Genomic DNA, 115,343 nt, shown 5'->3' on the forward strand with positions numbered 1-115,343 from the left:
TCCAAAGGTTCTATTTTTCCATAAATGTTATTCGAGACAAAAAAAGCAGGGTAGACTGATGAATTCATCAGTCTACCCTGCTTTGTAAATTAATTAACTGTCTTATACCACTCGTTCACTTCGGCGGTAATATCATCGCCGCCCATGGATTTCCACTTCGTCACAAACGCATCAAATTCCTCAATGCCCACCTGACCATAGATGATCTTGCTGAACGTATCCTTCTCCAACTTGTCGATTGCGTCCTTCTTCATTTTCATCGTCTCGGTTGGTGCCCCGGTGAACTTGTTCTTGATCGCGTTATCTTTATTCGCAACGACCACCTCAGCGGCTACAAATACTTCCGGTTTGTTGGCAATCTTCGTATTTTTCTCAAAAGGAGTCTCCGGTTCCTTGCCCTTCGCAAGTTCCGCCAGCGTATCCATCATGAGATTCGGAATCCGTGCACCATCATACGTAATCGTATATTTGAGTGGTGATACGCCGTCCTTCACTTCAGCTTCACCAACGACTTTGCCATCCACGATGTCATAGTCATATCCTTGTGCGAAGCCATGTTCGAACTCGCTGCCCACTTCCGGATTAGCAAAGTTGTCGAACAGATAATTTTGGTACGTGAAGAAAATCTCCGGGTTCGCCATGTCTTTGTTAATCAGTACAACGCCGTTACTTGCACCAGAACCATGCTGGTGGCTCTCACCTGTTGGTCCTGTAGGTAAAGCAATGGCCTTGTACGTGGCACCGTCCACATTTTTCTTCACATCATCAATCGGCCAGTTTGGCATCCAGTGTGGTCCCACGATAATGCCAGCTTTGCCTGCGGTGAACAGTTCTGCTGCCTTGATCTCGTCATAGACACCCGCTTCTTTGGGCAGGTAACCTTTGGACAACCAATCTTTCATCGTTGCTAGACCTTCCTTCACCCCTGGCTGGATGGAGCCATATTGCAGTGTGCCGTCTCCAGCATCATTCCACTGTCCAGGCATCGTGTTGTACATGCCGAAGATCCAGCCGGATTCCGTCATCCAGGTATTGAGCGCATTTTTCATGCCCACGGTCAGACCATACGTATCTTTCTTGCCGTTCCCATCCGGGTCTTGATTTGTAAAAGCATCCATGACCGTAACCAGCTCATCCATGGTTTTTGGTTCTTCCAGTCCCAGCTTCTTCAGCCAGTCTTCCCGAATGAACATGACCGAATCGCCGTTGTACGCATAATCGAAGATCGGAATACCGTAACGCTCGCCCTCATACATGTATGGATACCATTCCTCGGGTGCCGATTCAGATGCCTGTTTCCATGTGTCCGAAGCATACTTGTCAAACAACTCGCCTGCATTGGCAAATTTGCCGGACTCAATTAATTCCCGGACCAGATTGTAGTCTCCCCGAATGGAGACAATATCCGGCAGTTCTTCGTTAGCGGACAGGGACAAGCGCAATTTCGTGTAAAATGCATCATTTGTCACCGATACAGCCCATGGCGTAGTCAGATCGATGCCAAGCCGTTCCTTGGCCCATTTGGTATGCACATTGTTCTGGGCTGTTTCCCCGTTCTTGAATTTCGTATCATCATTCCAGGCCCGCAAATAACTCATCTGTACCGCCGGTTCATACTTCCCATCTTGCAGAGCAAGTGGTGCAGCGGCTTCCTTCGCCGGTTCTTCCTTGGCCCCCGAACTACATGCCGTTACAGCAACCATCGTGATTGCGAGCAATGCCGTCATCATTTTTCTATACATGAACTAACCCCTCCTCAGGTAACTTGGATACCCTTATGTGCCAAATGCACCTTACATGAAAAGGATAGTGCAGCCGGGGAGGCAAACATATATCACAATTTCAATGTTCATATCGATTTGTTAACCGTTCCGAAAATCTTGCGGGGTCAGTCCATAATGTTTGCGGAACACCTGAATGAAATAAGGTGTATTATTGTACCCCACTTCCTGACCAACTTCATAGATCTTCATCGCCGTATGCTTCAGCAAATGAACCGCACGTTCCATTCTGGAACGGATAATATAATCACTAATGCCTTCACCTGTGGATTGTTTGTACATTTTCGACAGATAGACGGGGTGCAGATGCACCTCTCCTGCAATGACTTGTAACGATAAATCCTCGCCAAGATGATGGTCAATCCATTGCTGTACCTGCCGAATCAGCGTTGATCCGGCATCCTGTCCCACATCGCTTGTGCTCTCTGCCCACTGCTGCATTACAGACCGAGTCCACGTTTCCAGACTACGCAGCGAGATACCATAACCATCCTTGAGCAACTGCTGGTACTGCTCCCCAAGCACTTCGGCTAACTGTCTTCCTTCCCGATGAGCCATATAGGAGAATGCTGCCGCCAGATAATGAAAAGCCACATACACATGTTCCGGGAACACACTGTTCGACAGTTCGGCAAAGATCTGATCAATCTTGCGGTGTGCATCCTCCATGCGCCCGGCTTCCAGTAACGTCGTCAGACCCGGTGGTTCATACAGCGCTGCAAGAGACTTCAACGTGGCCCCATTGGTTCCTGCCGCCGCATTCAAATGTAATCTTTTGCCCGCCTCGGCCTGCTTGCGAAGTGCACTCACAGCTTGATGATATAGCTGCGGCACCTGATCTGGGAAACGCCCCCTACGACTAACGGACAGGGAAATGGTCGCGTTCAGATACTGCCTCACACTGTGGATCAACCGCTCTCCAAGTCGGCCCATTAACATTTCTGGTTCGGCCTGAGTTTGTTTGGGACTGGCCATGAAGACCAGATCATCATAGGCATCATCCGTATGGCAGAGATGATAGGTACTGCCGTAGATCTCTTCCACTACATTCGAGATGGCGTACTTCATCAATCGAAACGCTTTATGTGTAGGTTGATGGTCATCATACCGGATGAGCAGCAGTTGCATTTTATCCTGTGGACGGAACTCAATCTCCAATTGCTCCAGCTTGCCTTGGAGTTCAGCATCCGCAAATTTATGGCCTAACAATACATCCTTCATCAGTTCCGCCCGCTTCTCGGGCAGATGTTCCCTCACGGAATACATGGCCCGCTGATGCAGCATTTGTTTCTCACCCTCAAGGCGAATCTGCACTGCGGCCTGCTGCACGGATTCGATCAGTTCCTCATCTCGGACCGGCTTGAGCAGATAACTGACTGTCCCATGTTTGAGTGCCTGCTTCGCATAATCGAAGGAAGCATGCCCCGATAAAATAATACATTTTGTCTGTTCCCACTTTTGGCGGATGTGACTGACCAGATCCAGACCGGACATACCCGGCATGCGGATATCCGTGATAATAATATGGACCTGATGTGATGCCATATGTTCCAGAGCTTCTTTGACTGAATAGGCTTTGAATACCTGACCAATCCCGTGTTCTCTCCACGGTATCGAGACAGCGATCGACTCTACTGCGGAATGTTCATCATCCACGACCATCAGATTCATCATGCGGTTGTTCCTCCTCAAACCATCGAATTTCTACACTAAGCCCACCATAGGGAATCGCTCCAAAATGAAGCCCCGACGACAGCCCATATCGCGTAACGAGACGCTGGTGCACATTCCACGTCCCTGTTCCAATCTCCTCACCCATCGGTTCATTGATCTCCCGTTCCAATTCCGCAATCTCTTCCGCTGTCAGCGTGACACCGTCATTGTCTACAAACAGGCTATATCTTGTATATTTTCGTCCCTCAATATGTTCGGGTACCGCCATCCCCGTTACGACGACATGCCCACTACCCTCCATCGGCTCAATGCCGTGGATCACCGCATTCTCTACGATCGGCTGAATGAGCAGTCGCGGAATGTGAAGCAACATCAGTTGCTGCGGTACGGCAATCTCGTAGGTCAGCCGGTTGGTCCGCATCTGTTGAATGGACAAATAATGGTCCAGCAGCCGGATTTCTTCCTCTACTGTCGTCATATCATTCTCGCCCCGCGTAATGTAGCGATAGTAGTCTCCCAGACTTAGCGACATGGCAATAACGGCTTCACGGTTGCCGAGCTGGGTCATATTTTTAATATAGAACAGGCAGTTGTACAGGAAATGCGGATTGATCTGTGATTGCAGATGTTTCAATGTTGCTTCCCGCGAGCGAATACGTTCCTCGTATACCTTCTCGATCAGTTCCTGAATCTGCTCTGCCATATGGTTGAAGCTCTGGGTCAGGTACGCGAATTCATCCCGAGAGTGATCGACCGGAATCCGTGTGGACAGCTGCCCTTTGCGAATCTGTTGCAGCCCTCTCATCAAGCGATGGATGGGCACCTGAACTTTTCGATACAAAAGCAGTGCGGCCCCGATACTCAGCACGAGCAGTAACAGAATGGAGGTAATAAACATATTTCGGCTCTTGTCCATTGGGGTCAGCAAATCATCCAATACCACAGGGTTCACGTATACCGCTTGCAGTTGTTTGGAGTGCACATAGCTGACCAGATATTGTTTACCGCCCACCTCCAATTGATGATTGCCTTCCCTCTCCGGCCCGTTAAAGGGCATATCACGCATAATCGCTTCGACCAGTTCGGGGTCCGCCATACGATTCAGCAACGGATCGTTACCTGGTACCAGCAAGAAAGGATCTCCGCCTTGTGTCTCTTTGAAATCATCCAACATGGCAACCACGTTCATCGGGTCAAAATTAATCTCCATCACCGTTCGCACGCCTGTATTCACCGGTTTTTCATTCCACTCGTAGTTATCCGTGAAAAAGTAGGTGAAACTCCCCTTCTCCAGCTGCCATTGGCCAGGTTGCGGAAACGTCAACATCTTCTCATCGTAGACCGTCCGGCTGGACATGGTGGATAACACAAGTTCCGCTTGTGGCAGGACAATGGTAATATCGTTCTTCCAGCGGCTGGTGGACTGGTACAACGATAATTTGTCGAGAATATCCAGATAGATACTGTTCTTCTCATATTGGCTGGTGGAGTCCGTCATGTAACGGTAATGCAGGATACTCGGATCTCGCAGCAATGTCAGGCCATACAGTGAGAGCTGCTCGATATTTTTATCCACCTGGGAACTGAAATAATTGAACTGGTTCAGACTCGACTGCTGTTTCTCTTCAACGACCATATCCACATTTGCCTGATTCGCGTATGTATACAGCAGCAGAATCGGTACGAGCAGGCAGATTAAGAGAATGACCGTTTTCGCAAATACTGTGAATTTCATCGTTTCACCCTGTCCCTGAATTTGAAGTCGTTCTACACCGAAGTCCTATTTTATATTGAAAGCCCTTACAATTCTATATGATTTTTTGTTCGTCCGCTTTCCTGTGACTTGAAAACCTCTGTTTCCATCAACAAGTTAATATTTCAACATCCGCATTGAAATGTTGTTCTATAGTCCGCCCTTTTCCGTTGTTATAATTCAGTTGCTCCACTCTGTGCAGAGGTTTGCTCGCCTCATTAATGCCGGGGGTGGACGAGATAAAGGAGGGACCCTGATGGCTATCGAACAACCGTTAACAACCAATACGCCGGTGCGAAAAATGACACCCCATCCACGCAAACGTACCCGCTGGAATTTCAAACGCACATGGCCGCTGCATCTGATGCTGCTGCCTGCTGTACTGCTCACTTTACTGTTCGCCTATGTGCCCATGGGCGGCATTATTATTGCTTTTCAAGATTTCAAACCGTGGCTGGGATTCACTGGCTCCAAATGGGTGGGCTGGGACAACTTCCGGTTCATGTTCGAATATCCCGACAGCGTTCAGGTCATCTGGAACACGGTACTGATTGCTTCAATGAAAATCGTGGCCGGACTTGTGGCCCCGGTGGTGTTTGCCATTTTGCTAAACGAGGTTCGGAACTCTACGTTCAAACGTTTCTCACAGACCTTGGTGTATCTGCCCCATTTCCTGTCCTGGGTTGTCCTTGGTGGTATTCTGCTCGATATGTTATCACCGGAAGGTGGGCTGGTAAACCAGGTGCTGGCGGCGGCTGGCGTTGAACCGATCTTTTTTCTGGGAGATGGCGACTGGTTCCGTGTAACGGTGGTTGTCAGTGATGTGTGGAAGGAGTTTGGATTCGGAACGATTGTATTTCTGGCAGCACTGGCGGGTATTAACCCGGCATTGTATGAGGCTTCGGAGGTGGATGGGGCAACACGGCTTAGACAGACATTACATATTACCCTGCCTGCACTCGTGCCGATGATTATCGTGGTAGGTACATTGTCACTGGGCAATATCCTGAATGCAGGCTTTGACCAGATCTTTAACCTGTACAATCCGCTGGTATATGAGAAAGGCGATATTATCGATACCTTTGTCTACCGGATGGGAATTCTGAATGGCAAAATGAGCTTTGCGACCGCTGTTGGACTATTCAAATCATTTGTCGCGATGTTCCTGGTCATCTCTGCGTACCGGATGGCGTACAAAATCGCCAATTACCGTATTTTTTAAGAAGCATTTTGCATAAATCCAGACAGCGACTTTCAATAAGAAAGATAGAGATCGAAATGGTTCAGTTCGTCTATATCTTGTACACGCGAGCGATTCAAATCGAATTATGCAAAATGCAGAGGAGGAATCAAGGTGTATCACAAAACAACCGGGTACCGTATATTCAATGGTTTCAACCTGATATTCATCGCGGCCGTCTCGATCCTGTGCATCCTGCCGCTGGTCCATATTCTGGCGGTTTCCTTCAGTGGTAAAGCGGCAGCATCCGCCAATCTGGTAACACTGTGGCCGATTGATTTTACGGTGGACGCCTATACCAAAACATTTGGTAACAGTAACTTTATCAGCGCACTCTGGATTTCAGTCCAACGTACCATTCTTGGCACACTGCTCAGTATGACACTTGTCTTCCTGACGGCTTATCCGTTATCCAAGGAGAGTCTGCACTTTAAAGGACGTTCGTTATATGCGTGGTTTTTCATCTTCACGATGCTGTTCAGCGGGGGATTAATTCCATCCTATATTTTGATCCAGAAGCTTGGATTGATGAATACGATGTGGGCTCTCATTTTGCCGGGAGCGGTGGCTGTCTGGAACCTGATTCTCATGATGAACTTTTTCCGCAACGTGCCAAAAGAGCTGGAAGAAGCCGCATTCATTGATGGAGCCAACCATATCACAACTCTGTTCAAAATCTATCTGCCTGTATCCATGCCCGCCATTGCCACGATCTCTTTATTCACCATGGTAGGTCAGTGGAATTCCTGGTTCGACGGTTTGATCTATATGAATGATGCTTCCAAATATCCACTCGCCACGTTAATGCAGACCATAATTGTACAGCAAGATTTCTCCAACATGAACGTGGATGCAACGCAGCTCCAGAACATGTCTCAACGTACGGTGAACGCGGCTCAGATCTTTATTGGGGCTCTGCCGATTCTGCTCGTATATCCGTTCTTGCAGCGTTTCTTCGTCAAGGGGATTGTGCTCGGGGCGGTAAAAGAGTAAGGCAAACACACGGAATCCCTTCTTGGAATTCTTTGTTCAGAAAGATCATGATTTCAGTTGATTCGAGATCGTTCTCCCGCGCGTTGCATTGTTATATTCATTAATTAACTCATCCAGCACCATGGATTGGCGAATAACCTCCGGATGCCATAGTTCCGGGTATTGACTTGCAATCTGGTAGAGTCTTTGCCGTGCATTCTCGATACATTCCTGAATGGTTTCCGGATTATGTACCATACTCCCGCCCCCTGTTGTCCTTGAATATCATCATCCAAAAAAGACCATCTAATATAATATTCGGAACAAGAGGGGATTTGGATTACCCCAAAATTAAAATTTTGGTTATTTTTTCTTGTAAAAGTTATGATTAGCGTGGATCACATGAGTTGATGTGTATATATGTTCAATACAAATAAACCGGATCGGCTGCGCCTGTCCGGTTTTATTCCTGCTGAGTTCTTCAATTTCCTCTATCATGCTCCAATTATCTTAATCCAACATCCTTAAAACGATTACCTATCGTCTCTGGAAAGGCATGTTTAATGGCATCAATAGCACGTTGTTCCGTAGCCCCTGCCTTCCGGATAAGCTCAATCACGCTTTGCACACATTCCGGTTCTCTCGAATCCCAAGAGATGGAGTTGTCTATTTCCTCAATGATCATTGTGTACAGGTTTGCGAGTAGCTCATACTCGTCTATGACCTGGTCCATTTGAATGGACAGATGCTTAAGTCCTGCAACATAAGAGGCAATATCCAATCTTGATTTGGCATAATAGCGAAGTACAGTTGCCGCTTGTTCTGCGTCATATGTTCCTGACTGCAAAGCAGCAGCAATAGCGGCATACGCAGCCGCCCCACAGGCATAATCTTGGGGCGGCAGCATGTAGTCATGAGTTTCCCATTTGTACACGGCCTGGATTAACGATTCCTTGCAGACTTCCCATAAATCGATAGATGCACAGGCTTCCAGAACCTGATAATACCAGTAGGGTGTACTATTCCTACCAAACGAATCATAGGGCAGACGAATGATTTCATCACCTTGACTTTCACAGATGAATAAGACCCGTTCCACATCATCATATCCAGTAACAATGACAAATTGATCGTGCCAGAGAATCGCACCTACGCCCCGGTCAATGGAAGCTTTGATATCCAGCAGAGCCTGTTTCTGATAGAGCGGAAAGGTTGGTTCGAACGAAAAGCCCGCTGCCTGGCTCGCCGTCACACCAATGAAGTCTGCTGCGACAAAGTTCTCTGCCATCCAATTGTATGCGGAGATTGACTCTGACGTCAGACGCCGATCCACCACTAATCGGAATGCACTTGCTGTCATACCTGCAATCATGTGGTGTGGGAAAACCGTCCACTGTTTATGTAATAAAATGCGATACAACGCATCTGTATATGCGCTCACACCGCTCCATGATCTATATTCATCAGCAAAACTCACAGCTTGCGGGGATTGAATCCAGTCCTGCAATACTACTTTTGTCGCCATCATCCTTCAAATCCCTTCCCCTCTCATCCTATCGTGCGGAATGTGCTCCCCACCGTGGTATAGTGGACCTTTTACGGTCAGGATACTTCCTGGATATCACTCGAAAATAATCAATAGCCTGCTCTTCCAATGCTTTTGCCTTCACTAGTACCTGTGCTAAATCTTCTGTGGTGTTTGGTCGCAAGATACGTCTATTCTCCTGCTGAACTATATATCCTTTCATTTGGGCAATTAACGTCCCAAGCTGTTCATAACATGCACAAGCCTGGTCCAGTTCGTTCCATATCCCTCGAACACCCTGCAAATACATCCTTATTTCGGTTCGCGAATGGCAGAAGGATTCCAAAATATAACCTGCACCGGATTCATCGAAATCCCCACTCCGCAGGGCCTCCACCCACACATCATATGCCTTTTTACCTGAAGCAATATTCTGATCAGGTAACAGACGATAGGGAATGTCCCAATCCTCAATTGCCAGTCGCAGGGATTCCAGCAGCATCTGCTGTTCAGAAATGCGGACCTGATCACCAAACACCTGACAATACCAAAATCCGGTAAAGTTTAAGCCGAAATTGTCATACAACAAAATCTGCGGTTCCTTGCTCCATCCGTCTTGCACATAAAAGATGCGGTCACTGTCATCATATCCATGAATAACACCGAACTCAGGAATCCAGTAAATCACACCAGTGCCTTCATCAATACTCCGTCTCACCCAATTCACTGCATCCTGCTGATAATAACTGAACGTGGAATGACGTGTACGTCCCCCATCCCAGATCGTGAATATCCCCAGGTTATCGACTCCAGGACGATGTGCTTCCCCCCATTGTCCATACGCTGTAACCGACATGGGAAGTAGTCTGCGATGCACCGACAGCTTGAAAGCCATGCCCGTATATCCGGCAAGTACAACCTTGGAACCTTGAAACTGGCCTGTATGGGTTAGTATCGCATGCAGACTATCCACGTACGATTTGGACTCCCGCTTCATGATGAGGTTATCTAAAATGTTCTCAGCCAAGGATGGATCTTCTCCTCTCTACACTGGTTTATTCCACGTTTTGCTTACCTTGTATCGCGAGCCTGTCAATTAATCCTTCTGCGCTTTGCTGAAGCTTGCGTCTAAGCCACCCAGGAGACAAAAGTTCCTCCCATTCACTAACAAACAAATGCTGCAAGAAAGCGTCCGTGTCATAAAATTCAATTGAATAAATCTGATCTTGCCTAGCCCGAATACGATACCCTTCCCATAGGTCCATTTGCTGCAATTCCTTCAAGCGAATCTCAGCTACAAACGGTTTACGCACAGGCAGTGTTTCTTCCCATCCACTTAGGAGAGCATCTGACTTGTACTCAAATCTCTCATTCAAGATCGATACATGAACAATGCCCTCCAAGCGAATGGCCACTTGCTGTACAGGGTCTGCTTCATAACCCACCACGTAATCGGCGTTAAACTGGGATATCATCTTTAATGGACACAAGGAAAACTGCCGTTCTCCATCGTGATCCCTGTAATGAATATGTACTCTGCGCAAGTCAGTTATGGCGTGGGACAACAATTCAAAGAATTGCAGTTGCTTCGGTTGCGCCGAAAATACTGGGAGCTCACTACTTACCATCTGTTGTTCCTCCAACGTAAAACGCTCCAGCAAATGCGCTACACGTTTCACCGCGTCCGATTGATCATAATCGTAATGCCGGTAACGATGCGCCAGATATTTCAGCACACGCTGCTCTTCTTCGGTCATATACAAATGGGGCAATCGAAAAGTCTGATCCTCATAACAATAGCCCCGATATTTTGCCATATACACCAAAGGGGCTCGCAAGGAACTTGCCATATATTCAATATCACGCTGAGCCTGACGACGGGAGATTTCAAATTCACGGGCAAGCCAGCTGCTATTCGGAAAACGTCCACCCCGAATCTGTTCGTCAAACCAGTGAATCCGATGCATGTTACTCATCTTCCCGCCCCCATCTCATCCATTCCTAATATATTCGATTATATCAAAAGACATGGCCCGTTCCGAAGAACAGGCCAGTTATGTTATACATGTGCCTTATCCACTCTGGATTGCACGGCTTTGGAGCATTTCTTGCATACTTTCAGACTTGTACCGTCTGTTTTTGTTTGCGTATACAACAATTTAATTCGGGTACTGCTACACACCGGGCATGTTCCCCGGCCCCTGGAAGGAAGACTCCACAAAACGCGTCCTCTTTTAGTTTTTGCCAATGGTTGTGAACCTCTTTTCGATATGGTTTGTGTGTTCACCGTTATTATATAGGGCATGGTACGACACAGAATGTCGCATCAGTATTAGAAGTATTTCAAAAAATAAAAATGTCCCCTCTTCGACCTGAAGAAAGGACAACATTTAGGAAGGATCTGTGCTCGACTGAGCTGCGGCCTGCAATAACGGTTGCAGGAGTCCTGGAAAGCGCGTTTCCAAATCATCGGATCGCAGGGTGAGAAAATGCTGTGTGCCCTGCACTCTGACCCGAATGACTCCAGCTTCTCGCAGGGTCCGAATGTGATGCGACATCGTTGACTTCACAACAGGTGCATGAAAATGACTGCACGGCTGCTCCCCGCTTCTCGCTGCTTCGGCAACAATCCCAAGACGGGTCGGGTCGCTTAATGCGTACAATACGGAGGAAAGTTCAATATCTGATACTTGTGGATGATGTAAAATCTTCATATTGTAGTCTCCTTTTTTCAGACTATCCATTGTATTTTAACACAGATCCATGATATATTTCTAATGTTCGACACCAATCGAACTTTAATGATTTCGTTATGTAACCCCTGCTGTTAGGCACGGGATTGACATCATACTACATTTTGCAAATGTTACACACCGTTTCTGAAATGTTGCGAAATACACATCACTCTAGGAGGTTTTTATGAACAACACCGCAACCGCATCATCAGGGGAACGGACCGGAATACAGGAAGGTTTAATTGTAAGCTTGCTTGGCTTCACCGTTGTACTCGTTGTGATGAATACAATGATGTTTAATCTGGCCCTGCCCAAAATTGCAGCCGAATTTATGCTTACATCCGTCGCTTCCTCATGGATTGTTACAGGGTATTCCATTGTATTTGCCATTTCTTCGATTACGTTCTCACGTCTATCGGATTTCATACCTATTCGTACATTATTCACGACCGGGCTTACGTTACTTGGTGCGGCATCCGTTCTCGGGTTCTTCAGTAATCATTTCATCATTTTGCTCATTGCACGTCTGATCCAGGCTGCGGGTGCTGCTTCGGTTCCGGGGCTTGCCATTGTGCTAATTACCCGGTACATTCCGAATGATCGCCGGGGTAAATCGATGGCTGTCATCATGTCCGCCAGTTCACTTGGTCTTGGACTCGGTCCCGTCATCGGCGGAAGTATTACTCAGTTTCTGGGATGGCATGATCTGTTTATCGTTACAGGATTAACGTTATTCTTGATTCCTGTATTTTTCAAACTGCTTCCTCGGGAAACACCGCAAAAAGGTTCATTTGACCTGCTGGGTGCCGTGCTTCTCGCCATCGGTACTACCGGTGTGCTGTTATTCCTGACTTCCCGTCAGTGGTTCACGCTTGTCATCGGTGCTGCGGCACTGCTTCTGTTCTGGCTCCGAATTCGGCGCGCGGCAGATCCGTTTGTTCAACCTGCTTTGTTTAAAGACAAAAAATATATGATGCTCAGCTCGCTGGGGATTGTATCGTACATTAATAACTTCTCAACGTTGTTCCTGTTACCTCAAATTTTGGCGCATCTATATGGACTGACACCTGCTCAATCGGGACTCGTCATCTTCCCGGGTGCAGTCGTGTCCATGCTGCTGTCCAACCGGATCGGCCGCATGATTGACCGACATGGCAATACGTTGCTACTGAAGTTTGCCCCATGGCTACTACTGGCAGCTGCCGGACTATTCGCCTTATTTGCAGACAATAACATCTACGCCATCATGGCCGTGTATGTCCTGCTCAGCGTAGGCTTCTCTTCCCTAACCACCAGCGTGTCCAATGAATTGTCTGGAAATCTGACTATGGATCAGGTGGGCGCAGGTATGGGGCTGTTCCAACTCAGTCAGTTCTTCAGCGGTGCTTTCAGTGTTGCTGTTACTGGCGTAGCATTAACGGCGATGCAAAACATGCCACTGTCCTCAGCGTACACCAATATTTTCTGGGGCATGACTGTGGTCGCACTGGCATCCGTTATTTTCTCTCAGGTGTATCTGAGAATGCAGTCACGGAAACAAGCTGCTGCTTAATATGAAGCAAGTCATAAAAAAGGCCCATAAAGCGATGTTCGCTTTATGGGCCTTTTTGCAAATTCCGTAAGGTTTCCTAGACTCCTAACTCGCAACCAGAATCTTTACCATGTTATGCGCTTCTTGTTCTATACCTATAATTTCTCCAATTTTACTCAACACTCGGTTCAACATGTGATAACGACTATCCATATCCAGGTACTGACTTTTCAATGTCATATTAGCGGCGAGATTCCATCGTTGCGCAGCATATTCGTATGCTTCCACCAGTTGATGAATATCCGGATTATATGGCATTCCCTCTCTTAGGAAGTGGCCATACAAATATCTGTTATTACTTATGCCAGCCAAGTCGCCATACATATTGTCCAGATATTCTTCGGTCAACACTGATGAATCTTGCATATGCTGACGTGTAGAGTCTATATATCTTTCAATTGCAGGCAGGCCTACATGCGGATTAACTAATTCATACCACTCAACCTGATTCACCAGTTGCCCGGATTTTCCATCCATTATTTCATGATTTTGATGAAGCATATCGTAGAATTCTCTCTCTTTTACCTGTTGGACGGCACTCCCAACATCTAATATAGCATAACGATAACGCGTTCCCTCACGAATCAACGATGTCTGACCTAGATCAAGAGCTTCAAATAACGTCTGTTCATCCATATTGCCTTTCAAATGATAAAAATCATCAATAAACTCAAACTGTCCATCTGTATAGTCGGACAATACAATACAATGCGACGAATGAAGTAATTGATACAGTGAATTATACTGCATATAAAATACATCAACCCATACAATAACTGCTTCTTTTTGCTGAAGCAACGTCATGATTTCCTTTATAACCTCGGCCCGATCATTTTTTCTGACGATATTCAAATCAATATGATGAATATGTTGAAACTCATTTTCAACCGACATATACGTGGGAACAAGCTTCGGGGTGCCCCTCTCCGGGTCTTCATGGTACATCATCCCGCATTGTTTCCACACTGCAAGAAAATTCGTAATTTGTTTATAGTTGAGAATGCTGCTTACACATAAGGTAAAGCAATCTTCACCTTCTTCATGTGCTTCTCTGGGCTGAATATTCATATACTCCACTCCTTCCCCAAGGTTAGTGCAAAGATATGCATGCATGGATTGTCCGGCAATAGGATCTTGTCAAATGAAATGGGTTCTTCGAGTGTAATCTTCTGAAACCAGATAATAGGCTGTTTGGATGTCAGTAAGGCCCCCTTTTGGGTACACACCCCACTACATTGAAACATCATTTCCTCATTATAATGTGGAACCGTCTCGGTCCAGTTGGTCAGGTCCAATGATGCTCTCCCCATCCGCTCTCCATTTCGTTCGAAATAAATGAATTCATGGTATGAACCATTATCTGCTGCACCCAGAATGTATAGTGTCGAATATAGATCGATAGGTACCGGAATGTGCTGGCTATCCAGTTCTATATTATTAAACGCCTGTCTGTGTAGAGGAAAATGAAACGGAACATCCTGCCATTGTACCTTCTCCTGATCAGGCAGTTCGTCTCCAGGGTACGAGGAACCAAAGGTCGTGAAATTACCAATTTGGTTTGCAGCAAGATAACTGAATCCATTGTTGTTATAGTGTTCTTCCAAATGTAGTGGACAATAGATGGTCATGTCATAAACCTCCTAGGATCGTTCTACTTATTTCAGGTGACCACTGACCCGATACCTTGACGCTGATTCTTGAATAACGTGTCATACACCTCATGTCGTCCAGCCAGCTCCAGATGAGTGCCCGTAGCAACGATCTCTCCCTGATCGAGCACAATAACTTGCTCGGCATCCTGAATAGCTGAATAACGGTGTGCGATTACAAGCACGGTCATATCTTCTGCGATCCCGCGGATCACCTCATTTATTTTCCGTTCCGAGTCATTATCCAGTGCAGATGTTGCTTCATCCAGAATCAGCATTCGGGGTCTTGTTAACAGCACCCTGGCAAGAGCCAAGCGTTGCTTCTGCCCTCCCGATAGCTTAATACTTGACTCACCCAGGATGGTATTATACTGGTCGGGCAACCCTTCAATGAAATCATCCAGTAAAGCCATACGACATACCTCTCGTACCTCTTCTTCTGTTGCCAGAGGCTGTACGAGTCTGAGATTATCCATGATGGACATACTGAACAAGGCATTCTCCTGCATAACGACCCCAATATGTTGATAAAGATATTCTGATCCCAAGTCACCAATGGGCTGTCCGTCAACAAGAATGGCCCCTTGCTGTGTTTCGTTCTGCCCCAGAATAAGTTTGATTAACGTGCTCTTCCCCGAACCACTTCTGCCTACGATAGCCGTATAATCACCGGGCTGGATGTTCAGATTAATCTCATGCAAGACATTACTTTGATTCTCCTGATAACGAAAGGAGACATCCCTGAATTCGAGATGCCCTTGGAACTCTGGCTGTAATGCGAGCTTTCTCTGTGGTGTAACCGGAAGTTCCAGCAATTCAACGATCCGTTCAATGGAAGGTGTCACATCATGGAGTTGAACATTGGAGGCATTAATCTCATTAATGTTGTTAATCATCTGTTGATAGTAGGTCAGAAAGACAAGCAATCCCCCGATCGTTAATTCCCCCTGAAAAATTAGCAAACCACCGATAAAATAAAGATTCATCTTATTAATAAAGTCATCCTGGAAGGTGTAATACAGCTCATTGGCGTAGGTGTACGCCAGATGCCGGAACTTGATTTTTCCAAATCTCTTCCAATATCCCACAAACTTAATGGATTCTTTGCGCTGCATATTCAGTGCCTTGATTTCCTTCCAGTGTCTGAAGCTGTTCGATATCCATGTCTCATATTCTCCGGTAGTCTGACGGAATTCGGAGACCAGCACTTTGGCCTTTTTGCCCAATCGGGAACTGATCACAAAGGAAATGGGAAGCATGATAAAACCCAGCAAAGCCATCTTCCAATTCAGCGACAACAGAATAACCGCATACGCCCCTACACTGATCCATTTGAATGTATAATCAATCAAATGCAAAAAGATAAAGTCTTTGACCAGTGTGACGTCTCCATCCAGCCTGTTCTTCAGATCTCCCGCACTATAGCGCTCATATAAAATCGGCTTCATGCGCACTAATCTTTTCCACATATTCAGTTGTAAATCCAACTTGGTCCGGCCTAATAACCGGTTACTGAACAGGGTTTGCAGCCCCAGAGCGGTTGTCTCCAAAGCAAATAAGCCCAGGTATCCGGCAAGGATATAGGGCAACATTCCAAGCTCCCGTCCAACCATGACATGATCAATGAGCAGCTTGTACAGATAAGGAATCATGAGGGCAATAGCGGTCAGGGCCAATTTCAGTGCACCCAGAATAAAGATTTGACGGTTCGCATTTTTGATAAACGGCTTAATCTGTTTAAACAGTGCATACCGGGAAGTTGACGGTGCCTTGGTCACGACATCAGTCCCTCCTTCCGGATGAAATCTTCTGCAAATAACTCACGGTAGTGCTCACTATTCTCCAGCAGATATCCATGTGTGCCTGTAGCTACAATGCGTCCCTCATGCACAACAGCAACCCGATCAGCATTCAGGATAGAGGATAAGCGATGGGCGATGACAATCGAAGCCCGATCCTTGCTCAATTGCTGCCAGGAACGCTGGACCGCTTGTTCAGCTTCATAGTCCAAAGCGGAAGTGGCTTCGTCGAATATAATCAATTTGGGTTGCTTTAGAAAAATTCGTGCAATAGACAGACGTTGCTTTTGTCCTCCAGAGAACTCCATTCCCCCTGCGCCAATAACGGTGTCCAGACCCTGAGGAAGCGAACGGATAAAGTCTCCAATAAAGGCCTGATCACATGCCTCCAACAAGTGGTCGTCATCCGCATGAGCGCTGCCAAGCATCAGGTTGTAACGAATGGTTTCGTTGAACAGTATGGCTTCCTGCTGCACGATCCCTACTCTCTTACGCAGTCGAGACAGAGCATAGTCATCTATATGCCTGCCGCCAATGCGAATCTGCCCTTCTTCCGGGGCATAGAAACCGAGCAGCATGTTCACAATCGTTGTTTTGCCCGAGCCACTTTTTCCTACAAGCGCAACGGATTCATGGGCACCGATCTCCAAGGTGAGACCGTTCAGCACATAGGGACCCTGTTCCTCATACCGAAACCTTACTTGCTCGAATGACGTCTCCCCATCTTCCATATCCACTTCCGAGTGACCACCGCTTCTTTCCGTCTCTTCATCCAGAAGTTCAAAGACTTTGCGTGACTGTACCGTCAGCTTGGGCAGATTCACAACCGCCTCGTAGATCATCATCATGGATTGATTATTCTTGGTCAGATACGACATAATGGCAACAAAGGCTCCTGCCGTAAGCTGTCCCTGAACAATAAGCACACCAGCAATGGCGTAGATAGACAGATCCGATAGCAAAAAAATAAATGCATTAGAGCGGGTCGACATCCATTTCATGACTTCTGTCTGATTGTCGAGACGAATCACATCTGCACTCTGTCCCGTAAACAGTGTAGTGACCCGTTTACCACTCCCCAACAAACGAATATCTCTCATGCCTTGAAGCATCTCCAGCATCCAGCTGACAAAATGCCCGTATTTCTCACGCAAAATCGTCTGCTGCTTGGTCATCTTACGATTAAAATACTGTGATACCCAGACCGAAACCGGAACTAACACCATCATGGCTAAGGCGATATACGGATTTAGATAAAACAAAAAAACAAACGATACCAGCAATTTCGTGAACGGAGCAGCCATCTGAAAAATGATTAACTCTATTAACTGCATGACAGAATCCGTGTCTCTTGTTAGACGTGTGACCAGATCACCGGTCTGGACTTTTTGAAAATAAGACGCTTTAAAATGAAGAATGCGATCAAATAAACTTTTTCGAATATCAAACAGAAATTTAACATTCAAATAAATCCAGATGGATTTAATGATCCAACTCAGAGCCCTTACACCTACATACAAAGCAATATAAGTCAAAATAACATAGCCGAAGAAATGAAGATTACGGTGATAGAACACTTCGTCGATCAAAATGGCAAAAATAAGCGGTCCAATCAGATCCACCACCACCATGATCAGCTCACAAAACAGCATGGTAATCAAGCTGATCCGGTAAGGTTTGGCGAATGTACGGATTCGTTTGCTCAGTGAAATATTCTCCATGCCATCCTCCTCTAGGATATCCAGCTCTCAAGTACGGTCTGGCTCTGGGACTGTACCTCCGTAACAATCGAGATCTCGGTTGTATGGGAGGACTTCATCCGCTCCCCCAGCTCTTCATTCCATACACCTTCGGCTGTAATACGAGTGGTAGCTGATGTGGGGTCTTGATTAACCTCAAGAATCTGCGCAGCATAACGTTTACCCTGTTCTTCTGTGTACCAGATCAAGGAGTCGCCTTTCTTAAATCCCGAATCAGGCTTTTCTGTAAATTCAGCTATAATGTGTACTTTGGTGTTCTCCCCTTGCAGAGATTCAGCCACTGCACTTGCACTGGCGGTCTCACTGCGCAGATAGGAGGTCGTATGGAATTGCATGGCTAGTGTCACTAATGCGGTTACGGTTAATCCAATAATAACAAGTGCCGCCACGGGTAATTGAATAGAAAGCCTGAACCAGATCTGTCCTATTCGTCTAGTCCGGCTCATGTTCCGAATCTCCTTCAATGAGACTGACCAGATAATCCCTGAAATCGGCAATCGTATCGGTTTGCACAAAGGTCAATCGGTCGTCGTCTATTTCAATGTCGAATTCTTTCTCCATCTCAACCACAATTTTAATGTAATCGAGCGAATTCGTCCCCAGTTCGCCCCAGGCTTGATCCATCTGAGTATCCGTTCCACACGCCATAACCTTGTCGATGACCTGTATTATTCGGGTCTCCAATGTCATGATTTCACTCATTCAGATCCTCCCCATCATGTGAGATTTAGCCAACTCATCGTAATACTCCCGTTCAAGCAAGCTTATATTCCTGTATATCTCCGGGAGTTTATGAAACGATGTTGGTTTATATGAAGAAGTAAGCACGTACTTGGCCAGAACTGCGCGAATATCACTCCACTCCATGACAATACGCTCACGAATATGTGTCAATCTGGAATCCGCACCCGTTAGATTGGCACAACGATACACCTCTGCCTTTTTGGCACTAATCAATTTATGAAGCGAAATGACCCAATCCTCAGCCATTGAAGACACCAGTTGTTGATCATGAACAACGGCCTCGAACTGCGGCACACTCTCCACCAGCCTTGCCAAACTGCTCTCCACCCGCTCCTGTTGCTCTTCCATGTGACTCACATAGATCTGCCAGTATGCCTCCAACTGCTCCTGACTGGAATCTCTTCGATGTATCACCGGATTATGCTTGTTGTAGAACGTATAGAAGGTGTTTACTTCCATATTAAAATGATCGATATAACCATGATAACTGTCCATCAGATCCTGGTAACTGACGGTTCGTTCTTCATATGACAAGTTATCATGATGCTTATGCTCCATCACGGTAAACGTCTGGTTGATCGGATCAACACCGTATACAAGCCAGGTATGTGGAATATGCTTTTTGAGATAGGTATCATTGCGTATGGATGTGTAATAGACGTCAACCCAGACAATAACCGGTCTGGCATTCAGTACAGCTCGACTGACATCCTGTATAATGTCCTCGCTGATTTTCACCATTTCATAGCCAATGCCCAGATCGTCCAGAATGTCCGTATCTTTGCGGCAGGAGAAGAAACCATTCACAAGAAATTGCTCATTGTCAGACCATAGATACTCGTCCACATGATGGATGAAGAACGGATGTATGCTTTTTTTCTGCTGCAATACAATCGGGAATAAAGAGTTATAGAAACATAATTTGAAGAAGACATCGTTAAAAGGATGGTATCCATCGGAATGGGCTCCCCATGAATGCTCCATGCCTATAGATGATGATAACGTCTTGTTAACCTGTACAACGTCAGATGCCTGCCCGTTATTTTCACTTTCATCTGAATCTGCAAGCCCGGGATTATCTTTCAGAACCGTTGCAAGCATCCTTATGGTCGGATTGTCATACAAAATGGAAGGCAGTACCCGAATACCGAGATTCTCCAGTTCGACCTCCATTCGAATCACAAGCAGGGAGTGCCCTCCAAGCTGAAAGAAGTCGTCGTCGATACCGATCCGTTCCATTTCCAGTAATGTACACCAGACATGTACCAGTTGGTGCTCCAGCTCACTCTCAGGCGGTGCATAGTTCATTCCAAAATGTAAAGACTGCTTCTGGTTCAATAACTCTCGTGTATCTATCTTCCCGTGGATCGTCCGCGGCATATGTGATATTTGAATGTATTTTGAAGGCAGCATATATTCGGGCAACAATGACATCAGATATTGGCGAACATCCATGACATACAGCTCCGTATCTGCCACGATATAAGCGGTTAGCACCTTTTCACCTTCGACTCCGATCGTCAGTACAACACATTCGCCAATCGGACCGTAACGGTTCAGATGTCGCTCAACTTCTGCCAATTCAATCCGATGACCTCTGATTTTAACCTGCTTGTCCATCCTTCCCAGAAACAACACGCGGCCTTCCGCTGTCCACATCCCCGTATCGCCTGTGCGGAACATCCGCTCTCCTTCAACAAACGGTGACTCGGCAAACTTCTGATCCGTCAATTCCGGCAATCCTACATATCCTCGGGATACCCCTTTGCCTGAAATACATATTTCTCCGGGTACGCCCACGGGTAACATTCGTCCATGCCAATCTCCAATATGTACGAAATAACCCTGAATGGGGCGACCTACCGGAATCGGATCAACAGTCTCTGATGACAGCTTCTCATAGAGCGCACATACCGTCGTCTCCGTGGGACCATACGTATTGTATACATTGGTATAGGTGAGCAGATGTCCAATGTCCGCCATCTTCAACACATCCCCACCGCTGATAAAGGTGCGAACACTCGCAAGATTGGGCATCCGGTTAAGCTCCCTCAGAATATGAGGTGTAGTACTGACAAGGGTGACCTTGTGTCGGTCCAGTAACTGCACCAGTCCGTGAATATCTAACAGTTGTTCCCGCTGAACCACAACAAGTGTTGCCCCCGCAGTTAATGCAGGAAACACTTCCTCCATATAAGTATCAAAGGTACTGGCGGCTTGTTGAAGCACCTTGTCTGTTGAATTTAGTTGAAACTCGGCTTGAAAAGCGTTCACGTATGCACTCAGATTTCGTTGCTCTACTCCGACCCCTTTGGGCTGACCCGTTGATCCGGAGGTGTATAGAATGTATGCTAGACCACTCATATCAGGTAAGGTACTTAAACCACTTCCATCTTCTGCTCCCCATGGGGCATCATCCAGCTTAATCATTTCTATGCCTGAGCCTGAGGGCATAGCCAATGTCATCTCCTCTAGAGCCTGTTGTACCTCCGTTTCCAACTTTCCCGTCAGGAAAATACGTGCATCCGATTCCATTAAAATATGACGTATACGCTCCAGGGGATATTCAGGATGAAGAGGAATATAGGTTCCGCCTGCCTTGAACACTGCCAGGATCGTAATGATTAATTCCACGGAACCTGCCATCATGACAAGCACTGGACTTTCGGCAGTCACTCCAGAGGCAAGCAAGAGACGGGCCAGTTGATTGGATTGCTCCTCCAGGGACTGATACGAAATTTGGCGATCTCCCTCTATAACCGCAGTCTGGTTGGGTATTCTGTTCACTTGTTCAAGAAATAAAGTACAGACAGAACGTTCCTCTGGCAGGGAAGAACGTGGACTTTTGTTCCAGCTTTCCATGATTTCATTCTCCTCTTCCGAAGAAAGGAGCCAACTTATGGATAAGGGTTGGTCTGGTAAGGCTGTTGTCTGTTCCAGCAATCGTATGTAGTGGGAACATAAACGCTCGGGTTGACTGGGTTCAAGAGGTATTGCACCATAACGGAGGGTCATGTGAAGTCGTTGGTCTACGCGATCAAACTCCAGTGAACAATGGGTTCCTTCATCCAGAACAGGCTCCTCATGAATTCCTTTCATATACAAAACCGTCTTCAACTCGCACTCCTCGGGAAGTCGTCCCAGCTTCTCTGCCATCTTATCGTAAGGAAAATGCCAGTACGTTCGGGCCGACATGACTTCAGCCTTGGTATCCAATACCAGTTGTCTGAACGATGCTGCCTCGTCTACTTTTCCACGAATCGCAAGCAAGTGAGAACTGCGAAAATCCTCGACTTGTTCTGGAGTTAGAGGCATACCCAACAACACATTCTGGTGTCCGTAATAACGATACAACAGATGTTGAAATCCCGATAAAAGCAATATATACAACGCCAGATTCGATCCCCCGCTCATGCGGATCAATCTTGCGGACAGTTCATCTGGAAAGGAAAAGGAAAGAACCTGTACGTTTGGTTCCCCAGTCTGGATCGAAGGTTGTAGAATTCCGTCAAACAAAGTTCCTATATGAATATCGCCATCTAGTTGTTCCTGCCAGTACGTTCGTTCTTCCTTAAATTTATCACTCGACATCATAACATTGAGTAGATGGATATCCATGATCTCACCCCGAATACATAGTAAACCGGCACAACAAGTGTTGATCTCACCTGTCATGCCGGTTGATTGGTGTACACGTACTTGTTATGCCGTAGGAACTTTATCGTCACTCCACAAATAATACTGTCCCGTCTCGTCCAGGATCTGGTGGAACCAGTCATCCCGCTCTTCCTGCTCTACTTGTTTGGTTTCGAATATGGTACCCAGCCATTCCAGAGACAATTTCATCTGCTCCGTAGTCGGTGCCCGATCCGCTGCCTCAAGTTCTTCTTGAAGCTGCTGGATTCGTTTATAAGGCTCAACGACTCCTTTTTGATATTGCTCCTGATCCCAATTCCGGTTCGGTGTGGCTACCGCCGCGGCCATACATTTGGTCACTACCGTTGGTCTCGGTCTGGATACAACAGCCTGATCCAGCAACTCCTTCAATGCTTTGCGGTCCTCTTTCTGTCCATAGGCAAAAGACTTCATGCCCAGCTTGTCCAGCTCCACCAGTCCGCTCAGGACATTCTTTGGTCCAAGTTCAATCGTCAGCGTGACACCATGCTTTTTGAGATATTGCATCGTCTGTGTCCACTTCACCGGCTGGGATAATTGCCTTTGGAGCAGTCCCTTAATTCGCTCAGCTTCGGTATACGGAGTAGCGGTCACATTAGATACGACGGGCCACTTGAATGGGTGGAAACGATAATTGGCAAGTTCTACCGCAAGCTGTTCACCGGCCGGCTCCATCAAACGGCTATGAAACGGCGCACTCATCATCAACGGGGTCGTCTGGGCATCTTGATCCAGCAAGAGGGATTCAACTTGTTCAATCGAATCCTGATGACCGGATATGGCATACTGACCTGAAGCATTGTAACAGGAGATCGCAGACCAGGCCGTATCGGTTGACACTTGCTCACAGGCTCTGCGGATCATACCCTCATCTGCACCATCAATGATGGTCATTCCCCCATCTGCTTCATCTGCGATGAGTTCGGTCAATTCGCCACGCCGCTTGGTGATCCGCACAGCATCACCAAATGTCATGGCACCGGAGCATGTTAGTGCTGCATATTCACCCAGGCTGTGACCCGCGCAGAACTGCGGGTTGATCCCGATCTCCTCCATGTAGACACGATAGGCAACAACACTTGCTGTCAGCAATGCCGGCTGCATATTGGAAGGTTTGTTCAGATCAAACAGGCTGCCTTCAAAACTCATTTTGGCCAGATCAAAGCCCAGAATATGATTAGCTTCTTCATACGTTTGTCTTGCAATCTCGTACTGATCATAGAAGTTTTTCATCATACCTATATATTGGGAACCTTGCCCTGGAAACAGAAATGCTATTTTTTCCATTGATTGAACACCTCGCCTCTTAGATTGGGTTTACGCGATAACTTCCATGGACACATACGCAGGCTGATCCTGAATCATGCTTAGATCACTCTCAAACAAATAAAAATCTCCGTTGTGCTCAATCTCACGGAATCCAGCAAATTTGTAAGTGATCATCATCGTACGATTGCGATCTGTTGATACAAACTCGGCCTGCAAACGGACGTTCGCTTCCTTAGCCATACGCATCACATGATGCAGCAGCAACGTACCTGCTCCTCTAGACATAACGCGACAGGAGACCAGTAGTAGTTTAAGCGTCCAAACTTCGTCATTTAATTCGAGCAGAGCCAGTCCGATTTTTCCATATGTGCCGTACTTGTCCTCCAATCCTGCAATCAGCAGTTTGTGACGTGGAGAGTACCGGAATTGATCGAGTTCCTCGTAAGAGTAGGTATAACCTGTGGCATTCAGTTGATGTGTTCTCACCGTCAGTTCCTCTGCACGCTGTAGATCCCCTTCCTTCACCTCGGAGATCGTGAAGATCATGCCAAGAGAGGCCAGGAATTCATCTTGAGTACCTTCAAATTCCTCCTCCTTCTCATTGCGAGCAATATCATTCATGTACATCTTTCTGCGTAAGGCAGAATCCTCGGTAATGAAACGTGGGTTCATCTCATCCATATCCGTTAATTCAAGGTAGGCCAGCGCATCGATACAGAGCACGTCGGGGTGAGTGAATAATACTTCCTCACGTTCGAAAGGCTGATCATCGATAAAGGCAATCGTGTCCATTCCGATATTGATGGACTCCACAATCGTTTTTACCGATCGGGATTTGGCATTCCAATTGATTTGTGGATAGATGAAATATTCACGCAAGCCGAATTCTTCCAATTTGGCCATTGCCAGTTCATGATCGTTACGGCTGGCAACCGATTGCAGAATGCCCCGTTCATCCAGTGTACGGATGACTTCTACAATATTTTCTTTCAGCGTGACCTCTTCATCCTCCAGCAAAATTCCGTTCCAAATGGTATGGTCCAAATCCCAGATCACACATTTAATTTTTTTCATGACAAAACAGCCTCCTCTTGTACGGATTCATGGGTACTCGCAGCGTATGAAGCAATAACCATCTCATGCATTTGTGTGGTGCCCTCAATAATCTCATTCACGCGGGCATCCCGATAGAAGCGCTCCACTGGATACTCCGCACTACAGCCCTTGGCTCCATGAATCTGTACCGCACGGTGCGCTACCTTGTTGACCATATCAGCCGCATAATATTTAGCCGTCCAGGTCTCCATAATGGAATCCGGGTCCATTACTTCTTTCAGATAACCGGATTGATAACATAAGAGCCTCGCTGCTCTCACATCCACAATGATTTCTGTCAGCATTTTCTGAATTAACTGATTTTCCTGCAAAAGAGTTCCGAACTGACGGCGGCTGCCTGCATAACTCAGTGAAGCATCCAGACAGGCTTGTCCCAGTCCAATACAGCCCCAAGCTACGGTGTAGCGACCATAATCCAAACAATGCAAGGCTACCATGGAAACACCGATACCTGGGCTCCCTACCATACGATCCGGGCCAACATAACAATGCTCCAGATGCAGTTCCGCGAGCATCGAGCCTTTAACCCCCAGCATTCCGTTGATCGGCTGCGTCTTCAATCCCGAATTATTCCGTTCCACCAAGAATGCGGTTGGTTTATCATTCACTTGGGCAAAGATGAGAAACAGGTCAGCAAGCTGACCCATCGTGATCCACTTTTTCTTCCCGTTCAGCTGATACCCATCTCCATCCAATTCGGCAATAGTCTCGATGCTTTTGGCATCACTGCCCACTCCCGGTTCGCTCAGTCCAAAGGCTCCAATGACTTCACCCGAGGCCAGTCGTGGCAACCAATAGGACCGCATATCTTCGGAACCAAACTTCTGAATGGCTATGGCTACCATACCGTGAACAGTAAGCAGACTCCGGACGGATGAACATCCTCTTCCGATCTCCTCATTCAGCACCCCAACCGATATCGGATCAAGCCCCATGCCTCCATACTCCCTAGGAATCATGGAACCCAGATAACCGGAGGATTTCAGCGAATCGATAACCTCTGGATGAAGCCGTTCCTCTCTATCGTGCAAGCCTGCGTATGGGACGATATATTGATTGGTAAATGATGCAGCATCCTGCTTGCATTGGAGCTGCTGTTCGCTCAATTCCATTTTCAACACGTTAACCTCCTTAGAATGGGACTGGATGAATGCAAACGGTACACTGGACTGTGGACCGAATCAGCTTCCTAAGAACTGACCATCTTGCTCTCAATAAGCTCAACGATGGCGTTAATGGACTTGAAGTTCTGCAAATCCAGATCTTTATTGTCGACACGAATGGAGAATTCCTTCTCCAGAAACATAACTAGTTGCATCGCAAACAACGAATTCACAAAACCAAGGGCAAAGATATCCTCGTCGTCCTGAAGCTCGTGCTTTTTGAAAAAACGACCCAGAAACTTGCGAACTCTACCTTTAACTTCTTCCATGTGTATTACTCCCTTTCCCTCATTAAAATGGTGTTTTGAATACGCAATAAAGCTTTTCATGCCATGAACGATTCATGCAGTTGATTAGTAACTATAGAAACCTTCCCCCGACTTTCTTCCAGTCTGTCCGGCGTGCACCATCTTTCTCAGTAAAGGACAGCAACGGAATTTCGGGTCCTGATAGCTCTCATACAGCACATCGAGCGAATCCACAACAGTATCCAAGCCGATTAAATCTGCTGTCTCCAGCGGTCCCATCGTGTGTCCATAACATTTCACAAAAATATCATCCACCTCACGTGCTGTAGCCACCTGATCCTGTAGAACAAAAGCAGCTTCATTCATAAACAGATGGGAAATCCGGTTCGAGACAAATCCGGGAAAGTCGTTAACCAGAATCGTCTCTTTACCGATGGATGACAATAGTTCAGTTACTTCTTCAATGGTACGATCCGAGGTGTGCATACCCTTGATCACTTCAACTGCTGATTTCAGGGGAACCGGATTCATAAAATGAGTACCAATGACCCGATCAGGCCGCTTGGTTAGTGCTGCAATTTTGGTAATGGAGATACACGAAGTGTTCACCAGAAATATGCATGCCTCATGACAGATCGGATCGATCAGGCTGTACACTTCCTTTTTGATGTCCCACTGTTCATTCACATTTTCAACGATAATATCAGCTTCACGAAGCATCTCCAGTTCCGTCGTCATATGGATGCGCTCCATGATGATCTCCGGGTCTTCCAGTCCCTCTACTTTCTTGAATAACCTCAGCATCCGGATATTGTTATAGATCTCTTCTCCAGCGCTCTCCAGCACTTCATCCTTGATATCCACCAAGACAACCTCATGACCTGTCTGTGCAAAACTCTGGGCTACACCGCGGCCCATCACGCCTGCTCCAATTACCCCGATCTTCTTCATTGTCCCTGTTCCTCCTGTTTGTGGGGGAGAGGCTATGCTCTCCCTGATCAGAAATTAAAATCAAGATCTTCTGAGGCCGTATCGTAAGAAACCAGCATATGCTTGCTGCTTTCCAGTTCAATCTCGCCGAGTTTTTGTTCCGGATGAAGCAATAACTGTTGCAGCAGCTCTACATAATCGTTAAGCATTTTCTCCGCCGTTTCCCGCTTGAAGAGCTTGGTACGATACTCCAGATTAAATCGCAGCTTGTCATGCTTCTCGATGATTTCGAGATACACGTCATAACGACTTTCCGCAGCTCCAAACTCATATGGAGTCGTAGTGAATTTGCCCACAGTAACGTCCACTGTACCTACATTCTGAAGGGCAAACATCGCATCGAATAAAGGATTACGGTGTCTGTCTCTGTTCAAGTTAAGCTTCCGCACCAGGTCTTCAAACTGAAATTGTTGATTCTCATAAGACCTCAAGGCGCCTTCCCTAACTTCAGCCAGCAGCTCCAGGAACGTTTTCCCGGATTGTGGCTTGGTACGAATCGTGATGATGTTAATAAAAACACCAACGACATCCTCCAGATCGGCGTGAGATCTGCCCGCAATGGGAGAGCCCACAACGATATCCTCCTGATCTGCATATTTGGCCAGTAAAACGTTATATGCTGCAAGCAGCAGCATAAACAAGGTTGTTCCTGTCTTCGCAGCCATACGTTCCAGATCCATAGTCAAGGTTTCATTGCCGATAAACACGACCTGATCTCCTTCGAATTCATTAGCCAAAGGACGAGGATAATCGGTAGGCAATTTGAGCTGTGGAATGGAATCCTGATACAGGTTCAACCAATACTCTTCCTGTTTGAGCAGAGCACCAGAGGAGAGCAAGGCATTATGCCACACGGCATAATCTTTGTACTGAATGGTGAGTGGTTGCAGTTCACGCCCTTCGTACAGATCAATGATTTCCTGCATAATGATGTCCATGGACATGCCATCTGTGATGATATGATGCATATCAAAAAATACGGCGTGTACACGATCTGCAAGCTTAACCACTTCAAAACGGAATAATGGTGCCTGATCCAACTCAAAAGGTTTCACAAAACCAAGGAGCTTCTCGGTCAGTTGTTCCCGGGTACACTCTGAATAACCCACGTTGAAGTCGACCTGATCCCATAACTTCTGATAAGGAATACCGTCCAGAATCTCAAACGAAGTCCGGAAGGATTCATGACGTTGAATCAGCTTGCGAATGATCTGTTCAAATGCCCCATGCTCAAAGTCCCCTTCCATGATGGAGGCTCTTGGTATGTTTGCATTGGTGTTTTGACCCTCCAGTCGGTCCAGAACGACGAATCTCTTCTGTGCAGAAGAGACTGGGTAATACGGTTGGTTCTCCACGCGAGTCAGAGCAGGCAGTGCTCCCACAGAATCTTCACCTATGGAAAGACCGTAAGACTCCTCCAGATAGGCAGCCGATTCCGCAATGGTTGGATACATCAGGATCTCTGCTGTATTCACGAGAATCGACAACTCTTTTGTGAGACCATTGGCGATCTTGAGACCCAGAATGGAGTCTCCACCCAACTCATAGAAATCATCATAAATACTGAGTTCATTGACCCCAAGCGATTTACTCCATAGTCGGCCTAAGGCGCTCTCAATGACGGAATAAACTTCGTCCATCCTGCCCAGCAACTTCATCTCGCCTGATGATTCATGTGAACGACTTGAATCTCCCTTACGTCCTGTCTCAATGGCCTCGCTAATATCGGAAGAAAACAGCATGAGCGGCATATCATCAGAGACATGCTGATAAATCCCTTCCCGGTTGAGTTCCCCGATCAGAACCTGGGTTATATCCTTGCGCATGGCTTCTTGCAGCCCTTGGATGCCTCGGGCTGTTGTGATCGCCTTGAATCCTCCATCTGAATTGGCATGAAAATCCCGGGCCATGCCGGTCTCTTTCCATGCTGTCCAATTCACCGCAAGGGTGGACAAACCTGCTTGCCTGCGATGAGCTGCGAACGAATCCATATAGGCATTGGCAGCGGTATAGTCCCCTTGTCCAGGTTCACTAAAGAACGTGGTAGCTGTGGAGAACATGACAAAGAAGTCCGGTTGATCCGCCCGTGTCAGCTGATCCAGACTCCATGTTCCCAGCACTTTAGGCCGCATCACGCGTTCAAAGGCTTCACGGTCTTTATTCATCAGGAAACCTTCGCCAGCCACACCAGCGCCGTGGATAATACCAGACACCAGACCATGTTGCTGTCTGATTTTGCTGAGCACCGAAGCAAGCTGAATGGGGTCAGCAATATCTACGCTGTATAGATGTACTTCTGTGCCCTGAGCTTCCATCTCTTTGATCCGTTGAATCTGAGCGGTTAACTTCGTTTCCTCACCTGAGGACAGCACCTCTTCCCATGTTGCCCGTTCTGGAAACGGTGAGCGGTTCATCAATACAAGTTTGATTTTCTCCGGCGCTAAAGATAGTGCACTCGCCGTCTCCATTCCAATTCCGCCTGTCCCTCCAGTAATGAGATACACACCGCCTTCACGCATGTGTATCGGTCGTTCCGGCAGCAAGGACATCGGGATTTCGCCCAACTCCTGAACATATCGCCGCCCCTTCCGGTACGCAGCAAGATATAACGTGTCCGGGTCGCGAATTTCCTGTAGCCATTGCTCCATCGGTGTCTCGGCATCAATATCAATGCTTCGGCAACGGAATTGATTCATCTCATGACAGATGGTCTTGCCAAGCCCAACCATGGGTGCGTGTTCTGGACGAATGTACAGCTCACTGCCCGTAACGCTTTGTGTACAAGATGTCACCAGTACCAAGTCGACCGGGCGTTTGAAATGAACCCTGGACATCGCTTTGGACAAATAAAACAGACTGTACACGCCACGATCAAGCGATTCTTCCAATTCCCCTACAGTACCTTCATCCGCATCCTGATCCAGTGCAAAGAAATGAAGAAGCTGCGAGATTTTATAAGGCTCTACCGCTCGGATTAACCGTTCATAATCTTCTTCACATGATCGAATGGTAAATTCGGCATTGGCTTGATTGGTGTAGGACTCTCCGCGGTAAACCTTGATCACAAGCCGGCCTTCCGCTTCCAGTTTCCCAGCTACGGATGAGGCTGTGCCATTTCTATCCATTAACATTACAACCGGTTCTGTACTGCCACCCTGTTGACCAATCGATATTCGATTCATTTCTTTCCACATAGCGGCATAGTGCAGAGGAGCCGGGACCTCTTCTATCGAGACCTCACGCAGCTGTGGACGTTCGGGAATGTTAATCCAGCAGCGCTTCCGTTCCAGCGGATACGCGGGCAAGCTGACTTTACGAGGGTGTTCACCTGCGTACAGTTCTTCCCAGTCCGCATCTGCTCCCTGTACATACAGATGGGCGATCTGCTTTAACAAATACTCCGACTCGCGTCCATCCTGTACAAAGCTCTGGATCGCTGAACGCATTAATTGGCTCAGACCCATTTTTTCCGATTCGGTCATTTCACCAGCAGCCTTATCCTTCTTGCTCTTGGGAACAGTCCGATGTTCACCGAACTCTACACCTAGTTGTGCAATGGATTGAAACGGTTTGTTCTCCAACTGTCTAAGCGTGTTCAGAAGCCCTTCCGTATCCCGCCCCATAAGTGACAACCGGAACGGGTAATGCCCTCGTCCCGTGCTTGCTGTACTGCAAATATCTGCGAGTGCATATTGCTCGTTCCGTTCAAGCAGGCGAACATAGTCGGCAACCAGCCGCTGAAGTGCCTCTTCGGATCGGGCAGACAATACCAGCAAATGAGGACGTGCTGTTACTGGTGCAGATACGGGTATTGTCACCGGGGGTTCTTCCAGAATGACATGGCAATTCGTACCACTAATACCGAACGCACTGACACCACAGCGACGCGGTCCGTCCTTCACTTTCCACGGTCGTAATCGTGTATTCACATATACAGGCGATGCATGAAAATCAATATTCCGGTTCGGACGATTGAAATGAAGATTCGGCGGAATCACACCATGTCTGACAGCCAGTGCAGCTTTGATCAGACTGATCATGCCTGCTGCCTCAGAGGTATGACCCAGATTGGTTTTAATGGAACCGACCGCGCAGAATTGGCGTCTGTCCGTGAATTGTCGGAACGCATTTTGGATGCCTTTGATTTCAATCGGGTCACCCAGTGCGGTTCCCGTGCCATGCGTTTCCATGTAAGTAATGGTCTCGGGATGAATACCCGCCTGTTTCCAGGCCTTGGTGATGACTTCCTGTTGAGCCGCTGGATTGGGAGCCGTAATACCGGCTGAACTGCCATCCTGATTCATCGCAGTGCCTTTGAGAACGGCGTATACCTGATCCCCATCCCTCAAGGCATGATCCAGCCTTTTTAGCATCACTACCCCGATGCCCTCACCAAGTCCAGCACCATCGGAATCATCATCGAATGCCCGGGTCTTTCCATCACCGGACTCCAGTCCCTGGAGCATGTTTTCATTCTTTTTGGTGATCGGCATGGTTGAGATTTTGATTCCACCGACTGCGGCCATGCTACACTCTCCACTTAACAGGGCACGCGAAGCAATGTGCACCGCTGTGAGAGACGAAGAACAGGCCGTATCTACCAACATGCTTGGCCCTTTCAAATTCAACAAATACGATATGCGGGCCGGAATGATCGATGGTGTGTTACCCACCACAGCATCCGGCAGAGCACCCAAATCCGTCTCATATATGAATCGTGAATACATATCGACTGTGTTGGTTGAATAACCCAAATAGACACCGGTATCTGACCCGGCCAATTTCCCGCCGCCATAACCCGAATCTTCAATGGCCCTCCACACCGTCTCCAGGAAGAGACGTTGATTCGGATCTGTCAGACTGGCTTCCTTAGGTGATAATTTGAAAAATGAATAATCGAATAAGTCAATGTCTTCAATAAAAGCTCCCGCTTTGGAATCCAGTTCCGGGAGATCCAGCCTTGTATTTTGCAAATACCAGTCCAGATCCTGTTGTCTTCGTTCCGGGAGAGGACGGATATGATCTACCTTGCCTTGAATATGCTCCCAGAATTCGGATACATCAGTTGTGGAAGCTACATTCAGAGCCATCCCTACGATGGCTAAATCTCCTGACAAAGGTCCAGGCACAGTTTGTCCTGGACGCTGCTGATCTTGGGAACCTGCCTCTGCTTGCTCCGCAACATGCGTGGATTCCTGTTTTTCGCTGGTCGCATATGCATCATCTATATCACTCAATACAGGATTAGCGTCTTCTTCCGATTCACCATGTTCTTTGAAAATATATTCAGCCAGCTTATGGATCGTAGAAAATTCAAACAAGTCCGTCACGGCAAGAACACCAGAGTACCTCTTGGAGAGCCCCGCGTGAATTTTCAGCAGCAGAATGGAATCCGCACCCAACTCAAAGAAATTCTCATAGATATCGATTTCATCAAATCCAAGAACTTCTTTGCATACGCTGGCGACATGGCGTTCGGTAGCCGTATATCCGCCCCCGCTCTTGCCTGATAATTTCACTTCACCATTTGAAGTGCTGCCAGCCTTCTTGGTCGACCTCGTTTTGGAAGCAGCGCTTTGCAGATATTCGGCCACTTTGCCGCTGAGTTCTGTTGACAACCGAACCTGCATTTTATCCAGCAAGCGAACGCCGCCTCCACTGAAGTTCAGTTGCCCGATCAGCACCCTGCGGATCGAAGAGTTCATCGCCTGTGCCAAACCCTGTATCGCCTGTGCCGTAAGGACCGTTTTGAAGATGGTGTCTGCGGTAAAACCGGCATCCACCGACATGCCCGTCTCTTTCCATGTGGTCCAATTCACGGTGAGCGTGCGTTTTCCTCTTAAGGTACGTTCATCAGCAAAGGCATCCAGGTAGGCATTGGCTGCCACATAGTCTGCTTGCGTTACACCACTGAACATCGTGGCTACAGAAGAGTACATTACAAAGAAATCCAGATCATCACTGCGGGTCAGTTCATCCAGATTCCAGGTACCATATATTTTGGATGCCAGCACTTCGCTGAATCGTTCTTCACTCCGATCCAACAGAAGCTGATCTCCTCCGACACCCGCCCCATGAATAATTCCATGAATGGCCCCATAACGTGTACGCATATCCCAAATCACCATATCCATGGCTTCCCAGTCAGCTACATCCGCACTGTACCAAGACACTTCTGAACCTTTAGCCTCCAGCTCCGTAACGGCTGTAATGAATCGCCGAAGCTTGGCTTGACCGGGCTGGTTCATCAAGTTCTCCCAATGTATACGATCCGGTATCGGGGTCCGATTGATCAGAGCCAGGCGCACAGGTGCTTTGGAAGCCAGGAAACGCGCAGTTTCCAGACCAATACCACCGCCACCCCCAGTAATCAGATATACGCCCTGATGGCGTACAGATAATGGGGCATCCTCAGCAACCTGCACACGCGTAAATTCTTCAACATAACGTTGTCCACCACGGTACGCGACCAGATAATCCCCCTGACCTTCTGTCTCCAGCGCTTCCTCCACCCAGTCATCTGTGGCGGTGTCTGCATCTACGTCTATGGAGCGGAAAGAGATGGATGGATGCTCACGGCTCAATACCTTGCTTAGACTAAGGAATGGCGCATGTTCCGGCCGCTGAGCGGATTCGTCTCCCGTAATATTGTGGGCGTTCAATGCAATCAGTGTAATACCAGCAATCTCGGCAAAATCACTTCTCATCAGAGCACGCACTAAATAATACACACTGTACACACCTTGGCGCTGGCTGTTCTGCAATTCATTCAGACTGTGAATACCCGATTGCGGGGTATCCAAAGAACAGCCAACATGAATGATGTGATCCACCGACTTGTCCCGAAGGCTTGCGAAGAGACGGTCGTAATCCGCTTCCTCGTCACCAAGCGTATACCGATTGTCGCTCACATGTGCATAAGCAGAGCCCACTACAGCCCGGATTATATTCACGCCCGTGCGCTCAAGCACACGAGCTACAGAATCATCTGCACCAGGCTTGCCTGCAATCAGCAATACCGTTCCCGGTAAAACGGAGATCCCGCTGCCCGAACGTTTCCGTTCAGCAACTCTCCATTGCATCGTATAATGAAAATATTCTGTCTGTTGAACAGGCACTGCTGCACCTCTATCGATACGACTCGAAACCAGATCCTCGGGCAGATCAATCCAGCAGCGATGGGATTCAAAAGGATACACGGGCAGGCTGACCCGACGCACACCGGTACCTTTGTACAGTTCCACCCAGTCTACGTCTGCCCCTTGTACGTATAACGAACCAAGTTCGGACACGCCAGCCTCATCAGTCCACTCGGAGAGGGTAACCTCTTGCGTAAGCTCCTGTACCCGTCGATCAAGCTTCTTCCGTGACGCTTCCGTCATATCACTTGGCTCAAGCTGTGATTTACTGGCAGGAACGATTTTGTGCTCCCCGAAGCTAAACCAAGACTCAGGCTCATTCCACGTTTCCGCCAAGGATAGGACTTGCAGTTTCAGTCCCAGATCCGCGAGACTCTCTGCTAATACAGCCAATCGGAAGTTGTAGTGTCCTCTGCCGACACTCGCGGTATAACACAGATCCTGCAGATGACATGCAGGCGGTTTTTCCTGCATTAATCGGCTATATGTGGCGACCAGTTCCCGCAGAGCTGGCTCAGACTTGGCGGACAACACAACCAGACCTTCCTTCGCATAAGAAGAGTCAACATCTGTAGCAACCGGGGCTTCTTCCAGCACCAGATGACAGTTCGTTCCGCTAAAACCGAAACTGCTTACTGCACAGCGCATCGGAGATCCTTTTGCTTCCCATTTACGAAGTCTTGTGTTTACATACACGGGTGATGTCTTGAAGTCGATCTGTGCATTGGGTCTGTCAAAATGAAGAGATGGCGGGATTTCACGGTTTTTGATAACCAGTGCCGCCTTGATTAGACTGACCAGACCTGCCGCTTCATAGGGGTGACCCATATTCGATTTCACGGTACCGATCGGACAAAATTGCTTTTTATCCGTATACTTCTGGAAAGCAAGCTCTAAGCCTTCAAGTTCCAACGGATCTCCCAGCTTCGTACCCGTTCCATGTGTCTCAATGTAAGACAGGGTCTCCGGGTGAATTCCGGCCTGATCCCACGCTCTTGATATCACATCGGCCTGGGCCTCCGGGTTGGGAGCGGTGATCCCAATAGAAGCTCCGTCCTGATTGATGGCGCTGCCTTTGATGACCGCATAGATCTGGTCCTTGTCCTTTAGCGCTTTGCTTAACGGCTTAAGTAATACCGTCGCAACCCCTTCGCTAATTCCAGCCCCATCCGATGAATGGTCAAAGGCTCTTGTTCGTCCATCCGATGCTTCAAGTCCCCCGCGGTAATACTCCGTATCCAGTGGCATCAGGTTCACACGCAAGCCACCGGCAAGTGCCATCTCACAATCGCCATTCCGAATGGATTGGCAGGCGAGATGCACGGCAACCAATGAGGATGAACAGGCGGTGTCCACCACCATCGAAGGCCCTTTTAGATCCAGAAGATACGAGATTCGTGCGGGCATCATGGCGGAAATATTGCCCACAGCTGCATCCGAAGTTAATTGAATATCAATATCCTGAATCATTCGCAGATAGCTGTCCTTAATGTTGCTGGCGAATCCCAGATATACGCCTGTACGGCTGCCAGCCAGACTTTTCCCACCATATCCTGCATCTTCGAGGGCACTCCAGGCTGTTCGTAGAAACAGTCTTTGAAAAGGGTCCATCAGCGCCGCGTCCCGAGGCGGAATCCGAAATAATTTGTAATCGAATTGGTCGATATCTTTCAGATAAGAACCATCACTGTATTTGATGTCCTCTCCATATCCTGCATATTGGAGATATGCATCAATATTTTGACGACGAGAGTCCGGAAAATTGGCAATGGAATCACAGCGATCGCGGATGTTGTCCCAAAACTCGCCAATATTGTCCGCAGACGGAAGCATGGCCGATATGCCAACAATGGCGATTCCCTCAGAGTCGTTCCGCCTACCCTCCGATTTCAATCCTTTGAGCAGCTGGGCAGCAACCTGCTTGTCAATTTTGCCCGCGGCTGCATTCTCAATAATCATTCTCAGCATTTGGCTTGTTTGGTTCATCGGGTTCTCCTTCCTCAACGATCCTCGAAGCTCTTGACTGCATCGTCAATGCTCAGACTACCGGCTTCAATATCTTTAAACAGCTGTTCAAAATCATCCACCGGTTGGACTGGCTCAGCAGCCGGTTTTATTTCCAGCTTGGTCATTACAAATTGGGATAGCGCATGTACACTGGTGTACGAAAATAGATGGATTAGTTTCATCTTGCCTGGATAGGCATCTTCGAGCAGAGAAAATAAACGGTTTAACAGGATGGAATCTCCGCCCAGATCAAAAAAGCTGTCGTGGATATCCAGTTCTTCAAAACCGAGTACTTCGTTATACATGCCTGCAATCTGCCGTTCGATGCTGTTGTAATCCTCGCCGTCTTTCCCTTTGAGCTCAACATGTGCATTCGCCGATTTGTTTCGTTTGGCTGCAACAGGAGCCACCTGCCGCGACTCTTCCAACTTCTCGGCTTCCTTCAGCCTGTTCGTCATCTCTTCCGAGAATCGGAATGGAAACTTGGTCAATAGCGCTTTGGCAAACCGAGGATGGTATGTAAATTCCCCGATCAACACACGCGGCACCTCTTTGTTCAATGCTGCAAAAAAACCGGCCGTTGCCTGCTCGGTCGGAAGGGCTTTGGTAATGGCGTCCACATTAAAACCATAATCAACGGACATGCCCGCTTCTTTCCACGAGGACCAGTTAATAGACAAGGTCTTCAGGCCGCTTTTGCTCCGCGAGTAAGACAAAGCATCCAGATATGCATTGGCCGCTGAATAATCTCCTTGTCCAACCTCACTTGACAGAGACAGACCGGACGAGAAAAAGACCATGAAATCAAGTTCATCCTGCCGGGTCAGTTGGTCCAGTATCCAGGCTCCCTGCACTTTGGGATGAAGGACTTCGTCAAACGTTTCCTGGGTTTTGCGGATCAAATATCCAACCGCCGGTACCCCTGCACCGTGAATCACACCCGTGATGGACCCGTGCTTCTCCCTGACATCGGCCAGTACATCCTGCATCGCTGCATAATCCGACACATCGGCTGCATAACAGGATACTTCCGAGCCCTGTTGTTCAATCGCCAGGAAATTATGGAGAAGAGCCGCCATCTTGGGTTCAAGTTCGGGGTCCTTAAGAAGAGTCTCCCATTCCGATCTTACTGGAACTGGGGTGCGACCAATCAGTACAAGCTTAACGTCTGCTTGGGCAGCAAAGAATTTTGCCATTTCCTGACCAATCCCGCCTGTACCTCCAGTAATGACGTACACGCCATCTCTTTGGATATGGACAGGAGAATCCTTTAACTCATTGGCTGGGACTTCACCCAATTCCTCGATATATCGAACCCCATTGCGGTATGCAGAGGTATAACTCTGATTTTGGGAACCCATTTCCTGAAGCAGTTCAGCTACTCCTGTACTCTCGTCCAAATCAATGCTTCGACACGTAATATGCGGATATTCCAGGGCGAGTACTTTGCCCAGACCGTATAACGAGGCCGCTTCGGGAGAAAGCCGACTCTCTCCGGTTGTGACTTCGTAGACCTGTTCGGAGACCAGCATCATATTCAGCGCGCTGTCACTTCCGTGCTCAATCAAGGCACGAATCAGATAAAACAGGCTATATACCCCTTTTTGCTGACTTTGTTCCAAAGCCTGAAGTGTACGAATTTCCGTGGAAGCCGGGACTGCAAAGAGATGCACAATGTCACTGATGGACGTTTCTCCCAACGCTACAAACAACTCCCCAAAGTTGCCTTCCGAACCATTTACCGTAAATGATCCATCCGGTTCCTGATTGAAAGATTCTCCATAACAGACCTCAATCACTTGGCGCCCTGACTGCTTAAGGCGTTCAATCAATTCACTTCCCCGGTTACCCTCATCCTTCAAAACCAGCACTGCACCTGTTCCTTGAATCGGCTCCGGCTCTGTTAGATCTGCTCTCCTCCAGTTCATCCGATAGAATCGGGCTGGCGTCGGTTCTTCCGAGTCCGCATTGCTGTAATTCGCGATAGCGGCGGTACGAGCTGCCTCAGGAACTTCAAACCAGCAGCGAGTCCGGGTAAATGGATAGGTCGGCAGACTTGTTTTGCGTAGCCCGTCCCCTGTGTATAGAAGCTCCCAGTTCAGTTCTGCACCTTGTATATAATGCATTCCAATCTGGTCCAGTATGGCCTGTTCAGCCTGATACCCCTTACCCATCTTCGCCAGTTCCGGATTCAGACTCATAGACCGATGGCCCGTATGCCCTTCTTCTCCACCTATGGCTGGTGAATCTGGACGGTTTTGATCGTTGCTGACCTTGTGATAACCGTAATAAATCCCTGGACTTCGATGTCCATTGGGTCCTACACTTTTGCTTAAATTCTCATCCGCCGATCCGATCATTCGTCCAGCCTCAATTAAGCGAAGTTGAAGCTCCTCCGCATCCTGCCCGGTGACCAGTAAACGGTATGAATAGTGGCCCCTTCCCGTGTTGGCGGTATAACATACAGAAGGTACATGCTGAGATTCAACTTGAGAGAGCACGTTAGCATATTCCGTAATCAGGGTCTGGAGAGCTGCCTCCGTTTTGGCCGATACGGTTAGAAGATGTCCTCCCTCCACTTCCTGCTCCTTAACCGTAGTCGTCGGCGCCTCTTCCAGCACGATGTGGCAATTGGTTCCACTGATGCCAAATGCACTAACACCGCTACGTCGTGGTGTTGCATCGGTATCCCATTCCCGCAATCGGGCATTCACATAGACCGGGGAAGCCGCAAAGTCGATGGCCCGATTCGGTCTGTGAAAATGTTTGGAAGCAGGAATCTGTTTGTGTTGCAGTGACAGAGCAGATTTGATCAAACCCACGACCCCAGCCGCCTCCGACAGGTGGCCGATATTGGTTTTGACCGAGCCGATCCCGCAAAATTGACTTTTGCCGGTGTGACGCCGGAATGCCTGCTCAATCCCTTGTACCTCTAGGGGATCACCCAGCATGGTGCCACTGCCATGCGTCTCAATATAAGAGACCGTCTCGGGATCGATACCCGCATCTGCCCAGGCTTGAAGAATCGCTTCGGTCTGCGCCTCTGGGTTCGGGGCGGCGATACTAATAGATTTACCATCCTGGTTTACGCCATAACCTTTAATGACAGCATAGATCTGGTCACGATCTTCCAACGCTTTATCCAGCGGTTTGAGCATCACTACTCCTGCGCCTTCACCAATGCCCGATCCGTCCGAATCGTCATCAAAAGCTTTGGTTCTCCAATCTGTCGACTCAATCCCGATTTTGATATGATCACTCTTTAAAGGAACCAGATTAATCTTGATTCCCCCAACGAGTGCCTGATCACATTGCCCCTCCTTGATCGCCTGACAGGCCAGTGTAATGGCCACCAGAGAGGATGAACAAGAGGTATCCACCACCATGCTCGGCCCTTTCAAATCCAGTAAGAAGGATAACCGACCAGCCGCTACAGAAGCCAGATTACCCACAAGCGAGTACGCAAAGGATTCCGGTTCCGCATCGTAGATAAAACGTGAGTACAAATCCCTAATATTGTTGGACAGGCCCAGATATACACCGGTACGACTGCCCGTCAGTTTTCCGCCTCCATACCCTGCATCCTCGATCGCCTTCCATGCCGTTTCCAGAAACAGTCTGTGGTTGGGGTCTGTAAGACTAGCTTCTTTGGGTGACATTTTAAAATAGGCGTAATCAAATTTATCAATCTCATCCAGATAGGCATTTTCATTAAATTGAATTTCGTCTGGCGACATGCCCAAATATTGCAGATACGACTGGATGTCCGGCACTCTGGATTCGGGAAAGGAACGAATGCTGTCCGTGCCACTGACGATGTTATCCCAGAATTCGACAGGAGATTCAGCCTGCGGCAACTTCAAAGCCATGCCCACAATGGCAATATCTTTGGCAGCATTGGTTGACCCGGACGCCGTATAAGCGTCCTCTTCCGCTTTGAGCTTTTTGAGTAGCTGCACGGCCACGGTTTTATCCAAGCTTCCGTCTTGCAGATGTTCCATGACAAACTTGTATACACTCTCCACCACAGTTCCTCCTTTACAGGTTAATCAGGTTATTCAATGCCTGCTGCAGCGTAACATCGCCGCTTTCCATCTGGTCGATTACACGCTTCAAATCCTGCTCCATGTCTTGTGGCTTCGAAGTAGACTTCTCATCCATAAAACGAGCCAACCTAGTAATATTGGAGTTCGCAAACAAATCCGTGACTTTGGTCAGACCAGGAAACTGCTGATCGATCCGGGCCTGTACCTGTATAAGGACGATGGAATCGGCACCCATTTCGAAGAAACTATCCCCTACATTAATTTCATGAAAACCAAGCATCGTTTTACAGATGGTGGCGAGTGCCTTTTCAGTCGGTGTATAGGATGCATCTGATTTACCTGTCAAAACGACTTCTCCGTCACGATCCTCTGACGAGGATGCTGGAAGACGCTTGCTTGCCAGCTGCTTCATCCGTTGGTCCAGTTGAACGCGAATAGAGGAAGAGAGATCAAACGGACTTTTGGCCAGTGCGGATATCAATTGACCCTCATAATGAATCTGGCCAATAAGTACTCGGCGAACCGAGGATTGCCGCATCACCAGAGACAATTGATTCATCGCCTGCTCTGTCGGCATGGCTTTGAACAACGTATCTACAGCAAACCCGTGCTCGGCTGACATGCCGGTCTCCTTCCAGGTAGACCATTGCACAGTCAGTGTGCGCTTGCCCATCATCGATCTGTAGTCAGCATACGCATCCAAGTAGGCATTCGCCGCAATGTAATCCGCCTGTCCCGGGGCGCTGAAGACCGAAGCAATCGATGAATAGAGCACCATGAAATCGAGATGATCCTGTTCAGTAAGTTGATCCAATACCCAAGTGCCATGCACTTTGGGAGAGAAGACCTCGGTGAATCCTGCCTGAGAACGGCTTGTGATCATTTCAGAGCTTCCGACCCCTGCACCATGGACAATCCCTTTGATTTTCCCGAATGTAACCCGAAGCTGATCCAGAAGTACACGCATGGCATCTAGATCCGACACATCTGCAGCATGGCAACTAACCTGATGTCCCCGGCTCTCCAGTTCACGAATAACTGTGATTTGATGAATCACTTTGAGTTTGGATTGTTCTGCAACAATGGCATCCCATTGCTCACGTGCAGGCATCGGTGTACGGCTGATTAATGCAAGATTTACTGGAGCATCGGAAGCCAAATACCGCGCGGTTTCCAGTCCAATTCCACCTGTACCGCCTGTAATGATGTATACACCATCGTTGTCAAAAACAAGTTCGTCTTCAGGAGGTGCTGATTCATTCAACGCTCTGAACTCCTGAACATACCGAGTTCCATTTCGATAGGCTACCTCATAATAGGAAGATGAAGTGCCGATCTCTTTCAGCAACAGATCCAGAGACGAACCTTCATCGATATCAATACAACGGCAATGAATCTGTATGTTTTCCTTGCCTACCACTCTGCCCATTCCAAAGGCAGAAGCCAGATGAGGTTTCATCCGCTCCGTACCCCTAATGGAATTGACCTCACGGGAAATCAGAACTAACTCGATGGGTTGACTCAGAGAACTGGACAACAACGCTCGAATAAACCGGAAGAACCCATACACACGTTCATTTAGAACAGACTCTAATGATTCCATGTCACTGGATTTACTTGCTGAATGTTCCTCACTACCAACACCGTTCAGATACACAATTCTTGAAAGTTGGTCTAGGCCCACCTGTTGCAGCACACGCTCATAGGCTTCCACTTGTTCCACATTTCGACTGTCCGGGTCAGATCGCAGAACATCCGTCTGAAGTACGGAATATACCTGCATCCCCGACTGCTCCATACGTGCCGCTATCTCAGCTGCATAATCGGACCCATCCAGAAGTACAAGTGTTGTGCCGTCGCTCACTTCGATCTGCTGATCGGAATCCCCTTTCGCTATCCCCTTCTGTTGCCATACCAGCTCGTAGGCTTCCGGTACCGCTCTGGTGCTCACTTGCGTGTATACCGAAGACTGCTCGGGAAGATCCACCCAGCAGCGTGTATTATCGTATGGATACAATGGAAGACTGATTTTACGAATTTCTTCTTCCCTGTACATCAGGCTCCAATCCACGTCACTGCCTGTGGTGTACAATTTGCATAATTCATGTAGTACTCCCGGATCTGAAGATTCCATGTATCGGGATAGGCACTCTCTACCCTCCTGCTTCAAAATGGACTTCTCCTGGCCCGTCAATTCGTAGTTCTTCCCTTCGTTCTTCTCTGTTACGACCTTATGCATTCCGTAATAGAGCTGATGCTCACCTACGGATTCGAGATCTGATGTAGCGAGTCGTCTCAGCTTCACGAGCAGATCGGACGTGTCCGTCACGCCAAAGGCGACACGATAAACATGATGCCAGCGCCCCGTATTCGCGGTATAACAGATGTTTTTGAGCGGAAGTTCCTGGTGACGTTCCGAGATAAAACGAATATAGTTATCAACCAGCGCAAGTAACGACTTGCAGCTCTTGGCACTTAGCGTGAATACTTCCACTTCTCTCGAAATCTTCCGCTCCTGAATAATAGGCGGCTCTTCCAGTACCAGATGGCAGTTGGTTCCGCTAAACCCAAAGGCACTGACTCCGCAGCGAAGCGGCTCGCCGTTTCCATCCCATGGTCTCGATTTCGTATTGACATACAACGGTGAATCCTGAAACGAAATGGATGAGTTGGGCTTATCAAAATGAAGCGTGGGTGGCAATATCCGATGTTTCAAGGCCATAGCCGCTTTAACCAGACTGCCCACACCAGCTGCTTCAAACAAATGGCCTATATTGGACTTGACCGAACCTATAGCAACAAACTGATTCTTGTCTGTATATCGGCGCAGGGCCGTAGTAAGTCCATCCATTTCAATTGGATCACCAAGTTTCGTCGCTGTACCATGCATTTCCACGTAACCAATGGTAGATGGATCAATACCGGCATCCTGCCATGCCTTCACAATAACATCCGTTTGCGCTTCAGGATTCGGAGCCGTAATGCCAATCGAAGCTCCATCCTGATTAATGGCACTTCCTTTGATGACTGCATAAATATTGTCTTTATCTGCAATCGCTTTGCTTAGTGACTTCAATACCACGGCGGCTCCGCCTTCACCAAGCCCCGAACCATCTGCTTCCTGATCAAATGGCTTGGTTAATCCATCCGAAGACTCAATGCCGACTTTCAAATAATCATGATCCAACGGACTGAGGCTGATCCGTGCACCAGCAACAATCGCCATCTCGCAATCACCATTACGAATGGCCCGGCAGGCCAGATGGGTAGCGACAAGTGATGCAGAACATGCCGTGTCGATGACCATCGTAGGCCCCTTGAGATCCAGTGGATAGGCAATACGGGTCGGCATCATGGCTGTGATATTCCCTACAATGGACATCGGATATTGATAAGGATCAAGATCACAGATCATTTTGAGATAAGAATCGTTCAGGCTACTGGCAAAACCCATATAGACACCCGTATTTGTTCCTTCGATGCGTCCCCCGTAACCTGCATCCTCTACCGCATGCCATGACGTCTTCATGAATAACCGCTGAATCGGGTCCGTTAATCCGGCCTCCTTCGGAGACAAGCGGAAATATTTATAATCGAATTGATCAATATCATCCAGAAATGCACCCTGAAGGTACTGTACTTCTTTGTCCGAACCCAGTCTTGCATTCATCCATTGATGATAGGCATCCATGTCTTTTTTGCGTCCCTCTGGAAAATCCGTTGTACAGTCCACACCGTTCAGGATGTTGTCCCAATACTGCTCTGCCGTATCTGCCATTGGCATTTCAGCAGCAATCCCAATAATGGCGATGGCCTCATCCTCTTCAACAGTTGGTTTCTTTTGCTCCAGAGGAGCAGCAGCTTTTGCTTTTACAGCGGCGCCGTTACCCTGATTCACATGTAGTGCCAGCTTATGAATGGATGTATGTGCAAATAAATGAGCTATCTTCACTTTCCCGGGAAACTCCTCGTTAAGCCTCTCATGCATACGGATCAGCATGATGGAGTTGCCCCCGAGATCGAAGAAATTATCGTAGATATTGATCTCCTGATAGCCCAGTATCTCACTGTATATGCGCGCAACCTGCTGCTCGGTTTCCGAATAGCGACCTTCCTCATTCCCGGAAAGATCTACGGGCCCCGTATGTTTCTCCTGTGGTATGGTTCGGTTCGGACGATGTTGCGCTCCTTGGTCAGCGATTTCCTTACTGCGCTTCACTCCGGCTTCCAGCTTATCAGACAACCGGAACGGGAACTGCCCAAGTGCAGCAAGATGTTTGCTTCCATAATTCATTGCACCGATAAACACTCGGGAGAGCCGTCTGCTCATGGCCGCTTCCATCGCTGCAATCCCATCCGTTGTCGGAATGGTCTTGAACATGCCATCCACATTGATCCCAAATTCCACGGACATTCCAGTTTCCTTCCACGATACCCAATCAATGGAAAGTGTTCTACGTCCCTGTCCCGTCCTCCATGCCGCGAAGGAGTCCAAATAACAATTGGCAGCCGTATAATCGCCTTGTCCAATTTCACCGATGACAGATATACCGGAGGAGAACAATACCATAAAGTCCATGTCTTGATCTCGCGTCAGTTTCTCCAGAATCCAGGTTCCCTTCACCTTGGGTCCAAGAATGGTCTGGAACTCATCATCGCTTTTGCGATATAAAAATCCGTCTCCGGGAATACCTGCTCCATGAATAACACCATTTATATTTCCATAGCGGTGAGTGATATCCTGAATCACTTCCGTCATGCCCACAACATCGGCCAGATCCGCACTGTAATAATGAACGGTTGCACCCAATGCTTCCAGTTCAAGGATGCCTTGCATTTTGGTACAGCGGGAGTCTTGGCCTGTTTGCAGTATGCCTTCCCATTCTTCCTTTGCTGGAAGAAGTGTCCGACCAACAAGCGCCAGCTTCACTGGCTTCGAAGAAGCCAGAAACCGTGCTGCTTCCAGACCAATACCGCTTGTACCACCCGTCACAAGATATACACCATCTGGACGCACCTCGAAAGGCACGCTCTCACTTTCATTAAGGTCTATCTCTGTGAACGTCTCCGTATAACGCTGTCCTTCACGATACGAAACAGCATAAGCTTCACCGTTTATATGTCTTTCCCTGAGGATGTCCTCCGTACATATGGACTGATCCACATCTACAAATTTGCTCCGAATATGTCCATACTCCTGCTGGATCACCTTACCCAGTCCCATCAAGAGTGCATTATGAGGGGTGATCCTCTCTTCTCTGCCTGTGACGTGTCCGGCGTATTCAGCAATCAGGTTCAGATGAATCTCTTCGGCGAAGCCTTTGCTCATCAGTGCCTGAACCAGATAGACAGGTGAGTAGAAAGCCTCCTTTTGCCTGGCTTCAATAGATGCCAAATCTTCGGGATAGAATGAACTCCCCATCATGGACATATAGATGATTTCAGTAATTTCACCGTCTGTGTACATGTTTAATAGCTGCGAATAAGCTCCCGGCATATCTCCGCCAACTTCGTATTGGTCCTCCGATATTTGCTGGAACTGGTCACCCGGTCTCACATGGACTACCCGGCTGCCTTCGCCTTTCAGCCCAGCCGACAATTCCTGTTCCAGTTCGGTTCCGTTACCGATAATCATTACTGTGCCTGAAGAGGAAGGTGCCGAGGTATCCGAAGTCGCATCCCCACGATCCTCTACCCAGCGAACGGTATGAAAGTAGTCTTTTAACGAAACAGCTGACGGGTCCTGAATATCAATCCAGCATCTGCTGGGCTCAAACGGATACGTAGGTAAACTCAGCTTCTTGACCTGTCGCCCTTGATATAGCTGTCCCCAATCCATCGTTGCACCCTCAGCATAGAGTACAGCCAAATCCCCGAGTGCTGTTTCATCCCACGAAAGTAGACTGGCAGCCAGTTCTTTGATCCTCTCTTGTGCCTGAGATGATTGACGTCTGGTGCGCTCACGTTCTTCCGAATCCATTCGCTCGGCTCCCGTAGGCTTAGGAGCAGGAGCACCGGCATAGACTCCTTCTTGTGTCTTCAATTGTGCCCAAGGTTGTTCCAACAAGTGGATCAGTTGAGTTGTATCCTCCACAAGCAGGGACAAGCGATGTTCATAATGTCCACGTCCTGTAGCTGCCGTATAACACACACTCGCAACAGGAGCTTCACGATTCTCCTTCAAGAAACGTTCATACCGCTGGAGCAATCGAACCAGTGCTTCTTCCGTCTGAGCCGAACACACAAACAGATGCTTGCCTGAACCCAGATCATCTCCCGGGTCTTGTACAGTAACAGCCGGAGCTTCCTCAAGCACGACATGGCAATTGGTTCCGCTGAATCCAAAAGCACTGACACCACATCTGCGCGGAATTCCTTCTTCCGCCTCCCAGGGTCGGAGTTGTGTATTTACATACACTGGTGTCTGCTCAAACCGGATGTTGCGGTTGGGTTTGGCAAAATGAAGGGATGGCGGGAGCTTCTGATGTTTCAAGGCCATCACCGCTTTGAGTAATCCTGTCACGCCTGCACATTCATATAAATGACCGATATTGGATTTCACAGAGCCGATCGCGCAAAATTGTTTTTTGGATGTAAACTGTTCGAAAGCGTTGGTAATCCCTTTAATCTCAATCGGATCTCCCAATTCTGTTGCTGTACCATGGGCTTCAATATAACGGATCGTCTCGGGGTCTATCCCCGCTTCTTCCCAAGCCTTCACGATCGCTTCCGATTGGGCCCGTGGATTCGGTGCGGTTAGTCCAATGGATGTTCCGTCCTGATTGGCAGCAGTCCCCTTAATGACGGCGTAGATATGATCCCCATCTTCAATGGCCCGACTTAACGGTTTCAGAAGAATGGCAGCCACACCTTCACCAACACCCGCTCCATCCGAGGCATCATCAAATGTACGCGTCTCCCCGTCCGAGGACTCAATGCCAAATTGCTCATATTTATTAAAAACAGGGAGCGTATTCACCTTCACCCCACCCGCTATCGCTGCATCACATTCACCACTTCGAATCGACTGACAGGCCATATGGACGGCAACAAGGGATGAGGAACATGCGGTATCCACCACCATGCTGGGGCCTTTCAAATTCAGCAAATAGGATATTCTTCCTGCCAATACCGCCGTCACATTGCCCGTTACCGAGATGGAGATGGATTCCGGTTCTACATCGGCGATAATATTGGCATAATTATCTCGGGTGCTGCTGTAATATCCTACATACAATCCCGTATTGCTACCGGATAACCGCGCGCCTCCATAACCTGCATCTTCCACTGCTTCCCATGCCGTCTGGAGAAAAATTCTCTGGTCAGGACTCATCAGGGCTGCTTCTTTGGGTGTCAGCTTAAAATAGCGATAATCAAACTTGTCCACTTCATCCAGATAAGAGCCTTTAATAAAGCTTAACCCGTCTTCATCCTGCTGTTTGAAACGTACATATTTCAGAACATCCTCTTGTCTCGCTTCAGGGAACTCCACAATGGAATTCACTTTGTTCTCAATATTGCTCCAGAACTCCTCCACATGATCAGCCATGGGCATATGCGCAGAGATGCCGATGATGGCAATATCTTCACGAGTGTTCTTTTTCTGCTGTTTCAACAGTGTGATCATATCAATCGCCGTTTTTTTGTCGATTTTGCCACCAGATGTATTCTCAATAATATATTTAAGCAACTGTTCCAATGTATCGTCCCCTTACATATCAGATATGTTTTAATCCTTTGAGCATATCCTCCATGCTGATCGTGCCATCTTCCAACTGATCAAAAAGAGAATGGACTTCCTCGTCCAGCGCAATTGCACCACCTGTAGGCGCCTCTACCTGCTTGCTCTCCCGTTTATTGCCTGTTTTATCAGCCAGATATCCACCCAGTCTATGCACAGACGGATGTTCGAACAGATCTGCAACAACGAGTACTCCCGGATACTGACGGTCAAGTTGTGCATACATTTGTTTCACCAGTATCGAATCAGCTCCAAGTTCGAAGAAACTGTCATGAATATGAATTTCATTAAAGCCCAGTACGGCTTGGCACACATCCGCAACCTGCTTCTCCCATGGAGTGTATTCTCCGTCATCCGCACCATTCAGTACGGCATCCTGTCGGGCTACACTTTGCGGGGTCACTGGAGCCTTCGGTGATGATGTCCGCTGTAGACGTGAATCAATCCAGTTCTCCAGTTCAGGAGAAAGTCTGAACGGATAGTTGCGGATCATCTTCAACATGCCACGGTCTGTCGACATCTGTCCTATCAATACACGTTCAATCTGACGCCCTTCCACCTGATCCAGCCACGCCAGAGCCTCTTTATTGGTCATGGCTTTGAATAAGGTGTCCACTCCGTACCCGGTTGCAGCAGCTGCGCCTGTTTCTTTCCAGGTAGACCAGTTGACGGTCATCGTTCCGTCCAACTCCCGGTTGCGGTAGGCTGCGTAGGCATCCTGATACGCATTGGCAGCGACATAATCCGCCTGTCCCGGCCCGCTGAATAACGTTGCAATGGATGAGAACATCACAAAAAAGTCTGGATTGTCCTCTCTGGTGAGTTGATCCACAACCTGGGTTCCTTGCACTTTAGGGCGTAATACGCATTCAGCTTCTTCTATCGTTCTGTCCTTAAGCGGATGATCTCCACCTACAGCGACCCCAGCCCCATGAATGACACCTGCAATGCGGCCGTATTGCTGACGCAGTTCACTCAGAATGACTCGCATGGATGCTTCATCTGAAATATCTGCTTGGTAAGAGAGAACCGTGGCCCCAGCAGCCTCCATTTGTTGCACAGATCGGATTTTCTGAACTAACGCATCGTTGGAATCTGCTGCTACAATGCTGTCCCACTCCCCTCGAGTAGGAAGCGCAGTTCTATTCACCAGCGCAAGTGTGATTCCCGGGTATCGCTCCGCAAGTTGTAATCCAATCTCCAGCCCAATACCGCCCAGTCCGCCAGTAATGAGATACAATCCGTCATTGCGAATCTTGTAGTCCCGCTTAGGATATTGACTAGGGTCCATCGCTTCAAACTGCTGAATGTAACGAGTGCCCGCACGATAAGCTACACCATAATCATCACTTTCATGATCCAGTTCGGCCAGAATATCCTGGAGCGAAGTTTCCGCATCCACTTGGATGGAACGGCATTGCAGACGTGAGTCTTCTTTGCGCCCAGCCAAACCCAGACCAAACATCAGGGCAGCCTGAGGAAATACATTTTCTTCGGTTCCGGTAATGGAATGGATTGGATTCGTCAACAACACCACATCAACAGGCTCCGACGATTTCGTACGGATCATTTCCTGAAGAAGATAGAAAAATGGATGAAAGGACTGTTGCTGTTGAATATAGATGATCTGGGTGATCATCAATTCTCCCAAGTGAGCCCATAATTGCTCCATGCTCTCACGCTGGTGTGAAATGACGTACTCCCCGGAAGATACTTGAAGGAATGAAGGTCCATCAAACACTTCAATGAGCTGACGACCCTGCTTCTGTAGTGCCTTACGCAGAGAGCGGTCCTCTCTTTTTTCATCCATAAAAATAACGACATGACCTTCCGATAACTTCCGATCTGAATTGCGTTCCGGTTCACAGACCCAGCCCAACTCATAATGGTGTATGTTCTCCATAGTGATGGCACTTGTCTTGGTTTGGGTATAAGGAGCAGATAGCTCAATCCAGCACCGATGAGCTTCAAATGGATACGTTGGAATGCTGATTCGGCGAACATCCTCACCCGAATACAGACTTGGCCAACTTACCTCCCCACCACCAAGATAGGTTTCACAATGATCCGTTAAATGCAGTTGATTCGACTCCGGGACTGGCTGCTCTCGAATGGAGTGCAACCCGTCTTCTTCAAGTGCAACCAGTTGGGCGAGCAACTCCTCTTTGCTTGAAGCAATCCGTACCAGACGGTGTTCATAATGGGTTCGGGATGTGCCTGCCGTGTAACATATATCTGCTAACGTGTGATCGGTTGTTTTCAGATACTTCGTATATTTGGATATATATTGTTGCAGTGATTGAAGCGTCTTCGCTGAAAGGGGGAACAGATACTCCCGCATCTCAGTTTCGCTGGTGGTTTCCACTGCACCCGCCTGCTCCAGTATGAGATGACAATTGGTTCCGCTGAAACCAAATGCACTGACACCCATACGCGCAGGTGCACCCTCAGCAGGCCAGATCCGGTTACGTGTATTCACATACACAGGCGTTCCACTAAAATCAATATTGCGATTGGGGCGATCAAAATGCTGAACCGCTGGTAAAATCCCTTTTTTTAAGGACAATACAGATTTAACAAGCCCTGTAATGCCAGCGCTTTCATACAAATGTCCGATATTGGACTTTACTGAACCGATGGCACAAAATTGCCTCTTATCGGTGTATTGCTCAAACGCCCCCTTAATGCCGTCGATTTCAATCGGATCCCCCAAGACAGTCCCTGTTCCATGGGTTTCAATATACGAAATACTTTCAGGGTCGACCCCCGCAGCTTTCCACGCCTTCACAATGACCTCACTCTGGGCTCTGGCATTCGGCGCTGTAATCCCCATGGAGTTCCCGTCCTGATTAATGGCACTGCCCTTAATGACCGCATATACCTGATCCTTGTCCTTGATGGCATCCTGAAGTGGTTTTAGCATAATAACCGCCGCACCTTCACCTATTCCGGAACCATCTGAGCTATCATCAAAGGGACGTGTCATGCCATTGGACGATTCGATGCCCATTCGGTAGTAATCCTTGTCCAGAGGAAGCACATTCAGTTTTACGCCTCCTGCCAGCGCCATGTCACACTCACCCAAACGAATGGCATTACAGGCATGATGGACTGCAACCAGAGATGAAGAACAGGCCGTGTCCACCACCATACTCGGTCCTCTCAAATCAAGAAGGTATGATAGACGGCTGGGTAAAATGCAAGACAAATTGCCTGTGACCGAGATCGGCAAAGACTGTGGTTCCACATCATGAATCATTTCTTTATACCGATAACCTTCCAGATCCGAGACCAATCCCACATATACTCCTGTGTTGCTGCCCGCCAGCTTCTCACTGGTATATCCTCCATCTTCAAAAGCGGCCCAAGCCGTCTCCATAAAGATACGTTGGGCCGGATTCATCAAACTGGCTTCTTTCGGTGTAAATCGAAAAAAAGGATAATCAAAGGTATCGATATGTTCCAGATAAGAACCGTCCAAGTATTGGGCATCTTCACCAGTGTTCATTTTACGAGAGATATAATTATCGGCATCCTGGCGTCGCTGCTCCGGCAGATCCCTCGTACAATCCAGACCATGTAACAAGTTATCCCAGAATTGTTCCGCATCATCTGCCAAGGGCATACGAACACTGAGTCCAACGATGGCGATATCACCCGGACGGATGGCAGTTGTAGTTGGGGCTGGAGGCGTCTGACCAGACGACTCCGTCTGATTGGTGTCACGAATACCCAGTTCACTGAAATCCATCAGTTTGTTTTTCATTATTTATCCCCTTTCAGCCGCTGGGCGGAGACTTTCAAACACTTTGGCAAGCATTTGATCATAGGTTCTGAAAAAAAGATTCCATTGAATGGTGTTCATTCGGGGTTTGCAATACATCGTTACCAGCATATTTCGTTTTTCATTTTGAATTTCACAGATGACATCAAACAGCTCCTCCAGCGCCACCCTGCCTCCACTGACATAATCAGCCTCATAGAATAGTGGACGAATGGCGACATGTTGTGATTTCATGCCTGTTCTAACCAGATCCTGGATATGGTGACCAGGCTGTTCGTCTGCTGTATGTAAAGCTTGTTTCGCTATAACAAACAACTCATTAAAATCCTGTACCTCTTGCACATCCAGCGAAATGGAACTGATATGGTTCATTCGATAAATCAGTGTATAGACCGTAAGTTGTGGCTGATTGCCAATCTCCGTCAACAGATATGCGAACAAAGACCACAACCATTCCACAGGCGTGCAACCTGCAATTCTGGATAAGTCTCTGATTTCATTAAAGCGATCCTTCTCGATCCTGAATTCATATCGATGGTCTTGAAGGACCTGTCCTGTATTCTGCATGTAATCCAACGGAACAGGATAGGCTTCCAGTTCCATGCCTTCCTGATCTGCGATGAATTTCGCAAGTCTGGAGATCGTAGGATAGGCAAACATATTGGTTAACGTAATTTGAGCTGGATATAATTTTTCAAGTTGATTATAGATCTGAGCAAGAAGCAGCGAATCACTCCCCAAGTCAAAAAAGTTAATCGTGGTGGTGACTCCCGCATCGGCTCCCAGCACCACATGAAATACGTCCAGAATGGTTGCCTCCAGCTGTTCTATTGGTGTAATTTGCCGTTGATTCATTGGACACCTCACCTCCGTATAGGATCTACTCCATATAACTTGTTAATGTCTGATTGATCATGCTGGTAACCCGATGCATACTGCCTTCGAATAAATAAAAATGCCCCCCTTTGTATATCCGGGCGGCACTTCCTTGTTCCGTATAACCTCTCCAATGTTCTGCACAATCCAGAATGTAGCCCTCATCCTCTGCTCCGTTCAGTATCGTGATATCACATTGCAGTTTATAAGGCTTCTCTTCGTAAGTATACGTCTCATTCATCTCCAAATCCTTACGTAATATGGGGATGAACATATCCATAAGTTGCTGGTTCTCAAAGAACTCATCCGGGGTACCGCCCATTTCCTTAATGCGGTCTATGAACTGTCCTTCGGGCAAATGGTAATAGACCTGGTCTTTTTTATAATCCGGTGTCTCTCGCCCCGAGAAAAACATGTGTATGGGTTTCCTGAACTGCTCTTCATGCATTTTGTTATACAGTTCATAGATAATCAGACTTCCGAGACTATGTCCAAATAGAGCATATGGCTCCTCATCTGGCAAATCGCGAGATATATAATCAAATACATCATCTACACTTTGCTGAATACTCTCATAGAGCGGCTTAGAGAATTTCAATCCACGTCCTGCAAGTTCAACAGGGTTCAGCACAATGGACTCGGATAACCCCTTTTTCCATTTGTTATATATTGATGCTGACCCTCCTGCATAAGGGACACAATATAATCGCATCTTGGCCATATAATCTCCTCTCCACTTACACGACTTCTCCCCATCTGATTGCTGTAGCGCAATAATACGTTCCAGCCCCAGCCCCAACCAACACGACACGGTCACCCGTTTTCAGTGCCCCTTGATTCACAGCCTCGGTCACCGCAATTGGCAAGCAAGCATTAGAGGTATACCCGTATTTTTCCATCGTCATATAGGCCTTTTCTTGTGGGATACCCAAGGCAACGGCCAGTTCTCTAATCAGATTACTGTTTGTTTGTGGGAAAATAAACAAATCTACTTCCCCCATATTCCATTTTACTTTGCGCAAAAGACGGTTCACGAGCCGCGGAATACCTCTGACCAATTGTTCATATAAATATCGACCATTGGACGTATAGACGGAAGCAGATCCATCAGAAATGTGTCCATAATGAACAGGCAGTGTTCCATAACTGATATCTTCCATATTCTCGTGATGCATAATTCCGTTCAGAAAAACGCTGTGATAGGAATCATTCTCATCTAATTCCTGTAAGACAAATGCCCCTGCTCCGTCTCCTACACTGGAACACGCTGCTCGATCCTGCCAATCAGTTACTTTCGAGTAGGTATCTGCGCCGATGACTAGAATATTGCTTATATCTTCTTCAGCCTGGAACGTATAATACGCATTCAATAATCCATAGCTGAACCCGGCACAACCCGCGCGGAGATCCAGACAAATGGCTTGGTCCGCTCCGAGCTTTTCCTTCACGAGAGCCGACGGATGAGGTATTAAACGATCCGGTGTGAACGTCGCCATAATGATCATATCAATATCCTCGACATCAATCGAAGCCTGTTCTATAGCTTGTCTCGCAGCTTCCAATGCCAAATCGCTGGTGTACTCATGCTCATGCGAAATTCTTCGTTCACGGATTCCGAGATTATGGTAAATCCAGTCCGCATTTGCGTTAATGTTCATAGCCTCCAGCCCCTGATTCGTTAACACGGATTCCGGCACATACATGCCAATACCCCGAATGGTCATTTTTCTCATGCATCACGTCTTCCTTTCCTGAATCTAAGGTGAGTAGCCCTCTCTGAAAACTATAAAAAATTTTTGAAGACAACAAAAAAACAGTTCAGCAGCTTACTCGCGCTGTACTGTCTCAGGAATACCTTTTTCAACAAAATGTAGTCAGGACCACTCCTAACTACACAGCTTCGCCCTGTTGATACACGTTGTGTATTTCAGAGTTTATGCATATGACTCCTTTGGTTGCATAATGTGCCTAAGCTTCATTCTGCTCCTCCGGTTTTGGTTGTCGTATGTGACCATAGCATATCTGAGTACATTATCATTTTTCTTGTTTTGCATATAAAATTTCAACACCCAAATCAACTAATCTGGGTTTATCATTACCTGTTAGGTGAAGCCATATCTTTGCTCTGCGCGTATGTCTGTCAATCTTCTTAATGATGCCTTCGTGTCCCATCAACGGGCCATCTAACACCACAACTTTGGTATTTTCCATATATACGGTTGAATAATCGATAATATCTTCCGGATTGATGAGGTTTAGCAATGTGGTCATTTCATGATCCGGGATTGGCGTGCAGCTTGCGTTAGTTCCCAGCATTTTAATGATATGAGGAATAGAACAGATTAAGTGGTAAGTTTCGGCGGTCATGTTGACTTGAATTAATACATAGCCAGGAAAGACCTTTTTGGTGCAGGCTTCAAAAATACCTGATTTCTTCTCCGGAACTTTTCTCTTGGGGACTAAAACTCGAATGGAGGTTCCTAGATACATATGTAGGTATTTCCTAATGACTTCTTCGCTTCCTGTGTGTACAAACAATGCGTACCAGTTCATGGCATCATCCTCTGATTAACAAATTAGCCAAGCGGAAATATACATATACATAAGAAAGAACAAAGACCCCAATTTTCAATTTGTGTAATAAAATGTATTTTATTTGTTGTAAGTATCTTAACTCATGACTTTTGGAACGTCAATGCTATTAATTCAATTTTATGTAAAATAACCTTACAATTCACATAAAACACTCACATTTTGTCTGATATCCAACTCCGGGACGTTACTCGTCTCCATTGTAACCAAGAAATCACTTACAGCATCAAGCATCTGTAAGTGATTATTATTCCATCCTTATACTATTCAAACAGGTCCAAACGAAGACGTTTCAGACTTGTATGTTTGATGTACCAATGGCCGTCGATTTTGACAAAAGTTTCGTGGTAGTGCCCAAATCCGTGGAAGGATTTGTTCTCATTGCCCTCCGGGAACGTAACCCAATCTTCCATTGGGGAGATGACCTTTGCTTCGTTCTCAGATACAAATTCAACTTCGGCGCTATGTACATGATGCACGGTTACGGCAACATCCACCAGATCACGGAATACTTGTACGATCGTATCACGGCCTGTTAATACCGGAATTGGATTGCCCTCTGTACTGAAATCGGCCACTGCATCCGGAGCAAACACATCGCCCAAAGTATCCCACTGCTTCGTATCAATATAGCGGCAATAACGCGCCTTGGTGTTCCTAATGTTTTCAAGCGCGAGCAATTGTTCCAGTCCTGTGATCGTTGATTGGCTCATGTGTTGTCCCTCCAGAGATGTAAAATGTGATGTAAGATTAGGATCATGTATGTATGCATACTATACCTTCCTTATTGTACCATTCGCCTTCTATTAGGTACAACGATACAAAAAAATCTTTCCTTACCTCTCGCGAGGTTGGGGAAAGATCTGGATATACCTATGTGCCAGACGAGTTAACCACGTCGATTGAAGTTCACTTCTATCTGCAAGTTACAGGGAATGTGCACCCTTCATCTGGGAAGCCAGTTCTGACATTTTTTTATTGTTCAAAAAACTTTCCATCTCTTCTTCCGCCTGCACCATCACCTGCTGGATCAAACAGCCCGCGTTATGATTCTGGGAACATTCGAACAGGGACGCCTGACCTTCAATCGCATGAATGATCTCCAAGAAAGAAGGATCCGGATTTTTACGACTAAGCCGGTAGCCACCATTGGCGCCAGAAGTCGATTGGATCATGCCCGCCTTAACCAATTTGGTCAAAATTTTGGACAGATACGTTGGTGATACCTTCTGCAATTCTGCAAGTTGGTGTACACTAACCAGCTGTTCGGGGGCAGTACTTACAAGATGAAGCATCGTATGCAAAGCATAATTTGTCGCTTTTGAATATTTCATGAGGGCACCTCATTATATACGGATTTAATTTATCCATAATAGACTTGATTGAGCTCTGTGTCAAACCAATATACCTCAAGCGCTGGCAACATCGAAAGGATACGGGTTAATTGTGATACAATCCGCGGTAATCCGTAGGTGTCATCCCCTCATGGGCCATGAACTGGCGGTTAAAATAACTGGCATTGGGATACCCCGCTTCCTCCGCGATTTGTCCAATGTTGGCCGTAGGCCGTTCGAGTAACCATTGCTTCGCCATCTGTAGTCGAGAACGAGTGATAAATTCCATGGGCGTCATCTCCACAGCACTCTTGAACATTTTGCAAAAGTAATACGAACTCACACCTGCAAGATCCGCCCAGTCCTGCAACAGGAAAGGTTGACAGGCCTCCTGCTGCATCTGTGGAAGAAGTGCAAGAACCCGATTCTCCGCCTTACTTGTGGTACGTGTGCTCTTTAAAGGTACTGCATGCTGCACGAACTCGGCAAGTACGGCATAGGTCAGTGTGGATAGCTGAGCTGGACGCAGCATGGTGTTCTGTTCCGCTTCAGTGAGCAAGGCCAGATGAGCCTCTTCCCAAGAGCTGCGTTGCCGCAGTGTCCACAATAGATTGCGATGTAACCCCCGCTCGATCATATAATCATGCAGACGTTCACCGTAAAAATGAACCCATCGTACATCCCATGGATCATCTTCACTACTATAATAATGCTGCCGCTGCTGCGGGAAATAGAGAAACGCCTGACCTGCGCGAAGCTCATGCACCACCCCGTCCACTTCTACATATCCCTTGCCCGAAGCGACGTAGTGAATATTAAAGTTGTTCAGTGCGCCGGCCTCACGCAACACGGCATGCTGGACGTGGTCCATATAATGTCCAACGGACTCGGGATAACAAAAATATGGAATATCCTGCAGGGTAAGCAATACGGTTTGTCTCATCATAGCCGGTTCTCCTTGATCAACAATATTGTGTTAACTAACTTCAATATATTATCATTTTAATTCATTGATCTATTCTTTATAATCACAATATACATTCATAAACGGGAGGATACAACACATGAATTCAGTTCAAAAATTGCGTTGGGGCATTCTTGGTAGCGCTAGCATTGCTGTGGAATCCGTCATTCCAGGCCTGCAGCAATCCGAGTTAAATGAAGTAACCGCGATTGCCAGTCGAGACGAAGATAAAGCCAAACAGACGGCCGAACAACTTGGGATCGACAAGGCTTATGGCAGTTATGAAGCTTTGCTCGCTGATGATTCCATCGATGCCGTATATATCCCACTGCCGAATCATCTTCATCGAGAATGGACGATCCGGGCTGCTGAAGCAGGCAAACATATTTTGTGCGAGAAACCACTGGCTCTGACAGAACAGGAAGCTCAGGAGATGGTTCAAGCTTGTGAAGATGCAGGTGTGCATCTGGCTGAAGCATTCATGTACCGCCATCATCCACGATATGAGCAGATTCGGGATATCATTGCCAGCGGTGAGATTGGTGAGATCCGTGGTATGCACAGCACATTTTCATTTAATAACTCCAATGCATCCGGCAATGTCCGCTTTCGGCGGGATTGGGGCGGAGGTGCACTGTATGATATCGGATGTTATTCCATCAGCGTAGCCCGTCTGCTGCTTGGTCAAGAACCAAGTGCAGCCACTGTTATTGGCATGTTCTCCCCAGAGCATGATCAGGTCGATATGATGGCCTCAGGACTGCTAGAATTCAATAATCACGTTGGTGTGACCTTTGACAGCAGCATGTGGGCAGCCTTCCGCAATACGCTGGAGGTATTGGGGTCCGAAGGAATTATTGAAGTCCCTTCGGCATTTATCAGCGGACAGGACCGCAGTTCCAACTTCTATGTAACGGCTGGTGGTGAACGCAGAGAGATTGAAGTCCCGCAAGTGAACCACTACTCTCTACAGGGAGATGATATGGCACGTGCTGTACTTCAGGGCAAGGATCTGCGCTTCGCCCCTTCCGATGCGGTAGCTAATATGAAAGTACTGGAAGCTTGCCTTCGTTCAGCGGAAGAACGTACACGAATTACACTATAATTGAGAGGATGAACTGACTTATGGAATATATCGAAATTGCTGGTACAGGTAAACGTGTCTCCAGATTGATTAAAGGAACCGATTATTTCGTGCATAATGCCTACGATAAAGCAGCTACGAACATGGATGCTTTTCTGTCGATTGGCGGTAACACTGTAGATACAGCACATATTTATTGTGGTGGACAGAGTGAAGAAGTCCTTGGTCGTTATATGAAAGAACGTGGTAACCGTGACCAGATCGTCATTCTCACCAAAGGCGCACATCATGACCAGAATGGGCCACGCGTGAACGCTGATGCCATCCGCAGTGACTTGATGGAAAGTCTGGAGCGTCTTCAGACAGATCACGTAGAGATGTATGCCTTGCACCGCGATGATCCCAATACCCCTGTCAGTGTTATTCTTGAAGCACTGAACGAACATATTGAATCCGGTAAAATCGGCGCAATTGGCGCCTCCAACTGGACTTGGCAGCGGCTCGAGGAAGCCAATGCGTACGCTGCGGCAAATGGCCTGAAGGGCTTCACCTTCAGTAGTCCAAATCTCAGTCTCGCCAAAGCAAACGAACCGTTCTGGGAAGGCTGTGTGTCAGCAGATGCAGAAACGCTGGCATGGCATGAGCAAACCAAACTACCATTGCTATCCTGGTCCTCCCAAGCACGTGGTTTCTTCACTGGAAGATTCACACCTGAAGTTCGGGATAACGAAGATCTGGTGCGTGTATTCTACAGTGATGACAACTGGGAACGGTTGCATCGGGCTGAACAATTGGCTAATTCCAAGAAAACAACACCAATCCAGATTGCACTTGCTTATGTATTGAATCAGACGTTCCCAACCTGTGCGCTGATCGGAGCCCAGAATCAGGCAGAACTGCTCTCCTGTGACGAGGGGTCCCGCATCACGCTGACTCCTGCTGAAATAACATGGCTGGATCTGGGCAGTGATGTACCGGCTGGCATCTAAAGAAAATTAATCATTCCATCAACAAATACAGAAGGACTTACCCCAGAGCATATCTCTGAAGGTAAGTCCTTTATATCGTAGATTAAGCCATATAGAATGTTAGAAATTGCACTGTCATTCGGTTGGATTACAGTTTAACGATCTGACCTGTTTTCTCGGATTCGAATGCTGCCAAGATCACTTGCAGAGAACGCAAGCCCTCTTCCCCGGAAATCGCTGGAGGTGTTTGAGTGACAATCGACTCTACAAATGCGTCAATCACACCACTCGGCACTTGTTTCTCGTTGGTAGCCATGGCACCAACTTTGTACGTCTCAACTGTACCATTGGTCAGCTCAACGATAACTTCATCGCCTTCCACTGTTCCGATCTTCATAACACCATTCTCGCACCACAGCACTGTACTGTTGTCTCCAGCTCTGTATTGCGTCCAGCTCGCTACGAGCGTTCCGATCGCTCCGCTCTTCATACGCAGCAAACAAGTTGCGTTATCGTCAACTTTAGTGCCTTCCTTGTGCAGTGTGCTGATGAAACCAGCTACTTCAGATACTTCATCATTGAGCAAGTAACGGATGAAGTCTGATTTGTGCACGCCCAGGTCGCCCATAGCGCCCATAATCGCTTCTTCTTTACGGAAGAACCAGCTTTCAGCTCCGTCCACACTCCATCCTTCCGGACCCGGGTGACCAAATGATGTACGGAAATTCAGGACTTTACCGAGTTTACCGGATTCGAGAATTTCTTTTGCTTTTACGTGAGGAGGCATCAAACGCTGGTTGTGTCCAACCATCAAATACACGCCATTTTTCTTGGCAGCTTCGATCATTTGCTCGCCTTCTTCAGTGGATACTGCCATTGGTTTCTCAACCAATACATGCTTGCCTGCATTTGCAGCAGCAATCGCCATTGGCGCATGCAGATAGTTTGGTGTACACACACTAACGGCATCCACTGTTTCGTTTGCAAGCAATTCTTCGTAACTGGAATACGCTTTACCGCCGTAAGTCTCGGCCATCTTCTCCGCACGCTCCACAACCGGATCGGCAAAAGCGACAAGTTCTACGTTCTCATTGGCAGCGTACTCTGGAATATGTCTGCGCTCGGCAATGGCTCCACAGCCGAATACAGCAACTTTAATTTTACTCATGTACATAAGTCTCCTTTGACAAATAGATTAGCATTTTTCATGGTTCGATGGTCCATTAGAATTGATTCAAGTAGTTCTCTTTCAACCAGTTGTAGCTATTGGATACGCTCTCAAGCGGAGGATTCTGACATACGTCTTGTTCCACGATCAGCCATTCCACGCCTGCATTCGTAGCGCCTTCAATAACAGCTGGCAGGTCAACCGAACCTTGTCCCAATTCCAGTGTTTTCATCTGGCCCTGTTCGTCTTTGCTGAAGTCCTTCAGATGAAGCAGCGGCAAGCGACCCGCATATTGTTTAATATACTCGATCGGATTTTGTCCCGCAAACTGTACCCAACATACGTCCATTTCCACTTTTACCGCTTCCGGTGATGTTTGAGCGAACATGGCATCAAAGGCATTGGCATCGCCAACCTGGCCATGGAATTCAAAGTCATGGTTATGGTATCCGAAGATCAACCCTTGTTTCGCTGCTTCAGCTCCATATTGTTGTAACTCAGCGAATAGCTTGGTCCAACCTTCTGCATTCTCAGGACGATCTTCTGGCATCAGGTAAGGACAAATGATATATTGTGCACCAATTGTTTTCAGGTAATCGATTTGTTTTTGCAAGTCCTCGCGCATTGCATGTAGTGAAACGTGGCTGCTGAATCCTTTCAGTCCAAGTTCATCTAGTAGCGCTTTCATTTCCTCAGCTGGAATATCGCCATATCCGGCAAACTCCACACCTTCATATCCAAGGGCCGCTACCTTACGCAACGTACCACGAAAATCTGCTGTAGTTTCATCACGGAGTGTAAACAATTGCAAACCAATATTAAGTTTTTTCATGTAGGATACACCTCTGTTCTCAAATTTGCTTTCATTGCTCTATCTGGTATCATCCTAACGCAAAACAGGCTAGAATGAACATATACAATATAGTCAGAACATGAACTATCTGATCAAATTTTATTTCCATCATTTTGCATCAATTGAATGTAGCTAATTTCAACTGAAGATATTTACACTGGCACTCCGATGACAGAACAACCTTCCGATCGCTGTTATCCCCAGATTTTTTTGATTTCCTTTTCAAAAGGATAAAATCCGGAGATAAAGGCGAACACTTCGTTTCTTCAGGTTCTTTCTGTCCTCTCCGTTTTCGTGTAAATGTTAAGTTAAACTTATGATGTAAAAGGATGTACATATTGGGGGATTTTATCTTTGGATACGTTAGAGACATCTGTACTGATCTGTGACTACTCATACCACTATAAAGCGTTCACTCATAATATGAAGGGCGAGTTGCAAACCTATCTGTTCCGTCTGCAGACCGAAGGCTCGTGCAAAGTGTATGTACAGGATGAAGAATTCAGGATGACTAGCGGGGATTTGCTGCTCTTAAAGCCTGGTGACGACTATCATCTCGTGGTCGATGAACCACATAAGGAAGGACGCTTGTCTAGCGGAGATTATTATCTGTTCTGCGAGGGCAGCTGGATCGAGAACTGGTGGAAACGGCAGCATCGATCTACCGTGAGCCGGATTGGACTTGATGACAAGCTCATCAGCCTGTGGAGAAATATGTTACTTGAGAAACGTCGCGGACCTCTTGAGGAAAATGCGGAGCTAAAGGATGCGTTACTACGCGGATTATGTCTTTATATCGACCGGGCAATTAAAGAAAATATTCAGACCGATCGGGCAGTTTCCTCTGCGCTGAAGTTAAAACGTTTTATTGAGGAGCATGCCACGGTTACGTTCAAGCTTGATGAAGCGGCTCGTTATGCGGGTCTCAGCCTGTCACGTGCAGTCCGTTTATTTAAGGAGCACTACAATCAGACCATGATTCAATATGCGATTGAGATCCGTTTGAATGCGGCATTGGAACGAATGAAATACAGTGAAATGACACTGGAGCATATTGCCGAATCCTGCGGTTTTGCAAGTTACTCCTATTTCCACCGGGTATTCCGGGCACACTTTGGTGTGTCTCCGGCGGAATATCTCAAATCCAAGCAGCATGAGCCTATCGATGATCTGGAGCATGTATGATGTTCAGTATCAGAAACCCATGACCTTAAAGAGGTTCATGGGTTATTTTGATACATTGAACTGTAATCAACTTTCAGTACGACTGGAAGTCAGAATGTTTTTTATAAGAATGAAGTTCACTTCAATATTTTTTCATGTGACTCCCACAGAACAAGACTGTACAATTATAGAGACAGTTTTTTTACAAATTCATACATATCCATTAAATCCATATCTATCATACTGGAGCGATACATATGCTAACCCACCAGCGCAAAGTCCTCATCATTGAGGATGAATCAGATATTTCGCGCATTCTGCGAGATTATTTAACCAAAAATCAATATGAAGCCGCCGTGGCAGCCACTGGACAAGACGGACTTCAGATTATGGAGCTTATTCAACCAGACTATATCATTCTGGACATTATGCTTCCGGACATGGACGGGATCGAGGTCTGTCGAGAGATCAGAAGGCGCAACAATATCCCCATCCTCATTCTAAGTGCCAGAGGCAGTGATACCGATAAGGTACTTGGTCTTGGCTTTGGAGCAGACGACTATATGACCAAGCCCTTCTCGCTGAGCGAATTGTTAGCACGAATTAATGCCCACTTCAGGCGTTATGACAGTATGACATCCGTTGGAGACAGAACAGATCTGTTGCATCTTGGAAACCTGGTGATTGATAAAAAAGCCTATAAAGTTACATTAAACGGATCGGAAGTTTCTCTGTCTGCCAAGGAATTCGAATTACTTCATTACTTGGCAAGCCATAAGAATCAGGTATTCTCCAAAGCCCAGTTGCTCGACGCCATCTGGGGATATGCAACCTACGGTGATGAAAATACCGTAACCGTATACATTCGCAGACTACGTGAAAAGATTGAGGCAGATGCCTCGCATCCGACCGTTCTGAAGACGGTATGGGGTGTCGGTTACAAATTCAATTACGAATAAGTGAGATTGGAGGCACCCACATGTCATTGAACAGCTGGTCCAAACGCTGGTTGTTAACAACACTTGGGCTTCTCATTATTATCGTTTTAAGTATCCTTGCACTGTCGATGATGCTGTTACAAGATCGAAATTCAGGCGAATCCAATCTGTCCCTGAATCAGGTTCGACTCAAGGTCAATCCAATCTTACTCGCTTTGGAGCAAAATCATCAGCATCTTAATGAACAAAATATTCGTGAAGTCATACGTTCCACCGCCAGAGAGACCGGGGTTCTGCTTACCTATCTAAACTTGGATGGAAAAGTCATTCTGTCCTCCGCCCCCACCTCTGAAGGGACGCAAGCTAATCTGCGTAAAGCTCTTCATTATGATCTGCATCATGCCACTCAGGCCGCGGACGGTAACGATTTGCTTGATATTGCGTTTCCTGTGATGGACGGACCCACGGGAAGTCAGATCGGCAATGCCATCTTTTCCATCCCCCAAGCCATGGTTACGGTTCAGCAATCGATGACTTTTCCGGTTATATTGATTAGCGCACTCCTGCTCCTGTCACTGATTCTGAGCTTATTTCTATTCTGGATGAAACGAAAACTGGACAAACACCTGCTCTCTCCCATCCATCAATTGAAGCAACATGCGGAATCCATGCTTAAAGGCAATTATGAAGAAAAAATCCAGTACAACCGGAACGATGAATTGCTCGAAGTATATGCCATGTTTGATCTAATGCGCACGGAGATTAAACATATGAGCGAGAAGCGTATTCAGCAGGAACAAGCACAAAAAGAACTCATCACCAATATATCTCATGACATTAAAACACCAATTACCACGATAAAAGCATACATAGAAGCTATTGAGGAAGGACTATGCAACGATCAGGAGACGCTGATGGAATATATGGGAGTGATGCGAACCCATACGGATAAAACAGCCCGCCTTGTGGAGGATCTGCTGGTTCATGCACTTCAGGAATTGGGGCAAATTTCGGTGGAAACCCGTGAGTTGTACAGTGGGCCTATACTGGAGACGATGTTGAAACCTATTGAACATGTTGTCCTAACAAAGGGGCTTATCTATAAAGGACCCAACTACATCCCCAATGTGTTAATCGCTATCGACCCCACTCGAATTGAACAGGTGATCTCCAATCTTGCCGCCAATGCTCTCAAGCATACAGCTCCAGGAGACACGATACGTATAGATATGGAACTGGAATCTGAGCATTTGAATGTGACGATTGCCGATTCGGGTCAGGGAATACGTGTACAGGACATGCCGTTTGTTTTTCAGCGTTACTTCAGAGGCCAGGCGAGTCATGCAGAACAACGTGTTCAGGAAGGTACAGGGCTGGGCCTTTCTATCTGCCAAAGCATTATTGAAGCACATGGAGGCCATATTTCCTTTACTAGTAAAGAAGGACATGGTACAACCTTCCGGTTCTATCTGCCGATCTGCTGAGCACCCTCCACAGCTGTAATACTTTATTCATAATTCAATAAGGCTTCCTCAACATCCCTCCTCTAGAATGAATCCTATATTGCACTCGGGAGTGATTCGACTTGTCCAAAAAGGTGATTATCCGTGCACAGAATCTGTGCAAAACGTACAACAGCGGAAGTGAACAACATCATGCCATCCGTAATGTTGATCTTGACATCTATGAAGGGGAATTCACGGTCATCATGGGTAACTCTGGCTCTGGCAAATCAACCCTCTTATATCTGCTAAGCGGACTGGATCAGATTACAGCAGGTGAGGTCTATTTTCGCGATCAGCGGATTGACGCTTACAGTGAACGCCAAATGTCCGATTTCCGCACCCGCCGGATCGGTTATATCTATCAAAGTATCAATCTGGTCCCAGACCTTTCCATCAAAGAGAACATTGCTTTACCGGGATATATTGCAGGAAACAAAAAGAAGGACATCCTATCCCGCGCTGCTGAGCTGATGAATGCCATGGATATTGATGGACAGCGTAACCGCCTCCCATCCCAAACTTCCGGAGGACAGCAGCAACGAGCTGCGATTGCACGGGCTTTGATCAATTCGCCGGATATCATTTTTGCCGATGAACCGACCGGAAGCTTAAATATGAAACATGGCACAGCCGTTCTCGATATCCTTACAGATATGCATCGAAAAGGACAGTCTGTTGTTATGGTGACGCATGATATCAAGGCCGCCTGTCGGGCAGATCGCCTGATCTATATTCAAGACGGCAAGATTGGCGGAATCCTTGAGTTTGACACCTATGACGAACATCAAATTCAGGATCGTGAAGCGATTATCTTCGCTTTGGTTACGGGGAAGGAATAACGATGGCTGTCATATTTAAACTTAGCTTGTCGTATCTGAGTAGGAACAAAATACAAAATGCGTTGATTGCGCTGCTCCTGCTACTCTCGACAGTTCTTGTATCTACAGCTATTGTCATTCTGGCGAACACAGGCAATCAGTTTTATGAAATGCATACCCGAACCCATGGATCTCATCAGATCCTGACGTTTGAAAAAGGGCTAAATGACCCTGACGCTGTGCACAACTGGTGGGCTTCTCAGGATGGAGTTCAGGTGTCCCCTTTGCTAACGTATCGTACATTGTCAGGCATCATTTTGAATGAAACTCACATCCCTAACATCTACCTGTACATGTTTAATACGCCTCCGCCGCCTTGGGGTGTGGATGAACTAATTTTCTCAAGCGGGACGCCCGACACAGTTCCCGAACAAGGCTCCGTCTGGATTCCAACGTCCATGGCGAATGCTTATCATATTTCCGTAGGTGATACCATTGGCTTCAAAACTGGCTCAAGCACACTCGAATTGAATGTATCGGGCATTGTTATCGATGTACCATACGGGGCACCATTTTCCAATACAGCACGGGTCTGGATGAATCCTACCGATTATCAACATGATCTCGCTACACTTGCTGGCAACGAGAATCGTATGATGGGCATCCATTTTAACGATTACAGCATGAATTCGGTGTATTCGGAACGATACAATCGTGAGACAGGTATTCCGTTTCTGGAATCCAAAATGGAGTTCGAGGCCATTGCCTCCTTCTATCTGATCATCAATCAGGTTATTGGATTTATCATGATATTCATGGGTGTTGTCATGCTCTCTATCGCCCTGATGACCATCGGGTTTACGATTGCGGATGCCATCCTGGCCAATTACAGAACGATAGGAATTCTCAAATCACTAGGTCTGACTTCCCGAAAAACGATAGGCACCTATGTTATTCAATATGCATTGTTATCCATCATAGCCATTATCCCAGGACTTACACTCAGTATGTGGATATCCAAATGGATCATTAATATTTCTGTATCCTCTCTTCGAGTGGGGAATCAGAACATTCCAGTCCAAGGATTGGATGCAGCTATACTGGCCGGCGTACTACTATTTGCTCTAGTGATTCTGTTCACTGTGTTATATGCCAAAAAGGCACGCAGCATACAGCCCGTGCAGGCTATTCGTTATGGTATGTCGGAGACAGATCACAGCCGGATGGCTGGCAAAATGAATTCGCCATTGGCGCACTGGATCGGGTTCACACGACTGCCTGTGACCGCCGTGCTTGGATTCCGACATGTGTTCAAAAACACCAAAAGCTCTGTTCTAACAATCCTGCTGACTACCATGGCTTCCTCCGTACTAGTTTTGGGGTATGTTCTGCTGACCAGTATAAACGGAATTGAACAGACCGCAGCTAAATGGGGGTATGACAATGCCAATATCGCAGCAGTCGTAGTGAACAAAAGTAACTTCCCCAAGGCTGAACTAAAGCACGTGTTAGCGCAGGATTCGAGGATCAGCAATGTAGGCTGGCAAGGGAATACAACGGGTGTAATTAGCCCGGAATCTTTGGCAACAGTAGAGGGCCAATCCCTCAGTCTCAACTTGAGTGTACTGGACGGGAGTTATCAGGAACTTGGATTCGAAACGTTAAAAGGGGTTAACCCACAACATGCGAATGAAATTGCCATTGGTGTAAGTGTAGCCAAAACATCAAATAAAGATCTCGGTGATCTTATCGACATCTATATTGAAGGAGAAAAGCGTACATTCCTCATCACAGGCATCTATCAGGCGATCGCCAACATGTCTGTTTCAGGCAGAATCACCATTGATGCCATGAGAAGTGTGAACCCGGATTATAGTGAATTTGATGTTATCTTCATCAATGTGAACGATATGGCACAAGCGGGTAAGGTTGCCTCTGAATTAAATGAGCAATTTAAAGATTTTGCTTCGGTAGTCACTCAGAAGACTTTGCTTGATTCGGTTTACGCGGAAGCCGCTAACATCCTGATCTATCCGATGAGCCTGATCGGATTGCTGTTTATCATTGTGACGTTCATCATTATTTTCAGTACCTGTAGAATCAATATCCGTAAAGAAAGCAGAACGTACGGGATATACAAATCGCTGGGAATGACATCTCGTCAAATCCGGTTGTCGCTCACCATGGGAATGTTCATACTGTCCTCCGTGGGAGCCATACTGGGTATTTTCGTCGGCGTATACCTGCTGCCTCTTCTACTCGAAATGGTCCTTTCCGGTTATGGTATCGTACAACTTCCACTGATCCTGCATTGGGGTGGAATGGTACTGTTCACCTGTCTAAGCATCATTGCAGCCAGTCTTGGCTCGTGGTTCTCTTCGAGAATCATTCGGGAAGCATCGCCACGTATACTGGTTATCGAATAATGTAATCAGAATGCCTTAACACAATAAAACAAGCCCTTCCATACCTCTATAGGATGTGGAAGGGCTTGTTATCGTGATATGAACTAATTCCGCCATTTCTTCGCAAGTGCACCAATCTGATGTGGCGTAGTACGGCAGCAGCCGCCAATAATTTGCGCGCCCGCAGCAACCCACTGTTTCGAAGCATCACTCATGCTGCCACAGGTACCCTGTCCGCTCCACGTCTTCGTCACTGCATCATACGTCTCACCTGAGTTCGGATACACAATAACAGGTTTGTCGCTAGCACTGCTGAGAATACCCACTGCTTCCGTCACCACTTCCATCGGAGCACAGTTCAGGCCAATCGCCGCAATCTGCGGCTCGGAGCCAAACGTCTGTGCACATACCTCAAGCGGTGTGCCCTCGCTGATGCTTGTCCCGTCTTTTAAAGAAAAAGATAACCAGGCATACGCATGAGGGAACTCCTTCAGTACATCAACCAGCACCTGTGCTTCCTGCAGGGAAGGAATCGTCTCAAACGCCAGAATATCAGCACCCGCTTCAAGCAGCGCCGCCATACGTGGACGGTGAAATGCGGCCAGCGTCTCATCCGACACGCCGTAATGTCCCACATACTCTGAACCATCCGCCAGATAGGCGCCGTACGGACCAACGGACCCGGCAATAATTGGACGTGGACGAAAACTGTCTCCTTCGCGATCTACTGTACGATCTGTTATATGCTCCTCATTCTCTACGTTCTCGGAACGTACCGAAGGAGCTTCTACAAGCTGACCTGTCGAGCTTTCTCTCCCTACTAAACTACTCTGCACTTCTGCCCACACGTCATCTCTCGCCTGTACAGCCAGTTCCACCGTCTTGCGGATCAGCTCCAGTGCTGACTGTTCATCGATCCCTCTCTTGCGGAAACCATCCACCGTCGCCTGATAACTGGATGTAATCGCACAGTCGGCTCCTGCTCGAAAATAATCTGCATGGACCTGAACAATAACATCCGGATTCTCAAGCAACACACGAGCAGACCATAGTGGATCATCGAGATCACATCCATGCTGTTCGAGTTCCGTAGCCAACGCTCCATCCAGAATCATGACCGGATGTTCACGAAGGATCTGTTCCATGGGGTTAGTCTGTTGTTCTTGCGTCATGTACTTGTCCTCTTTTCTTATTCACACGTTCTGTCAGATAATAAGCAGCGTAACATACTGCGATAAACGGAACCCCACAATACAGCGCAATTCGCTGTGTCGGGTCAAAGGCAATACCTATGCATGAAGCCAGGCATAATATAAATGAAACAATTGGTACCACCGGATACAGTGGTGTGCGGTAGACCAGATCTTTGACCGCATGTCCTTCCCGGATATATTGTCTGCGGAACATGTATTGGGAAGCGCTGATGCTCATCCATACCGCAACGACAGCCAGACCTGAAATGGAAACCAGCGTAATATACACCGTACCTGGCGCAATAATACTGGACAGCAATGCCAGCGCACCACCCACCATACTAATCAGAAGTGCATTCAGGGGTACCCCGCTTTTGGTCAATTTGGCAAACCACGGAGAGATCGTTCTTTTGTCAGCCAGAGACCAGAGCATACGTGAAGATGCATATAGGCCTGAATTGGCAGCAGAGAGAATCGCCGTCAGAATAACAAAGTTCATAATATCTGCTGCATAGGGTACACCCACCCGCTCCATTACCGCTACAAATGGACTTTCCAGTACACTGGCATCCGACATGGGTAGCAAGGCCGACAAGATAACAATCGTTCCGATGAAGAAAATAACCAAACGCCACAGCGTTGTATGAATAGCCTTTGGTATCGTCTTTTCCGGGTTCTCCGTCTCACCGGCGGCAATCCCGATTAACTCGGTGCCTGAGAAGGCAAAGTTTACAGCAAGCATGGTCATCAATATCGCTGTAGCCCCATGAGGGAACCACCCGGATGCGGTAATATTCGATAGAAATGGAGCCGGTTCAGAATCCGCCATGGGAATGAACCCAAACATGGCTGCGCCACCGATAATAATGAAGATTACGATAGTCACTACTTTTACAGATGAGAACCAGAACTCGGATTCCGCAAATAATTTCACCGTTAGAGCGTTAAACAGAAAGATCATCAGTGCAAAAACCGCGCTCCATATCCATACGTTCACCGATGGGAACCAGCGCTGCATCAGCAATCCGGCGGCTGTGAATTCGGAGCCAAGCGCAACAGTCCAGGTTAACCAGTATAACCAAGCCACCGTGTAACCTGTTGCTGGTCCGATATATTTGGCTGCATAACTATGAAATGCTCCCGTCTCTGGCATATGAACAGACAGTTCACCAAGACAGAGCATCACCAGATATACAACGATCGCTCCGATCAGATAGGACAGAATGGTTCCCAGTGGTCCCGCCTGCTGAATGGTGTAACCTGAGCTGAGGAATAATCCCGTTCCAATGACTCCTCCGAGAGAGAGCATGACCACATGCCGTGCCTGCATTTTCCGCTGAAAATGCCCTTTGTCGTTGTTGTTCTCCATACCTGCTGCTCCCCTACTTCTTCATCCAGAAAAAACAAAAAAGACCCACTCTGCCTAAAGAGTGCGCCGTTACTGACAAATAAAAACAAACGCTCCTATCTATCAGGCTTTCACCCGCTGGAATTAGCACAGTATCCTTCAGATCTGTTGCTGAGGTTTCTAAGGGCCAGTCCCTCCACCTCTCTGGATAAGAAAATGATTTTTTACTAATATAGCGATCTATCATGAATGTGTCAACAATTAAATAATATATGGCACACCTCGCTATTCGGTGGAAGACCCCGGATTCGTGATGGTGGTCTTTACCTCATAGGTGATCGGCACGGTGCTAAAAATTTTATCCCAATCGTCTTTGACTTTTTTCCATGTTTTAGGTTCTTTAATACGCAAGCTATCCCGAAAATCCGCAACATCTACTTTATAGGTATGCTGCAGTTTGTATAACAACTGTCGAATCTGTTGTTTGGCAAGTTCAGCAAATTCTTTTTCCAATTCACTGAGATACGCACCTTTTTCCTCTTCCTCGGGAGCACGCCAATCCTCCATCAACCAGCCTTCGGATTCAGTTTTCACATGGAATGAAATATCATCGCCAACCACTTTTGGAATTATTGTTGTTTTTTTCTTCTTCATTTCATATACAACAGTGAACCCCTCTTTATTGTATGTCTTCAAGATACCTCCTTTTTCTTTAGGTCTGAGCCAAGATAGCCCTTCTAGATCCGTTTGGCTGAGTTCCCCGATGAATTTTGTTGTTTTCCCATCAAAGATACTGGCACCGGAGAACTTGTCCTCTCCATTGAAGTTCAGTACATTCTGGAGCAAAAAGCTGGAACCGGATTGCATTTGAGCATCTAATTTGGAGAGTAGAACGGGGTCCAGGATTTTATTGGACAAGTATGAATTACCGGTAATACCTGTAAGATAAAATGCTGGAATCCGGGAAGGATCATCTGAAGTCAGTACATCAACAGCGCGATGATGGCTAATCAACACCAGACAGTTAGGACGAATATCGTTATCCCGAAGTACAAAATCCAGCAGCTGGTCCAAACCATACTTTTTGGCGATATCCTTGGACACAACGATAACCTTCAGATGATGTCCGATGAGCGGATGATCTCGTCTCAGTGCAAACTGACGAAAGATTTGCAGCAAGGAATCTCCGGTAAGCTGTTCATTGGAATAGGACGTTTTACCAGAAGCAGGCGAACCGGATTGTTGGCTCTTTTGACTGCTGGAATTACCGGGAGCAATCTGTACCGTGGCCGTCAAATTGTTCTGCTTGGAGTACCCTCCTCCCTGATTGGCGATGTTCTCCTCAAATTCCGTCTCTTTACCGATATCAATTCCAAGACCGACATAGACACTTAGATCCTCTATCTCCCGACTGCTCCAACATCCGGATATCGTTAAGAGAATGCATAATACAGTGGCTAAGCGTAACAACATACGGAATGTAATCATGCATGCTTGCCTCCTTTTTTGCGAATCAGACTTAACAACAGTAGTACCAGAGGTAAAATGCCAAACAAAAATACGGACACATTGCCCAGCATATCTCCTAGTGCAAAAGTATCATCCACTGTTTTGGGTATCATTGCTGTCAGATAAATGAACGGAAGCAGGCCGTACATGATGCCTTTGATTTTTTTGGAACGAAACAAATCACGAATACCCACCGAAGCGCAGTAATGTGTAATTGCTGTAGTCGAAAAGATTTGCATAATCCAGATGACCAGTAATAAGGATTCAAAACGCTCAAATATCAGACCCTGAATTTCGAAGCTTCTTACCAAATCCAGCGTTGGCCAGGTTCGAGTTTTAATGCCATCGAGCGATAAACTCCCTATAACCATCACCACCGTGATCAAGTAGATAATAGTGGATATGAGTATCCCCCAGGTCATCGCTTTATTGCTCTTCTTCGGATTTTTCATATAGGCAGTCATGATTAACATCACCTCATAGCCCGTATAAGATAATAGTGAAGGCTTCAACCCTTGGAAAACGGGCATAATCCCATCACCGAGGACGGGTCTCAGATTGCCAATCTCGAATAGCTGATTACTAAGCAAAATTTCAATCACAAATATAATAATCGTAATCGGAAGGATGATCTCAAACACGCGTACGATAACGCCAAGCCCGCCTGAAATCATATATACACCGATCCACATGAAGACCATCACAATCGCCCAGGTGGGGGTGCGTTCGAGCAGATACATCCCAGTTACTTCAGCCATAACTCTGATTTCGAATGCGGCAATAACTATGAAATACATAATCATAGACAATCCCAGTATGTAAGCAATCCAGCTGCCCGTAATCTCACGGGTGAACTGGAAGACGGTTTTCTCCGGAAATCTTCGACACAGGGTAACCAGAATTATTCCGACACCTATGATAATGAATCCAGATAGGATAATGGAAATCCAGACATCGGGTGTTCCGACAGCTTTGCTGGTCGTTCGAGGTAACGTCAATATCCCGGCACCAAGCATGTAATTGACAATAATTACAACAGCCTGTGTCGTGGTTAGCTTTCCTTGGGAGCCATTCACTTTAGTTCACCTCCAGACCTTCAGTAGATGGAATTCCATTTATTTTTTCCGATCATCATCGATCGGATTAGTCATTTTGGGACGCATTCTCATCATATTTAGCGGTGCACGGATAACAAAATCCTTCCATTCATTCATGTGATAGGGAACGGCTGGTGCAACATAAGGTACGCCAAAGCTTGAGAGTCGTGCCAGATGTGTACACACAAGCAGAAAGAACATAACCACGCCAAACAATCCGAGTACGGCTGCGCTGAACATAGCGGCAAATCGTAGAATCCTTAGCGTTAATCCCGCACTATAGACCGGAATCGTAAAGGAAGAGATGGCTGTTACCGCAACGACAATGACCAGAAATTGGCTTATTATTCCCGCTTGCACGGCTGCTTGGCCAATAATCAGACCTCCTACGATACCCATCGCTGGCGCAATCGGTTTGGGCAAGCGTATCCCGGCCTCCCTCAAGATTTCAATTGAAAGCTCCATGATGAGTACCTCAATAATTGAGGGGAATGGCACTCCGGTACGCGTTTCAATAATCGTCAATACCAGCTTGGTTGGAATAAGACCCGGATGGAACGAGATAAACGAGATATAGAGCGCAGGAGCAAGCAATGCCAGCATCGCGGCCATAAAACGCAGCACTCGCAAAAATGTTCCAGGAATCCAGCGTTCATAATAGTCCTCTGGAGACTGAAGCAACATGCTAAAGGTCACCGGTACAATTAATACAAATGGCGTTCCATCCAACAAAATTGCCACTCGGCCTTCCAGAAGGGCACCCATCACTCGGTCAGGTCTTTCCGTATTCAGTACCTGCTGAAAAGGACTCAGCGTATTATCTTCGATGAGTTGTTCCACATAACCTGATTCGAGCATTGAATCCATATCCATCTCTTCGATTCGCTTGCATACTTCTGCAACGAGATTTGGATCGGCAATATCCTGAATATAGGCTATCGCCAAATCTTTTTTGATCCGTGAACCCACTTCATACTTCTTAATAAACAGGCTCTGATCACTTCCATAACGACGTAAAATGCCTGTATTATCGCTTAATTGCTCTGTAAAACCAATACGAGGCCCACGAAGCAGTCCCTCTGACAAGGGTTCATTCATACCTCTTGTTTTGATCTTATGAGCTCCAATTAATAAAGCACCTGGCAAACCATCAACCAGCAGTGCATTTTTCCCAAACAACACACCAACTGCGAGTTCTTGGAGGGACTTCGTCTCCTCAACCAGACTGACAGGAAGTAATTGATCTTGCAGATATGCCGACAGTAAGTGTGCGTTGTCTGGATGAAGGAAACCCTCCTGCTTAAGTAGAGGAACACCTTCGAACATCAACGGTGTAATCAAGTGATCATCAACTAAGTCTTGATCTACCAGGCCTTCGGTATAAATGACCGCAGCCCGTGTATTCGTTCCCCTAATAATAAATTCCCGAATATGCACGTCTGCATTGAGTCCAAAGCTTTCTTTCACACTCGTCAGATTTATGCTGTACTTTTCGGTTAATTTAATATTGGCATAGTGGCCTGTTTCGGTCCCTTCACCCTGCCCTTTGGCTGCTGGCGAGATATCCTTCGAGGATATGGACGATGGCTTCGAACGAGAGAAGCTTCCGCGCTTAATGGCAGCATTGATCCAGCGCATGCTCAATGTAATACCAATTGGAATGATGAAGACCAAGAATGCCTGAATCCATATGGACCAATCCGGCACGTAGGATACAATTGTTGACCACATGTTCCCACCCCAACATTTCTCTGCATGACATAGCTGCAGGTATTCCCAAGTATTGTGTCCCCGTTTGATCACAATAATTCCCGTTTTTTTGAGTACTGAACGACAAAAAAAACGGTTCCTGTGCAAGGAACCGCTATTACTATATATTGTTATACGATTCTGGTCACATGCTCCGCTTTGGCATCCAACAAGTGAGCTGAAGCAGCAATTACTGTAAAATCATTCAATGCGATCTCAATCTGCTTCTGGCTCTGCTCCACATATTCTTCTACTTTTTTGGTACCACCCGTGATATTACCAATCTCCTTGGTTATTCCAGTCACGCTATCACGAATCTCATTAATCGAACTCTCCACCATTGCGGATAGTTTCTTAACTTCCTTGGCCACGATATCAAATCCTCGTCCGTAATCTCCTGCATGTGCAGCCTCAATGGCAGCATTCAACGCGAGCAGTTGCGTCTGAGACGAAATCTCGCGTATCGTTCGTACCACGCCCTGAATCGATCCGGCCTGTTCCTGCAAATGAGTCAGCGTTGCACGGTTAGAAGTTGACACCTCTGAGATATAGGAGATACTGGACATCAATTCCTGACTCCGTTCAATGCCTACATCTGCCTGCCCATTCAGTTCATGAGACATCGTTTTCAGCTCATTCACTACGACGGAAATGTTGTTCTGACGGTTGGTAATGTTGGTGGCGATTTTGGAGACACCCAGTATCTTCTGATTCGTTTCATCGTACACCGGCATATATGTCGCCTCAAGCCATACGGAATTCCCCTTTGCATCCTTGCGTTCAACCTTGTCCTGGAAGCTGACACCATTAAATATGCTATTCCAAAAAGCATCATATTCCGGAGTATTTGCAAATTGACCGAAGCACAGTTGCTGATGCTTCATGCCGTACATCTCATCTACCGTATATCCCATCGTCTGGGCAAAGACTTCATTCACGTAGGTTACCCGGCGATCCAGATCGAATCGAATGATAGCAAGACTTTTCTCCATCGCCTTGATGACCATTGCATCGGTGACAACATCTTTCTTTTCCATATCTAATATAGACACTTGATAACCCCCACAGTTCATTCCATAATAGACAGCCTTTAACTAGCAAAAAACAATCATAACAACATATGTATCCATCAGGTTCTAGATGGCTCTACTATGGATACCCGATTTGCAGCATTTTGGATCACCTGTTGTTATTTATTTTTATTGCAACCCTGTGAAGTCAAAATATATAGTTGTTCCTTCGTTTCAATGCTTCTTCAATATCCTGGATAAAAGGGTTCCATCAACATACTTTCGGAGCATATTCATCGTCCAGAAAAGAGACGTTATAACTTATCTTATCCGTAAAATATCTCTGTATCTACTAGTACGTATCGTAACATAAGGCAAAGAGGTATACACTTCTGTATTTGTAACGTATTTGTAACATAATTTCTGTTTTTTAATAACCGTTTAACCCCTATATACAAGAAAAACAGAACGATTTATCATGCGTCGTTCTGTTTCTTATCCAGTCTCATCTTTATTATTTTTTTCGTGGTGTCCAGCGCTTTGTTTCACTGTGATTTGGATACTGAATGCCCGCAGGATAAGAGATCAGCTCGATCAGCATCCCCCAAGGTGCTCTTCCATACACAAACTGATTGCCTTCCCCACCTTCAATATGACCGGTCAACGCCCCAGGCTCTGTTAGCAACACCCCGCCCGCTTCCTTGAAGTGTCGTGTAGCTTCTTGCATATCGTCCACATACAATGCCATATGCTGCAAACCATAATCCGATGCCCTAACTGGCTCTGATTGCGCTGTATTCGCGTACTGAAATAACTCTATACTAGCGCTCTCCCCGAGCGATAACATCCGAATATGAATAACCTTTGCTCCTGAACGCAGTCCTAATTTAAGCTCTGCCTCGGGTCCTTCCTGTGGGGGATCATCCGGCGTTATATGGTCATAGGCAAGTTGAGCTCCAAACGCCTGTTGTAGAAATAGTGTCGCCTGCTCCATGTCCGGTACAGTTATTCCAATATGGTCAATTCCTCTCGTAATCATGTTATCCCTTCTTTCCTTTATCCATTGAACTTGCTTGTACACAGCGACATCCGTACTTATATGATTTACACGAAAAGGGGTCCGCTTTAACATTGGTTGCTCGAACGACCTGTGTATAGAAACCGAAAAAAGAAGAGCGCATGATATCCATGGCTCTTCTTTTTTTGATGTTTTTAAGTTAGTTACAGGTTTACATACCGAGTGCTTAACCGGGGGCCTGAACTCATTTTAAAAATCGTGCACAGTGACACACAGCTGAATCGCAATGCCAAATGGGTCCCTTACAATACCGTATCCTGGGCTGAATTCATTCTGTTCATACGGTACCAGTATCTTCACGCCCTCATGTTGCATCAGAGAATGATACAGTTGATCGATGGTATCTTTATCCTTGGATTGAATACATAGTGACGTGCTGTTCCCCAGCTGCCATGCTCTCTCCGTGTCCATTGCTTCTTCCGCAATCATGACTTTGTTAACCCCAATCTCCAGCACCGAATGTGTAATATACTCATCTTGACCGGCAGGGTACTCGAAACCTGGGTTCATCTCCTTCATCTCTTTATAACTTTTCTTGAATATCACCTTGGCGCCCAGAAACTCCTCATAAAAAGCAATGGCTGCCGCCGCATCCCCGTTCATCGACAAAAATGGTATCACTTCAAAATTCATTATATTGCCTCCTTGTTCCTATTGGATTACACTTATCACTATAACAACGAAAGGTGCCAATCTATGGCACCATTAAGAGGGTTTGATATGAAAAAATCAGAACGTATGAACCAGATGCTACGCTTTATTAATCAAAAACAACAGTTCACCCTGCAAGATCTCATGCAGGAGTTCCAGATCTCCAAACGAACCGCGTTAAGAGATATCGCTTCATTGGAAGAGTTAGGTGCGCCCATCTATGTCGAATATGGACGCTACGGCGGATATCGACTGCTGCAACAGATGCAGCTGCCTCCCATTTCGTTTAATACGGGGGAGCTTCATGCCCTTTATTTTGCGATGCAGGCTCTCCGCAGCTTCTCCAGCTTACCCTTTCAAGTCTCTTTCCGGACCATTCATGAGAAATTTATGAGCGCGTTATCCGACAAGCAACGACAGGATATTGAGAACATTCAACACCGGGTTTACTTCCAACATACCGAGCAGATCCGCGACAGTGCACATTTGGAGTTTCTGTTGATGGCTGCTGTTCAGAATATAGTGATCCAGATTACGTACGCTAATCAGCGTAGATCCTCTGATCAAAGGCCATCTTCTGCAAACACCAATATCCGCACCATTCAACCCATCGCGCTCTATGCCAGGAAAGGTTATTGGTATTGCCAGGCCTATGATCTGCATAAACAAGCGTATCGTGTTTTTCGCTGCGACCGCATCATTTCAGCCGAAACAACGGAGATTGAACCTTTAACTCATGTAAAGGAACTCTATTCACAGGATGCCCAAGCTCTATGGAAACCATCGGAACAAGCAATTCCATTCAAATGCCTGATTGATGAAGCCGGAATGGAGCTATTCCAGCAAGAACATTTCCCATCTATGCAGATCATCGAGAAGAGGGGACACATGTATCTTGTCGGTTCATATGAACCTCACGAGCTTGATTTCATAGTGAGATATCTTGCAGGCTATGGTAAATCGATTAAGATTATGGAGCCCGTCATCTTACAGAAAGCATTAAGGCAGTACTATCTGGACTTGTTGGATCATGTCTAAAGATCATATTTCTATATCCATTTTACTTCACATGCCTTTTAGCTCTGCTCCCGGCTAACTTTTAACCTTTTTTTATTGCCAATAGCCAATTGAACGATAATCTGCAACACGATGATGATAGCCAAACCATAAAATGCTTGCACGAAGCTGCCTGTTAGATCGCGGAGCCAACCAATCGCCAGCGGTCCAAGTGCTCCAAGAATGTAGCCACCAGATTGAGTCATAGCCGACCAGCTACTCGCTTCCTGAGCATTGTTTGTCTCATCAATCGGCAACATGAGTGCAATTGGGAACAGTCCACCTGCACCAATACCGAGCGGAATCGCCGCGAGCCACGGACTGACAGAGAGATTCAGCATCAGGACACCTATTAACTCCAACATCGCACATCCAACAAGCCAGAAGACACGTCTTTGGTACCGATGTACAAGCATGGGAATGAATAACGTTGAGGGCAATGATATCAATGTAAATAACGTTTGGATGTTGCCAGCAGTCTCTTGGCTATATCCATGGCTCTGAATGGCTGGCGCAAGCCAGGCGGTTAATGAATAGAAGATCGCGGCCATCAGTCCGAAGAACAGTGTCAGCACCCATGCACGCCTGTTCTTCACCGGAAGTGATGCGTGGACTACAGCCGAAGTTTGTCCGGATTGCCGCTCTGTACGCGCAGACCAAGCTAATTTTAACCAGATCGGCAATGCAATGGCTGCGAGTAATGCCCATGTAGCCAAAGAACCTCTCCAAGATCCACCCAACGTCTGCTGAAGCGGGACCGATAATCCCACACTAATGCTGGCCCCCATCACCATTGCTGTAGAGTAGATGCCGACCATGGCTGCCACTCGGTTAGGGAAATACTGCTTAATGAAGCTGGACAACAGCGGCCCTGCCAATGCAATCCCTACACCTGACAGAAAAGAAGTGAACATCATCAACGGAGTTGCGCCTACGAACAATCGTAATCCCGTACCTATCCCAATAAGGATTAAAGCCAGCACAATGGCTCCTTCGTTCCCCCACCTTCTACTTAGTCTTACAGAGAATGGAGCGAATATGCCCATACATAATACCGGTAGTGTAGTTAACAGACTGGCGGTCATGCCGCTCAAACCCAGATCATTCTGTATGGTACTCATCAGAGGAGAAATGGAAGTAATCGGTGGTCTTAAGTTCAGTGAAGTCAGAATAAGCGCCAATACAATATAAAAAAGTTTCATTATGAATCACCTCATGGGAGTAGTCTCGTTGCCTTCACCAAAGATCCTATTCTTTAATGACAAGATCTTCGGGTGGTGCACGAATTAAGTATAGGATCATTATAATGATTGAACAATACTATTGTTTCTATTAAAATGATTACTAAAACCAATGATTAGAGGTGAATTCATGGAGATTCGTCAAATGGAAAACTTTATTACGGTGTGCGAGGAGCTTCATTTTACACGGGCAGCTGAGAAACTTGGCATATCTCAACCTACGTTGAGTCAACAAATACGTGGGTTGGAAGATGAACTTGGTGTTCCTTTGTTTGACCGCGTCGGCAAAAAGATTGTGATGACCCAGGCAGGCACTCTGTTTCTGGAGCACTGTGTACAGATGATCCGGCATTTACAGAATACCCAGGATGCTCTAGCTGAATTTCGGAATGATCAGCGGGGACGATTGGTTATTGGTGTTCTTCCGTCGGATTTGGATTACCGTATCACTCCATTGCTCGTTGATTTTCATGCCCGATTCCCCAAGGTACAATTGAAGGTTATCTCTTCGATCTATGTCGTAAATCAAGTGTTGGAAAATGAAGTCGACATCGGCATCGAGATCACGTCTGCCCCGGATAGGCGGCTTGTACGCATTCCTTTGTGCAGTGAAGAATATGTACTCGTCGTTTCCGAGAATCATGATTGGGCTGAACGAAGCACAATTGAAATTCAGGAGTTACGTGATATCCAAACGGTGATGTTCCCCGAAGGATTCACAGGCAGAGAATTGGTTGATGGCTATTGCCGTAAATATGGATTTACCCTAAATACCATCATGGAGACCAGTTCGGCAACCTCCATCATTAGCCTGGTCAAAGCCAACGTCGGAGGAACACTGCTGCCTTATCCTCTGATCAAAGCCATGAATGAGCCCACGCTACGTTGCATCCGAATTACAGACGATCCGCCATACCGGCACTTTGAGATCATCCATCGGTCCGACCGTTACCTGACGCAATCGGCCAAGGCATTTATTGAGAAAACAATCGAGTATTTCAATCAAAGGTGAGATTAAAAGGAGGATGTTGAAATGATAATAAGAGAAGTTGGTTTGTTGACACATCAGGTCGAGGCCATAAAAGAGTTTTACGGTACACTACTGGAACTGAATCTTGTGGAGGATAATGCAACATGCGTTTCATTCCGTGCGGGGAACTCGGTCCTCTCTTTCAAGAAGGCGCCAGAACAAGAAAAGCCCTACTATCATGTAGCATTTACGATTCCAACGAATAAACTTGCTGATGCAAAAAGATGGGCTCAAGACCGTAACATTTCATTGCTATCCAAAGATGGACAAGATGAATTCTATTTCCCCTACTGGGATGCAACCGCCTTCTATTTTTATGATCCAAGCGGCAACTTGATGGAATTTATCGCTCACCATTCACTCGATAATGGAGTTGATGAAGCTTTTGAAGCGAAGCATCTGTTATGTATTAGTGAAATCGGTCTGCCTGTCGATGATGTTCCTGAGACAATGAACACATTGAATGAGCATTATCAACTTGAACCATTTGCCGGAGACGGAAAACAATTCTCCCCCACGGGTGATGCAGAAGGTATGTTTATTGTCATTGATAAACAGATGCCCTGGTTCCCAGACGGGCGTATGCCTGGTGTATTTGCTACAGAGGTGAAGGTGGAAACTGGGCAGCCCGGTAGTCTGCGTATACAGGACGGCCTATACTCCATTGTATCTAATTAAAGGAGAACAACTAAAAAAGCCGAATGAACTCAGGAATATGATCCTGACTTCACTCGGCTTCTATGACTTGACTTTAAACTCGTCTGCAACGATTGGCAATTACTTTAATAATTAGAAAATAATATCAATAGCCTCTAGCTCATCTTGCTCCTGTTCGGATTGCCCGTTCAGGGAAATATCCTTGAGCAGCACCGAAGGCTGTTCGCCAATTTGGGTGATGATCACGAGCAGGTCCTGAGCGAAATTGTCGATCAGATTGCGCGTAAACAACTTCGTTGCATATTCAAACTGCCCGTTCATTCCCTCATCCAGCAACGAAATGACCAAGGTAAGGTCAAATTGGGAAACCGCATGCGTTTCCGGATAAGATTCGATCTGGATATCCCCGAAGTTTTGAACGTTATCTTCCTTCGTTTCCAGCGCAAACATGACATCAAATACAGGATTGCGGCTTTGATCTCGCGGCACCTGCAGCTTTTTCACAAGCTCTTCAAACGGATAATCCTGGTGGTCGTAGGCCCCCAGCATCGTTTCTTTGACTTCGTTCAAGTAAACAAGGAACGTCTTCTCCCCGGATGGATAATGGCGAATCGCCAACGTGTTGACAAACATTCCGATGAGCGGCTCCAGGTCGGCATGTGTGCGGCCCGAAACCGGTGTGCCTACAATGAAATCTTCTTGTCCCGAGTACTTGCTGAGCAGGATTGAATAGGCCGCCGATAACACCATATATAGGGTAGCACCGTTCTCATCGGCAATGCGCTGCAAGTTGTCCGTCATCTGCTTGTCGATACTGAAAGGCAGCACATCTCCCTCAAAGCTGCGAGCGGCAGGTCTGACAAAGTCCGTAGGTAGCTCAAGCGTTGGCAGTTCACCTTCCAGCATGTCCAGCCAGTAGGCTTCCTGGCGTTTCAGCCGTTCTTTTACAGGTTCGGACTGCTGCCAAGTGGCAAATTCCTTGTATTGAATCCGAAGCGGTTCCAGCGTCTCACCGTTATACAGGCGTAGCAGCTCTTCGATGAAGATACCCATCGACATGCCATCCGTGACGATATGATGAATGTCCAGCATAAGCAGATGACGTTCCGCTTCCCATTCAACTAAGCCCACACGCAGCAGCGGCGGCTGCTCCAAATCAAAGACACGTACAAAGGCATCCGCAATGCTTTTCGTTTCACTTTCCGTCGCCTTTGTATACTCGACGGCAAACTCCAAGTCCGAATAAATACGTTGTACCGGTTCGCCGTCGACCATTTCGAAGCCGGTTCGCAAAACTTCGTGACGAGCGATTAATCCTTTGAGCGCCGCCTCGAATTGATTCCGCTCCAAGCGCCCGACGAGAACCGTCATCCCGGACATGTTGTAACTAAGCTCGGCCCCTTCCATCTGCTGCTGGATGTACAGCCGCTTTTGCACAGAGGAAAGCGGATAATACTCCCTTTTATCCAGAACCGGAATGGAAAGAAACTCCTGCTGCTCCAATCGGCTAATCACTTCAGCCATCGCTTCAATAGTCGAGTACCGGAATACATCGCGCAGTGGCAGGTCCACGTGCAGCTCCTTGTGCACCTTGCTGACCAGCGTCGTCGCCCGCAGCGAGTGACCGCCGAGGTCGAAGAAGTTGTCCGTCACACCAATCGTAACTGACCCAAGCACGTCCTGCCAGATGGAGACCAGTTTCGTCTCCAGATCGGTGCGCGGCGCCACGTATTCGCGCCCTGCACTTTCTCCCTCTTCCGGCGCCGGCAGCGCTTTCCGGTCGATTTTCCCGTTTGGTGTCAGAGGTAAATGCTCCAGCTCCACAAAGTACGACGGGATCATGTAACCTGGCAGCTCGCTGGAGATCGCTCGTTTCAGGTCGGCCGCCGTCAGTTCGATATCCGTTGTGTAGTAGGCGCACAGCGCCTTTTGACCGTTCGCATCACTTCGAACCAGCACCACCGCTTCGCGTATACCTACCACCCGCAGCAGCTGCGACTCAATCTCACCCGTTTCGATCCGGTAGCCCCGGATTTTCGCTTGATTGTCGATCCGGCCGATGAAATCCACGTTTCCGTCCTCCATCCACCTCGCCAAATCTCCCGTGCGATATAACCGCTCACCCGCGGTGAAAGGGCTGTCTACAAACTTCTCTTCCGTCAGCTCTGGACGGTTCAAGTACCCACGTGCTACGCCAACGCCGCCGATGACCAGCTCGCCCAGCACACCGACGGGTACGGGATTCAGATGTGCATCCACGATGTAAAACTTCGCATTCAACCACGCTTTGCCAATCGGCACATGGCCTGTCTGCGGCAGTTTCGCCAATTCTTCGTCATAGAAACTGGAGTCGATTGCCGCTTCCGTCACACCATAGGCGTTAATGATGCGGAACGACGAGCCAAACCGCTCCTGCAAGGTCCGGTAATCTGCCACACTGCAGCTGTCCGAGCTTGTAATCAACAGCTCCATACTGCTTAACTCTAGTCCATGCTCATGCACGTATTCCATGAACGGCACGATCAGTGCTGGTGTTGATTCAAAGATCGTCACTTGCTCCTGCTCTATCCAGTGGTGCAGACGAGACGGATCAATCCGGTCGTCCTTCGGTACAATGACCATGGTGCCTCCGTTATACAACGTGCGTACGATATCGCCCACGAAAACATCAAACGAGAAGCTTGCGAGTTGCAGCAGTCGCACCGGGAACTGATCCAACCGGTATTCCCGTCGGTAGCCCGCTGCCGTGTTCACTAGGCTGCGATGCTCGATCATCACGCCTTTTGGCTTGCCCGTCGTTCCCGACGTGTAGATGACGTACGCCAGATCCTCCGGACGGGCTTCATGGAAGCTGTCCATACCGACAACATCAACATCATTTGGGTGACTCTCATTACGTTCGTTCACAGCACCCGTCAGCTCGCTGGAGATCAGACCTGAAACCATGCTGGAGCCTTGGCCGAAGTCCATTGGTGCATTCGCTCGATCTTCGCTGTATGACGTTTCGTCATCGAGATACAGCACCTTCTCCAGTGCTAGTTCCTCTTCGCCGAGCCAGGATTCGGCACGCTCTCGCAGCAGCGTTTGTGTCAGCAGTACCTTCGCTCCGCTGTCTTCCAGCATGAACCGCACGCGGTCCGCCGGATAATCCGGGTCAAGCGGTACATACGCCCCTCCCGCTTTCCAGACGGCCATCACGGCCACCAGCAAATCGACCGAACGCTCGGCGAGAATGCCAACGATGGTCTCCCGGCCTATTCCGCTTGCACGTAGCGTGGTCGACAGGCGGTTCGCCCGCTCGTTCAGCTCCGCATACGTCAGCCGATCCTTCTCGTATACGATGGCCTCCGCTTCCGGCGTGCGTTCCGCCTGTTCCTCGAACAGTCGATGGAACGCTGCCACAGGAGCCACTTCCGGCTGCACCGGATTAAACACGCCGACAATTTCTTCTTTTTCCGCCGCCGTCAAAAGCTCTAACTCATGTACACGAACATTCGGATTAGCCGCAACCTGCTCCAATGCACGGGCAAAATGACCGTGGATCTGCCTGATGTCTTGCTCTCTGAATGTCAGTGCATTGTACGTAAACCGCAGCAAAATATGCTCTTCCGGAATGACGGTAATGTCCAGATCGTAGTTCGTTTGTTCCGGCGATTGGATATTAGCGATTTTCAGCGCTTCTTGTCCTCCGCCGACAACCTGCTCAATCTGTTCTTCCATCGGATAATTTTCAAAGACCATAATATGGTTGATCAAGTCGCTCTTTTGCTCGCTCAGCGACTGAATTTCGAAGAGCGGGAACGTTTCGTAAGCTCCCGATGTCAGCGCTTGATCCTGGGTTTTTCTCAAAATATCGGCTACCGTCTCCTCGGCTTTGCCTTGAATACGCACAGGGATCGTATTAATAAACAGACCGATCATGCTTTCGATACCCGGAATCTCCGCTGGACGCCCGGATACGACGGAGCCAAATACAACATCTTCGCTGTTGTTGTATACCTGCAGAACCAGTCCCCATACGGTCTGCATGAATGTATTAAGCGTCACCTGATGCTGGCGCGCCACCCGCTCGATTTGCCCAGTCAGTTCTTTGCTGAGTTCCACATCGATCTCAGCTGCTTCAAAAGCGCCCTGCTTCAGCCCTGTTTTCTCCCGAGGCAACTTGGTCTGCTGATCATAACCCGCCAAATACTCGGACCAGTAACGTGAAGCTTTCGCGGCATCTTGAGCTTCCAGCCATTCGATATACCGAGAGTACGAGGTAACCGGAGGAAGCTCCAGCGTCCGTTGCTCCTGGAACGCGAAGTAGGTGTCGAACACTTCCTTGATCATTAAGGACATGCACCAGCCGTCCAACAAAATGTGATGGTGACTCCAGATCACTTGGTAGGACTCGTCGCCCGTACGCAAAACTGTAACGCGCATCAGAGAGCCTTGAGCCAAATCGAACTTGTTCGCTTTATCCGCGCTGACAAAATCGGCTATCGTCTTCTCCGGGTGTTCATCTCTTGCCGAGCGAATATCTTCAAAGTACACTTCACACTTCCGCTCGCGGAATACCACTTGAATCGGCTCGTCTCTCCAGCCGGTAATAAAATTGGTCCGCAGCGCCTCATTTCGCTGTACCAGCGTATCCAATCCGCGGGTGAAGGCTTCCACATTCAGGCTTCCATACAGATCGAAGGTCACCTGTTCGAAGTAGGCTTCCGAATCGGCATCCAGCAAGCTGTGGAACAACATCCCTTTTTGCAGCGGAGTCAGGGTGTATACATTCTCCAGTTCGCCGAGTGCCGTCGTATGTTCGGACAGCCGCTCCAGTTCCTCCACCGTCACATCTTGAAGCAGTACGTCACTAGGCGTAAGCTCCGGCCGCTCTTTCGATACGCAATGGCTGATGACTTCACGCAAACTCGATTGAAGCAGGGTGCCCAGGCGCTCAACCGTCTCCCGTTGATACTGGGTTTCCCCATAACGGATCGCAAGTTCCAACACGCCTTCCGATACCATACCGTTGATATCGAGGACATAATTCATCACAGCATTCGGGCTTGAATCGGAGCCCAGACTGAACGGAGACGGCTGCGAGCCGCTGCTTTCGTAATCCTGGTCGAACTGACCCAGATAGTTAAAACTGATCTCCGGCTCTAAAGCAAAGCGCTCGCCGTCATGCGGCGCCGACAAATAACGCAGGATGCCGTAGCCGATTCCTTTGTTCGGAATGCGGCGCAAGCTTTCTTTCACCTGTTTCACCTGATGACCGAGCTCCTGGACGTGACCCGGCTCCAGAACGACAGGGAATTGGCTTGTAAACCAGCCTACCGTACGTGTAATGTCCACATCTGGCAAAAGTTCTTCCCGGCCGTGGCCTTCAAGATTCACCAGCACGCGTTCTTGACCGCTCCAAGCTTGTACTGAGAGGCCCAGCGCAGCAAGCAGCAAATCGTTCATTTCTGTATGGTAAGCACGGTGTGCCTGCTTCAGCAGCTGTTCGGTTTCCTCCGCCGTCCAGCGGACAGTCACGATCCCGCTGTCCTTCAGCTTGGATCTGCCTTGTTCAAAATCTTTCGGAAGCGGCTCATAGGTCAATTGCTCGATATGCTGCCAATACGCTCTCTCGCTTTCCATCGCCGGACCGTTCGCATAATCAGCGAGCTGTTTCGCCCACGTTTGGAATGAGTCCGTTTTGAGCGGCAGACGGATCAGCTGCCCTTGCAGCGCCTGCTCATAGCCGGCAGCAAAATCCTCAAGCAGAATCCGCCAGGATACGCCGTCTACGACCAAGTGGTGGATCGCGATCAGCAGATGATCTCCATCCGCACAGCGGAACAAGCCGAGCTTCAGCAAAGGCCCTGCCTGCAGGTCAATGCTGCGTTGAAGCTCGTTCGCCTTGGCTTCGATCGCCCGCGCGCAGTCCGTCATTCCACGGAAATCGATCACTTCCAGGCTGTAGAGCTCGCCGTCGCTTTCCGCGATGCCCCGGTTCCATGCCGCATACCCGCTCTCGGTCCGGCTGAAGACGAGGCGCAGCGCATCGTGATGCTCGGCCAGCTTCCGCACGGCCTGATGAAGCGCCGCTTCGTCATAGCCTTCCTCCCGGTACAGCATCACCGCCTGGTTAAAGTGGTGCAGCTCGGCGAACGACTGCTCGAAGAACCAGCGCTGAATCGGCGTCAGCCCCGTATCTCCCTTAGCTGCCCCCTGATCGGCGCGTCTTAAGACCGACTGGAGATACGGGCTTAATTCCGCTACGGTCGGATATTTGAACAAATGCTTAATTTCCAGCTTGTACCCGGCCTGATATAGCCTGGACGACACCTGGATCGATTTAATTGAATCCCCGCCGAGTTCGAAGAAATTGTCCATCACGCCGATCGGACGACCCGTTCCCAGCACCTTTTGCCACACCGCAACCAACGTCTGCTCCGCCGCCGTCCGGGGCGCCACGTATTCCGTTCCAACGAGCATACTGCTTTCCGGTGCGGGCAGCGCCTTGCGGTCAAGCTTTCCGCTGTGTGTGAGGGGCATCCGCTCCAGCTGCACGAAGTAGGACGGAATCATGTACGCAGGCAGATCCTCCGCCAGCGCGCTTCGCAGCTCGCTCGCCGCAAGCGGCTTGTCCGCCACGAAGTACGCGCAGAGCTGCTTCTGACCGGCTTCGTCCTCTCTGGCGATGACAACCCCCTCTTGTACGGACGCCGCTTTCAGGACCTGCGCCTCCACCTCGCCGAGTTCGATCCGGTACCCGCGGATTTTCACCTGATGGTCGATCCGGCCCATATACTCGATGTTGCCGTCCGGCAGCCATCTGGCCAGATCGCCCGTCCGGTACATCCGCCCGCCCGGCGCGAACGGACACTCTACGAATTTCTCCGCGGTCAGCTCGGGACGGTTCAAGTAGCCTCTAGCCAGACCTACGCCCGCGATGCACAACTCGCCCGGCACGCCGATCGGCTGCAGCGCTGTCGTCCCTTCCTTGACAATATGCAGCCGGATGTTCGAGATCGGCTTGCCGATCGGCACCGATACATACGCCTCTTCCGGTCCGCAATCGTAGTACGAGACATCAACCGTCGCTTCCGTAGGCCCATAAAGGTTGATCAGCTGCGCTTGATTCACGGATGACGAAATCCACTGCCAGAACCGGCTCACATGCGATGTCGCCAGCGCTTCCCCGCTTGCAAACACCCGTTTCAGCGAAGACAGCTTGTTACCCAGATCTTCACTCGGCTGACGCTCGACATATTCGAGGAAGGCGTGCAGCATCGACGGCACAAAGTGCATCGTGGTGACGGATTGCCGTTCGATCGTGTCCAGAATCGTCTCGGGATTCTTCTCTCCGCCCGGCGGCAGCAAGCAAACTTTGGCCCCCGTCCAAGCCCACCAAAACAGCTCCCACACGGAAACGTCGAAGGTGATCGCCGTCTTTTGCAGAATCGTATCCCTGGAGTCGATCGGGTATGCATTCTGCATCCACAGCAGCCGGTTGATCACCGGACGGTGCTCCACCATGACGCCTTTGGGCTTGCCTGTCGAGCCCGATGTGTAAATGACGTAGGCCAGATGCTCCGGTCCGCTGGCCAGCTCCAGATTCGAGCCGTCTTCGTCATACGCGGATGGATCGTTCAGATCGACGAGCGATAGACCACCAAGTGGCTCTGTCCCGGCAAATGACGCGCTTTCCCGCAAATGGCTCTGAATCAGCAGCAGCCTAGCGCACGAATCTTCGAGCATGTAGCGAATACGCTCCTGCGGGAATTGCGGGTCGATCGGCACGTAGGCGCCCCCGGCCTTCAAGATCGCATAGATGCCGACAATCATCTCCAGCGAGCGCTCGGCCATGATCGCGATCGGCTGATCGGCCTGCGCGCCAGAGGCACGCAAGGATCGCGCCAGCCGGTTCGCCCGCTCGTTCAACTCCCGGTAAGTCAGGCGGCTGTCCTCATAGACAACGGCCACCTGCTCCGGCGTTCGCTCTGCTTGCTCCTCGAACAGCTCGTGGATCGTTCTCTCTCTCCACGACTCATCCGCTTCCAAGCCTGGACCCTCTGAGGCGGATTGCTTCGCCAGAGCCGAAGACGACACGGCAAACCCGACCAGCAAATCATGCTTTTCGCTGTCCTTCAAAATATTCAAATCCGAGATCCTCGCACCCGGCTGAGCCAGGATCGATGCCAAAAGCTGCTCGTAATGACCCGCCAGCCGTACCATCGTTTCCTGTCTAAACAACGAGGTAGCGTACTCGATCTTGCAAACCAGCTCGTTACCCTCTTCCACGATATCCAGGCTAAGATCAAACTTTGCTCTCTTTTCCTCGATGTCAAACAGCGACCATTGCAAACCTTCCAGGGCTAAATCCAGGCTTTCGTGCTTTTGCAAAGAAAACATGGTGTCAAACAGCGGATTCCGGCTTAAATTCCGGCTCACCTGAAGAGCTTCTACCAGCTCCTCGAACGGATAGTCCTGGTGCTCGTAGGCTCCAAGCGTCGTTTCCTTCACATCCTGCAAGTAATCCAGGAACGTCCGCTCTGCCGTTGGACCCAAGCGAAGGGCCAGCGTATTGACAAACATGCCGATAATCGGTTGCAGGTCGGCGTGAGAACGAGCGGCAATCGGAGTGCCGACTACGATATCTTCCTGTCCCGCGTATTTATGAAGCAATACGGAGTAAGCAGCCAGCAGAAGCATGTACAGCGTCGCCCCCGAATCTCCGGCAAGCCGTTTTAGAGCTTCGCTTTTCTCCGCATCCAGCGCAAACGTGAGCGTTTGACCGTCAAACTGCCGGACGGCTGGGCGGGAAAAGTCAAGAGGCAGCTCAAGAACCGGAAGCTCGGAGCTGAATACCCCACGCCAGTATTCCTCCTGCCGTTTGATACGCTGACATTGCTCGTCGGATTGCTGCCAAACGGCGTAATCCTTGTATTGAATCCGCAGCTCCGGCAATTCTTCCCCATTGTAAAGCCCCACAAATTCGCGTAGTAGCACGTCCATGGAAAGACCGTCGGAACCAATATGATGCATATCCAGCGCAAGCAGGAATTTCTCTTTCTCAAGTATGATCAGCAGGGCGCGCAGCAAAGGCGGCTGGGTCAAGTCAAAAGGCTGAATGAAACCTTCCAGAATGGCCGCGACCTGATCTTTGCTTGCTTGAAGCTTCTCGACCTTGAAACCTACGACCGGATGAATACGCTGAACTGGCTCTCCATTCACGATTTCAAAACCGGTGCGCAGCATATCGTGCCGGGCCACCAAAGTAGTCAGCGCCTTTTCCACTTTGGCCTCGTTCAAAGTCCCTTTCAATTGCAAGGCGCTCGGAATGTTGTAATTCAGCTCCGAGCTATCTAGCTGGTGCAGGACATACAGCCTTTTTTGCGCAGAGGAAACTGGATAATATGCTTTCTCTTCCGCTTTTGGAATGGAGCTGTGCTCTGATTCTTCCAAGCTGGCAATAGCCCCCGCCATCGATTCTACCGTCATATAGCGGAACACATCGCGCAGCGGAAGTTCAACGTTCATTTCCTTCCGAATCTTGCTGACAAGGTTTGTCGCCCGCAAGGAATGCCCTCCGAGCTCAAAGAAATTGTCCAGGACTCCAATGCCGGAGTAACCCAGCACTTCCTCCCAGATCTTCACAAGCTGGGACTCCGTAAGGTTACGCGAGGCTACGTATTCGACGCCCGTTTGCAAGCCTCCTTGCGGCTCCGGCAGCGCTTTGCGGTCCACTTTGCCGTTAGACGTCAGCGGCATGCGCTCCAGCTGCACGAAATACGACGGGATCATGTATCCCGGCATTCCCTGTGCCAGCGAGGTTCTCATTTCGCTGACTGTCAGCGTCCGGTCTGCAACAAAGTAGGCAACAAGTGCCTTCTCTCCCTCGTTGTCCTGACGGGCGAGCACCACCGCTTCTTCCACGCCCTCCACGTTCAGAAGTTGCGTCTCGATTTCGTCCAGCTCGATCCGGTACCCGCGGATTTTGACCTGATGGTCGATCCGGCCGAGGTATTCAATATTGCCGTCCGGTAGCCATGCCGCCAAGTCGCCTGAGCGATACAGTTTTTCCCCCTCCGCAAACGGGGAATCAACGAACTTTTCCGCCGTCAAATCCGGTCGATTCAGGTATCCTCTTGCCAGGCCTTCACCGGCCACGTACATTTCGCCTGCTACGCCGATCGAAACAGGACGACGGTTTTCATCCAGAACATACACGCTCAGTGTCGGGATCGGCTTGCCGATATTACTCTTTGCCGCCTCCATCTCGATCCATGTAATTTCCTTATACGTCACGTGAACCGTCGTCTCGGTAATACCGTACATATTGATCAGCTTTGTCTCCGGGTACTTCGTCTTGAAACCCTTGAGCAACAGCGGGCTGAGTGCTTCGCCGCCGAAGATGACGTTGCGAATCCGCAGATTGTACGGATGGTCCGCTAAAACCTCACGCAGCAGTTGGTAGAAATATGTTGGCGTCTGGTTCAAAATCGTGACCCGTTCGCGGCTCAGCAGTGCCAAGAACTCGGCTGGATTTTTCGCCGTAAGTGGCGGTACGATAACCAGCTTTCCTCCATTCAGAAGTGCTCCGTACATCTCCCAGACGGAGAAATCGAAGCAGAACGAGTGGAATAACGTCCACGTGTCGGACGGCCCAAAGTCGAACAGGTTCTTGTCGTTGAACAAAAGGCGCACGACGTTTTTATGCTCAATCAACGTGCCTTTGGGTTTGCCGGTCGTTCCCGATGTGTAGATGACATAAGCCAAGTTACCCGGGCCAGAAATTGGTTCCAGATTCGAAGCGTCCAGTGCATCAGCGGAGTCCGCCCCTTTGTGGCCCCAAACGAAATCGTCCAATTCAAGGCGCGTTCCTGCGAAATCGGTCTTCTCATGCAAATGCTTTTGAATCAGCAATAACGGTGCGCCCGAATCCTCAATCATGAAGCGGATGCGTTCCTCCGGGTAGTCGGGATCGACAGGCACGTAGGCTCCACCCGCTTTGAGAATCGCCAGAATGCCGACGACCATATCAAGTGAACGTTCGGCCAGAATCGCTACCAACTGATCCGCTTCGACTCCTGTCTCCCGCAGCTTACGCGCAAGGCGGTTGGATCGCTCGTTCAGTTCGTGGTAGCTCAGCTGCCGCTCATTCATGACGGCGGCCACGTTATCCGGGTAAAGCTTCGCCTGCTCTTCGAACAAGCCATGAATCGTCTGCTGACGCGGGTAGTCTGCCTCCGAATCATTAAAACCGCGCACCAGTTCACGGATTTCCTGCTCGGTTAGCATTTCCAGCGAAGCAATATCCCCTTCCGGCGCTGTTGCGATAGTTTCGAGTAGCTTGTCATAATGTCTGGCGAACCGTTCCGCGGTCTCCTGTTTATACAAAGCCGTAGCGTACTCCAACCGGCATTCGAGCTGGCCATCCAGTTCCGAAATGTCCAGAAGCAGCTCGAACTTGGACGTTCGGTTTTCCAACGGATAAAACGATTGCTCCAGCCCCTCGATGACAATTTGCTCATTCTCCGTATTTTGCAGGGAGAAGAACGTATCAAAGAGCGGATTCCGGCCGGTCGCGCGCGGAATATGAAGACTTTCCACCAAATCTTCGAACAAATAATTTTGGTGTTCAAAAGCCCCGAGTGTGATTTCCTTCATTTCTTCCAGGTACTTAAGGTACGACTTGGAACGCTCCGGATGGCTGCGAATGGCAAGCGTGTTGATAAACATACCTACGATTGGCTGCACTTCTTCTTGCGTTCTTCCGGCAATCGGCGTTCCCACGATCAGTTCTTCCTGACCCGAATATTTATGCATAAGGATCGAGTAAGCTGACAACAGCACCATGTACAGGGTCGTGCCCGTCCGTGCGGCCAGTTCTTTCAGCTTCTCCGTCCGTTCTTTCCCAATATCAAACTTCACGGTCCGGCCGTCAAAACTTTGCACCGCAGGCCGCGGGAAGTCCGTCGGAAGTTCCAATACAGGCAGCTCGCCCGACAGCTGTTCCAGCCAATACTCCTTCTGCGGCTGGATCAACTGCCCGTAGGCTTCGGAATGCTGCCAAACGGCATAATCTTTGTATTGAATACGCAACGGAGCCAGCTCCTCACCACGATACAGGCGGCTGAACTCGTCGAAAAGCAATGCTGTCGAGATGCCATCCGAGACGATGTGATGCATATCGAACAACAGGATGTGGCGATCCTCGGCGACTTCGATCAGGCCGATGCGAAGAAGTGGCGGCTTAGTCAGATCAAACGGGTGATAGTATGCTTCCACCATATGGTCCACTTCTAGCTCGCTCGCCTGGAAATAGTCTACAGCAAACTCCACCTCGTCATAGATGCGCTGCACAAGCTCGCCTTGAACCTGCTCGATCCCGGTACGCAGCGTCTCATGGCGCTGAATCAACGCCCGGAATGCGTACTCTACGCGCGTGCGGTCCAGCTTGCCTTCGAGAAGAAGCGCCGCCGACATATTGTAGCTACGCTCGGCCGCGTCAAGCTGGCGCAGGACGTACAGACGCTTTTGCTCGGATGAAACCGGATAGTACTCGGTCTCTGCCGCCTTTGTAATCTCATAGGTTTCCTGCTGCTTTAAACCGCTAATTCTTTGGGCAAGCTGTTCGATCGTGGTGTAGCGGAAAACGTCCCGCAGCGGAACCTCGACTTGTAGCTCTTTTCGAATCTTGGAAACAAGCGCGGAGGCCCGCAAGGAATGACCACCCAGGTCAAAGAAATCGTCTTGGACTCCAACTCGCGCAATACCCAGCACCTGCTGCCAAATAAGAGCAAGTCTTGTTTCCAGCGTTGTGCGAGGAGCCACATACTCACGGCCGGCTTCTATCTCTCCGGTCGGCTCAGGTAGCGCTTTACGGTCAATCTTGCCGTTCGGTGTGAGCGGAAGCTGATCAAGAGACACCAACCGGGCCGGAACCATATGCGCAGGCAACTCTTGTTTCAATTGGGACAGCAGATCGCTCAGTTGCAAGGAAACATCCCCCGCCACGTAACCGCACAAATACTTTTGCCCCTGCTCATCCGTACGGTCAGTCACCACAGCCTGCTTGACCCCCGGGAAACTGAGCAGGGCCGTTTCAATTTCGCCGAGTTCGATCCGGAACCCGCGAATTTTCACCTGATAGTCGATCCGGCCGATGAAGTCAACGTTGCCGTCTTCCAGCCAGCGGGCCAAATCTCCTGTACGATACAGACGTTCTCCAGGCACAAACGGGCTGTCTGCAAACTTCTCGCTGGTTAGGTCCGGACGGTTCCAATACCCGCGCGCCACCCCGGCGCCGCCGATGACAAGCTCCCCCGGAATCCCTACAGGAACCGGCTTTAACCCGGCATCTACAATGTAAAACCGGGCGTTCAGCCAGGCTTTGCCGATCGGCACATGACCCAACGATGGCAGCTTGTCCAGCGGCTCATCGTAAAAGCTGCTGTCAATGGCCGCTTCGGTAACGCCGTAGCTGTTGATGATGCGGAATTGTCCGCCGAATCTTTCCTGCAGCAATCGGTAATCGGTGACACTGCAAGCATCCGAGCTGGTAATCAGCAAATGCATGGAGCTGACGTCCAGCCCTTCTTCATAAATATGCTGCATGAACGGCAGGATAAGCGCAGGCGTCGATTCAAATACCGTAATGTTTTGCTCCCGAATCCAGCCGTATAAGCGGTTCGGATCAATCCGGTCATCCTTTGGCACAATTACCATCGTTCCTCCGTTATACAGCGTCCGCGCGATGTCTCCAACGAACACGTCAAACGAGAAACTCGCCAGTTGCAGCAACCGCACCGGGAACTGATCCAACCGGTACTCACGGCGGTACGCATCCGCCGTATTCACGAGACTACCATGCTCGATCATGACGCCTTTTGGGCGTCCCGTCGTACCGGAGGTGTAAATCACATAAGCCAAGTCATGTGGGGCACTGTCAGCGGATTCAAATTCCACGGCTGAGGTATCCTCGTTATACATCTGTTCATCGTCCATCGCATAGACAGCTTGAAGCTTCAGCCGGTCATCGGCCAGCCAACCTCCGGCCCCCTCCAACAGATGACGCTGCGTAAGCAGCACCGATGCTTCGCTATCGCTGAGCATGTACTCAATCCGCTCCGCTGGATAATCGGGGTCCAGCGGTACATAAGCTCCGCCGGCTTTCCATACGGCGAGCACACCGACCAGAAGTTCCACCGAACGCACTGCCCAGATCCCCGTAATCGTCTCCCTTCCCACGCCCTGTTCACGAAGGAGCGCAGCCAGCCGCTCAGCGCGTTTGTTCAATTCGCCGTAAGTCAGCTTTTTGTCCATGTAAACAACTGCCGGGTGATCCGGAATGTCTCGGGCAAACTTTTCGACATACCGATGAAACGCTATTCCCTCGCTCAGTGCTTCCACCGGCGGGTTAAACACGTCCAGAATACGGTGTCTCTCCTCATCGCTCAACAGAGAAATCTCGCTCACCCGCAGTTCGGGAGTCTCAAGAAACTGGTCCAAAACGGTTACATACTGTTCCATAATGCGATCAATCTCGGTCGTCTCGAACAGGCCGGTACGATAGGAAGCATGGAGAATGACATGGCCTTCATTCAGCATATGGTCGAAGCGCAGCAGTAGATCGTCCATCTCGTGTCTAGCAAAGTGAGCCTCCAGACGTACCTTGATTTCTTCGTACTCCACGATTTTCAAAGGTAGATATTCCAGAGACGTGCGGAACAACTCCGAAAGATCGTTGCGGCCGTGTTGTTCGCGTAAATCCTGAATCAATTGGTTATAAGGATATTTCTGATGCCGCAGATCCGCCGTATTTTCCTTGGAAACGGTTTGGATCAAGGAAAGCACGGACCCAACTGGATTCAGACTAATCCGCGTAGCCACGGTGCTGACGAACATACCGATCGTTTCTTTTTCCTTCTTGCTCGTGCGATTGGCAAAAACCGTGCCGACTGGAACATCGGTGCTGTCGGTCAGCTTATACAATAAGACGTACATGGCGGACAAAAATAACGTATATAAACTAACCTGATATTGTTCGCTAAAAGCCAGAATGCGGTCATAGCGGGAACCATCCAAAGTGATGGAACGTTTATTCGATTCGCTACCAATCGAGAATGGCGGAACTGATTTAATGCCGCTCGTTTCAGGCAAAGTCTTGTACTTGGTTAGCCAATATTCCTTGCCTTTTTGATAACGCTGCGATTGCTCATATTCATGCTCAGTTGAAATATAATCCAGATAGGATGGGGCCTGGTAACTGCTGAAGATGCCATTGCGCAGTTCCAGGTATTTTTCCATCACCGCATGCAGCAAAGCAGTGACGGACAAGCCATCGGCGATGATATGATTTATAGTCAAATTAAGCCATACTTGGCCGTTCGCAAAATGGATCATCGTAAATTGATAGAGGTGTTCGTCGAACACACTCGCCGGTTTTTCGGTTACTTCTTTCACCCAAGCATAGAATTGTTCGGTTGTGCCTATTTCGAGGTGGCTTATCCTGGTTTGGACATTCTCCAGCTCTTCGAACCACTGCGTTGGATTTTGCATATCCCCGCTAATGCGGATTCGGAAAGCGTCATAGGTTTTTACAATCTCTGCCGCCGCTTGCTCAAGCAGCTTGGTGTCGATCTCGCCCGTAATCTGGTAGGTCGCGGAAAGCATCGTGATGGATGTGCCCGGATTCATAATTTCCAAGAACCATATCCGGCGCTGGGCTTGCGTTAATCCATATTGCTTGTTCGTATTCTCTCTCACATCGACACACTCCCGTATTAGAGATTGTTTGTAGATAGGCTTTATACCTGAATATCAGCAGGAAGCCGCCCGCCGAAAAGCGAGTCTAGCCGTACAGCCGCGCGTAGTAACCTCCGAGCGCCAGCAGTTCCTGATGGCGGCCCCGTTCCACGACCGTTCCTTGATTCATGACCGTAATCAAATCCGCATGTTCCACAGTGCTGAGACGGTGGGCAATCAGAATGGTGGTGCGCCCCTTCATCAATACGTTCAGAGCTTGCTGTACCCAATGCTGGGATTCGTTATCCAATGCAGAAGTCGCTTCGTCCAGCAGTAGAATCGGGGCGTTTTTGAGAATCGCCCGGGCGATCGCAATTCGCTGCCTTTGTCCACCTGACAATGACGCTCCCCTCTCTCCCACCGGCGTTTTATACTGTTCAGGAAGTTCCTGAATAAAATGGTGAGCGTACGCCGCTTTGGCCGCTTCCACCACTTCTTCATCCGTTGCATCCGGGTTGCCATAGCGGATATTTTCCTCAATCGTGCCGGTAAACAAAAACGGTTCCTGCGGAACGTATGCAATCTGCCTGCGGATTTCTTCCAGCGTGTAATGGCCGAAAGGTTTACCCTGAAGCAGGATATTTCCGCTGTCCACAGGATAAAAGCCGAGCAACAGCTTAATCAGCGTACTTTTACCGCTGCCGCTGGCTCCTACAATCGCAGCGACCTGACCAGGAAACACTTGCATGGACATGTCGACAAGTACCTTTTTATCCGCCTGATAGGAAAATTCCACATCGCGAAACTCCACCGCAGCCTCCGATACAAGCTCGCTACGAGAAGATCCCAAACGCTCCGGTTCCTCTTCCTCACTTAGTACCTCTTGAATCCGGTGAGCGCCCGCGAGCGAATTTTGGGTCATCGACAGAACCATCCCCAGGTTCAACAAGGCGTGCGTCAGATTCACTTGCAAAACTGCCAGAGCGGCGACACTTCCCATTCCCATCAATCCGTAAGCATAAAGAAGACTGCCGATGACGATGATGCCGCAGAACGTGACATAGCTGATAAAATGGTTCACCGCAGCCTGCATACCGTTCTTTTTCGCCGTTTGCCGAAGCGTTTGCGTCATTTGCTCGTTCAACGCCTCGTACTGGCCGTAAATCGTGCGGATGCGAAACAGCTTCACAATTTGAATGCCGCCCATAAAATCTTTAAATTTTTCGGTCATTTTACCGAGCGTACGCAAGCCTTGCTCGGACAAAGCGCGGATATCCCGTGCAAATTTCAGGCTGACCAGAGAAGACAGCAGCAGAATGACGAAGGATACGCCAGCAAACCGCCAATCGATCACCGCCATAGAGACAATGGAGCCGATGCAGAAGACAACTTGAAGCAGCAAAACGAAGTAAACCTGCGAGAATGTAAACTCAACGGTCGTTACATCGTTGTTCACTCGCGACAGCAAGTCCCCATGATGGTTCTGCTCCAGGAATCTCGGCCGCACCCGGCACAGCTTGTCATAAAGACGTTTGCGGATATTCAGCACAGTCAGCTCGACACTGCGCTGGTATAAGTAAATGAACCAGGGAGAAATTATATTTTCCAGGAACAGGGCCGCGCCCAAAATAACAAAAGCTTCTACCATCAGGGACGTATCTCGGGACACGGCGAAATCAACCAAGTTATGTACGACCAAGCTGAAGGCGATCAGAAACAATGTCTGGGTGAGCGCCGTTACAGCAAGGCCAATCGCGTACTGGGTTTTGCGCTTGCGGTTCATAAACGTCAGCAAGTAGCCGAGTTCTTTCACTTGTGATAGCCTTCCGCCCTTTTTCATGTGTACGACACCTCCCTGCGTTCGGCAGACTCGGTAAACTCCTGGTAATACGACTGGGCGTACAGTCCCTTCCTCTCGAGCAATTGTTCATGAGTGCCCTTTTCGACAATACTTCCTTGTTCCATAACCCAAATTTCATCGACGTTTTGTACCGTAGAGAGCCGGTGGGCAATAACCATGGTCGTTCTCTTCTTCATCAATACGCCCAACGCTTCCTGAACCGCGCTTTCCGACTCCGGATCAAGTGCCGATGTGGGCTCGTCCAACAACAGAACGGGAGCATCCTTCAGAAACGCCCGAGCCATTGCAATGCGCTGGCGTTGCCCACCGGACAAAAACCCGCCGCGCTCTCCGACATACGTCTGGTAACCGTCCTCAAGCTGCATAATGAAAGAATGAGCCTGAGCGGCTTTGGCGGCTTCGATAATCTCGTCCATCGACGCTTCTTCCCGCCCATAGCCGATATTTTCGGCGATCGTACCGCTAAACAAATATGAATCTTGGGTTACCACGGAAAAATGCGACCGAAGCTGCTCCGGATCTGCACCGTGGATCAGGCTTCCGAACACGCGGATCTCGCCCTGATCCTCCGGAAGTGGATAAAAGCCGCATACCAGCTTAAACACCGTACTCTTCCCTCCGCCGCTCGCTCCGACAAGTGCAATCGTCTTGCCTTCTGGCACCGAGAAGCTAACATTCCGCAGGATCGGGGAACTCTCTTCATACCCGAAGGTTACGTTCTGAAACTGGATGGGGGCGGCGCTTGCTTTTGGAAGCAAACGGCCATTTTCCGTTTCGGTCGGCTGCTCGACGATTTCGGAGACCCTTCTCAGGGCACCGGTCATTTCGAACGTGCGCGTTATGAGCTCGGGAATATGCTCCAGCGGCTCCAGACACAGATTAAGCAAGTACAGGAAGGCGATCAGTTCTCCCGCGCCTAGCTGCCCGTTGTAGATCAAATAGCTTCCGTAACTGACGGCGAAAATGATCGGGCTAATCATCAGCGTAGAAAGCAGCGGGTTGACCCAGGCTTCCCGCTTTTTCACGGCCAGCTTTTTTTGAGCTGTCAATTGCAACAGCACTTGGTAGGAGCGAGATAACATACCGGATAGCAGGTAGCTTTTTACAATAGGCATCCCCCCAAGCGTATCCTGGAGGTTGACGTTCATTCGGCCCATGTTCGCCTGGGCTTCCTCCGTCAACTGTTCCAACTGCTTGCCGATCCATTGGGAAACCAGCAGTGCTACGGGAAATAACAGCAGGCTGTACAGCATCAGCTCCCATTGGAGATACATCAAATAAGCGAAACAGCCGATAAATAATAGCGGATGATAAAACCACTGGGCGAGGTCCCGAATCATAAATTGCTGGATGAGCTGCAGATCGTTGTTGATCCGCGACAACACGTCGCCGGAGTGCTGCTTTTCCAAATAGGGGACCGGGAGTTTGCCGATATGACGCATGACATGGTTGCGGATATCCTGCACCGCAGAGGCACTGCTTCGCTCCACACCAAAGCTCATGAAAAACTTCGCCGGCACACCGATCAAGATGACCACAAAGACCGTGTACACGATCTGCAGAACGATAGGCCCCGCCCCATTCTCGGCCTGTGTGGTCAGCTGCTCGACCAAACGTCCCGTCCATATCTCAATAACCGCGGCGGCAATTGCGGACAGGATACCGACGATCATCCAGCCTTTGTGACGGCTTACATAGGACATCAGCCAGCGGAACGCTTTCCAGGTGGCATAAGCGGTTCGGCGCTTGGAAGGCGCCGCTGTGCCTTGTCCTTGAACAGACGTCTGCCGGTCAGCTCCCATGCAGGACCCCTGCCTCCGCTTCGATCTGCTGCTTGATTTGCACTAAGATGTCACGGATGACAACGGCCGTTTCGTCCACGCGCGCGAGTTCCAGTAACTCCTCGTGTGCGCCCTCCAGCCGGTAATCGGCGTAAGCTTGCGTCGTTGCCCTCTGCCAAGACGGCAACTGGTGCTCCAGGCGGAACGCTTCACTGTCCTTCGCAATCAGTTCGTAAATCCGGGCAGTTATCGTTCCTGAATTAATAAGCTGCGCTTCGTACGTCAATGTGGCTTTGATCTTCCGATGAACACGCTCCCGCACGAGCGGATTGCTCATTAATTCCTTCTCTTCTTCGTCGAAATCCGCAAGCATCTCTTCAAGCTCTTTCTCAGACGTTTCATAAGGTGTGAGTGTGTCCTTAATCCACGAGTCCACCATGAGCATGTCCGTTACGGAGTACCCTCTTCTTTCCATCGATTTGGCTACCTCGAACGTCAGGTTGCCTCCGAAGCAGTAACCGAGCAACACGTAGGGTCCTTCAGGCTGGATACGAACAATCTCATCCACATAACGGTTCAGCATGGCCTCGTAATCGATGACATCGTCGATAAAATCAATGCCGTAAAGCACGAATCGGCCGTCTAGTCTGCTTGCAAGCTCTCGGTAACCGATGCCGAAGCCGCTGCCTGGAGGGAAGCAGAACACGTTCAGATCCCCTGTTTTATTTAGCTTAATGAAGGAGTCTCCCCCTTTATCCAGACCCAGATCTTCCTCTCCAAAAGCCATGGCTTCAACGGTTACATGATGGAATTGGCGATTCAGCGGTATCTCGATGCCCGTTTCATCGTAAACGGCTTGAACGAGCCTAATCAGACTTAAGGAATTGCCTCCCAGCTCAAAAAAGTTATCCTTTACGCCAACCTGTGGAATGCCAAGTGTATCCTGCCAAACACGGACAATCTTCATCTCGAGCAGCGTTCTCGGCGCGACATATTCCGTTCTTCCAGTGGCGGCTTCCTCTGGCGCGGGTAGCGCTTTGCGGTCGATTTTCCCGTTCGGAGTCAGCGGCATCCGCGAAAGCTGCACGAGGTACGAAGGAATCATATATCCTGGAAGCTGCTTGGCGAGCTGCTCCTTGAGTTCATGCGCCGCCAGCCTCGTTTCCGCAACGTAATAAGCAACAAGCTGCTTATGGCCGTTTGCGTCGTCGCGGGCGAGCACCGCCGTTTCTTGCATGGCGGCGATCTTCAGCAGCTGCTCTTCAATCTCGCCGATTTCGATCCGGTAGCCGCGGATTTTCACCTGATGATCGATCCGCCCCCGGTATTCGATGTTGCCGTCCGACAGCCAGCGGGCGAGATCTCCCGTCCGGTAAAGGCGTTCTCCCGGCGCAAACGGATGTTCCACAAATTTCTCTGCCGTCAGCTCCGGTTGGTTCAGGTAACCTCTCGCAAGCCCCACGCCTGCCACGCACAGCTCTCCGTCCACTCCAGGAGGCACAAGCTGCAGGTGGGCATCCAAAATGAAAATCCGGTGATTGGACAGCGGGCGCCCGATCGGAATAACTCTGCGCTCCGGCTGCTGCTCAACCGCATCCCAAAGCGTCGTAACAATCGAAGCTTCGGTAGGCCCGTAAGCATTGAAATAGTGGACCTTCTCCTTCCACTGCTGCACAAATTCGGCCGATACCGCCGAACCTCCCGTTACAAGCTTCGTTAAGCTGGGAAGGCGGTCCGGGTTCAAATATGCGCTGTACGTCGGAGGCAAAATCGCCGCCGTAATCGCATGCTCGTTCATATAACTCTCGAACAGGCGGTTGTCGAGAATCGTCTCGGCCGTCGGGATGTACAAAGTCGCGCCAAAATAGAGCGCTTTGAACACTTCCCAGCAGGACGCGTCGAATGACAGGCTGGCGAATTGAACGATCCGGTCATGCTCCGTGATGCCCAGCCTGTCCGCGAACATCAGCTTTAAACTGACCAAACCACGATGCTCCAGCATGACCCCTTTGGGTTTGCCCGTCGTACCTGATGTATAGATGACATAAGCCAGATCATTCGGACCGCTGGCCGGCTCCAGATTCGAAGCATCCAGCACACCAGTGGATTCCGCCCCGCTATCGCCCCAAACAAAATCGTCTAATTCAAGGCGTGTTCCTTCAAAGTCGGTCTTCTCGTGCAGATGTTTTTGAATCAGCAATAACGGTGTGCCTGAATCCTCGATCATGAAGCGGATGCGCTCCTCCGGGTAGTCGGGATCGACAGGCACGAAGGCTCCGCCCGCTTTAAGAATTGCCAGAATGCCGACGACCATATCAAGCGAGCGTTCGACCAGAATTGCTACCAGCTGGTCTGCTTCTACTCCTTTTTCCCGCAGCTTCCGCGCAAGGCGGTTGGATCGCTCGTTCAGCTCGCGGTAGGTCAATTGCCGCTCGTTCATGACGACGGCCACGTTATCCGGGCGATGCTCCGCCTGTTCTTCGAACAAGCCATGAATCGTTTTCCCCCGCTCGAACTCGGTTTCGGTGTCATTAAATCCCTTGAGCAGCATCTCCCTCTCGACTGGGAACAGCATATCGACTTGTCCAAGCTCCAGATCCGGCTGAAATAAAAGCATGGACAGCAACCGAACAAGATGGTCGGCCGCCTGCTCCATAAATGCCCGCTCGTACCGCTGTCCGTCAAAGCTTATTTCCAGCTTGATGGAGTCGTTTTGGCGGTCGAAGCGAAAAACGGTATCAGCCGCCACACGGTTACCCAGCGGTCCAGGATGAATCGGGGCGAAGGATGCGATGGTGTTGACGACCGGGAGGCCATGCCCCGTATAGTTCAGATGGAGCGGCTCCACCATTTTTCGAAAAGGCAGGTGCTGATGCTCCAGCGCCTCGCCGATGGAGCCTTTGATGCCCCCAAGCAGCGTTTTCAGCGTAGTCTGGCTGCTTACCGATGTCTTGATCACCAAGATGTCATGCGGCGGCGTCTCGCCCTGGTCTGCGCTATACGAAGGCATGCCGACCAGCACTTGGTCCCGCCCGGTATATTTGAACAGCAGGCTTTTAACTCCTGCCAAAACAATCATGTACAGAGCCAAATCCGAACCGCTGGCGAGACCAATGATTCTCTCCGAGAGTTCGCTCGGCAGAGTACGGTGAAGCAAGTCCGGCTCTGCCGCAGCTTCGCCACCCACAGATAATTTGGAGGATTGACTGTAGGGAAGGAAGCTCAGGCTATCATCTGCGTCAAACTTGCCGCTCCAGTACCGTTCTTCCTTTTCAAATAACGATTTCATTCGTACCTCCCCTAAAAATGAAGTGACCGCATACCCCGACGCAGGTCCGAAAGAGCTTGCTTTCGGCCTGCGCGTTTACGGGCTTGCATGTTGTTCGCGTTTTCCTTGGGATACACGCGCTGTCGCTTGATGACGGAAGCGCGCTTGTAACATTAGAATGCGAATTCGATCGTATCAACAGCACTCTTTGCGCCTGCCGCCGGTTTATGACATTCAATTCGGCTTAGCTCGAGTTGTGGATTTTCCGCAATTTGAGACAGTACCCGCAGGTAATCCTCAGTCAAGGTGCGGATCATCGTTTCTTTAAACAGCTTGGTGGCGTAGAAGAAGCCCCCGCTCAACGCCCCTTCGTTTTCATACATAAACAGCGTCAGATCAAACTTCGCTTCTTCCAATGGGTCAAGCTCGTAATTCTTCAGGCTGACCCCTTCCAGTTCGGCGTCTCGTTCTTCGATATTTTGCAAGTCGAAAACGGCATCGAACAGCGGGAAGCGGCCCGGCTCCCGTTTCACATTCAAACGCTCCACGAGATCCTCGAATGGATAATCCTGATTCTCAAAAGCACCCAAAGCCGTTTCCTTCACTTCTTCCAGGTAGGACAAGAACGTTTTGTCGCCAGACGGACGATTGCGGAGCGCCAGCGTATTAACAAACATGCCGATGACCGGCTCCAAATCGGCGTTAGTTCTTCCAGCCACCGGGGTACCCACGATCAAGTCCTCCTGACCGCTGTACTTGGACAGCAACACAGTATAAGCCGCAAGCAGCACCATGAACAGTGTGCTTTCACACTCGGCAGCCAATTCGCGCAACCGCGCAGAGAGAGAAGCTTCGACGTCGAACTCCACATGCGCGCCTTCGTAGCTACGAACGGCAGACCGTTCGTAGTCCATCGGCAGGTCCGCCGTGGGCAGCTCGCCTTCGAAGGTTTGCAGCCAGTACGCTTCCTGCCGCCCGATTCGCTCTCGGTGGGCCTTCGACTGCTGCCAAACGGCATAATCCTTGTAATGAATGCGCAGGGGTGGCAGCTGTTCTCCGGCGTAGAAACTCGAGAACTCCTCCATCACAATCGCCATCGATACGCCGTCGGACACGATATGGTGCATATCGAAAAGGAGAATACGCAGGTGCGGCTCCAACTCGATGACCCCGGCGCGCAGCAGCGGCGGTTGGCCGAGATCAAACGGACGAACGAAGTTGCGGACGATCTGCTCGATTTGATCTGAATCCTCTGTATCCGCTTGATGATGCTCGATAGCAAAATCGACCTGTGGGTATATCCGCTGAACCACTTCGCCCTTCATCATTTCAAAACCGGTGCGCAGCGATTCATGCCGTGTTATCAATTTTCGCAAGGCGGCTTCCAACCGGTCTAAATCAAACTCACCTTCCACCTGCACCAGTTCCGGCATGTTGTAAAGCTGATCTGCTCCATCCAGCGTGTGCTGAATGAACAGCCGTTTCTGCGCGGAGGACAGAGGGTAGTACTCTCTCTCTTCCGCTTGAGGAATGGCCTCATGCTCCCGCCGTTCCATCCGGGTGATCGCCTCGGCCATCGCCGCAATCGTTGAGTGACGGAATACGTCGCGCAGCGGCAGGTTGACGTTTAATTCCTTAAATATTTTGCCTGCCAGCGTCGTCGCCCGCAGGGAGTGACCGCCGATGTCGAAGAAGTTGTCGTGAACGCCAATCTGCTTCGCAAGCCCCAGCACCTCCTGCCAAATCACCGCCAGCTTCATTTCCAGCTCATTGCGCGGTGCGACATACTCCGTTCCGCTTCCCGCTTCCCCTTCCGGCGCTGGCAGCGCCCTCCGGTCTATTTTCCCGTTCGGTGTCAGAGGCAGACGCTCCAGCTCCACAAAGTACGACGGGATCATGTAACCCGGCAACTCCTGTGCCAGCGCACTGCGCAGATCGTTCACCAACAGCTTCGCACCGGTATCCGGCGTGTAATACGCACACAGCGCCTTCTGACCGTTCGCATCACTTCGAACCAGCACCACCGCTTCGCGCACACCTTCCACCCGCAGCAACTGCGACTCGATATCACCCGCCTCGATCCGGTAGCCCCGGATTTTCGCCTGGTTGTCGATTCGGCCGATGAAGTCCACGTTGCCGTCCTCCATCCACCGCGCCAAGTCTCCTGTGCGGTACAGCCGCTCACCAGCAGTGAAGGGACTGTCTACAAACTTCTCTTCTGTCAGATCTGGACGGTTCAAGTAGCCTCGTGCCACGCCGACTCCGCCGATAACCAGCTCGCCCAACACCCCGACCGGTACTGGGTTCAGTTGTGCATCCACGATGTAGAAATTCGCATTCAACCACGCTTTGCCAATCGGAACATGGCCTGTCTGCGGCAGCTTCGCCAACTCCTCCTCATAGAAACTGGAGTCGATCGCCGCTTCCGTCACGCCGTAGGCGTTGATGATCCGGAACGACGAGCCGAACCGTTCCTGTAAGGTTCGGTAATCCGCCACACTGCAACTGTCCGAGCTTGTGATCAACAGCTCCATCCCGCTCAACTCCAGCCCTTGCTCGTGCACGTATTCCATAAACGGTACGATCAGTGCTGGTGTTGATTCAAAGATCGTCACTTGCTCCCGCTCTATCCAGTGGTGCAGGCGAGACGGATCAATCCGATCATCCTTCGGTACAATGACCATGGTGCCTCCGTTATACAACGTGCGTGCGATATCACCCACGAACACGTCAAACGAGAAGCTGGCGAGTTGCAGTAACCGGACTGGGAACTGATCCAACCGGTATTCCCGCCGGTAGCCCGCTGCCGTGTTCACCAAGCTGCGGTGCTCAATCATTACACCCTTCGGCTTGCCTGTTGTCCCCGACGTGTAGATCACGTACGCTAGGTCCTCAGGACGAGCTTCATGGAAGCTGTCCAAGCCAGCAACCTTCAGATGACTCGGATCATCGCTGTTCACAGCACCCGTCAGCTCGCCGGGGACTTTACCGGAAACCATGCTGGAGCCAAGCGGTGCATTCTCCCGGTTTTCGCTGTATGACATTTCGTCGTCGAGGTACAACACCTTTGCAAGTGCCAGTTCCTCTTGGCTGAGCCAGGCTTCAGCACGCTCTCTCAGCAGCGTTTGTGTCAGCAGCACCTTCGCTTCGCTGTCTTCAAGCATAAACCGCACGCGGTCCGCCGGATAATCCGGGTCAAGCGGTACATATGCCCCGCCTGCTTTCCAGACGGCCAGCACGGCCACCAGCAGGTCCACCGAGCGCTCGGCGAGAATGCCAACAATCTCCTCCCGGCCGATTCCACTTGCGCGCAGCGTGGCCGCTAAGCCGTTCGCCCGTACGTTCAGCTCCGCATACGTCAGCCGAACGTTCTCGTAGACAACGGCTTCCGCTTCCGGTGTACGTTCCGCCTGTTCCTCGAACAGTCGGTGGAACGCGGCCGCCGGAGCCGCTTCCGGCTGCGCCGGGTTAAACGCGCCGAGAATTTGTTCTTTTTCCTCTTCCGTCAGCAAGTCCAGCTCAGCGATCTTTGCATTCGGATGGCTTACAATCGCCGCTAGCAAATGTCCAAAATGAATCGATAGCCGCCGGATCGTGCTTTCTTTATAAAGAGCCGTTGCGAATTCAAAGTTGCACTCCAGTCCGCCATTTTCTTCCGTAACATCCACACTCAGGTCGAACTTGGCCATACCATATTCGCTAGGGTACGGGGACAATTTCAGCCCTTCCAGCTCAAACTCTGACTCCTCCAGGTTTTGCAGGGAGAACATCGTGTCAAACAGCGGGTTGCGGCTCAAATCCCGGCTAACCTGCACTTTATCGACGAGTTCTTCGAACGGATAATTCTGATGCTCGTAAGCGCCTAAAGTCGTTTCTTTCACTTCTTCCAAATACGACAGGAAGGTCTTCTCCGAAGCCGGATAATTGCGGATCGCCAGCGTGTTGACGAACATTCCGATCAAAGGCTGCGTGTCGCCGTGCGTTCTGCCCGCAATCGACGTTCCGACGATCAAATCGTCCTGACCTGTGTATTTATGCAAAAGCACGGTATATGCGGCAAGCAACACCATATATAGCGTCGTTCCTCTTTGAGCGGCCAGCTGTTTCAAGCCTTCGTTCGTTGCCTCGTCCACGAAGGACGTCAGCGTATGTCCCTCATAGCTCTGTACAGCAGGACGCGGATAGTCCGTTGGCATTTCCAGAACCGGCAGCTCGCCCCGGTAACGGTCCAGCCAGTAAGCTTCCTCGCGGTTCAATTGCACTTTTTGCTCGTCCGATTGCTGCCATACCGCATAGTCCTTGTACTGAATGTGCAAAGGCTCTAATGACTCACCGCCATACAGACGAACGAGTTCCTCAACAAACACGTCCATCGAAACCCCGTCGGAGATGATATGGTGCATGTCAAACATCAGTAAATAACGATCGGCTACCAGCTCTACGAGCTCGGCACGCAGTAGCGGTGGCTTCGCCAAGTCGAAAGGTCTGATAAAAGCCTGCACGACTGCAGACGCTTCTTCCTCGTTCGCATGTCGACACACGACGGAAAAATCAACGCTCTCGTAAATACGCTGTACCGCTTCGCCTTGTACGACCTCAAATCCGGTTCGCAACGTTTCATGACGTTGGATCAGTCCGCGGAAAGCTTTCTCCAGCAGGCTATGGTCAATTGATCCTTCGAGTAGCAGCACACCCGGCATGTTATAGCTCTGCTCGGCTCCTTCCAGCTGATTCAGGATAAACAGCCGCTTCTGAGCTGAGGAAAGTGGATAATACGCTCTTGCGCCTACCAGCGGAATCGACGAGAACGAATGTTCTTCGATCCGGGAGAGGGCGAGAGCCATCTGTTCGATCGTTGAGTAGCGGAATACGTCGCGCAGAGGCAACTCGACGTTCAACTCCTGATGCACCTTGCTCACCAGTGTCGTTGCCCGCAGGGAATGGCCGCCCAAGTCAAAGAAGTTGTCATGAACCCCGATGTGCTCCAATCCAAGCACGCTTTTCCATATTTCAGCCAAGTTGGCTTCGAGCGGAGTCCGAGGCGGAGTATGTCCTTCGTCTGGCTGCAAGCTCTCCTCAGGTGCCGGGAGGGAGCGGCGGTCAACCTTGCCATTCGTCGTCAGCGGGAGACGCTCCAACTGGATCAGGTACGTCGGGATCATATAGGCCGGCAGTTCCTGAGACAGCACGCTCTTCAGCTCGGCCGCCGGAAGCTCACAGTCCGCTTCATAATAGGCGCAAAGCTGCTTTTCGCCGGACACGTTTTCCCGCGCAAATACTGTCGTTTTCCGAATTCCCTCCACTTTCTGAAGCTGAGTTTCGATCTCGCCCAGCTCTATGCGGAAGCCACGGATTTTCACTTGGTCGTCCGTTCGTCCCACATATTCAATCGTGCCGTCCGGTAGCCATTTCGCCAAATCCCCCGTCCGGTACATGCGCTCTCCTGACGTAAAAGGATTGTGCACAAATTTCTCCGCCGTCAGTTCCGGCCGGTTATTGTAGCCCCGTACCAAACCTTCTCCGCCGACACATAGCTCCCCGACCACGCCGATCGGCAGCAACTTATTCCGGCTGTCGACGATATACACCGTCGTATTGCTGATTGGTCGTCCGATAGGAACGGTAAGCGCCGACTCATCAACGAAGTCGACCGGAAGGTACGTGGTAAATATCGTGCTTTCCGTCGGTCCGTAAACATGGTTGAGCCTACCCGCTCCAAGATGGGCGAGTGCTTTACGTACATGACCAACCGAGACACGCTCTCCTCCAAACAAAATCGCCCGGACATCCCGAAAACAATTGACATTCACATCTACAAGCACGTTGAAGAAAGCCGTCGTAATAAACATGACCGATATGCGCTGGCGCTGGATGAGATCCGCCAGTAGACCAATTTCCAGCAACGTCTCGCGGGGAACCAGCACCAGCCGCGCCCCGTTGGTCAAAGCACCAAAAATATCGAAAATCGCTCCGTCGAACGAATAGCTCGAAAGCTGGAGGACATGATCGCGATTGGTGATGTCGATATAATTTGTATTTTGCACAACGCGCACGATGTTGCGGTGTGAAACAAGGTTTCCTTTTGGCTTGCCCGTCGTGCCTGACGTATAGATCACGCAGGCCAGATCTGTCGCTTCAATCCCTTGATTTAGGTTTGTTCCGTCCTCGTGATAGAAAGACTCGTCATCCAGTAAGATCACCGAGTCCAAACCCGCCAGTCGCTCGCACAAGCGGCTTTGCGTCAGCATGACCTGCGCTCCTGAATCCTCTATCAAGAAACGGATACGCTCCTCTGGATATTCCGGGTCAATCGGTACGTAAGCGGCTCCGGCTTTGTGTGCTGCCAGTATACCTATAACCATTTCGATGGAACGCTCAGCCATAATGGCGACCAGACGTCCTTGGGATATCCCGTGGCTACGCAAGGTACGGGCAAGGCGGTTGACACGTTCGTTCAGCTCCCGGTAAGTCATCTCTTGCTCATTCATGGAGATGGCGGCTGCATCCGGGATGTACTCCGCCTGCTCTTCGAACAATTGAATGAGCGTCTGCCCGCGCGGAAATTCCGTCGTGGTGTCGTTAAAACGTCCGAGAAGGTCGGCCTTTTCTGCCTCCGTCACAAGTTCCAGCTCGCCCACGGTAATTTCCGGGTTATCCGTTACCTGCTCCAGCAGATGCACGAGATGCCCCTTGAGCCGCTCGATGCTGTCTTTATCGAACACTTCGGCATTAAAGTCGAATCGAATTTCGATCTCGGTTCCCGGCATCACAGTCACGTTGAAGTTATAGTTCGTCTGCTCCTCCATCTGAACGTCAGCAATTGTCAGGCCGCCGTGCTGCTGGTCCCCCGCCTGCTCCATCTGCTCGTCCACCGGATAGTTCTCGAAAGCGATGATATGGTTGATCAGATTCTGCTTTTGCACGCTACGCGCTTGAATTTCATACAGCGGATAGTAATCATAACGCCCGGAATCCAGCGCCCGCTCTTGGAGCTTCGCCATCAGGTCGGTGAACACGGTGTCCACTTCGCTATTGACGCGGACCGGCACCGTATTGATGAACAGCCCGATCATAGACTCAATGCCCGGGATTTCCGCCGGTCTTCCGGCAACGACACTGCCGAATACGGCATCGTTTGTTCCGTTATATTTTTGCAGCATTACGCCCCAAACGGCTTGCAGCAGCGTATTGACTGTAACCAGGTGCTGTTTCGCCACCCGGTCCATCCGTTTGCTCAAGTCCTTGCCTAGTTCGGCGGTGACGTGATCAGCCATAAATCTGCCGCTCGGCGCTGGTTCCTTTTGCCCCGGAAGTACGGTTTGCCCTTCGTAGCCTGCCAGGAACGCTGTCCAATAGCCGGATGCCGCCTGATCGTCCTGTTTCTCCAACCATTCGATATAATCGCCATAATCCGATCCTTTACCTCCCGCTGGCTGCTTCCCAGAGGTCAGGGTCGAGTATATCTCAAACAACTCCTGCGTCAGTTGAGCCAGGCACCAGCCGTCCATTAAAATATGCTGGAAACTCCACAGAACGTGATAACTTTGCTCTTCAGTGCGCAGAATCGTAAACCGAACGAGCGCATCATGTTCCATGTCGAAGCCACGAAGCTTGTCCTCCTCGGCCTTTTCATCCAAGTAAGCTTGTTTCTCATGTACCTGCAAATGAAGCAGCTCTTCATATTCAAAGCCGACTGGCTTATCGCGGTATATGATTTGCAGCGGCTCGCCCGCTGGTCCATTCACAAAATTCGCCCGCAGCACCAGATGACGTTTTGCAAGCTCCATCCAGCTCCTCTCAAAAAGCTGGACGTCGAGCGCTCCCCGCATCGTAAACCGTGTCTGCTCAAAGTAAGTTGCCGTTTGCCGGTCAAGCGCGCTGTGGAACCACATACCCTTTTGCATCGGCGTCAGCGAGTAAATATTTTCGATTTCCCCGAGATGACTCGAGCGCTGGGCGATTTGCTCCAATTCTGTGATGGTCAAGCCTTTAAATTGCACGTCGCTTGGCGTCAATTCGGTGTTCTCTTTGCCTGCGCAGTGGGTAATGAGCTCTCGGAGACTTTGCTCAAGCCGCTGAGCGAAGGCTTCCATCGTTTCCTTCCGATACTGCTTCCGGCTGTAGCTGAGATCGAGCGATAAAGCACCGTCCAGCACCATACCGTTGATATCCAGCACAAAGCTGCGGGCCTGCCGGTCGCTAGCCGGGCTGCCACTGGAATAAGAAGATATGTCGATCTCTCCCTGGTTGACATCATCGTCGAACTGGCCGAGGTAGTTAAAATTAATTTCCGGCTCTGCGCCCCAAACCAAGCCTTCCTCCGATTTCGAAAGATAGCGGCATATGCCGTACCCAAGCCCCTTGTTCGGAATGCGGCGCAAGTTTTCCTTGACCTGTTTAATCTGATAGGTCAAATCCCGGTCAGTTTCCGGCTCTAGGACGACCGGAAACTTGGTCGTAAACCAGCCGACTGTACGCGTGATATCGATATCCGTTCCGATCGATTCACGTCCGTGTCCTTCAAGATTGATCCGCACCCGTTCGTGCCCCGTCCATTTGCGTAAGGCTATGCCGAGCGCCGTTACCAAAATATCATTCATTTCGGTGTTGAAGGCACGGTGAACCCGCTTCAGTAGCAGCTCCGTTTCTTCGGGAGCCAAACGGACAAACAGCGATTCGCTGTCCTGCTGCGTCGTAACGTCCGCCTCCATATCCTTCGGCACGGCCGGAACCTCCATTTGATCCACGGCCTGCCAATAGGCCCGTTCCTTCTCCATCTCCGGGCTTTGCGCGTAAGCAGCCAACTGCTCGGACCAAGTGCGGTACGCATCTGTTTTCGCCGGGAAACGAATTTCTTCGCTTTTGCCAGTCTGCTCGTAACCTAGAGCGAAATCCTCCATTAAAATGCGCCAAGACACGCCATCTACCACAGCATGATGAACCCCGAGCAGCAAATGATCACCGTCCGCGCACTGGAACAGTCCCGCCTTCATGAGGGGCCCGTTCTCCAGATCGATGCCCGCTTGAATGTCCGTTGCCTTCGCTTCCACAGTCTGCGTGGGATTCTCCGCATCTTTGAAGTCGAACACGTCCAGCGTGAACATCTCGTCTTCCTGAATCGCGCGGGTCCGTGCGCTAAACCCTTGTTCCGTTTTGCGGAACACCATCCGTAAGGCATCATGATGCTCGGCCAGCTTTTGCAGCACCTGACGTACCATCTCTTCGTCGAAGCGTTCCTTCCGGTACAGCATCACCGACTGGTTGAAATGATGCGGGTCCGCAAAGGAGCTCTCGAAAAACCAATGCTGAATCGGCGTCAGCGCCGTTTCACCCGTAATTTCGCCTTGATCAATGGTACGTCCGATCGGTATCACATGCAGGCTAAGCTGTGAGATCGTCGGATATTTGAACAAATCCCGGATTTCCAGCCTGTACCCGGCTTGATGAAGCCGCGAAGATACTTGAATGGACTTGATCGAATCTCCGCCCAGCTCGAAGAAATGATCCGTTACCCCAACGCGATCGGCGTTCAATACCGCCTGCCACACATCGGCAAGCGTCCGCTCGGCTTCATTGCGTGGAGCTACGTACTCGCCGCCGGTCAGTGCGTTTCCTTCCGGGGCAGGCAAAGCCTTGCGGTCGATTTTGTCGTTCGGGGTGAGCGGCATCTGCGGAAGCTGAACAAAATGTGCCGGAATCATGTAATTCGGCAATTTTTGCGCCAGCGCGCTTCTCAGCTCGCCGAGCGTAAGAGGGAGACTAGCCACCAGGTAAGCGCACAGTTCTTGCCCACTTTTGCCTTCCCGCGCAATCACAATCGTCTCCTGCACCGAGTCGATCTTCAGAAGTTGCTCTTCAATCTCACCGACCTCGATTCGGAATCCACGGATTTTCACCTGATGGTCGATCCGGCCCAAATACTCCATATTACCGTCCGGCAGCCAGCGGGCGAGATCTCCTGTCCGGTAAAGGCGTTCTCCCGGCGCAAACGGATGTTCCACAAATTTCTCTGCCGTCAGCT

Annotated in this window: 61 protein-coding genes and 1 riboswitch (1 of these 62 running past the window's edge); of the genes, 13 read left to right on the forward strand and 48 right to left on the reverse strand. The window is 49.0% G+C overall.

The window, feature by feature from the left end; translation table 11 throughout:
* Positions 1-89: 89 nt before the first annotated feature.
* The 3 genes from C161_RS02620 to C161_RS02630 form a co-directional block, all read right to left on the reverse strand.
* On the reverse strand, positions 90-1,742 hold the full coding sequence (locus tag C161_RS02620; RefSeq protein WP_036668098.1) for an extracellular solute-binding protein: 1,653 nt from the start codon (positions 1,740-1,742) through the stop codon (positions 90-92).
* A 120-nt stretch (positions 1,743-1,862) separates the two neighbouring features.
* Positions 1,863-3,455: a response regulator transcription factor gene (locus C161_RS02625; protein WP_036668099.1), complete on the reverse strand. Its 1,593-nt coding sequence runs from the start codon at positions 3,453-3,455 to the stop codon at positions 1,863-1,865.
* Positions 3,430-5,190, reverse strand: coding sequence for a sensor histidine kinase (locus tag C161_RS02630; protein WP_036668100.1), 1,761 nt, complete (start codon positions 5,188-5,190; stop codon positions 3,430-3,432). Before C161_RS02630 ends, C161_RS02625 begins: the two co-directional genes overlap by 26 nt.
* Before the next feature lie 319 nt (positions 5,191-5,509).
* Here C161_RS02630 and C161_RS02635 point away from each other — a divergent pair, with 319 nt between their 5' ends.
* Together C161_RS02635 and C161_RS02640 are read left to right on the forward strand one after the other, a co-directional pair.
* On the forward strand, positions 5,510-6,430 hold the full coding sequence (locus C161_RS02635) for an ABC transporter permease (protein ID WP_036668173.1): 921 nt from the start codon (positions 5,510-5,512) through the stop codon (positions 6,428-6,430).
* A 132-nt stretch (positions 6,431-6,562) separates the two neighbouring features.
* Positions 6,563-7,441 (forward strand): carbohydrate ABC transporter permease, encoded by an 879-nt coding sequence (locus tag C161_RS02640; RefSeq protein WP_036668102.1) that lies wholly within the window; start codon positions 6,563-6,565, stop codon positions 7,439-7,441.
* Between the two features lie 45 nt (positions 7,442-7,486).
* Here C161_RS02640 and C161_RS02645 read toward each other — a convergent pair whose 3' ends face one another.
* The 6 genes from C161_RS02645 to C161_RS02665 form a co-directional block, all read right to left on the reverse strand.
* Positions 7,487-7,678, reverse strand: a complete 192-nt coding sequence (locus C161_RS02645) for an aspartyl-phosphate phosphatase Spo0E family protein (RefSeq protein WP_036668104.1) — start codon at positions 7,676-7,678, stop codon at positions 7,487-7,489.
* A gap of 247 nt (positions 7,679-7,925) precedes the next feature.
* Entirely contained in the window at positions 7,926-8,948 is a 1,023-nt protein-coding gene (locus tag C161_RS02650) for a hypothetical protein (RefSeq protein ID WP_036668105.1), read from the reverse strand.
* Between the two features lie 25 nt (positions 8,949-8,973).
* The gene (locus C161_RS02655) at positions 8,974-9,972 is read right to left on the reverse strand and encodes a hypothetical protein (RefSeq protein WP_036668107.1); all 999 of its coding nucleotides are present in this window, start codon (positions 9,970-9,972) and stop codon (positions 8,974-8,976) included.
* A 28-nt stretch (positions 9,973-10,000) separates the two neighbouring features.
* Positions 10,001-10,921: a helix-turn-helix transcriptional regulator gene (locus C161_RS02660; protein WP_036668108.1), complete on the reverse strand. Its 921-nt coding sequence runs from the start codon at positions 10,919-10,921 to the stop codon at positions 10,001-10,003.
* A gap of 83 nt (positions 10,922-11,004) precedes the next feature.
* Positions 11,005-11,193 carry a hypothetical protein gene (locus C161_RS32885; protein ID WP_076253532.1) on the reverse strand — a complete coding sequence of 63 codons (189 nt, stop codon included), beginning with the start codon at positions 11,191-11,193 and terminating at the stop codon, positions 11,005-11,007.
* Between the two features lie 142 nt (positions 11,194-11,335).
* Positions 11,336-11,659: an ArsR/SmtB family transcription factor gene (locus C161_RS02665; protein WP_036606795.1), complete on the reverse strand. Its 324-nt coding sequence runs from the start codon at positions 11,657-11,659 to the stop codon at positions 11,336-11,338.
* A 205-nt stretch (positions 11,660-11,864) separates the two neighbouring features.
* Between C161_RS02665 and C161_RS02670 the strand changes: the two genes are divergently transcribed.
* Entirely contained in the window at positions 11,865-13,232 is a 1,368-nt protein-coding gene (locus tag C161_RS02670) for an MFS transporter (RefSeq protein ID WP_051449547.1), read from the forward strand.
* Positions 13,233-13,316: 84 nt separating this feature from the next.
* Here the strand turns inward: C161_RS02670 and C161_RS02675 are convergent, their stop codons facing one another.
* The 23 genes from C161_RS02675 to C161_RS02795 all read right to left on the reverse strand — a co-directional run bounded on the left by C161_RS02675 (position 13,317) and on the right by C161_RS02795 (position 58,149).
* Positions 13,317-14,339, reverse strand: coding sequence for a BtrH N-terminal domain-containing protein (locus tag C161_RS02675; protein ID WP_036668109.1), 1,023 nt, complete (start codon positions 14,337-14,339; stop codon positions 13,317-13,319).
* Complete coding sequence (locus C161_RS02680) at positions 14,336-14,899, reverse strand: hypothetical protein (protein ID WP_036668110.1); 564 nt, start codon at positions 14,897-14,899, stop codon at positions 14,336-14,338. The genes C161_RS02675 and C161_RS02680 overlap by 4 nt, the downstream gene beginning before the upstream one ends.
* Positions 14,900-14,931: 32 nt before the next feature.
* Positions 14,932-16,698 (reverse strand): ABC transporter ATP-binding protein, encoded by a 1,767-nt coding sequence (locus tag C161_RS31320; RefSeq protein ID WP_051449548.1) that lies wholly within the window; start codon positions 16,696-16,698, stop codon positions 14,932-14,934.
* Complete coding sequence (locus tag C161_RS02690; RefSeq protein ID WP_036668111.1) at positions 16,695-18,440, reverse strand: ABC transporter ATP-binding protein; 1,746 nt, start codon at positions 18,438-18,440, stop codon at positions 16,695-16,697. Before C161_RS02690 ends, C161_RS31320 begins: the two co-directional genes overlap by 4 nt.
* An 11-nt stretch (positions 18,441-18,451) precedes the next feature.
* Positions 18,452-18,925: a hypothetical protein gene (locus tag C161_RS02695; RefSeq protein ID WP_036668112.1), complete on the reverse strand. Its 474-nt coding sequence runs from the start codon at positions 18,923-18,925 to the stop codon at positions 18,452-18,454.
* Entirely contained in the window at positions 18,912-19,181 is a 270-nt protein-coding gene (locus tag C161_RS02700) for a phosphopantetheine-binding protein (RefSeq protein WP_051449549.1), read from the reverse strand. The genes C161_RS02695 and C161_RS02700 overlap by 14 nt, the downstream gene beginning before the upstream one ends.
* The gene (locus C161_RS02705) at positions 19,182-22,817 is read right to left on the reverse strand and encodes a non-ribosomal peptide synthetase (protein ID WP_218641004.1); all 3,636 of its coding nucleotides are present in this window, start codon (positions 22,815-22,817) and stop codon (positions 19,182-19,184) included. It abuts the gene before it with no gap.
* Between the two features lie 108 nt (positions 22,818-22,925).
* Entirely contained in the window at positions 22,926-24,185 is a 1,260-nt protein-coding gene (gene fabD, locus C161_RS02710) for an ACP S-malonyltransferase (RefSeq protein WP_036668114.1), read from the reverse strand.
* 30 nt (positions 24,186-24,215) lie between these two features.
* Positions 24,216-25,241: an HAD-IIIC family phosphatase gene (locus C161_RS02715; protein WP_036668115.1), complete on the reverse strand. Its 1,026-nt coding sequence runs from the start codon at positions 25,239-25,241 to the stop codon at positions 24,216-24,218.
* Positions 25,238-26,395: an acyl-CoA dehydrogenase family protein gene (locus C161_RS02720; protein WP_235193722.1), complete on the reverse strand. Its 1,158-nt coding sequence runs from the start codon at positions 26,393-26,395 to the stop codon at positions 25,238-25,240. The genes C161_RS02715 and C161_RS02720 overlap by 4 nt, the downstream gene beginning before the upstream one ends.
* Positions 26,396-26,472: 77 nt before the next feature.
* Positions 26,473-26,715, reverse strand: coding sequence for an acyl carrier protein (locus C161_RS02725; protein WP_036668118.1), 243 nt, complete (start codon positions 26,713-26,715; stop codon positions 26,473-26,475).
* Between the two features lie 84 nt (positions 26,716-26,799).
* A complete protein-coding gene (locus C161_RS02730) occupies positions 26,800-27,645 on the reverse strand; it encodes a 3-hydroxyacyl-CoA dehydrogenase family protein (RefSeq protein WP_036668119.1) in 846 nt (281 codons plus the stop codon).
* Between the two features lie 47 nt (positions 27,646-27,692).
* Positions 27,693-36,809: an SDR family NAD(P)-dependent oxidoreductase gene (locus tag C161_RS31325; protein WP_051449550.1), complete on the reverse strand. Its 9,117-nt coding sequence runs from the start codon at positions 36,807-36,809 to the stop codon at positions 27,693-27,695.
* A gap of 14 nt (positions 36,810-36,823) precedes the next feature.
* Positions 36,824-40,855 (reverse strand): type I polyketide synthase, encoded by a 4,032-nt coding sequence (locus tag C161_RS31330; protein ID WP_051449551.1) that lies wholly within the window; start codon positions 40,853-40,855, stop codon positions 36,824-36,826.
* 13 nt (positions 40,856-40,868) lie between these two features.
* Positions 40,869-48,575, reverse strand: coding sequence for an SDR family NAD(P)-dependent oxidoreductase (locus C161_RS02755; protein WP_036668120.1), 7,707 nt, complete (start codon positions 48,573-48,575; stop codon positions 40,869-40,871).
* 19 nt (positions 48,576-48,594) lie between these two features.
* Positions 48,595-52,383, reverse strand: coding sequence for a type I polyketide synthase (locus tag C161_RS31335; RefSeq protein ID WP_051449552.1), 3,789 nt, complete (start codon positions 52,381-52,383; stop codon positions 48,595-48,597).
* Positions 52,384-52,386: 3 nt separating this feature from the next.
* Complete coding sequence (locus C161_RS02765) at positions 52,387-53,256, reverse strand: acyl carrier protein (protein WP_036668121.1); 870 nt, start codon at positions 53,254-53,256, stop codon at positions 52,387-52,389.
* A gap of 25 nt (positions 53,257-53,281) precedes the next feature.
* The gene (locus C161_RS02770; RefSeq protein ID WP_051449553.1) at positions 53,282-53,998 is read right to left on the reverse strand and encodes a thioesterase II family protein; all 717 of its coding nucleotides are present in this window, start codon (positions 53,996-53,998) and stop codon (positions 53,282-53,284) included.
* A 16-nt stretch (positions 53,999-54,014) separates the two neighbouring features.
* Positions 54,015-55,010 carry a 3-oxoacyl-ACP synthase III family protein gene (locus C161_RS02775; protein ID WP_036668122.1) on the reverse strand — a complete coding sequence of 332 codons (996 nt, stop codon included), beginning with the start codon at positions 55,008-55,010 and terminating at the stop codon, positions 54,015-54,017.
* A gap of 301 nt (positions 55,011-55,311) precedes the next feature.
* Positions 55,312-55,830 (reverse strand): antiterminator LoaP, encoded by a 519-nt coding sequence (gene loaP / locus C161_RS02780; RefSeq protein ID WP_036668123.1) that lies wholly within the window; start codon positions 55,828-55,830, stop codon positions 55,312-55,314.
* Positions 55,831-56,132: 302 nt separating this feature from the next.
* Positions 56,133-56,582 carry a nuclear transport factor 2 family protein gene (locus C161_RS02785; RefSeq protein WP_036668124.1) on the reverse strand — a complete coding sequence of 150 codons (450 nt, stop codon included), beginning with the start codon at positions 56,580-56,582 and terminating at the stop codon, positions 56,133-56,135.
* Between the two features lie 213 nt (positions 56,583-56,795).
* Entirely contained in the window at positions 56,796-57,203 is a 408-nt protein-coding gene (locus C161_RS02790) for an RrF2 family transcriptional regulator (RefSeq protein WP_036668125.1), read from the reverse strand.
* A 106-nt stretch (positions 57,204-57,309) separates the two neighbouring features.
* Complete coding sequence (locus tag C161_RS02795; RefSeq protein WP_036606789.1) at positions 57,310-58,149, reverse strand: helix-turn-helix transcriptional regulator; 840 nt, start codon at positions 58,147-58,149, stop codon at positions 57,310-57,312.
* Between the two features lie 118 nt (positions 58,150-58,267).
* Between C161_RS02795 and C161_RS02800 the strand changes: the two genes are divergently transcribed.
* Positions 58,268-59,272: a Gfo/Idh/MocA family protein gene (locus C161_RS02800; RefSeq protein ID WP_036668126.1), complete on the forward strand. Its 1,005-nt coding sequence runs from the start codon at positions 58,268-58,270 to the stop codon at positions 59,270-59,272.
* A 20-nt stretch (positions 59,273-59,292) separates the two neighbouring features.
* Positions 59,293-60,240 (forward strand): aldo/keto reductase, encoded by a 948-nt coding sequence (locus C161_RS02805; RefSeq protein WP_036668127.1) that lies wholly within the window; start codon positions 59,293-59,295, stop codon positions 60,238-60,240.
* Positions 60,241-60,367: 127 nt separating this feature from the next.
* Here the strand turns inward: C161_RS02805 and C161_RS02810 are convergent, their stop codons facing one another.
* On the reverse strand, positions 60,368-61,387 hold the full coding sequence (locus tag C161_RS02810; protein WP_036668128.1) for a Gfo/Idh/MocA family protein: 1,020 nt from the start codon (positions 61,385-61,387) through the stop codon (positions 60,368-60,370).
* Between the two features lie 55 nt (positions 61,388-61,442).
* The gene (locus C161_RS02815) at positions 61,443-62,219 is read right to left on the reverse strand and encodes a sugar phosphate isomerase/epimerase family protein (protein WP_036668129.1); all 777 of its coding nucleotides are present in this window, start codon (positions 62,217-62,219) and stop codon (positions 61,443-61,445) included.
* Between the two features lie 375 nt (positions 62,220-62,594).
* Here C161_RS02815 and C161_RS02820 point away from each other — a divergent pair, with 375 nt between their 5' ends.
* From C161_RS02820 to C161_RS02840, 5 genes are all read left to right on the forward strand, one after another.
* Positions 62,595-63,425 carry a helix-turn-helix domain-containing protein gene (locus C161_RS02820; RefSeq protein ID WP_036668130.1) on the forward strand — a complete coding sequence of 277 codons (831 nt, stop codon included), beginning with the start codon at positions 62,595-62,597 and terminating at the stop codon, positions 63,423-63,425.
* 236 nt (positions 63,426-63,661) lie between these two features.
* Positions 63,662-64,363 carry a response regulator transcription factor gene (locus tag C161_RS02825; RefSeq protein ID WP_036668131.1) on the forward strand — a complete coding sequence of 234 codons (702 nt, stop codon included), beginning with the start codon at positions 63,662-63,664 and terminating at the stop codon, positions 64,361-64,363.
* Between the two features lie 20 nt (positions 64,364-64,383).
* On the forward strand, positions 64,384-65,826 hold the full coding sequence (locus tag C161_RS02830; RefSeq protein WP_036668132.1) for a HAMP domain-containing sensor histidine kinase: 1,443 nt from the start codon (positions 64,384-64,386) through the stop codon (positions 65,824-65,826).
* Positions 65,827-65,927: 101 nt separating this feature from the next.
* Entirely contained in the window at positions 65,928-66,686 is a 759-nt protein-coding gene (locus C161_RS02835) for an ABC transporter ATP-binding protein (RefSeq protein WP_036668133.1), read from the forward strand.
* Between the two features lie 2 nt (positions 66,687-66,688).
* The gene (locus C161_RS02840; protein WP_036668134.1) at positions 66,689-69,091 is read left to right on the forward strand and encodes an ABC transporter permease; all 2,403 of its coding nucleotides are present in this window, start codon (positions 66,689-66,691) and stop codon (positions 69,089-69,091) included.
* Positions 69,092-69,174: 83 nt separating this feature from the next.
* Here the strand turns inward: C161_RS02840 and mmuM are convergent, their stop codons facing one another.
* From mmuM to C161_RS02880, 8 genes are all read right to left on the reverse strand, one after another.
* Positions 69,175-70,242 carry a homocysteine S-methyltransferase gene (gene mmuM, locus C161_RS02845; RefSeq protein WP_036668135.1) on the reverse strand — a complete coding sequence of 356 codons (1,068 nt, stop codon included), beginning with the start codon at positions 70,240-70,242 and terminating at the stop codon, positions 69,175-69,177.
* Complete coding sequence (mmuP, locus tag C161_RS02850; protein ID WP_036668136.1) at positions 70,220-71,632, reverse strand: S-methylmethionine permease; 1,413 nt, start codon at positions 71,630-71,632, stop codon at positions 70,220-70,222. Before mmuP ends, mmuM begins: the two co-directional genes overlap by 23 nt.
* A 92-nt stretch (positions 71,633-71,724) precedes the next feature.
* Positions 71,725-71,826, reverse strand: a riboswitch (SAM riboswitch).
* 70 nt (positions 71,827-71,896) lie between these two features.
* On the reverse strand, positions 71,897-73,099 hold the full coding sequence (locus C161_RS02855) for a Ger(x)C family spore germination protein (protein WP_051447013.1): 1,203 nt from the start codon (positions 73,097-73,099) through the stop codon (positions 71,897-71,899).
* The gene (locus C161_RS02860; RefSeq protein WP_036668137.1) at positions 73,096-74,196 is read right to left on the reverse strand and encodes a spore germination protein; all 1,101 of its coding nucleotides are present in this window, start codon (positions 74,194-74,196) and stop codon (positions 73,096-73,098) included. The genes C161_RS02855 and C161_RS02860 overlap by 4 nt, the downstream gene beginning before the upstream one ends.
* A 39-nt stretch (positions 74,197-74,235) precedes the next feature.
* A complete protein-coding gene (locus tag C161_RS02865; protein ID WP_036668138.1) occupies positions 74,236-75,948 on the reverse strand; it encodes a spore germination protein in 1,713 nt (570 codons plus the stop codon).
* A gap of 149 nt (positions 75,949-76,097) precedes the next feature.
* Positions 76,098-77,018 carry a methyl-accepting chemotaxis protein gene (locus C161_RS02870; RefSeq protein ID WP_156946076.1) on the reverse strand — a complete coding sequence of 307 codons (921 nt, stop codon included), beginning with the start codon at positions 77,016-77,018 and terminating at the stop codon, positions 76,098-76,100.
* Positions 77,019-77,490: 472 nt separating this feature from the next.
* Positions 77,491-78,015: a VOC family protein gene (locus tag C161_RS02875; protein WP_036668139.1), complete on the reverse strand. Its 525-nt coding sequence runs from the start codon at positions 78,013-78,015 to the stop codon at positions 77,491-77,493.
* Positions 78,016-78,243: 228 nt separating this feature from the next.
* The gene (locus C161_RS02880; protein ID WP_036606754.1) at positions 78,244-78,687 is read right to left on the reverse strand and encodes a VOC family protein; all 444 of its coding nucleotides are present in this window, start codon (positions 78,685-78,687) and stop codon (positions 78,244-78,246) included.
* Between the two features lie 87 nt (positions 78,688-78,774).
* On the opposite strand from C161_RS02880, the gene C161_RS02885 reads away from it, so the two are divergent.
* On the forward strand, positions 78,775-79,743 hold the full coding sequence (locus C161_RS02885; RefSeq protein ID WP_036668140.1) for a helix-turn-helix transcriptional regulator: 969 nt from the start codon (positions 78,775-78,777) through the stop codon (positions 79,741-79,743).
* 38 nt (positions 79,744-79,781) lie between these two features.
* Here C161_RS02885 and C161_RS02890 read toward each other — a convergent pair whose 3' ends face one another.
* Positions 79,782-80,963 (reverse strand): MFS transporter, encoded by a 1,182-nt coding sequence (locus tag C161_RS02890; protein WP_036668141.1) that lies wholly within the window; start codon positions 80,961-80,963, stop codon positions 79,782-79,784.
* 169 nt (positions 80,964-81,132) lie between these two features.
* Here C161_RS02890 and C161_RS02895 point away from each other — a divergent pair, with 169 nt between their 5' ends.
* Both C161_RS02895 and C161_RS02900 read left to right on the forward strand, forming a co-directional pair.
* Positions 81,133-82,014 carry a LysR family transcriptional regulator gene (locus C161_RS02895; protein ID WP_083684888.1) on the forward strand — a complete coding sequence of 294 codons (882 nt, stop codon included), beginning with the start codon at positions 81,133-81,135 and terminating at the stop codon, positions 82,012-82,014.
* Between the two features lie 21 nt (positions 82,015-82,035).
* The gene (locus tag C161_RS02900; RefSeq protein WP_036668142.1) at positions 82,036-82,710 is read left to right on the forward strand and encodes a VOC family protein; all 675 of its coding nucleotides are present in this window, start codon (positions 82,036-82,038) and stop codon (positions 82,708-82,710) included.
* 111 nt (positions 82,711-82,821) lie between these two features.
* Here the strand turns inward: C161_RS02900 and C161_RS02905 are convergent, their stop codons facing one another.
* From C161_RS02905 to C161_RS02925, 5 genes are all read right to left on the reverse strand, one after another.
* Positions 82,822-98,433, reverse strand: a complete 15,612-nt coding sequence (locus C161_RS02905) for a non-ribosomal peptide synthase/polyketide synthase (protein WP_036668143.1) — start codon at positions 98,431-98,433, stop codon at positions 82,822-82,824.
* Between the two features lie 85 nt (positions 98,434-98,518).
* Positions 98,519-100,252 (reverse strand): ABC transporter ATP-binding protein, encoded by a 1,734-nt coding sequence (locus C161_RS02910; protein ID WP_036668144.1) that lies wholly within the window; start codon positions 100,250-100,252, stop codon positions 98,519-98,521.
* Positions 100,249-102,075: an ABC transporter ATP-binding protein gene (locus tag C161_RS02915; protein WP_036668145.1), complete on the reverse strand. Its 1,827-nt coding sequence runs from the start codon at positions 102,073-102,075 to the stop codon at positions 100,249-100,251. The genes C161_RS02910 and C161_RS02915 overlap by 4 nt, the downstream gene beginning before the upstream one ends.
* Positions 102,065-105,343, reverse strand: a complete 3,279-nt coding sequence (locus tag C161_RS02920; protein WP_036668146.1) for a non-ribosomal peptide synthetase — start codon at positions 105,341-105,343, stop codon at positions 102,065-102,067. Before C161_RS02920 ends, C161_RS02915 begins: the two co-directional genes overlap by 11 nt.
* A gap of 152 nt (positions 105,344-105,495) precedes the next feature.
* Positions 105,496-115,343, reverse strand: partial view of a non-ribosomal peptide synthetase gene (locus tag C161_RS02925; RefSeq protein WP_235193720.1) — the 3' portion only. Its footprint extends 1,819 nt past the window's final position; the window shows 9,848 of its 11,667 coding nt (coding positions 1,820-11,667); its start codon lies beyond the right edge, outside the window; it ends in the stop codon at positions 105,496-105,498.

It is taken from the genome of Paenibacillus sp. FSL R5-192 (assembly GCF_000517845.1).
Lineage (GTDB): Bacteria > Bacillota > Bacilli > Paenibacillales > Paenibacillaceae > Paenibacillus > Paenibacillus amylolyticus.

Bases quoted from the DNA above. Each gene is read 5' to 3' on its own strand.
- C161_RS02690 (WP_036668111.1), bottom strand. From the start codon at position 18,440: ATGGAGAATATTTCACTGAGCAAACGAATCCGTACATTCGCCAAACCT.
- C161_RS02700 (WP_051449549.1), bottom strand. From the start codon at position 19,181: ATGAGTGAAATCATGACATTGGAGACCCGAATAATACAGGTCATCGAC.
- C161_RS02650 (WP_036668105.1), bottom strand. From the start codon at position 8,948: ATGATGGCGACAAAAGTAGTATTGCAGGACTGGATTCAATCCCCGCAA.
- C161_RS02670 (WP_051449547.1), top strand. From the start codon at position 11,865: ATGAACAACACCGCAACCGCATCATCAGGGGAACGGACCGGAATACAG.
- C161_RS02785 (WP_036668124.1), bottom strand. From the start codon at position 56,582: ATGAGCCAATCAACGATCACAGGACTGGAACAATTGCTCGCGCTTGAA.
- C161_RS02695 (WP_036668112.1), bottom strand. From the start codon at position 18,925: ATGAGCCGGACTAGACGAATAGGACAGATCTGGTTCAGGCTTTCTATT.
- fabD (WP_036668114.1), bottom strand. From the start codon at position 24,185: ATGGAAAAAATAGCATTTCTGTTTCCAGGGCAAGGTTCCCAATATATA.
- C161_RS02730 (WP_036668119.1), bottom strand. From the start codon at position 27,645: ATGAAGAAGATCGGGGTAATTGGAGCAGGCGTGATGGGCCGCGGTGTA.
- loaP (WP_036668123.1), bottom strand. From the start codon at position 55,830: ATGAACTGGTACGCATTGTTTGTACACACAGGAAGCGAAGAAGTCATT.
- C161_RS02810 (WP_036668128.1), bottom strand. From the start codon at position 61,387: ATGAGTAAAATTAAAGTTGCTGTATTCGGCTGTGGAGCCATTGCCGAG.
- C161_RS02920 (WP_036668146.1), bottom strand. From the start codon at position 105,343: ATGAAATCGTTATTTGAAAAGGAAGAACGGTACTGGAGCGGCAAGTTT.
- C161_RS02900 (WP_036668142.1), top strand. From the start codon at position 82,036: ATGATAATAAGAGAAGTTGGTTTGTTGACACATCAGGTCGAGGCCATA.
- C161_RS02815 (WP_036668129.1), bottom strand. From the start codon at position 62,219: ATGAAAAAACTTAATATTGGTTTGCAATTGTTTACACTCCGTGATGAA.
- C161_RS02625 (WP_036668099.1), bottom strand. From the start codon at position 3,455: ATGATGAATCTGATGGTCGTGGATGATGAACATTCCGCAGTAGAGTCG.
- C161_RS02675 (WP_036668109.1), bottom strand. From the start codon at position 14,339: ATGAATATTCAGCCCAGAGAAGCACATGAAGAAGGTGAAGATTGCTTT.
- C161_RS02855 (WP_051447013.1), bottom strand. From the start codon at position 73,099: ATGATTACATTCCGTATGTTGTTACGCTTAGCCACTGTATTATGCATT.
- C161_RS02720 (WP_235193722.1), bottom strand. From the start codon at position 26,395: ATGGAATTGAGCGAACAGCAGCTCCAATGCAAGCAGGATGCTGCATCA.
- C161_RS02830 (WP_036668132.1), top strand. From the start codon at position 64,384: ATGTCATTGAACAGCTGGTCCAAACGCTGGTTGTTAACAACACTTGGG.
- C161_RS02770 (WP_051449553.1), bottom strand. From the start codon at position 53,998: ATGGCCAAGATGCGATTATATTGTGTCCCTTATGCAGGAGGGTCAGCA.
- C161_RS02790 (WP_036668125.1), bottom strand. From the start codon at position 57,203: ATGAAATATTCAAAAGCGACAAATTATGCTTTGCATACGATGCTTCAT.
- C161_RS02680 (WP_036668110.1), bottom strand. From the start codon at position 14,899: ATGACCATCTATTGTCCACTACATTTGGAAGAACACTATAACAACAAT.
- C161_RS02885 (WP_036668140.1), top strand. From the start codon at position 78,775: ATGAAAAAATCAGAACGTATGAACCAGATGCTACGCTTTATTAATCAA.
- C161_RS31325 (WP_051449550.1), bottom strand. From the start codon at position 36,809: ATGAACCAAACAAGCCAAATGCTGAGAATGATTATTGAGAATGCAGCC.
- mmuP (WP_036668136.1), bottom strand. From the start codon at position 71,632: ATGGAGAACAACAACGACAAAGGGCATTTTCAGCGGAAAATGCAGGCA.
- C161_RS02775 (WP_036668122.1), bottom strand. From the start codon at position 55,010: ATGAGAAAAATGACCATTCGGGGTATTGGCATGTATGTGCCGGAATCC.
- C161_RS02915 (WP_036668145.1), bottom strand. From the start codon at position 102,075: ATGGGAGCTGACCGGCAGACGTCTGTTCAAGGACAAGGCACAGCGGCG.
- C161_RS02630 (WP_036668100.1), bottom strand. From the start codon at position 5,190: ATGAAATTCACAGTATTTGCGAAAACGGTCATTCTCTTAATCTGCCTG.
- C161_RS02840 (WP_036668134.1), top strand. From the start codon at position 66,689: ATGGCTGTCATATTTAAACTTAGCTTGTCGTATCTGAGTAGGAACAAA.
- C161_RS31335 (WP_051449552.1), bottom strand. From the start codon at position 52,383: ATGAAAAACAAACTGATGGATTTCAGTGAACTGGGTATTCGTGACACC.
- C161_RS02880 (WP_036606754.1), bottom strand. From the start codon at position 78,687: ATGAATTTTGAAGTGATACCATTTTTGTCGATGAACGGGGATGCGGCG.
- C161_RS02875 (WP_036668139.1), bottom strand. From the start codon at position 78,015: ATGATTACGAGAGGAATTGACCATATTGGAATAACTGTACCGGACATG.
- C161_RS02890 (WP_036668141.1), bottom strand. From the start codon at position 80,963: ATGAAACTTTTTTATATTGTATTGGCGCTTATTCTGACTTCACTGAAC.
- C161_RS02620 (WP_036668098.1), bottom strand. From the start codon at position 1,742: ATGTATAGAAAAATGATGACGGCATTGCTCGCAATCACGATGGTTGCT.
- C161_RS02895 (WP_083684888.1), top strand. From the start codon at position 81,133: ATGGAGATTCGTCAAATGGAAAACTTTATTACGGTGTGCGAGGAGCTT.
- C161_RS02800 (WP_036668126.1), top strand. From the start codon at position 58,268: ATGAATTCAGTTCAAAAATTGCGTTGGGGCATTCTTGGTAGCGCTAGC.
- C161_RS02660 (WP_036668108.1), bottom strand. From the start codon at position 10,921: ATGAGTAACATGCATCGGATTCACTGGTTTGACGAACAGATTCGGGGT.
- C161_RS02665 (WP_036606795.1), bottom strand. From the start codon at position 11,659: ATGAAGATTTTACATCATCCACAAGTATCAGATATTGAACTTTCCTCC.
- C161_RS02910 (WP_036668144.1), bottom strand. From the start codon at position 100,252: ATGAAAAAGGGCGGAAGGCTATCACAAGTGAAAGAACTCGGCTACTTG.
- C161_RS02635 (WP_036668173.1), top strand. From the start codon at position 5,510: ATGACACCCCATCCACGCAAACGTACCCGCTGGAATTTCAAACGCACA.
- C161_RS02805 (WP_036668127.1), top strand. From the start codon at position 59,293: ATGGAATATATCGAAATTGCTGGTACAGGTAAACGTGTCTCCAGATTG.
- C161_RS02725 (WP_036668118.1), bottom strand. From the start codon at position 26,715: ATGGAAGAAGTTAAAGGTAGAGTTCGCAAGTTTCTGGGTCGTTTTTTC.
- C161_RS02765 (WP_036668121.1), bottom strand. From the start codon at position 53,256: ATGAATCAACGGCAAATTACACCAATAGAACAGCTGGAGGCAACCATT.
- C161_RS02705 (WP_218641004.1), bottom strand. From the start codon at position 22,817: ATGATGTCGAGTGATAAATTTAAGGAAGAACGAACGTACTGGCAGGAA.
- C161_RS02795 (WP_036606789.1), bottom strand. From the start codon at position 58,149: ATGATGAGACAAACCGTATTGCTTACCCTGCAGGATATTCCATATTTT.
- C161_RS02645 (WP_036668104.1), bottom strand. From the start codon at position 7,678: ATGGTACATAATCCGGAAACCATTCAGGAATGTATCGAGAATGCACGG.
- C161_RS02715 (WP_036668115.1), bottom strand. From the start codon at position 25,241: ATGAAAAAAATTAAATGTGTGATCTGGGATTTGGACCATACCATTTGG.
- C161_RS02865 (WP_036668138.1), bottom strand. From the start codon at position 75,948: ATGTGGTCAACAATTGTATCCTACGTGCCGGATTGGTCCATATGGATT.
- C161_RS02825 (WP_036668131.1), top strand. From the start codon at position 63,662: ATGCTAACCCACCAGCGCAAAGTCCTCATCATTGAGGATGAATCAGAT.
- mmuM (WP_036668135.1), bottom strand. From the start codon at position 70,242: ATGACGCAAGAACAACAGACTAACCCCATGGAACAGATCCTTCGTGAA.